Source organism: Kribbella sp. NBC_01510, assembly GCF_045040325.1.
Lineage (GTDB): Bacteria > Actinomycetota > Actinomycetes > Propionibacteriales > Kribbellaceae > Kribbella.
In genome coordinates this window covers 5,600,156-5,715,498 of the sequence record NZ_CP109418.1, presented here as the reverse complement: position 1 = coordinate 5,715,498, position 115,343 = coordinate 5,600,156, and the positions used below count along the sequence as shown (strand labels likewise).

Here is a 115,343-nt window from a genome sequence, read left to right as displayed (position 1 = left end):
GACTCTCGCGGAGCGCCCGCAGGACCGGACGGGCGAGCAGGAACCGCTCGTCGAACAGGCTCTTCTCCACCTCTTCGACGACCGCGTCGGAGCTGGTCGCCTCGACCGTGCGCAGATGCAGGATCTGGCGCGGGAAGTCCCAGTCGTAGAGGGCCTGGGACGCGTCGATGCCTTCGTAGCACTGCAACCGGATCAGCTCGACGCCGAGCGCTTCCGCGAGGGCGGCGGCGAGGGAGGTCTTGCCGGTTCCGGGCTCGCCTTCCAGCAGCAGCGGCCGATGCAGGGCCAGCGCCAGGTACCCGACCGTGGCCAGGCCCTCGCCGGCGAGATACCCAGTCCCCCGCAGACGCTCGGCAAGCTCACTCGCGGAGCCGACGGGGTTCATCTGCCCAGCATCGCCCCCGTCACCCCGGGATGCCAAGGCTCAGCCCGGCCGGTGTCCCTCCGGCAGTTGCCCGACGGTGTCCACGTCCGCACCCTCCGCGAGATCCGAACACTCGATCTCCACCACAGCGTGTTCCTTCAGGTACGCGCGGGCGCCCTGGTCTCCACGGGCCGAGGCGATCACCCCGTCCCAGTGCTCCCGCCCCAGCAAGACCGGATGGCCGGGCCGGCCGCCGTAGACGGCTCGCACCAAGGCACGCCGGCTCCCGGCGGCCGTGATCCGCTGGAGGACGGAGACCGTCAGGCCGGGGACATCGACAGGAACGACGAGCACGCCCTCCGGCCCGGCATCGGCGTCGTAGCCGACAGCGGCGTCCGCGCCGACGGCGTCATCCGAACCCGCGGCGTCATCCGAACCCGCGGCGTCATCCGAACCCGCGGGGTCGTCCGAGCCCGCGGGGTCGTCCGAGCCCGCGGGGTCGTCCGAGCCCGCGGCGGCTCCCAGGGCGGTGAGGCCGGTGCGGAGGGAGGCGCCCATGCCTTCCGGCCAGTTCGTTGCCTCGACCACCTCGACCGGCATCCCCGCGAGCTCTGCTCGCACCTGCTCCGCCGCGGCTCCGACGACGACTACGACCGGCGCGCAACCTGCGTCGTCGAGCAACCGAGCGGCGCGCACCACCCAGGTGACTCCGTCGGGGTCGTGAACCAGCGCCTTGGGGCTGCCCATCCGGCGGCCGGCTCCGGCGGCGAGCACCATTCCTGCGATCTTCACTCTCGGAGGGTAGCGATTTCACAATCTGGGCAGTGATGTGTACCACGCGGCCGTCGGGGTGGGACATGGCACGATGTTTGACGTGACGACTACTGCGGATGGCCTTAAGGCTCTTCCTCTGCTGTTCCTGGGACAGAACACCGACCCGCACTCGGAGCGGGGTGTCGAGTGTCCGGGCGCGTTGCCGCCGGCGTCCGACCCGGATCTGGTCGAGCGGGCGCTGAAGGCGAAGGCGGCGCTGGGTGACCAGGTGTTCGTGCTCGGGCATCACTACCAGCGCGACGAGGTGATCCAGTTCGCGGATGTCACCGGTGACTCGTTCAAACTGGCCCGGGACGCGGCCAACCGGCCGGACGCGCCGTACATCGTGTTCTGCGGTGTGCACTTCATGGCCGAGTCCGCGGACATCCTCACCAACGACGAGCAGACCGTGATCCTGCCGGACTTGGCGGCCGGTTGCTCGATGGCGGACATGGCCCGGATCCAGCAGGTCGAGGCGGCCTGGGACGCCCTCGCCGACGCCGGGGTCGCGGACGTGACCGTGCCCGTCACCTACATGAACTCCAGCGCCGACATCAAGGCGTTCTGCGGCCGCAACGGCGGCGCGGTGTGTACGTCGAGCAACGCGGACACCGCGCTCGAGTGGGCGTTCGAGCAGGGCGAGAAGGTGCTGTTCCTGCCGGACCAGCATCTCGGCCGCAACACCGCCGTACTGAAGATGGGCATCTCGCTCGACGAGTGCGTGGTCTACGACCCGCACAAGCCCGGTGGCGGCCTGACCCGTGAGCAGCTGGCCGCGGCGAAGATGATCCTGTGGCGCGGGCACTGCTCGGTGCACGGGCGGTTCACGGCCGAGTCGGTCGACGACGTACGGGCGCGGGTCCCAGGCGTCAACGTGATCGTGCACCCCGAGTGCCGGCACGACGTCGTGACCAAGGCGGACCTCGTCGGCTCGACGGAGTACATCATCCAGACCCTCGAGACGGCCGAGCCCGGTACGTCGTGGGCCGTCGGCACCGAACTCAACCTCGTCCAGCGGCTGGCCAAGCAGCACACCGACAAGAACATCGTGTTCCTGGACAAGGCGGTCTGCTACTGCGCCACGATGAACCGGATCGACCTCCCGCACTTCGTCTGGGCGCTGGAGAACCTGGTCGCCGGCCACGTCGTCAACCCGATCAAGGTCGACCCGGACACCGAGAAGTACGCCAAGCTCGCCCTCGACCGCATGCTCGCCCTCCCCGGCAAAACCGCCCGCGACTGACCCACCCCGCCCGCCGCCCCGCCACCGACCGGCTCCCGTTCGAGGGGATATCCGGCTCTCCTGCTGGATGTGTGGGTGGTGGCCGACGTGTCGCGTCCTCGGCGGGGGCCGGATCCGTTGACCTGAGACAGCTTGTGGTGGGCGGGGAATCTGCAACATCAGGTCCCCGCCCACCACGTCCTGTGTGAGACCCCCGGGCCGACAGCGGGATCGCTGCGACCTCGGACAGGTACCAGGGACCGCGGACGCCCATGATGAGCCGCCGATCGAGACCTGCCGACGGCACAACCTGTCCGGCGACCCCAGCTGGTGTCCCAGGTCCCGCAGATCCGCACCGATCCCACCGTCAACCCCACGAACCCGCCCCGGCTCCCGCTGCGCCGTGTCCCGCCCGGCTCCCGCTCCGCCCGTGCCCCACCCGGCTCCCGCTCCGCCCTGCCCCGCCCGGCTCCCACTCCGCCGTGTCCCGCGGTGCGGTCGGTTCGGTCCGGGCGGAGGCTGATGGGGGGCAACTGGAGGCTGGGACGTGCAAGGTCGACAGGAGGTGTCGGCCCCAGCCCGGCCGGGCCAGCCGATCTCACGCGTGAACGCCTCGCCCGACCGGCACCCTGGACCGACACCACCTGTCGAGCTGCACACCGACCAGCCTGACTCACCTCGCCCACACATCCAGCAGAACAGCCGGATATTCCCTTGTCTCGTCCGCGGAGGCACGAGGCGATTTGTCCATGGGAGGCACGGGCCGGTCGTCCGTAGGCGGGCGCCGTGGTTGTCACTGGGAGGCGCGGGCCGGTCGTCCGTAGGCGGGCGCCGTGGTTGTCACTGGGAGGCACGGGCCGGTCGTCCGTAGGCGGGCGCCGTGGTTGTCACTGGGAGACGCGGGCTGGGGTGTACCAGGTGGCGAGGATGTCGGGGAGGCGGTCGGGGCCCCAGCGGTCGACCGGGGTGATGCGGCCGCGGAGGGATGCGAGGCCTTTGGCGAGTTCGCCGACGACGTCGCCTCGCCAGGAGACCGCGATGCCTTCGCCGGGGCCGACGATGACGGCCGGTCCGCCGCGGTCGACGCAGACGACCGGGCACCCGGACGCCAGGGCCTCGGTCACCGCCCAGCCGGCCGCCTCGCGCAGCGCCGGCGCGAGCAGGGCGTCGGCGCGGAACATCGCCGCGAGCACGTCCTCCCGCGGCAGCTGACCGGTGAACTCGACCCGGTCGCGGACCCCGAGTTCGTCGGCCAGCCGCTCCGCGCGCCGCCAGTCCGGCCCGTCGCCGATGATCCGCAACTCCCAGTTCGCCGCCTCGGGACGCGCCAGTGCGCTGATCCCGAGCAGCACGCCCTTCCACGGGATCAGCCGCCCGACGAACAGCGCCGTCTTGATGCCCGGGGCACCGAACGGCTCGTACGGCCCGGACGCGGTGAACCGCCGGATCGCGACATTCGGCTGCACCGCGATCTCCCGCGCGTACGGGCGGAACGCCTCGGCAACATCGTTGTTCTGGGCAACCATCAGGTCGGCGCTCTGGGCCAGCTTGCGGCCCGTGACGCGACGACGGAGGCCGGTGAAGGCGCGCCGTACCAGCTCGGCCGTCAGCCCACGCGGCCCGAGCCAGTGCGCCATCGACAGCGGCGCCGTGGTCGACCCGCCGACCGGTCCCCAGATCACCTTGGCCGACGACTGCTCGACCACGCCGGCGGACATCCAGTCGACCGCGAAGGTCAGATGGTGGATCACGTCGAAGGTGTGCTGCGCGTGCAGCTCCCGGGCGGTACGACGGGCCAGCCCCTGCCACAGCGGGTAGTACCAGTACACGTCCGACGGCCGGCGCCGCAGCCGCAGGACCCACTTCGGCAGCTCGAGCGGTACGACGGTCAGCCCCGGAACCGGCCGGATCGCCAACTCCTCGGCGATCTCGTGCGCGAACTTGCCCCGGGTCAGCAGCCACACGTCGTGATCACGTGCGGCGGCCTTCGCCCAGGCCCAGCCGGCCCCCGGTTCCGAGCCACCCTGCGGCCGGCATGCGTAGGCACTGAGCAGAACCTTCGGCCGGGCCGGCATCAGCTCATCCCCTCCAGGAGCCTGCGCAGATCGGTGCTGGACGTCGAAGCGGTGTACGGGAAGTAGTGCACCCGCGCGCCGACCTCGCCGAGCAGCCTCTCCAGTCTCATCCCCTTCTCGGTGCCCTTCCAGTCATCACCTTTGAAAAGAACGTCGTACCGGAGCTGTTTCCACATCTCGAACTTGTCGCTGGACCAGTCGCTGACCACCTCGTCGACCAGGCCGAGGGCCCGGACGACGTCCATCCGCTCGTCGTGCGGGACCACCGGCGGGCGACCCTTGATCCGGGCCACCACCTCGTCCTCGACGACGCCGGCGATCAGGTGGTCGCACTGCTCGCGGGCCCGGCGCAGGATGTTCAGGTGGCCGATGTGGAACATGTCGTAGACCCCGGGCGCGTAGCCGACGATGCCCATCAGCCGTTCGCCCCCAGCACGGCCATCTCCCGGTACCACTTGGCGAATGCGGCCGCGAGGAAGAGCAGGTTGGCCGCGAGCAGAGCGCCGTACAGGACGACGAACAGCGACGGCGTGCCGAAGGCCAGGAAGACCAGGCACAGGATGCCGTAGTCGGTCGGTGCGATGAGCAACGACTTGAGCACGGAATCGCCACGCTGGTTGGGCTGCTGCGCGCCGCCGTGCCGCCGGCGCAGCTGGTCGATCAGGATCAGCCCGAAGAACAGCACCGACGACATGCAGACATAAGCCAGCGGGACCAGTAGCACCAACTCGTTGCTGAAGGCATCGAAGCGGTAGAACGAGATCAGTACGGCGCTGTGCAGCAGGACGATCTTGATCGAGTCGATCATGTGGTCGAGCCACTCACCGAGCGGCGACCCGCCACCGCGCAACCGGGCCAGTTGTCCGTCCGCGGAGTCCAACCCGTACCCGAGCACCAGTAGCGCGGTCACCGCGAGCGCCAGCGGCAACGACGGTCGAACCAGCGCGATCAAGATGATGCCGATCAGGGAACAGAAGCCGGAAGCCAGGCTGACCTGGTTCGGCGTCCGGTGCCCGAGGAAGGCGGCCGCCGCGAACACCCGCCCGATCCGCCGGTTCACGAACCGCGAGTACGCCGGCGTACCCGCCGAAGGCTTCTGCGCCCGGGACAGCTGTCCAACCGTCTCCCGCAACGAGGTCATGGGGCCTCCCGCCCTGGACTGAGGAGTGGAGGGAGCCCGGTCATGGGGCCCCGGTCTGGACTGAGGAACGCAGGGAGCGAAGCGACCGGAGAGACGAGGGAAGACCGGGAGCCAAGCCCCATGACCTGCCGCGCCGGAGGCGCGGCATCCGACACAGCGACTGGACCGACTAGGGAAGACCGGGAGGTAGAGCCCCATGACCCTGCCGGCGCCGAAGGCCCGGCCAAAAGCACAGTCATGCGACGGAACTGCGGGACTGGCGCTGGTCGATGGCGGCGCGCAGGATCGGGCTGCGGGAACCGCGGCCGGCCGGCAGGACGGTGATCAGCGCGGGCGGGATCCCGTCGAGCTCGTCCACTCCCAGCACACCGTCCAGGCGACTGGCGGCGAACACGGTCCGGACCTCCAGTACGTCGGTCAACCACTCCGGCCGTACGCCGTCCACGACGACCACCTCGTCGACACACCGCAGGTTCTCGAGGATCTGGGCCCGCTCGACCAGCGGGACGAACGGCCTCGCACCCCAGGCGTCCAGCGCCCACTCGTCGGTCAGCACACCCACGACCAGCCGGTCGCAGGCGCGGCGAGCCCGCTCGAGTACGTCGACATGGCCGACGTGGAACAGGTCGAAGACCCCGGCCACACATCCGATCCGCGACAAGCTTCCATCCCCCAGCAAAAGCGCTGCCCCCTGCGACTCTCGGACGGAGCCCTGTGTCGATGTGCCCGGTGCGACGCGGCCCCCCACGTCAGCGGTGACTTTATACCGTTCGCGCACGGCCCGCCCAGCGTCCCCGTCGGGTCCGGCCGCTGTCCGCGTGCCGGGCGATCGCATCGGTGTAGATCCTCTCCGTCGCCGCGAGGTCACGCTCCGGGGTGAAGCGATCGAGATAGACCTGTCGGGCTCGTTCGCCGAAGGCTATCGAAGTCTCGGGATCAGCGACCAACCCCATCGCCTTCCGCAGTCCCTCCGGATCGCCGGGCTCGGCCAGCGCCCCCGTCTCGCCGTCGTCGACCAGCTCCGCGAGCGCGCCGAGCCGGGACGCAACCACCGGGACGCCGTGCGCGAACGCCTCCACCACCACGAGTCCGAAGCTTTCATACGAACGCGCCGGTACGACGGCGGCGCGCGCGGACCGGAGCACATCCATGCCGGCCGCCCAAGGCAGCTGACCAAGCACCTGAACAGACCGGTCCCGCCGAGCCCGTTCCTCCGCCTCGGCGCGCAGCGGTCCGTCGCCGACGACGACCAGCTTGCCGAGCGAGGAATCCCAGGCCTGCAGGAGATCCGCGAACCCCTTGTCCTCGACCAGCCGGCCGAGGAACACCACGCCCTCCCCAGGGCCACTGCGCACCGCGCCGGCGTGCGGTACGGCGTGCGGCTTGACCACGAACTGATCCGGGTCGTAGCCGGCGGCGACGTACCGGTCCCGGACGAACTCGGACGGCACGACCAGCGTGGTGACGTATCGCTGCCAGGTGTGCAGTGTGTTGTGGACGCCGATACTCGTGGCCAGCGGCAACGTCTGCACGCGGGACTCGCGATAGCAACCGTGCCGGACGGCGGCCAGCGGAAGCTTGCCCACACAGGACTCGCACGGCCGGCCGTCGCGCTGCAGGACCGCGTTGGCGCACAGCAGCCGGAAGTTGTGCAGTGTCGCCACGACCGGCAGGTCCAGCCGGTACGCCGCGCGCAGCACCGAGGCGCTGAACAGCGGGAACGTGTTGTGGATGTGCACCACATCGGGCCGCTGCGCCTGCAATAGATGTGTTAAATCGCGTTCCGCCGAAAATGACCAGACGGAGTGGAACGGTAACAGTGCGCGATCTTTTCGGCTCATGGCGGCGATATCGTCGCTGTTCCGGGCGTACAGGTCGATCTCATGTCCTGAGTTACGCAATAAATCAACCGTTTGCGCGACGACGGTGTTCTCGCCACTGGGTTGACCCGTCCGGTAACGGTTGTGCAACATGGCGACCCGCATGGGCACTACCTTAAGTCTCGCGGTGGCTACACCTGGTTCACGGGGTAATGCAACGCCCGGAGGGTGCATTGAGGAAGTTGTGGTTCACAGCGCTTATCGCCGCTGCGCTAGCCGTCGTTACCGTGGCGCTCCCCGTCATCGCCAACGAGAACAAGGCGACAACCGCGGCCAAATCAGGTGTCGCCGACTCGGCGGCCTCCCACGTCCTCCCCTCGCACCGCGTCCCCAAGACGCCCGGCGCACCGGCGAGCAAGCCGCCGAAGGCCACCCGGACGGCCGGTCCTTCGACGAAGCCGAGCACGACCCGGCCCACGGCCAAGAAGCCGGGAACGACGACCCCCACTCCCCCGGTCCCGACGGTCCCCACCGTGGACTCCGACGAGGCAGGTCCGGCTGTCGCAGGTCCGTGCAGTGGCGTGGTGATCAAGCCGAGCGACGACGCCCAGTCGATCATCAACGCGAAGCCCGCCGGCACGACGTTCTGCTTCGCCGCCGGAGTGCATCGGATCGCGCAGACCCTTCGTCCCAAGGCGGACCAGGTGCTGGCGAGCGCGGACCGCGCCGTCCTCAGCGGGTCCGTGCCGCTGACCGGATGGGCCAAGTCCGGCGCGAACTGGGTGGTGCGTGGAGCGCTGCCCGCGGCGTACGGGATGAGCGGGCAGTGTGAGGACAACAAGGCGAACGTCTGCTACCTGCGGGAGCAGGTCTTCGTCGACGGCACGCACCTGACCCGGGTCGCGAGCGCCTCCGCGGTCTCCGACGGCAGTTTCTACGCCGACTACGCGGCGAACGCGATCTACGTCGGCAGCAACCCGGCCGGGCATGCGGTGGAGATGTCGAAGACCGCGACCGCGATCGAGTCGGGCGCGACCGGCGTCGTCGTACGCGGCCTCACCATCGAGCACTTCGCCAGCGCACCCCAGGCGGGCGCCCTGGTGTCCGGGCCCGGCTGGAAGGTGACCGCCAACGATGTCCGCTGGAACCACGCCGTCGGCGTGATGCTGGTCAAGGCCAACAACACGAAGGTGGACAAGAACCTGATCCACCACAACGGCCAGCTCGGCCTCGGCCAGTACAGCTCGGCCGCGGCATCCGTGACCCGCAACGTGATCAGCTCCAACAACACCGACGGTTTCTGGATCGCCGACTGGGAGTCCGGCGGGATCAAGTCGACCCGGTCCTCCGGCACCGTCAGCGGGAACGTGATCAAGGCCAACCTGGGCATCGGGATGTGGGCCGACGTCGCCGACGACGGCCGGGTGATCAGCTCCAACCAGATCGTCGGCAACGCCGCCGACGGGATCCGCTTCGAGATCAGCCGCAACGGCACGATCGAGAACAACACGGTCAGCGGCAACGGGTTCGGCACCGGCCGCGGCTCGGGTACGTCGCTGTGGGACGGCGGCGGGATCAACATCAACACCTCGTCCGGCGTGACCGTCAGCGGCAACAAGGTGTCCGGCAACGTCAACGGCATCACGATCCAGTCCCGCACCCGCGGCACCGGGCCGTGGGGCACGTACCTGCTGCGCGACATCCGCGTCTCCGGGAACACGATCGAGATGACCGGCGGCACCCAGGCGACCGGCATGGTGCAGAACTCCGGCTCCCCGATCCCGGCCGGCGAAGTCGTGTTCAGCGGCAACAAGTACGTGCTGGACGCGCTCGGCGCGCAGCGGTTCGCCATGGCCGGCGCCAAGCTGACCGCGGCCGGCTGGCGCGACGCCGGTCTGGACACGGTCGGCAGCTTCCTCGCGAACTGATCGCTTGCCGACCGCAACATATTTGTGCACTACGTATTGCCACGACTACCTGAGGTAGTAGTAGTCTGCGAAGCGAAGCCGCGCCATGGGGGGTGCGCTCAGGGCTCACCTGTGCCACCGGAGGCTCCGCTCTATGAAGACAGCTACCGCAGTTCTGGCGATCGTTGCAGCAGGCACCTTTGCTGCCGCCGTCACCGCCCTGCCGGCGCACGGCGTGCCGGCCGGCGACCCGACCGACCTGATCCCCGGCCTGCTGCCCGATGATCAGTCCGCGACTCCCCCGCCGGCCGACGGCACCTTCGTCACCGGGCCGTCGCAGGCGCCGGCCTGCACCGGCGTCACGATCACACCCGCCCAGGACGCTGCGACGATCGTCGACGACGCCCCGACGGGTACGACGTTCTGCTTCACGGCCGGCCTGCACCGGGTCACCGAGACGATCCACCCGAAGGCGAATCAGGTGCTCGCCAGCGACCGGGGCGCCGTACTCACGGGATCGGTCCAGCTGACCAAGTGGTCGGCGAACAACGGCGACTGGGTGAGCACGGGAGCCTTGCCCCCGGCGTACTCGCCCACGGGGCAGTGCGAGGACAACACGGCGAACATCTGCTACCTGGCCGAGCAGCTCTTCCTGGACAGCAAGCACCTGACCCGGGTGGCAACGCGCGACAAGGTTGCTCCCGGCACCTTCTACGCCGACTACGCGGCGAATGCGATCTACCTCGGCAGCAACCCGGCCGGGCACGCGGTGGAGATGTCGAAGACGCCGACTGCGATCGAGTCCAGCGCGACCGGCGTCACGGTGCGCGGGCTGACGATCGAACACTTCGCCACCCCGCCGCAGGGTGGTGCGGTGGTGCTCGGGCTGGGCTGGAAGGTGGTCGCCAACGACATTCGCTGGAACCACGCGGTCGGCGCGATGCTGGTGAACGCAGACAACGCCGTACTCGAGCGGAACCACATCCACTCCAACGGCCAGCTCGGCGTCGGCCAGTACAACACGAAGTCCGCGTCGATCTCGGCCAACGAGGTCAGCTACAACAACACCGACGGTTTCTGGATCGCGGACTGGGAGTCGGGCGGGATCAAGACCACCTGGTCCAGCGGCGGCTGGGTGAGCGGCAACCTGATCCAGTACAACCGCGGCGTCGGGCTGTGGAGCGACGCCTACGACGACGGCCGCACCTTCGCCGGCAACCAGATCGTCGACAACGCGGCGGACGGGATCCGCTACGAGATCGGCCGCAACGGCGTAATCGAGGACAACTTGATCACTGGCAACGGCTTCGGCAACGGCCGTGGCTCGGGGACGTCGCTGTGGGACGGCGGCGGGATCAACATCAACACCTCGTCGAACGTGCAGGTCCGCGACAACGTGGTCGCCAACAACGTGAACGGCATCTCGATCCAGTCCCGCACCCGCGGCTCCGGGCCGTGGGGACAGAACGTGCTCCGCGACATCGTTGTCTCCGGCAACCAGGTGACGATGCGCGGCGGCACCACCGCGACCGGCATGGTGCAGAACTCCGGCGCCGTCATCCCGGCCGGCGAGGTCACGCTGAACGGGAACACCTACATCCTCGACAGCCTGACCGCTGAACGGTTCCAGAAGGCCGGCCAGTGGTACACCGCCCAGCAGTGGCGCCAGACCGGCCAGGACACCACGAGCGCCTTCAGGATCGGGCAGGCGATCCTGGACGCTACGGGCGTGCTGACAGTGCGCTGACGTGCTCGACCAGCAGCTGGCGGAACACCGCTGAGTCGCGCAGGTCGGGCGTGAAGATCGAATCCACGCCCAGCAACGCATCGACCACGGCGGCCGGCTCGCTCACCCCCGCGATCGCGGCCTTGAGCCGGTCCGCCTGCGGGTCGTCCACGGCCGGAGTCTTCAGCACGTAGACCATCCAGGCCGCGACGGCGAGCGAGATCACCCGCGGCTCGGCTCCTGCCGCCAGCCGATCGCGGACTGTACCGAGCATCCGGACCGGCAGTTTCACCGAGCCGTCCATCGCGACCTGGGCGGTCCGATGCTTCAACGCCGGGTTGGCGAACCGCTCCAGCACGCTCGCGCCGTACTCGGCCAGGTCGAGGCCGTCGGGCGGGGTGAGGGTCGGTACGACGTCCTCGGTCATCAGCGCGCGGGCCAGCGTGGACAACTCTTCGTCCTGGACCGCCTCCGCGATGGTCGCGTATCCGCGCAACGCGCCGAGGTACGCGAGCATCGAGTGGGTGGCGTTGAGCATCCGCAGCTTCGCCTGCTCCCACGGCGCGACGTCCGCCGTCAGCACCGCGCCGCCCCGCTCCCACGCGGGTCGGTCGCCGGCGAAGTCGTCCTCGATCACCCACTGCAGGAACGGCTCCGCCACCACCACCGCCTCGTCGCGTACGCCGAGCAGCCGGGCAGCCTCATCCCGGTCGGCCTCGGTCGTCGCGGGCACGATCCGGTCCACCATGCTGGCCGGGAACCGGGTCGCCTCGAACACGTCGGGAACCTTGCCCAGCGCATCGAAGTAGTCCGTCACCAGCTTCCGCAGGAAGGGGCCGTTCGCAACCAGGTTGTCGCAGGACACGATCGTCAGCGGCTCCACCCGCCGCGCCAGTCCGGCTGCGAGCTGACCGACCACGGTCCGCGGCGGCCTGCCGGTCAGGTCCGCCTGGATCTCCGGGTCGTTCAGGTCGAGCCCTGCGCCGGCGGCACGGTAGCCCTTCTCGGTCACGGTCAGCGTCACCACGGACACCGCCGGGTCCGCGATCCGGGCGACCACCGCCTCCGGGTCCTCCGGTGCGGTCAGGACCTCGCGGATGCTCCCGATCACCTGCACCGACGGATCACCGAGTCCGCGCTCCAGAACGGCGTACAGGCCGTCCTGGGGGGCCAACTGGTCCCGGACGGTCGCGGAGCGCTGGCTGATACCGGCGATCCCCCACCGCGTCTCACCGCTGACGACCGCGGCCCGCTCGGTGACCACGGCCTGGTGGGCGCGGTGGAATGCACCGAGTCCGAGGTGGACGATGCCGACCGACAACGCGCGCGGGTCGACCTCGGGGCGGACGGGGAGGTTGGTGAGACTCAGCCTGCTCATACGTTCCCATTTCTGAAATAGATGCTGTCACTCTGAGGGTTCCCAGCCGTTGACCGGGTCCTTCGGGTCCTTGTCGCCGAGGATGTACGGCAGGCCCATCAGGAAGGTGCGGCCGGGACCGGAGTTGGCCGGGCGCGCGTACATGACCTTGCCCTTGTTGGCCTTGGCGTAGGCGAGCAGCTCGTCGGCGCTGCGCGGCGGCGCGGGGACCTTGGCCGGCAGGTACTCGAGCAGCGGCCCGGATGGGTAATAGGTGACGGTGACGCCGCTGTTGCCGGCCAGCTCCTGCATCTTCTGCGCAGGCGGCAGGTAGTCCTTCATGCCAGGGATCCGGCCGGCGTACTTCGACAGCAGGTCGATCCACAGCCCCTGCTCCTGGCTGGCCGCGAGACCGTCGGTGCCGGTGAGCACGAGGTCGATGTCGACCCGGTTCGCGTTCTGCTGGGCCTTGACCTTGCCGGACAGCTCGGGCGCCGGCGCCTTCGAGTAGGTGACCTTGGAGATCACGTCGTGGTGCTGCTGGACGAAGTCGTCGATCATCGGCTGGGTCAGCTGCAGGTTGCCGGCCACGTCGAGGATGTTCAGCGTCACCGCCTTCGACGGCTTGTCCGGGACGTCGCCGGTGCTCCCGGCGGCCGGCTTGTTGGTGGTGGGGGCGCCGCACGCGACGAGTGCGGTGAGCAGGCCGGCGACGACGATCGTGCCGATTCTGCGCTGGACGGGCATCGGGATATCTCCTTGGATCAGGGGCGGACCCGGCGTACTGACCGGGATTGATCACCAGGCGGATCAGGAACCAGGCGCGGGGCCGGTGGAGTCGCGGACGACGAGTTCGCCGTGCAGGGTGCCACGGGTGTCGACGGAGCCGTCCGGGTCGTCGAGCAGGGTCAGCAGGAGCTCGACCGCGATCCGGCCGGCCTCCTGTTTCGGCAGCCGGACCGTGGTCAAAGCCGGTCGGGCCATCCGGGACATCGCGATGTCGTCGACGCCGACCACACTCAGATCGCCGGGCACCGAGATGCCCCGGGCGTGCAAGCGGGCCAGCAATCCGATCGCGACCAGGTCGTTGTAGGTGATGACCGCGGTGGCGCCCGTGGCGACGACCTGATCCGCCGCGGCGATGCCACCTTCGTACGTCGGTGCGAAGTTGCCGACCGGGGTCAGTGTGGCGCCGTGCTCCTCGACCGCGTTGCGCAGGCCGAGACCGCGATGCTGGGTCGACCAGGACTTGACCGGTCCACCGACCCAGGCGATCCGGCGATGGCCGAGCGCGACCAGATGGGCGACGGCCTGGCGCATGCCTTCCTCGTTGTCGTACGTGATGCCGGGGATGCCCTCGGCCGCGCGGTTGACCAGGACGACGTTGGTGTCCTGGGCGATCGCGGACAGCTCGGCGTCACTTGCCCGGGGCGAGCAGAGGACCACTCCGTCGACCTGTTTGGACAGCGCACGGACGAGGCCGACCTCGGCGACCGCGTCCTCGTCGGTGTCCGCGACGAAGACGGCGACGTCGGACCGGCGGGCGCGGGCTTGCACGCCCTTGGTCAGGCTGGCGAAGAACGGGTTGGCGAGATCGGGCACGACCAGGCCGATCGTGCCGGTCCGGCCGGTGATCAGACCGCGGGCGGCGCGGTTGGGCAGGTAGCCGAGCTGCTCGACCGCGGCGGCGACCCGGGCCCGGGTCGCGGCATTGACCATCCCCGGCATCGAGATCGCCCGGGACACAGTGGACGGCGACACACCCGCTAGCCGCGCCACATCCCGGATCGTCGCCGGCATGGTCACCTCCTCAGGTCAACCACCCCGGGCGCAGTTCGCCGACCGCGCACCCTCCGGGTACGCCGAAGGCGGCTCTTCTCTCACCCTCCGAGCGAAGCGAGGGGCTGATGCTCCACGGCAGTCTGCAATCGGTTGCAGTGTCGTGTCAAGCTCTCACGCTGCGTGCTCTGCGGCCTGCCCAATTCGCCTTGTGGACAAGTACTTGTGCGGACATGAGAGCACTGCAATCCTTTGCAGAGTCCGTTGCAGCCCCTGTGAACCGGAGGACCCATGCCGAAGGCCCTGCAGCCTCATCCGGACCGCGCCCTGCCCGCCGGCGAGGCCCGTGCCGTCGCCCGCCGGATCCACGCGTCGACGAAGGACCTGCCGCTGCTGTGCCTGCACGGGCACGTCGACATCAGCCTGTTCGCGACCGACGCGCCGTTCGGCGACCCGGCCGAACTGCTGGTCGTGCCGGACCACTACGTCACCCGGATGCTGATCTCCCAAGGCATCTCCCCCGACCGCCTCGGACTTCCGCGCCGCGACGGCAGGAAGACGGCCGACCCGCGCGAGATCTGGCGGGAGTTCTGCGCGAACTGGCACCTGTTCCTCGGGACCCCGAGCCGGTACTGGCTCGAGCACGAGTTCGCCGAGGTCCTCGGCGTGACCACGCATCCGTCGGCCGAGACCGCCGACGAGCTGTACGACCAGATCTCCGCGCGGCTCGCCGAGCCGGAGTTCCGGCCCCGGGCGCTGCTCGACCGGTTCGGGATCGAGCTGATCTCCACCACGGACGCAGCGACCGACGACCTCGCCCAGCACGCGAAGCTGGCGGCGGACCTGCCCGGCCGGGTGATCCCGACCTTCCGGCCGGATGCCGTCGTCCACCTGGATCGGCCCGGCTGGCCCGGGCTGGCAGAGCAACTGGGCGCGCTGGCCGAGGTCGACACCTCGACGTACGACGGTTACCTGCAGGCGATCCGGCTGCGGCGGCAGGCCTTTGTCGCGGCGGGTGCGCGGGCGACGGACCACGGTCATCTGAGTGCGGCCGCCGTACCGCTGTCCGATGGGGACGCGGCGCGGATCTATGCGAGTGCGTTGAAGGGCGACGTGTCAGCCGAGGAGGCGGCGGCGTTCGCTGGGCACATGCTGTACCAGTCGGCGGTGATGTCGGCCGAGGACGGCCTGGTGATGCAGTTGCATCCGGGCGTCCTGCGGGATCACGATCCGGCGATCCACGCGACGTACGGGCCGGACCAGGGGCACGACATCCCGGTGGCGACGGAGTTCACTCGGTCGCTGCGGTCGTTGCTCGAGCGGTTCGGGCACGCTGCCGGTTTCCGGATCGTGCTGTTCACGGTGGACGAGACGGTGTACTCGCGGGAGCTCGCGCCTCTGGCCGGCGTGTATCCGGCGGTGCGGCTCGGCGCGCCGTGGTGGTTCCTGGACAGCCCGGACGGGATGCGCCGCTTCCGCGAGCTCGTCACCGAGACGGCCGGCTTCTACAACACCTCCGGCTTCGTCGACGACACCCGTGCCTTCCTCTCGATCCCGGCCCGGCACGACCTGGCCCGGCGGATCGACGCCGGCTACCTGGCCAACCTGGTCGTGCAGCACCGCCTCGACGAGGACGACGCTCTGCAGGTCGCGCAAGACCTCGCCTACAACCTCGCCCGCGACACCTACCTCGGCTAACGCGCCCACCGCGGCACCTGCGAGTGTGCTTGCGGCGGGGGCACCTCCTGGCTGCCGCGGACAAAATAGCGGCTCTTCTGCTCGATGTGTGGGTGGTGGCCGGCCTGCCGTGTCGAGGTCGGTGGGCGGACCGGGATCCGGTGACTTGAGAAAGCCCGTGGTCCAGTCGCTGCCCCCCGGCATCCGGCCGGCAGCCTCCAGACGCCGGAGTCCCGAAATGCTTGCGCCGCCCGGAGTATTGATGGGCGCGGTTGCCGCGACCTCGGACAGGTACGGGGGACCTCGGACACCGCACAGCCTGTCCGAGGCACCCAGATCGTGTCCCAGCCCCCGGAGATCGCCACCGGTCCCACCGCCGGCACGACGAACCCGCCCAGTCACTGCACCTGCCCGCCGGTGCGGGCTGGTCGGGTGCGGACGGTTGCTCGCGGGGGTGCGGACATGGCTGAGGTGTGCCAGCTCGACAGGACGTGTCAGTCCTGGCCCCGACCTGGCCGGCCGGGGCGACGCGTGAATGCCTCGCCCGACCAGCACCCCAGGACCGACACCACCTGTCGAGCTGGCACGCCCAGCGCAGCCAGGCGGTGCGGTACAGCTGCGGTATCCGAAGGGGTGGGTGGGTGCCGACCTCGCTCACTTCGCCCACACATCCAGCAGAAAAGCCGCAATAACCTGTCCAAGGCCCCCAGTTCCTGGTCCAGCCCACGGCGGTCGGCTGGGTGGACCTCGGTCGCGCGGCGGCCTGGGACGCGTGCGCAGGTGGGGTGGGGCTCTGGTGAACGCTCGACCTTGTGGCGGGTAGTCTCTCGCAGATCTGTTCGCCGGGGGTGGGTGAAGGGACGTGGATGAGGCGTCGTGGTGTCGCGGTGGGTGGTGCCGTGCTGGTGTTGGTGCTCGCGGGCTGCTCTGACTCCGGGAGTACCGGCAAGCCGCCGGAGTCGGCTCCGTCGGCTACGTCCACGGTGACCGTGCCAACGGGTCCGCCTGCCGCGGCCGCCGCGGCGCTAGGACCGACAGGCCCTGGTACGGCGAAGCCCTGCCGGGGAATCGCGATCCCGGTCGGCACGGATCCGCAGACGGTGATCGACCCCTCCCCCGAGGGCAGCGTGTTCTGCTTCGCCAAGGGTGTGCATCGGATCAGTAAGGCGATCCGGCCGCGGACCGGTGACACGTTGGGTGGCGGCGCGGGCGTCGTACTCACGGGATCCGTGCGGCTGAGCGGGTGGACGCGGGCCGGAGATGCGTGGGTGGTGCGTGGGGTGCTGCCGGCGGCGTACCCGCTCAAGGGGCAATGTGAGGACAACAAGGCCAAGCCGTGTCAGCTCGGGGAGCAGGTGTTCGTCGACGGCAAGCATCTGACCCGCGTGATGAGCCTGAATCAGCTGACGCCGGGCACGTTCTTCGGGGACTACGAGGCGAACGCCGTGTACGTCGGGGACGACCCGGACGGCCGTGAGGTCGAGCTATCGCGCACGCAGACCGCGATCGAGAAGTCGGCGGACGACGTCACGGTGACCGGGCTGACCATCGAGCACTTCGCGAGCCGGCCGCAGGGTGGTGCGTTGCAGGTCGGTCGCGGGTGGAAGGTGAGCGCGAACGAGCTCCGCTGGAACCACGCGGTCGGGATCATGGTGATCGAGGGCGACGGCGCCGAGGTGAGCCGGAACACGGTCGCGGACAACGGGCAGCTCGGGATCGGGCAGTACAGGTCGGCCGGCGTACGCATCACCGCGAACCTGGTCACCCGGAACAACACCGACGGGTTCTGGATCGCGGACTGGGAGTCCGGCGGGATCAAGTCGACCCGGTCGTCGGGCGAGGTGTCGGGCAACGACATCGTGGCGAACCGCGGGATCGGGATGTGGAGCGACATCGCGGAGTACGACCGGCGGATCACCGGGAACCGGATCCGGGACAACGCGGCCGACGGGATCCGTTACGAGATCAGCTACCAGGCGGTGATCGACCAGAACGTGGTCGAGAACAACGGCTTCGGCACCGGCCGGGGCTCCGGCGGAACCCTGTGGGACGGCGGCGGCATCAACGTCAACACCTCGTCGGACGTGCAGGTCCGCGGCAACCTGGTCAAGGCCAACCGCAACGGCATCTCGCTGCAGTCCCGCACGCGGGGCGACGGCCCGCGCGGCACCTACGTCCTGTCCAACGTCCTCATCGAAGGCAACCTGGTCGTCCTGAGCGCCACCGCCACCACCGGCGTCGTCGAGAACAAAGGCTCCCCCACCAAACCCGGCGCCGTCACCTTCCGCCGCAACAGCTACCAGCTCGCGGGGACGCCGGACCGCTTCGCCTACCGCGGTAAAACCATGACCTGGGACCAATGGCAGCAATCAGGCTTCGACCAGGACTCAGTAAGCAGTTAGAGCTCTGGATCGGTGGCGTATTCGGTCGGCATCGCAGACGGCCGCGGCTACCAGTAGGTGCAGGGTCATGGAGCTGAGGTCGGAGAGGCCGCTTTCGTTGAGCGAGGCGACCGTGACGTAGCCGAGCAGGAGGGCCCCGCAGGCGCGGATGTACGGCGTCGGCGCGCGGAGGACCGAGATCCAGGCCAGGACCAGCGCCAGCCCGACGATGAGGACGGCGAGCAGGCCGGTCTCCCAGTAGAGGCCGAGCCAGCTGTTGTCGATCGCCATCACGTCGATGTCGCCCTCGCCGCGGCGCAGCAGCACCCGTTTGTTGCCGAGCCCGTGGCCGATGATCGCGGTCTGGATGGACACCTTCTCGTCCAGCACCGCCTGCCAGCTCGTGGTCCGCCCGCTCAGCGAACTGATCTGCTGCGTCCCCTGCCCACGCAACAACCAGGTGTGCAACGACCCGATGGTCAGGAACGCGATCCCGAGCAGCCCAGGCACTGCCAGACTGGCGATCCGGCCGGCCCAGGTCTTGCGGGTGATGACCAGCGCGATCACCAGCCCGAAGGCGACCGCCGCCGCCGACGTCCGGGTCCGGCTCGCCGCGATCAGTACGCCGCCCAGCCCGATCAACGCACCCGCCGGGAGCAGCGAGAGCTTCCGGCAGAGCAACCCGATCAGCGCCAGCCCGAGCAGGATCGCGCCGACCTCACCCACCCGCGGCGGCAGCATCGGGATGATCACGCCCTGCAGGCGGTACCCGGTGCCGAATGATCGCAACGGCCGCCAGGCCTGCGACGGCGCGTACGCGAGACTCAGCACGACCGTTGCCGCCAGCAACAGATGGGCCCACAGATGCGCCCGGATCAGCCGCTCCGGGACCTGCACCAGCGGCCGCCAGAGCAGGAACACCAGCACCAGCCCGATCAGGAACCGCGCCAGCCGCGTCAACGGCCCGAGTGGCTCCGCCAGCAGGAACGCGGTGGCGCAGGCGAACAGCACGTACATCACGTACATGCTGCCGGCCGGATTGACCCGGGTCCGGAAACCCGGCTTGGTCGCGGCCAGCGCGATCAGGAAGATGGCCCCCAGCAACAACCCCTTCATCACGCTGTTCGTCGAGCCCGTCGTACCCTGCGGCGCGGCGACCCGCGACGACCACGGCTGGACGCCGAGGACGAACAGGCACCACAGCATCAGCCAGAACCAGGCCGGTTTCTCGATCTGCCCCGCGACCGTCCCCGGCACCGGTGGCGCCAGCCCGGTGCCACCGCGGTACGTCGTCGTGGATCGCATCGTCAGCGCATCGGCGCGACAGCCGAGTCGAGTGGCTTGTAGTTCAGCGGGATCCCCAGCGTCTCGTCATGCGACGAGGCTCCGATCAGTACGACGCCCAGCACCGGAGCACCCGCGAACTGCAGAGCACCGGTGAGCCGCGCGACATCCATCTCCTTGTCGAGGCCGACCTGCACCACGAGCACCGACGCGTCGACGGCGGCCGCCAGCGGCGTGATCCCGTGCCGCCCGACCGACGCCGGTCCGTGGATCACCACGGAGTACCCAGGCGGCAGGTCCGCCACGATGCCCGGCACCAGCGACGGGCCAACGGCCTCCGCCGTCTCCTCGTGGTTCAACCCGGGCGGCAGCACATACAGGTCCGCGACCGTCCCCGGCCGGAACAGCTTCCGCGCCCGGATCGCCCGCGTCGCCGCCGGCTCCATCACCAGGTCGGTCAGCCCCTCGTGCCCGGTCAGATGCGGCAGCACCGGCGGACCCTCGATGTCCGCCAGGACCAGCAGGGTCTCGCGACCGTCGCGAGCGTTCGCCTCGGCCATCGCCAGCGCGATACCCGCCGAGTTCGGCGTGGGCGAGGCCGAGACCACCAGCAACGCGCCCGGGCCGCCACCGGCGAAGGCCCGCGGGTTCAGCTCCCGGCGAGCCAGCGCCCCGCTCGCCTCCGCGCCCAGAGCCGTGATCTCGTACTGCGGTAGTTCGGGAGCGGCCCGGTGCCAGAACCGGCGGCGGTGCCCCTCGGAAGCCGCGATGACCGGCGAGCTCGCGGCGCGCGCCGCCTGATCACGGGTCAGGATGTACGGCGTCAGATGCGACCGGAGCAGTGCGAGTCCGAAGCCCAGCACCAGGCCGAGGATGCCGCCGACGAGGATGTCGCGGGCAACCATCGGCGACGAGCTCGCGGTATCCGTGGTGGCCGGGGTGACGAGCTCGCTGCCGGCGCCCACGGCGTTCAACGCCTTGAGCATCGCCGCCGCGTCGTCCGCCGCCTGGCGGGCCTCGGTGGTCAATCCGACCTGCTGGTCCCGCAGTGCGGCGGCGGTCTGGTTGTCCCCGCGCTGGACCGCCTCGTCGATCCGGGTGGTCAGGCTGCGCGACTGCTGGGTTGCGGTCTTCGATCGGTCCCCCGCCTGCCCGGCCACGTTGGTCAGCAGTGCCTTGGCCTCGTCGTTGCGCTGCTTGAGGTAGATGGTCGAGATCGCATTGGCCCGCTCGACCGCCTTCGCCGCGGTCGGGCCGTCGGTGGTGACCAGGTAGGCGTTGTCGGTGACCGCCTTCACCCGAGTCACCGCGGCCAGGCTCTGGAGGGTCTGGTCGTTGTCCGGCATCCCCAGCGACTTCACCACGGCGCGCAGCAGCGTCGGGCTGGCCATCACCCGCGCCTGGGTCTCGGCCGGCAGGTCCATGCCGAGCGGACCGGTCTTGTCCGAGCTGGTCGACAGCTTCCCGACCAAGGCCGGCGGCACGGCCGGACCGATCACCAGCTGGCTCGAGGCTGTCCATCGCTCCGTCTGGGAGAGCGCGAACACGGAGGCGCCGACCAATCCGAGCAGGATGCAGCCCATGATCAGCCACTTCTGCCGTAGCAGTGACTGGGCGGTCTCCCGCCAGACCACTGTGCCCGGTTCCATCCGATACCTCACTCCCTCGCGCCAGCGCCCCAGGATATAGGCACACCGGGGCGGTGTACTCATCGACGTCCTCGCTTCGCTCCGGGCGCCGATGAGACACCAGAGTGGCTGCGCCGGATGGTGAACTCGCTTCGCTCGTTCACGGCATCTCGTGCTGTGCCCTACTCTCTTCCTCAGAGTTCTCGGGGGCAGGTGAGAACTATGTAGGGCGTCGTGGGTGGCGCCCGTGTGTCCGAGGGGGGACATCGCAGGATGAAGAAGAGATGGACGTTCGCGCGTCTGGGGGTCGTGGGCGCTCTGATCGCCGGGGCACTGGTCTTCGTGCTCGCGCCGCCGGCGCAGAGCACCGAGGCCTCGCTCGCGGCGACCGCCGGTCCGAGCTGGCAGACCAACGGCAGCGTGCAGGGCATCGCGGTCGCGGCCGGGAAGGCGTACGCCGGCGGCCGGTTCACCAGCGTCCGCCCGCCGGGTGCGGCGGCCGGGACCGGCGAGGTCGGCCAGGCGTACCTGGCCGCCTTCGACGCCTCCACGGGGGCGCTGGTCAGCTCGTTCAACCCGGTCCTGAACGGTCAGGTCTACGCGGTGGCCGCCACCGCGGACGGCTCGCGGATCTTCGTCGGCGGTGACTTCACCACCGTGAACGGCCAGACCCGGAACCGGATCGCCGCCTTCGATACCGCCACCGGCGCTCTGGTCGCGAACTGGAAGCCCTCGGTGTCCTTCCGGGTGAAGTCGATCGCCGTCTCCGGTACGACGGTCTACTTCGGCGGCTCGTTCGGGCTGGTGAACGGCCTGGACCGGCTCCGGCTCGCGGCCGTCACCGCGGATGTCGGCACCCTGTTGCCCTGGGCACCCGCGGTGAACGGCGACGTGTACGCCGTGGATGTCGCCGACGACGCCTCCAAGGTGTACGCCGGTGGCCAGTTCAGTGCCGTCAACGGCACCAACCAGAACACCGTGACCAGCCTCGACCCGGCGACCGGCGGCGTACTGCCGTTCCCGGGCGCGTCCGCCGTCCCGCCGCCGAACGGCTCCTGCACCACGCGGGTGAAGTCGATCGACGCGAGCGGCGACACCGTGTACTTCGGCAACGGCGGTGACGGCGGCGGCTGCTTCGACGGCACCTGGGCGGTCGACATCGCGACGAACACGCTGAAGTGGAAGAACCAGTGCCTGGGCGCCACCGAGGCGGTCAAGGTCGTCAACGGCTGGCTCTACAAGGGCTCGCACGCCCACGACTGCGCCAACCAGGGTGCGGGCGGCTTCCCGCAGGGCTTCGACTACCGCTTCCTGCTGAGCGAGAAGCTGACCGACGGGTCACTCGGTCCGTGGTTCCCGAACACAGACGCCGACCCGAACAGCGTCACGAACGTCGGCCCGCTGGCCTTCGCGACCGGTGGCAACGACCTGTGGGTCGGCGGCGACTTCCTGCACGTGAACGACGTGGCCCAGCAGGGCCTGACCCACTTCACGAACGCGGCCCCGGGTGCGGCTCCGGCCAAGCCGGCCAAGCTGCTCCCCTACAGCGTCCAGCCGGGCGTGGTGCAGATCAACTTCCCGACCGTGCTCGACAACGACGACAGCACGCTGACCTACCGGCTGCTCAAGGGCTTCAGCAACACCACGATCGCGACCTGGACGGCCGCCTCGAAGCCCTGGGACCGGCCCTGGCTGCACTTCACCGATTCCACCTCAGCTCCGGGTGAGGTGACGAACTACCGGGTCGAGGTGACCGACGGCAGTACGACGGTCCGCGGCAACTACTCCGACCCGATCACGGTCGCCACCACGGCGTCGACGGCGTACGACCAGATCCTCAACGCGGACGGCCCGCAGGCGTACTGGCGCCTCGGTGAAGCGGCCGGTACGACGACCTCCGTCGACGCCTCGGGTCAGAGCAACAACGGCACCTTCACCGGCGTCACGCTGGGCACTGCGGGCGCCGTCGCCGGCAACACGGCCATGACGATCAGCTCGACCTCGGGCCGGATGGTCGGCGAGAAGGCGTACAGCATGCCGCAGCAGTTCACGGTCGAGGCGTGGGTCAAGCAGAGCGGCGTCAACCGTGGCGGCCGGATCATCGGCTTCGGCAACTCGAAGACCGGGAACAGCGGCGGTGGCGGCGACCGGATGCTCTACATGCGCACCAACGGCTCGATCGTCTTCGGCGTGAACGACGGCACCCAGCGCACCCTGACCAGCATCTCGGGCACGAACGACGGGCTGTGGCATCACGTCGTCGGCAGCTACGACAACGGCGCGATGAAGCTGTACGTCGACGGCGCGCTGGCCGGCAGTGCCCTGGTCGGACCGGCGTCGGTGTACTACGGCTGGTGGCGCGTCGGGTACGACAACACCAACACCTGGCCGGGTGGCGGAGCGACGCAGACCGGAATGGGAATCGACGAGGCCGCGGTCTATCCCTACGCGCTCACTCCGGCGCAAGTGCAGTCTCACTACTCGGCCCGCTGACCGGGTCCGACCGGGAGTTCTGCCACAAAGTCATAACGCGAGGAGGAGGTCCGCTTCCGGTGGACCTCCTCCAGCGCTAATGTCCGCCTCTGGTGCGTGATGAGGCACGTGCTGTTCCACCCCCGCCTGTCCGAAGGACATAAATGAAGAAGTTAGTGCTGGCCCTTGTCACCGGCGCGGCTGTACTGGCCGCGGCGCTGATCCCCTCCGGACCTCCGGTGGAGGCGGCGACTCCGGGCTTCGCCTCGGCTGTCTCGGCGATCAAGCAGACCTCGTGGCAGACGAACAACAGCGTGAACGCGATCGCGATCTCCGGGAACACCGTGTTCGCCGGTGGTCTGTTCACCCGGATCCGGCAACCAGGTAAGCCGGCCGGCCAGGGGGAGGCCGTCCGCAGCTACGTCGCCGCGTTCAACCGCACCACCGGCGCACCAACCTCGTTCGCGCCGGTCCTGAACGGCCCGGTCTACAGCATCGCCACCAGTCCGGACGGCAACTGGGTGGTGATCGGCGGTGACTTCACCACCGTCAACGGCGTCAAGCGGAGCAAGATCGCGATGTTCTCGGTCGTCACCGGCAAGATGGTGTCGGCCTGGGACCCGGTCGTCGCGGCCCGCGTCAAGGCGCTGGCGATCTACGGCAACAGCGTGTTCATCGGCGGCGCGTTCACCAAGATCGACGGCGCGGTCCGCAACCGGCTCGGCGCGGTCCGGCTGATCCAGGGCGACCTGCTGCCGTGGAACCCGAACGCCAACAGCGACGTGTACGCGATCGACGTGTCCGACAACGGCACCCGCGTCTTCGTCGGTGGTCCGTTCAGCACGATCAACGGCGCGGACCACTATTCGCTGGCGATGCTGAACAACACCACCGGTGCGGCCTTCGCTTTCCCGGCCGCGGCGGCGATCCCGAAGCCGACGGCCACCTGCACGACGCGGGTGAAGGACATCGACACCCTCGGCGACAACGTCTATGTCTCGAACGGCGGTGACGGCGGCGGCTGCTACGACGGCGTCCTGGCCGCGCAGGTCTCGACCGGCAAGCTGCTGTGGCAGAACAAGTGCCTGGGCGCGACCGAGGCGATCAAGGCGATCGGCAGCTGGCTCTACAAGGGCTCGCACGCGCATGACTGCTCGTCGTCGCCCAACGGTTTCGGCAACGGCACCGGGACGCACTATCTGCTGGTCGAGAGCGCCATCAACGGCAACCTCGGCCCCTGGTTCCCGAACACCGATGCGAACCAGAGCAGCACCACCCAGGTCGGTCCGCTGGCGATGGCCGGTACTGCCACGGACCTGTGGGTCGGCGGCGACTTCCTGCACGTGAACGGAAAGGTCCAGCAGGGCCTGACCCGGTTCACGAACGCGCCGGGTGGCGCGGCTCCCGCCGTACCGAAGGCGCCGATGCTGACAGCGACGTCGTCCGGCCGCGTGTACGTGAAGTACTCCGACGTGTACGACGTGGACAACATCACGCTGACCTACAACGTGTTCCGCGGATCGACCAACGTCGGTTCGAGCAAGTACAGCACGTACTACTGGCAGCTGCGGAAGTCCTACACCGTGACCGACCGAGGGCTGCAGCGCGGGTCGACGTACACGTACCACATCGAGGTCCACGACGGGCGCAACATCATGAAGAGCCCGTCGGTGACCGTGAAGATTCCGTAGGAACGGTCCCGGACGAAGGGGTCTGCCTTTTCGGGCAGACCCCTTTGTCGTAGGCAACCGGGCGGGGGCTGCCGGACGTCTAGGGGGTAAGGGGATGGGGGGAACATGGGGAGAAGACTGTTTGCTGCGCTCGGCGCCGCCGGCCTCGTGCTCGGCCTGGCGCCGGCACAACCCGCGGTCAGCACCGGGGCCGGCCTGACCGCGGTCGCCGGATCGGTCTGGCAGACCGATGCCAGCGTGCTCGGCCTGGCCGTTGCCAAGGGCAAGGCGTACGTCGGTGGCCGGTTCCTGAAGGTCCGTCCGCCGGGAGCGGCGGCCGGGACCGACCAGACCAGCCGGACCTATCTGGCCGCGTTCAACCAGAGCACCGGTGCCCTCGACACCGGCTTCGATCACGTGCTGAACGGGATCGTCTGGGCGATCGTCGCGTCCGCGGACGGGTCCCGGGTGTACGTCGGCGGCGACTTCACCCGCGTCGACGGCCAGGTCCGGAACCGGATCGCGGCCTTCGACACCGCGACCGGCGCACTGGTCGCGAGCATCAAGCCGAGCGTGTCGTACCGGGTGAAGGCGCTCGCGATCGGCGGGACCAGCCTGTACTTCGGCGGCTCGTTCGGACTCGTCAACGGCGTGGCGAGGAACCGGGCGGCCGCGATCAGCACCGTCAACGGCAGTCTGCTGCCGTGGAACCCGAACGCCGACAACGACGTGTACGCGATCGACGCTGCCGACGACAACTCGAAGGTCTACCTGGGCGGGACCTTCGCGAAGGTCGGCGGGACGAGCCGGTGGGCCGTTGCGAGCGTGAACAACTCGACCGGTGCGCTGCTGCCGTTCGCCGCGGCCTCCGCCGTACCCCTGCCGACCAGTGGGTGCACGTCCCGGGTCAAGGACATCGAGACGTCCGGGAACCGGGTGTACTTCTCCAACGCCGGCGACGGCGGCGGGTGCTTCGACGGGACCTGGGCGGCGGATGTGGCCACCGGCAACTTGGTCTGGAAGAACACCTGCCTCGGCGCGACCGAGGCGCTCACCGTGGTGAACGGCTGGCTGTTCAAGGGCTCGCATGCGCACAGCTGCCCGGGAGCGTTCAGTGACGGCACGGGCGCGCACTTCCTGCTGCTGCAGAACCCGGCCAACGGATCCCTCGGGCCGTGGTTCCCGAACACGAACGCCGGGCCGCCGACCGAGGTCGGCCCGCTCGTCTCGGCGACCGGTGGCAGCGATCTCTGGGTCGGCGGCGACTTCACCAAGGTCAACGGCGTGGGCCAGCAGGGTCTGACCCGCTTCACCAACCTCGGCCCCGGCGCCGCGCCGCTCGGCCCGGTCCTGCCGACGCTGTCCAGTACGACGGCCGGCCAGGTGAAGGCCACTGTCCAGACCTCGTTGGACAACGACGACATCACCCTCACCTACCGCTTGCTGCGCGGTGCGAGCAACACGGTCGTCGCCACCACGACGGCCAACTCCACCTTCTGGAGCCGGCCGAACATCACCCTCACCGACACCACAGCCCCGTCCGGCACCTCGCAGATGTACCGCATCGAGGTCTACGACGGCCACAACGCAGTCCGCGGCGGCTACTCCACCATCACGGTTCACTAAACCCGTTACGTCCGAAGAAGTGTGGCCTCTAGCCCTCACTTCTTCGGACGTAACGCGTCAGGGGGTCGCGCGTCAGGGGGTCGCGCGGCGGTGGGCTGTGATGGCTCGGTGGGCCTGGAACCACCAGAGGAGGAGCGTGGTGAAGGAGGCGGTGGCCAGGCCCCAGGCGGCGCCCTTCGCGCCCCAGAGGAAGGCGCCTCCGACGCCGCAGGTGATCAGGATGACCGAGGAGATCAGGCGGACCCGGAGGCCGCGCGTGGCTGCGGTGAGGGCGCGGAGGATGGCGAAGGCGCCGGCGTTGGAGGCGCCCAGGGCCTGCAAGAGAATGACCGGGATGAGGACCTCGTGGGCCTGGTTCCAGACGCCCGGGCCGAGGAGCTCACGACCCACGAATGGGGGCAGCAGCAGGAAGATGGCGCCCCAGGCCAGTGCGCCCGCACCGACGCCGAAGGAGATCGCCAGGCCGACCAGCCACAGGCGGCGGTAGGAGTGGCGGAGGGCACGGGCGGCTTCGGGGACGGAGATCATCCGGATCCCCTGGTTGAGGACATTCACCGGGCCGAGCAGCACCTGAGCACCGCGGATGCCGGCCGTGGCCGCCAGCCCCGCGGCCGCGGTGATGCCGAGCATGTAGACCTGGATCGTGCCGGACACCGCGAGCATCTCCCCCACGTACTTCGGGCTGAGATCCCAGTTCCGCCGTACCCACTCGCGGATCAGCTGGCGCCGCGGTGAGACGCCGGCCTGGAACCGCCCGGCTATCGCCGCGATCATCGCGCCCAATCCCCACGCGAAGGTCAGCGAGGGTGCCGACGCCGTGTCGGTGAGATAGAGCCCGCCGAAGATCGCCAGCATCGCCAGCAGCCAGATCAGGTCGTTGACGAGGGCCTTCTGGCCCTCACCCACCACGAAGAACGCCCACCGCCACGCGTCCTGCAGCAACAGCCCCGGCATGGTCACCGCGAACGCGATCAGCACCCCTTTCGACGGAACGCCGGGGAACGCCGCGATCGCCAGCGTGACGAGCATCGCCAGGAATCCGGCCAGCAGCGCAGTCGCCGTACTGGCTCGCACCGCCCGTTCCCAGTCGGGCGTCCGCGCACCGGAGTGGCGGACGGCCAGCGGCTCGGTCGAGACCGCGCGGGACACATTGAGAGCGATCGTGTAACCGCCGAAGGCCAGCGCGTAGACACCGAAGTCGGCGACCGTGCTGGACCGCGCGACCACTACTCCGACGGCGAGATTGCTCAGGCTGGACAGCGCCTGGTCGGCCAAACCCCAACTCGCGCGACCGGCCGGTCCGGCCAGCCGACGTAGCTTCGGCCGCCGGAACTTCACCGCCTCACTCTAGGCCGTGTCTGATGGTCCCGCGCCGTAGCGAGCAGGTGCTCGGTGCGGTGCATCGGCGTGCTGGAGCGAAGGTCTCGATGCGGAGCATCGTGGCCTTTGCGCCAGTGCGGCGAGGTGCCGTGCCGAGTGCCGCGCAGTAGGCGGGGGATCATCAGACACGGCCCAGCGGGCGCGGAGGGCGCCGGAGGATGCCCAGGCCGAAACGCGGGATGCCGAGGAAATACCGGCGCCAGAGGCGCTTGGGCTCCTTGTAGAGGCGGTAGCTCCACTCCAGGCCGGATCGCTGCATCCACAGCGGCGCGCGGTCGAGGCGGCCGGTGTGGAAGTCGAAGGCGGCGCCGACGCCGATCAGGATCGACGCGTTCAGCCGATCCCGGTGGTCGGCCATCCAGCGCTCCTGCTTGGGTGCACCGAGTCCGACCCACACGATGTCCGGGCGGGCCGCGTTCATCCGCGCCACCACCTCGGCGTCCTCGGTCTCGGTGAGCGGCCGGTACGGCGGGCATTCGGCGCCGACGACCTTCAACGCGGGGTGGCGCTCCTGGAAGGTGTCGCCCAGTTCCTCGGCCACGCCCTCCGCGCCGCCGTAGAAGTACTGCGTCCAGCCGCGATCGGCCGCCTCCGCCATCACCCGCTCGAGCAGATCGGGTCCAGCGACCCGGTCCATTCGCTCGAAGCCGGCCTTCCTACCGGCCCACACCAAGGGCATGCCGTCCGGCACCGTCAGGCCGGCCGTGTTGTACACCTCGGTCAGCCGCTCGTCGGCACGGGCGTGCAGCAGCGCGTTCATGTCGGTCACGCAGACCAGCTGCCGCTCGTCGCCGTCGATCCAGCGCACGAACGTCCCGATCGTGTGGTCCAGATTGGTCACGCTGACATGGATGCCGAGGACATCGACACGATCCGCGGCGGCCAGCTCCGTGTGTATATCGGTCATCCGTCAGTCCTCCGGGGTCAGCGCGGCCAGGTCGGAGTCGACCATGATCCGGACCAGCTCGGGCACGTGAACCTGGGCTTTCCAGCCAAGCTCGGTGGTGGCTTTGGACGCGTCCCCGACCAGCGAGTCCACTTCGGTGGGGCGTTCGTACCGCACGTCGTAGTCGACGTAGTCCTCCCAGTCCAGCCCGGCATGGGCGAACGACAGTGCGACGAAATCGCGGACCGAGTACGACGTACCCGTCGCGATCACGTAGTCGGCCGGATTGTCGTGCTGCAGCATCCGCCACATGGCCTCGACGTACTCCGGCGCGTAGCCCCAGTCGCGGCTGGCGTCCAGGTTGCCAAGGTACAGCCGGTCCTGCCGGCCGAGCTTGATCGCCGCGACCGCACGGGTGATCTTGCGGGTCACGAACGTCTCACCGCGGCGCGGGCTCTCGTGGTTGAACAGGATCCCGTTCACGGCGAACATGTCGTACGCCTCGCGGTAGTTCCGGGTCATCCAGTAGCCGTACAGCTTCGCGGCGCCGTACGGCGAGCGCGGGTGGAACGGGGTCTCCTCGTTCTGCGGCGGGGGCGTCGCGCCGAACATCTCCGACGACGACGCTTGGTAGAACCGGCAGTCCAGCCCGATCATCCGGATCGCCTCGAGCAGCCGCGTCGTCCCCATCCCGGTCGTGTCACCGGTGTACTCCGGCTCGTCGAACGAGACCCGGACATGGCTCTGCGCGGCCAGGTGGTACACCTCGGACGGCTGGATCGACGCCAGCAACGTCACCAGCCGCGACCCGTCCGTCAGGTCGCCGTAGTGCAGGAACAGCCGCTTGTCCTTGGCATGCGGATCCTCGTACAGGTGGTCGATCCGCCGCGTGTTGAACGTCGAAGCGCGCCGGATCAGGCCGTGCACCTCGTAGCCCTTGGCCAGCAGCAACTCGGCCAGGTACGACCCGTCCTGCCCGGTGATCCCGGTGACGAACGCCTTCTTCACGATGCCTGCTCCCGGTGCTGCTGGTACCAGGCGTACGTGGCGGCTACACCGTCGTAGAGGTCGATGGAGGGCTTCCACCCCAGCGCCAGCAGCCGGCTCACGTCCAGCAGCTTGCGCGGCGTGCCGTCCGGCTTGGACAGATCGTTGCTGATGGCACCGGTGTACCCGACCACGCGGGCGACCAGCCCGGCCAGCTCGCGGATCGTCACGTCCGCACCGACCCCGACGTTGATCGGCTCCGGCGCGTCGTAGTGCTCGAGCAGATGCAGGCACGCATCGGCCAGGTCGTCCACGTGCAGGAACTCGCGTCGCGGCGTACCACTCCCCCACAACACGACCTCAGGGGCATTGGTACGACGAGCTTCGTCGAAGCGGCGGATCAGCGCGGGCAGAACGTGCGAGCTGGTCGGATCGAAGTTGTCGTTCGGCCCGTACAGATTCGTCGGCATCGCCGAGATCCAGGGCAGCCCGTACTGGCGCCGTACTGCCTGGACCTGCATGATGCCGGCGATCTTCGCGATCGCGTACGCGTCGTTGGTGGGCTCGAGCTCACCGGTCAGCAGACTCGACTCGCGGATCGGCTGCTCGGCGTACTTCGGGTAGATGCACGACGACCCGAGGAACAGCAGCCGCGGCGTGCGGACCTCGAGGGCCGCGTCCATCAGGTTGACCTGGATGCGGAGGTTGTCGCTGAGGAACTCGGTCGGGTGGTCCCGATTCGCCAGGATGCCGCCGACCCGGGCCGCGGCGTCGATCACCACCGCCGGCCGGTGCTCGGCCAGGAACGCGAACGTGGCCGACCGATCCCGCAGGTCCAGCTCGGACGACGAAGCGCCGATCAGGTTGCTGAAGCCGGCCGCTTCCAGGCGGCGCCAGATCGCCGAGCCGACCAGGCCGCGGTGACCCGCGACGTACACCGGTGCACGATGGTCCATCAGTACGCTCCCGCGCCGTAGATCACCGCACGCACGGTCTTCCAGAGGATCAGCAGGTCCAGGGTCATCGACCAGTTGTCGACGTACCGCAGGTCGAGCCGGACCGACTCGTCCCAGGACAGGTCGCTGCGGCCGCTGACCTGCCACAGGCCGGTGATCCCCGGCTTGACCAGCATCCGCCGCGAGTCGTCGGCGGCGTACAGCGCGACCTCCTCCGACAGCGGCGGGCGCGGGCCGACCAACGACATGTCGCCGCGCAGCACGTTGAACAGCTGAGGGATCTCGTCGAGCGAGAAGCGCCGGATCCACCGGCCGAGCGGCGTCATCCGCGGGTCGTCGCGCATCTTGAAGACCACGCCGTTGCCGTCGCTCAGTGCGTACAGATCACACAGCCGCTGTTCGGCGTCGGAGTACATGCTCCGGAGCTTCAGCATGGTGAACTCGACACCCGCCCGGCCGACCCGCTGCTGCCGGAACAGCACCGGACCAGGGCTGGACAGACGGACGGCCAGCGCCAGACCGATCAGCACCGGCGCCAGCAGGACGATGAATCCGAGGGCGACGACGCGATCGAAGACAGCCTTCATCAGATGCGGGCCGCCGCTCACCGACGGGCGCTCCAAGTGCAACAGGGACAGACCGGCGACCGGGCGAACCGAGATCCGCGGGCCGGCCACCTCGATAATGCCGGGCGACACGATCAGCTCGATGCCGCGCTGCTCCAGCGCCCAGGACAACCGGCGCAGCGACTGCCCCGCCAGCTCCGGATCGGTGGCGACGGCGACCACCTCCACCGCGTGCCGGTCCGCGGCGGCCAGAATGTCCGGCTCGGCCAGCTCCTCCGGCTGCAGCGGCCCGTTCGTATGCGCGTCGCCGCGCGGCCGGCACGTCGCCACCACCCGGAACCCGTCGGTCGGGCGGCTCTCGAGGTGCTCACACAGCGTCGCGGCCGGACCGCTACGCCCGACCACGAGAACCCTGTGCATGCAACGGCCTCTGACCCGGTGCCGATGCAGGTCCTTCCGCAACGCGTACCGCAGCACCAGCGCGGAACCGACCATCACCGGAATCGCCAGGACGACGAAGCCGCGGGCGATCTCGGTCTTGGTCACGTACGACGCCATCGCGACAGCGGCCGTGAGACCGACACCCGAGCGCAGCAGCGACCGGAACTCGTCCGGGCCGGCGCCGAAGTACCGCGGGTCGTAGCCCTTCGACAGGGCGACCGCGCCGACCCAGGCCAGCGGCAGCGCACTGCTGACGACCAGATAGCTACTGCCGACGTGGTAGCCGAAGCGCGTCAGCAGGGCGATGGAGACACCGAGCATCGCGGCGAGCAGGTCACCGCCCACGGCGGCCCAGCGATACACGCCGACCCAGCGCGGCTCGGTCGATCGCGACGGAAGCGGGACGATCGCCGGCACCTCGTGCGGCACCACCCAGAGCGGCCGGCGGCCATCGACCGCATCCGGCGCCTCTGCTCCGCTCACCCCGGCCCCTCGTCTCACGCTGCCAACGCCCGAACACGGTGCGTGCCCGGCGCAGTCTGCAGTCTCCCTGTCAAAACTGTCAATCGGAGATCGTCACCAAAGGTGACGGCAAACCTACTTGCCACACATCCCCAGGAGTTCACCCGCCCGTCGGCGGTGCGACATGGCACAGTACTACGCGCGAGGGCCTGCCACGACGTGGACTCGAGAACCCTTGGATAGAATTTGCGTGGGGTGGGGGGATTGAGCCAAGCCGGCGCTGATCGTACGCGCGCAGGGGTCCGACCGGCCGTGGTGCCGGCGGTCCGGCGGTCGATGCTGCCGCTGATGGTCCTCGGACTGCTCCTACTCGCTGTGCCCGCGGTGGCGTACGCCGGCGACACCCGACCGGGACGGCTGGATCGATGGATCCAGTCGGTCGTCGACCACACTCCGTCCGCCGCGCGAGACAGCGCTCTCGCGCTCGACTGGCTCGGTGAGCCGACCGGCCGGGCTCTCCTGGCGCTCGCCACCGCAGCGGTGTGCCTGCTCGCGGGGCGCCGCGCCCTGGCCGTGACCGCGGTGGTTGCCTCAGTCCTGACCGCCGTACTGACGACCGGGCTCAAGTACGTCGTCGATCGCCGGATCCATGACGGTTTCCTGTCCTACCCCAGCGGTCACACCGCCGCGGTCGCGGCCATCGGCCTGGTGGTGGGACTGCTGCTGGCCGACCTGCTCCGCGCCGGCCCGATTCTCGGTACGGCGCTCGTTCTCGGACTCGGCGTACTCGGTGGAGCGCTGATGGCCTGGGCGCAGATCGACCTGACCGCGCACTACCCCACCGACACCGTCGGTGGGGTAGGCAGCGCGCTCGTTGTCGTCCCGGCAACAGGACTGCTGATCGACCGGCTCAGACGACAACCCTGAACTCAGGCGACCTCGTCGTCGACCTTCGGAGTGTCGAAGGCGTCGACGACCTCGGCCGGGACGTGCTCCAGGTCGCTGACCCGCAGGTAGTCGCCCATCGTCGTACCGGTGCAGTCCGAGTCGATGTTCGGTGCGGTCAGGCCCGCGACCGCATCGCCCAGGTGCACCGTCCGCAGATCGATGCTGAACCGGGTCCGCCCCGACGTGTTCGGCACGCTGGAGTGCAACTGGGCCCCGGAGAACAGGATGATGCCGCCGGGCTTGCAGATCGGCCGGATCTGCGGCGTCAGTTCGACCTCCTCCTCCGGCACCGGCTGGATCCGGGTGTCGGTGCCGATCTGGGTCGCGGCGATCTTCCGGCTCGTCGCGTTCCACTCCGCGTAGTTGTAGACCCGGGAGCTGTTCCGGACCGGGGTCTGCCAGTACCTCGGGTGGAAGGCCAGCCCGTTGTCGTCGCTGATCGCGAAGATCGGCAGCCACCAGTTGAGCTGGAAGTGCGGCGCCGAGTACCACGTGTCGCGGTGCGGATGGAACGCGAACGCGATCCCGGTGGTGAGGTAGTCGTTCGACGTCGAGCTCCGCATCCGCGGTACGTCGAAGTAGGTCTGCTCCTCGTCGCAGCCGAAGTCGGCCAGCATCTCCTGGATCAGCCGCTTGGACTCCGGGTGATGGATGAACGCCGGCTTCAGCTCGGCCAGCAGCGCCGCGTAGTCCTCGACGGCCATCTCGAACTGCGCCGTCTCCGGGTCCAGCGGCGCGAAGGCCTCCCGGGCCATCGCGGCCGCGAACTCCGTCAGCGCCAGCGTGGACGGCCGCGGCGAGTAGACGAACAGGTCGCCGTCGTACAGCTTCTGCCTGCGTTCGTCGTCGCCGAACTCGGCGTCGACATAGATGGAATGCATGATGAACCCCCCTCTCGTCGAACCGGCTCCTTACCGGCTCGGACCAAGTCCCCGTACCCCAGCCGGCTACCTCGAGAGGTCATCGGCGGGCGCGCCCCCCAGCGCGTCGTGTCTATGTACAGCGATTACGTGTAGCGGCGGAAGACCGGTTTGACCGGGCGGCCGCCCATCCATCCCTTCGGGTCGCCGGTGTCGAGTGCCTCGCGGTAGACCGCGCACGCTCCGGCGACGACCTCCACCGTCCGGGCGATGTCCTCGTCGGTGAGAGCCGCGCTCACCACGAACGATGGGCCGATGACGCCGCCGAGGATTAGTTCCCGGAGGAAGAGCGTGCGGTACGGCTGCGACGGCGTCAAGGTCTCGTCGAGCGTCGCGAAGACCAGGTTGCTGGCCCGGCCGCGGACGAGGACGTGATCCCGGACCCCGGCCGCGGCGGCGACCTCGCGGACACCGGCCGCGAGCTTGTCACCCAGCTCGTGCAGGCGAGCCGAGATGCCTTCCTCCTCGTAGACGTTCATGGTGGCGATCGCGGCCGCGAGGGCGTGCGTCTCGGCGCCATGGGTCGTGCTGAGCAGGAACACCCGCTCATGGTTGTCCCGCAGTCCCCCGCGCTCCATCAGCTCGCGCCGACCCGCCAGCGCCGACACGGCGAACCCGTTGCCGAGTGCCTTGCCGAAGGTGGAGAGGTCCGGCGCCACGCCGTACAGGCCTTGTGCGCCGGAAGCCGAGAAACGGAAGCCGGTGATCATCTCGTCGAAGATCAGCAGCGCGCCGTGGCGGTGGGCCAGGTCGCGCAGGCCTTCGAGGTACCCGGCCGGCGGGTCGTGCTGGGTCGCCGCCTCGAGGATCAGGCAGGCGACCTGGCCCTCGTGCTGGGTCAGCAGTTCCTCGGTCGCGACCAGATCGCCGTACGGGAAGCCGATCGTCAGCTCGCCGATCTCACCGGGGATGCCGGCCGACATCGGCGTCCGGGCGATGAACCAGTCGTCGATCGAGAAGAACGCCTGGTCGGAGCAGAGCGCGACCAGCGGCCGTCCGGTCACCGCGCGGGCCAGCTTGACCGCGGCGGTGGTGGCGTCCGAGCCGTTCTTCGTGAACTTCACCATCTCGGCCGTCGGGACCGAGGTGAGGAAGCGTTCGGCCGCCTCGAGCTCGATGATGCTCGGGCGGACGAAGTTGGAGCCGCGGTCGAGCTCGCGCCGGACCGCCTCGACCACCTTCGGGTGCGCGTGCCCGAGGCTGACCGCGCGCAGGCCGGAGCCGTACTCGATGTACTCGTTGCCGTCGACATCCCAGACGTGCGCGCCGGAGCCGTGCGAGATCACCGGCGCCATGTCCTCCGGGTACTGGTCCTCGCCCTTGGCGTACGTGTGCGCGCCGCCGGGGATCAGGTCCTGCAGCCGCTTGTTCGCCGCGATCGAGTTGCCGAACGATGTGGTCATGTCAGCCTCGCAGTGGCCAGAGCGAGCGAGGGAGCCGCCTTGTCCCGGTCGGACATCAGCGTGACCGGCAGCGGCCAGGGAATGTCCAGGTCCGGATCGTCGAACGCGATCGAGACGTCCTCGGACGGGTCGTGGGCCCGGTCGATCCGGTACGACACGTCGGCCGGCTCGGTGAGCGCCTGGAACCCGTGCGCACACCCGGCCGGGACGTAGACCGTCACCTGGTTGTCGCCGGTCAGGTCGAAGACCTCACGGTTCCGGTACGTCGGTGAGCCCGGGCGCAGGTCGATCACGACATCGAACACCTCGCCGTACGAACAGCGGACGAGCTTGGCCTCGCCCGCGCCTGCGCGGATGTGCATCCCGCGGACGACGCCACGCCGCGAGCGGGAGATGCTGTCCTGGACGAAGGCGTCCGGGTCGAGCCCGGCCCCCTTCACCACATCACGGTCGAAGGTGCGCGAGAAGAACCCCCGCTCGTCCCGGTGCGGACTCGGCCGGAACACCAGCGCCCCCGCGATTCCCGGTACCTCGATGACGTCCATCGCTATTCCCCCTGTTCGATGTCCACCGCGACGCGGGGCGTCGTACCGGCCCCGAACAACGCAGCGGACAGTACGTCGTACTGCCGCTCGAGTGCCTCGGCGTACTCGGCGTTCCGTGCACGCATGGCCGGGACGACCGCGGCCGCCCGGGCCTCGAGCGCGCGGAACTGATCGATCAGCCGCGCCACGTCGAGACCTTGGATCGGCTGCCGGAACTCGGCCAGCCGCATCTGCTCCATCAGCAGGTCGCTCTTGGTCCCGTAGCTGATCGAGATGGTCGGTATCGACAGCTTCAGCGCGGACAACACGTTGTGATAGCGCGAGGCGACCACCACGTCGGTTCCGGCGAGCTGTGCCATCAGTTCACCGAGCGAATCGGCCGGCTCGCTGATCAACCGGTCCTCGGCCAGGTCCGGCCGGGTCTGCCGCAGGTCGTCCTGGACCGCTTCGACCACCGACAGGTCGCTCGGGTCGCCGGTGACGAGGCGGATCCGGTAGTCCTGGTCGACGAGCCAGCGGGCGAACTCGACGATCTTCGCGGTGTACGCCGCGTAGATCTCGTCGGCTCGGCCCCGGTCGGCGTTGGTGCCGCGATAAGCCATCACTCCGAGGCCGACCGTGCGCCGCGTCTCATCGGCGGGCGCCGGCTCAGCGGGTTCGGGCAACGCGAAAGCCAGGTCCGGGTAGACCTCGTCCGCACTCGTGTCGAGACCCATCTGCCGCATCGCGTCCCGGGAGTACCCGTCCCGGTAGGAGCGGTACGACGCAAGCCGCGCGGCCCCGGTGAACAGCCACCGCAGCGACCGCTCGCGGGCCACGTTCGCACCGACGTTGACGAACGCGGTCTTCGTGCCGGTCATCCGTGCCGACAGCGTCATCAGGAACAGTGCGTACGGCCAGCCCCACGGCCGCAGCTCCAGCGTGGTCTCGAACACTCCCATGCCAGGCACGATCACCACGTCGTACTGGCGGAGCAGCCGCGGCATCCGGACCAGGTCGGCCACCTTGCCGAACGCCTTGCGCGCAACGGAGTCGAGCCTGGAGCGGCCAGAGCCGTGTTGCTGGTACCACGTGATGGCGACCGACGGAATGCCGTACTGCTGCTCGAACACCTCGGGTCCGGCGCACACGCAGCTGATCTCCGCCTCCGGATGCCGGGCCCGGACGAAGGCCAGCATCGCGTCGAGCGAGCCGTGGTTGCCGATGTTGCCGGATCCCAGCAGGCCGAAGAAGGCGACCCGCGGCCTGCCTGCGTCGTTCATGCCTACGAGACCTCCCGGCCCCGGACGACTCCGGAGCTCTCCGGGATCGCGGTCGGCGGCGCCGCCGGCTTGCTGTCCTCGATCCGGCCCGTCGAGCGGCGTACGGCGCGGCTCGCCAGCCAGCGGGTCAGATGGCCGTAGCACTCCCGCCGGTCGGCCGACGACAGCGGCGCCCGCCGGATCCCGCCGACGAAGCCGCCGATGTACTCCGAGACCAGCCGGACGGTGGGATGACGCAGCCGGCTCGCCCGCCGCGGCTCCATGTTCGCCGATCGGGACCGGATGGTCGGCTTGGCCCGCTCGGCCCGGTCAGGGTGGTCGCGACGGAAGAAGAGCAGCTCGGGCACCTGGTGGAACCGTCCGTACAGGGCCAGCTCGGCCATGATCGTCCGGTCCGAGTGGTGGTAGCTGCCGTTCAGCGGCGTACGGCGCAGGATGTCGGAGCGCATCACGCCGTAGAAGTCGTCGCCGCCGACGTCGAACAGCAGGCTGCGGAACCGGTCCGGTGCGTGCGGGTTCGCGGTGTCCAGCGGGTAGTCGACCTTCAGCACGATGTCGCCGTTGCCGTCGATGATCGCCTGGTGGGCGTGCGCGAGTACCAGGTACGGGTCGGCGTCCAGCGCTTCGATGCAGCGGGTCAGCAGATCCCGGCCGTAGAGGTCGTCGTACGACGCCCACTTGAACAGCTCGGTGCTGGACTGGTCGAACGTCCAGTTGTGGTTCGGGGTGGCACCGATGTTCACCGGTTGCTTGAAGTAGCTGATCCGCGAGTCCTTGGCCAGGTACTCCCGGCAGATCTCCTCCGTGCTGTCGGTCGAGGCGTTGTCGGAGATGATCAGGTGGAAGTCGCCGTAGCTCTGCCCCAGCAGGGCGTCCAGGGACTCCCTGAGGTACTTCTCGCCGTTGTAGACCGGAAGGCCGACACTCAGCCGCGGTTGCGCGTTCATGTGCTCCTCATTTCAGGCATCTCCTGCCGGTCAACCGCCGCGGCCGGCTCAGACTCCAGCTGCGCTTCCAGCTGCTTTCGTTCGCGGACCCCGATCCGCAGCGTGAACCACCAGACGAAGGCGGCGCAGAACGTCGCGCACGCGGCGCCCCAGGCCGACCCCCGGGCGCCACCGATCACACCGCCCGCAACGCCGCCGACCAGGTAGAACGCCGAGGCGCACAACTGCGCCCGTAGACTGCGCCGGGCGACCCCGAGCGCGCGCAGGCCGGCCGCGGCGCCGGTGTTGAACCCGGCGTTCGCCACCGACAGAGTTGCCGGCAGCAACAATGCCGAGGAGGTCAGCCAGACCTCACCGAGCAATGCGTGCCCCCAGGCGTCCGGCAAGGCGACCAGCAGTACCAGCCCCCAGGCCAGCGCCGCGACGAACTGCGCGCCGCCGAGCGCCAGGCAGAAGATCGGCAAAGCCCGGACCGATCGCCGCAGCACCCGCGCCGCCTCGGGCACCGCGACCAGGCCGACACCGGACAGGACGATGAAGAACGGTCCGAGCAACATCTCTGCGCCGCGGACCGTGCCGACCGCGGCGAGCCCGGCGAACGCGCCGAGCCCGTACATCCGGAGCTGGTAGGCGCCGCTGATGGTCAGGTTCTCGGTCAGGTAGCGCACGCTGAGGTCACGGTGGTCCCGGAACCAGTGCAGCGCCCGCGACACCCGCGGCATGATGCCGGCCTGCAGCCCGCTCACCAGCGCCGCGAACGCTCCGGCCCCGCCCCACGCCAGCACGAATCTGGTCACACTCGCGTCCTGCGAGGCCAGATACAGCAGCGGCACCAGGGCGAGTGCCCAGGTGATGTCACTGACGAAGGCCTTGCCGCCTTGCCCCGATGTGAAGAACGCGAACCGCCAACTGTCTTGCAGCATCAGTCCGGGCAGCACGATGCCCAAGGCGATGAATCCCGCACCCGTGTGTCCACCGAGCAGCGCACCGACGGCGGCGCAGGCCGCGCCGAGGATCAGGCCGACCGCGATCGCCATCCCGGACGAACTCGCGACCGCCGTCCGCCAGAGCGGTCGCTCGACCCCGCTGAAGCGCACGGCCAGCGGATCGGTCCCCAGGCCACGCGAGATGTTGACCACCACGCCGTACGTCACCCACGCGAGGCTGAACGCGCCGAACTCCAGCGCGCCGAGCTCGCGGGCGACGACGATGCCCACCACGAAGCTGACCAGGCTGGTCACAGCCTGATCAGCCAGTCCCCAGGTGAGGCGGCGCAGGACTCCGCGCATTGTCAGCGGCCCATCTCGTGGGGCTCCGGCAGCGGGACCAGGTACGTCGCACCCCAGCCGCCGGCGGCCTCGAGCTGCGAGATCACCTCGTCGGCGATGTCCCAGGTCAGGATCAGTACGACGTCGGGCCGCGCCGCGCGCAGTTCGTCGATGGGCCGGATCGGTACGCCGCAGCCGCCGGGGATCCGGCGTCCGTGCTTACCGGGTGCGGCGTCGACAGTGAACGGCAGCAGGTCGGTCCCGACCTTGCTCAGGTCCAGCAACACCGGCGCCTTCGACGGAGCGCCGTACCCGAGCACTGTCCGGCCGGCGGCCTTGTGACGGGTCAGCACGTCGTGGAGCGCACCGGCGGCATGCCACGCAGCCTCTTGCAGACTGGCCAGCTGCACCTCGTCGGCGATTCCCGCGGCGTCCTCGTCCTCGAGCAGTACGTCGACCGACGGGTCCGGCTCGGCGTCTTCGGTGTGCCGGAGCATCACCATCAGGCTGCCGCCGAACATGTCGACCTGCTTCACCGACTCGACCGTCAGACCGTAGAGCGCGCCCAGCCGCTGCACCGCCCGCAGCGACAGGTAGGACCAGTGACCGTGCCGGATGGTGTCGAACTGGTTGCCGATGAACAACGGCAACAGGTGGTGGAACTCCAGCACCAGGAGGCCGCCGGGCGCGAGCCGCTCGGCGCGGAGCTGCATCAGCTCGCCGACCGCCGGCTCGTGTGCGATGCCGTGGACGTCGACCACCAGGTCGGCCCGTTCGCCGTCACCGGCCAGCCGGCACCCCTCGGCGTACAGGTGCTCGAGCCAGGAGCCACCGTGGTGGCTGGCGAACTCGAAGACCACGCCACCGGCGAGCTCCGGGTAGTCCCGCAGCAGTTCCTTCACCGACGACTCGGCGTGCGCGATGCTCGTCGCCGACTCGACCGCCAGCGGCGGCTCAGGCAGCTGCGGCTCGACCGGACCGAGCTGGACCAGCGTGCAGTCCCGGCACAGCCACAGCTCCAGCGGCCAGCGCGGATCCGGCCCTGGCGTGTCCGCGGTCGGGAAGTAGTCGGCGCAGGGCTGCGCACCCAGATCCACCACCGGTACGACGTTCTCCCCCGCGCACCCACGACACTTGAAGCTCACTGCTCCCCCTCCGGTCACCATGTCAACATCGCCTTGGCCGTGGTGAACGCTTCGGCGTACTTCGCCCGGCACTCCATCCCGCGCAGCCGGGCCAGCCCGGCGAAGACCTCTTCGTCGAACCAGTCGTGCGGGACCTGGGACGGGTAGGCCTTGTGCAGCCGGGCGACCTTCTCCCGCAGCTGCTCCTCGGTCAGTTCGACGTACAGCCACGGCCGGCTGATGTCGCCGTCCCACTTGGGGATCTCGTAGTGCAGCACCAGCTGGTTGCGCCACACCGTCGGCGCCAGTTCGGCGATCAGCCGGTGGTCCTGGTGCGCGTCGGTGCGGCTCGGCGCCAGCACCAGATCGGGGCGACGCCCAGAACCGGTGTCAGCGCCCCGAGCCGTTGCCTCTAGCAACTCTTTGGTCTCGTTCCAGTACGACGGCAACCGGCCGTCCGGCAGCTCGGCCGAGGTGACGGTCACCTCGCAGTCGGGCAGGAACAGCTCCGCCGCGCGGCGGGCCTCCTGCAGCCGGAGCGAGGACCCGGTCGCGATCACGAACTCGGCGGTCAGCTCCGGCACCGACTCGGCCAGCTTGAGCAGCGTGCCGCCGCAGCCGATCTCGATGTCGTCCGGATGGGCGCCGAGGGCAACCAGGTGGACCGGCCCGTCGATCAGGCCGAGCTGGAACGGCAGCATCAGATCGCCACCACTACCGGCCCGTCGGCCGATCCGTTGAGGGCCGCCTTGTCGAAGACCTGGGCCTGCTGCTCCCGCGCCTCGTGGCTCCACAGCGCCCACGGCTTCTTGCCCGACCGGTACAGCTCCTCGAGCTGGCTGCGTTCCTTGAGGGTGTCCATCGGCGCCCAGAACCCGTGGTGCGGGATCGCTTCCAGCTTGCGCATCGCGGACAGCCGTGGGAACGCGTCGCCGACCAGATCCTCGTCCTCGTGCAGGACGTCGAAGATCTCCTTCTTGATCACGAAGTACCCGCCGTTGATCCACACGTTCAGGTCGGCGGCCGACCGCAGCCCGGTGATCCGGGAATCGTTGTCGAACTCGACCACGTGGAAGGACGCCTGCGGCGGTACCGCGAGCAGGCTGGCGGTGATGTCGCTGGTCATCACGTGGTCGACGATCTTGTCCATCGGTGCGTCGGTCAGCACGTCGCCGTAGTTCGCCAGGAAGGCGTCGTCGTCCTCCAGGTACGGACGGACCCGGCGCAGCCGCTCACCGATGCTGGTGTCGATCCCGGTGTCGACGAAGGTGATCTTCCACTCGCTGATGTCGGAGTCGAGCAGCTGGATCCGCTGCCCGCCCTTCGACATCACGAAGTCGTTGGAGACCGTCTCCTCGTAGCGCAGGAAGTACTCCTTGACCGCGGACCCCCCGAAGCCCAGGCACAGGATGAACTCGGTGTGGCCGAAGTGTGCGTAGTACCGCATCACATGCCACAGGACCGGCCGGTCGCCGATCGTCATCATCGGTTTCGGTGCGGAGTCCACCCCACTGCGCATCCGCAGCCCGAACCCCCCACAGAAGATCACGACCTTCATCTGACTTCCCTTCCCCCCAACACGTTTTTCAGATCCCTAAGACGATTCAGATCAGTTCGAGACGGGGGATGGGGACGACGAACTTCGCGCCCCACTCCCGTGCGTAGCCGAGCTGATGGACGATCTCCTCCCGCAGGTTCCACGGCAGGATCACGATGTAGTCGGGGCGCGTCTCGGCGAGGCGCTCCGGGGCGAAGATCGGGATGTGCGTGCCCGGCAGGAACATGCCGTGCTTGTGCGGGCTGCGGTCCACCGTGTACGTCAGCAGGTCCTCGCGGATGCCGCAGTGGTTCAGCAGCGTGTTGCCCTTGCCGGGTGCGCCGTACCCGGCGACCGTCTTGCCGTCGCGCTGGGCCTGGATCAGGAACTCGAGCAGCTCGGCCTTGATCGTGAAGACCTCCTTGGCGAAGCCCATGTGGCCTTCGACCGTGTGCAGGCCGGCGTCCTCCTCGTCCTTCAGGACCTTGCCGACCAGCTCGGACGGCTCCCCCGCGGTCTCGATCGGCGTCGACATCACCCGCAGGGACCCGCCGTGGCTGGCCAGTTCCTGGACGTCGACCACCGTCAGGCCGGCCTTCTCCAGCGCCAGCGCGGCGGTCTTCAGGGTCAGGTACTGGTAGTGCTCGTGGTAGATCGTGTCGTACTGACGACGCTCGATCAGCCGGAGCAGATGCGGGAACTCCAGCGACACCAGGCCGTCGTCCTTCACCAGCGCGCGCAGGCCCTTGGCGAAGTCGACGATGTCCGGCACGTGCGCGAACACGTTGTTGCCGACGACAAGGTCCGCCTGCCCGTGCCGGGACGCCGCGTCCTTGCCGGTCTCCTCGCCGAGGAAGTAGCTCTCGGTCCGGATGCCCTTCTCGTTGGCGATCTCGGCGATGTTCGCGGCCGGCTCGATGCCGAGCACCGGGATACCGAGCGCGGTCGCGTGCTGCAGCAGGTAGCCGTCGTTGCTGGCGGCCTCGACGATCAGGCTCTCGGCGCCGAGGTCGAGCCGCTCCTGCATGTCGACGACGAACCGGCGGGCGTGCTCCACCCAGCTGGTCGAGTACGACGAGAAGTACAGGTAGTCGCTGAACACGTCGTCGGCCGCGACGTACGCCGGCAGCTGGACCAGCAGGCAGTTGTCACAGATCCGGACGTGCAGCGGGTAGAACGTCTCACCGCTGTCCAGCTGGTCGGCGCGCAGGTAGCTCTCGCACGGCGGCGACATCCCCAGGTCGACGAACGTCCGCGTCAGTGTCTGGCCACAGAGGCGGCAGGCGACTGATTCCCCCATCAGTGCTTCTCCTCGAATAGAGCGTCCCCAGGACCGGGGAACTGGTCGTCGGTCTGCCGGCGCAGCTGGTCGTCGACCAGGCCCGCGCCGAGCAGTTGCTGGATCCGGCGCAGCCGGACGAACTGGGCGGAGTTGAAGTCGTCGAGCGTCAGGCCGTGCCGCTGGTAGGCGTTGTACAGCTCGTCGACGCCCTTGCGGACCGTCCACTGCAGTTGCAGCTGCGGGAAGGTGTCGTTGATCTTGCTGAAGTCGACCTTGTAGTTGCGCAGGTCCGGGCCGGCGCCGTCGGCGATCGACAGGGTCGAGCCGGGCACCGCCTCGCGGACCATCTCGGCGATGTCGCGGACCTGGACGACGTCCTCGGACCGGCCGACGTTGAACGCCTGGTCGTGGATCACCTCGCGTGGCGACTCCAGCACGGTCAGGAACGCCCGGCTGATGTCCTCGATGTGGACCAGCGGGCGCCACGGCGTGCCGTCGCTCTCCAGCCGGACCTGACCGCTGGTCATCGCGATCGCGGTCAGATTGTTCACGACAATGTCGAGCCGCAGCCGGGTCGAGGCGCCGTACGCGGTGGCGTTGCGCAGGTATGTCGGGCTGAAGGTGTCGTCGGCAAGCTTGGCCAGCTCCTGCTCGGCCAGCGCCTTGGTCTCGCCGTACGGCGTGACCGGGAACATCTCGGCGTCCTCGGCGACGGCTTCGGAGCCGGCCGCGCCGTACAGGCTGCAGGACGACGCGAACAGGAACCTCTCGATGCCCGCGTCCTTGGCGGCGCGCGCGACGTTCAGCGTGCCCTCCAGGTTCACCGAGTACGTCGCGGCCTTGTCGAGGTTGCCGAGCGGGTCGTTCGACAGCGCGGCCAGACAGACCACCGCGTCGTACCCCTCGAGCTCCCCCGCCGTCACGTCCCGCATGTCCCGCGGCTTGCGGCGCCCGATCGGATCCGGGCCCCCCAGCAGGTCGCACCCCTCGTACAACCCGGTGTCCAACCCGTCCACCTGATGCCCAGCATCCCGCAGGAACGGCACCATCACGGCCCCGATGTAACCCCGATCCCCGGTGACCAGAACCCTCATCCGTCGCTCCCCACGCCTCGGCTCTGTCATTCGCACAAACAGATCACCGAGGCGCCGGTCTGATACATCCGAACCGGATTCGGGTTCGATCGCGCCGTAGACCGGATTGCATATGTCGTCGACGACATATAGCGTCGGGGTGTGGACGAGCTCTACGCGATCGAGGTCGAGCCGGAGGTCCGCGCCTGGCTGGAAAGTCTCCCCGCCAAACATTTCCTCAAGGTCGACGAGTTCGTCGGGTTGCTCGCCGAACATGCTCCGTCACTCGGAGAACCGTACGCACGACACCTCGGTGAGGGCGTTCGGGAGCTACGTCCGACCCTCGACGGCGCCGCCATCCGGATCACCTATTGGTTAGCACCTGATCGGAGAGTCGTCCTGCTGACTGTCTTTCGGAAGACGCGCATGCGGGAGAACTCCGAGGTCACGCGTGCCGTGCTGGCCAAGAAGGTCTGTGAGACAGAGCACGGCCCAGCACATCAGGAGTTCTTCCGGACCATCGAGGAAGGCGAGATCGAGCCATGAGCCACAGTCGTTGGAAGACATTGCGCGAGCGGAAGCTCGGGGCGGGCTTCACCGAGCCTGGAGATGTCGCCGATGCTCGTCGCGAGATCCGCTTGTCGATGGCCCTCGCGCAAGCTGTTCACGGACGGCGGACGGAGCTCGGGCTCACCCAGACCGAGCTGGCCGCACGTGCCGGCCTGACGCAGGCCAAGATCTCGCGGATCGAAGGTTCCGACACGGTTCCCACGCTGCCCCTGCTAGCGAGGCTCGCACAGGCGCTCGACGCGTCACTCAACATCGCGCTCGACGACGACAGGACCGAGGTCTCCTTCATCGCACACACAACAGACGCCGCCTGACCTCCGCCAGGGTCTCGTCGTCCACGCCCGGACGAGCCGATCGCGCTCAGCGCTCCTGAGACTGGGAACGTCCGGGGCCGGACGGGCGATTGACCTCCGCCAGGGGCGCCGCCTGCGGCGCCGGCGTCGTGCCGGCTGGCGGGCTGTCTCGCAGAATCGCCGCCTGCCGGATCAGATCCGGCGGCACCGGAATCCTGTGCGGCGTCGTCTGCGCCCCGGCACCCGGTCTCCGGAGGGCAGGTCGTAGAGAGCTTCCATGCTCACTCCGATGTCTGGGGCGCCGAACACGTTGCGTGACTCAGGATCCGTTCCGCGCAATTTCCCTGAACCCATTTTCCACAGGCATGTATCAGCGCACCGGCCTGCGTGCTCTCCTGTGCGCTGACGTACGTGGGGGATGCCTGCGTCATGAGCCTGTGGGGGGCGTTATGAAGGTTGCCGTATTCGGCTTGGGCTATGTGGGTTCGGTGACGGCCGCGTGCCTGGCTGCCAACGGCCACGATGTCTGGGGGGTCGATGTCGACACTGCGAAGGTCGGTCCGATCACAGAGGGACACAGCCCGGTGGTCGAACCCGGCCTGGACGAGCTGGTGGCGGAGGGGGTCACCGCGGGCAGATTGCACGCGACCACCGATCCGCGGCTCGCGCTGGAGCGCGCCGACGTCTCCTTGATCTGCGTGGGGACGCCGTCGACACAGGCCGGCAGTACCGATCTCACCTACATCCGGCGCGCGGTCCGCGACATCGCCGAGGCCGCGCAGGTCGTGAACCCGCCGATCTCCGGTTTCCACAGCATCGTGGTCCGCAGCACGGTCCCACCGGGCACCGTCGACGAGGTGGTCGAACAGGTACTGGCCGAGGTACCGCCGCCGGAGGGTCTTTCCTTCGGTACGGCGATGACGCCGGAGTTCCTCCGCGAGGGCTCGGGCCTGGCGGACTTCTACGACCCGCCGTTCGTGGTGGTCGGCACCCGGAACCCGACGGTCGGTACCGCTCTGGCCGACCTGTTCGGATTCCTCGGCGTCGACGTTCAGATTGTCGACGTCCGGACCGCGGAGGCGCTCAAGTACGCGTGCAACGCGTTCCACGCGACCAAGGTCTCGTTCGCCAACGAGATGGGCCGGATCTTCCGGCACTACGGCGTCGACTCGCGTGAGGTGATGCGGATCTTCGTCCAGGACACCAGCCTGAACATCTCGCCGTACTACCTGAAGCCCGGCTTCGCGTTCGGCGGCTCGTGCCTGCCCAAGGACCTGCGCTCGGTGCTGCACCTGGCCCGGGTCAACAACACCGACCTGCCGCTGCTGGCCGGCACGCTGGCCACCAACGAGCGGGCCGTGAGCGACGTCGTCGACCGGGTCGTGGCCGGTCCGGGCCGCGAGATCGCGCTGCTCGGCCTGAGCTTCAAGCACGCCACCGACGACCTGCGGGAGAGTCCGAACGTCGAGCTGGCCGAGCGGCTGCTCGGCAAGGGCTACAACCTGCGCATCTACGACGCGATCGTGAACCCGAGCCGCCTGGTCGGCGCGAACCTGCGGCACGTCAGGTCCAAGCTTCCGCACCTGCAACGGGTGCTCACCGACGACCCGGCGGCAGCCCTCGAGGGTGCCGATCTGGCCATCGTCTCGGCCACCGACAGCGCGGCCGTGAACGCCCTGCTCAGCTCGCCGCCGGCCCGCACCATCGACCTGAGCGGCCGGCTCGGCGACGCCGTCGAGGCGCTGCCCGGATATGAAGGAGTGGGCTGGTGAACGGTCCGCGCGTCCTGATCATCATCCAGAACCTCTGGGTCCCGTTCGACCGCCGGGTCTGGCTGGAGTGCAAGGCCCTGGTGGCCTCCGGGTACGACGTGACCGTCGTGTGCCCGAAGGGTCCGGGCGACCCGTCGTACCAGGTCATCGACGGCGTGACCGTGCACCAGTACAAGGCGTACGCGCCGGGCGGCAGTAAGGTCGGGTTCGTCACCGAGTACGCGTACTCGTTCCTGATGACGCTGCGGCTGGTGCTGCGGGCCCGCAAGGCCGGCAAGTTCCAGGTCATGCAGGCCTGCAACCCGCCGGACATCTTCTGGCCGATCGCGATGCTGCTGCGCCGGCTGGACGGGACCAAGTTCGTCTTCGACCACCACGACCTGTGCCCGGAGCTGTTCCAGTCCCGCTTCGGCGGTACGACGAGCCTGCCGTACAAGGGACTGCGGTTCCTCGAGCGGATGACGCACCGCAAGGCCGATCACGTCATCTCGACGAACGACTCGTACCGGCGGATCGCGATCACCCGCAGCGGCAAGGCGAACCACGACGTGACCGTGGTCCGCACCGGGCCGGACCCGGACAAGTTGCGCCGCGGCGGAGCGGACGAGTCGCTCCGCCGCGGTCACCGCTACCTGGTCACCTACATCGGCGTGATGGGACCGCAGGACGGCGTCGACATCGTCGTCCGCGCGGCCGATCACATCGTGAACAAGCTCGGCCGAACCGACGTCGCGTTCACGCTGATGGGTGGCGGTGACTCCTTCGACGACGTCGTGGCGCTGCGCGACGAGCTCGGGCTCGGCGACCACGTCGAGTTCACCGGCCGGGTGCCGGACGAGACCGTCCGCGCGGTGATGTCGACCGCGGACCTCGGCCTGTCGCCGGATCCGAAGAATCCGCTCAACGACGTGTCGACGATGAACAAGACGATGGAGTACATGGCCTTCGAGCTCCCTGTTGTCGCCTTCGACCTGATCGAGACCAAGGTGTCGGCCGAGGACGCCGCCGTGTACGTCGAGCCCAACGACGTCGCGCAGTACGGCGACGCGATCGTCGACCTGCTCGACGACGAGGTCCGGCGCCGCCGGATGGGCAAGCTGGGTCGCGAGCGGGTCGAGCGGGTGCTCGCCTGGAACCACCAGCGCAAGGCCTACCTCGAGGTGTACGACCAGCTCACCGGTCACGTCAGCCACGTCGGCGACGTCGCCCGGGCCACGGGGTCCTGAGGTGTGCGGCATCGCCGGCTGCTACCAGCAGCGCGACGGGTTCGCCCTCGCCGAGACGATGAGCGACCGGATCGCGCACCGCGGTCCGGACGCCTCGGCGGTGTACCCGTTCGAGGACGGCGACGTTCGCGCGTACCTGGCGCACCGCCGGTTGTCGATCATCGACCTGTCGTCGGAAGCGGACCAGCCGTTCAGCAAGCGCGGCCTGACGATCTGCTACAACGGCGAGCTCTACAACTACAAGGAACTGCGGGCCGAGCTGTCCAGGGCCGGCGTCGCGTTCCGGACCAACGGCGACACCGAGGTGGTGCTGGAGGCCTGGCGGCGGTGGGGCCCGGACGCACTCAGGCGGTTCCGCGGCATGTTCGCGTTCGCGATGCTCGACGAGGACAGCGGCAGCATGTACCTGGCCCGCGACCCGCTCGGCATCAAGCCGCTGTACTTCCTCCGCCGCGAGGGCGGCGTGATCTTCGCGTCCGAGCTGAAGGCGCTGGTCGCCGCGATCGGACCGGAGCTCCGCACCGAGCCCGGCGCGCTGATCGCGTCGATGCTCTACTACTGGCTGCCCGAGCAGCGCTGCTCGATCGAGGGCGTGGACAAGCTGCCGCCGGGTTCGTGGGCCGAGTTCCGGCCGGACGGCAGTAGCCGGCACGAGACGTACTGGCGCGTGACCGACGTCGCGACCGAGGCAGCGGCCGGGCCGCGCGCCGACCTGCGTACGGTGATCGAGGAATCCGTCGCCGCGCACATGGTCGCCGACGTACCCGTCTCCACCTTCCTCAGCGGCGGTCTCGATTCCAGCCTGGTCACCGTGCTGGCGAAGCGGCTCGATCCGAGTGTCGACTCGTACACGATCACCTTCCGCGCGCAGGACCAGCGACTCGAGGCGATGCCCGACGACGCGATCTACGCCCGCAAGGTGGCCCAGCAGTTCGGCATCGACCTGCACGAGATCGAGATCGCCCCGGACGTGGTCGAACTGCTGCCGCGGATCGTCGACATCCTGGACGAGCCGATCGGCGACCCGGCCGCGATCAACACGCTGCTGATGTGCGACACCGCCCGCGACGCCGGCGTCAAGGTCCTGCTCTCCGGGATGGGCGCCGACGAGCTGTTCGGCGGCTATCGCAAACACCTCGCGTGCGTGATGGGAGCGCAGTACCAGCGGCTTCCCGGCGTACTGCGCAACGGCCTGATCGGACCCACCGTCCGGCGGCTGCCGGTGACCGTCAACGGTCGCGGCCTGCGGTACGCGCGCTGGGCGAAGCGGTTCGAGACGTTCGCGAACCTGTCCGAGGAGACGGCGTTCCGGCGCAGCTACACGATGTACGACGGGGACCAGCTGGCCGGTCTGATCAGTCCGGACCTGGAGCCGTACGTCGGGAAGCTGCTCGCCGAGCACAGCGACATCTACCACGACACCACGCTCGACGATCACGTGAACCGGATGTGCCTGGCCGACTCGCGGATGTTCCTGCCAGGGCTCAACCTGGCCTACACCGACCGGTCCAGCATGGCCGCGTCGACCGAGGTCCGGACGCCGTTCGTGGACCCGATCGTCGCGCGGGCGGCGTTCTCGATCCCGGGCAGCGAGAAGATCCACCGGCGGGTGAGCAAGCTCGCGCTGAAGAAGGCGGCCGAGGCCTGGTTGCCGAAGGAGATCATCTACCGGCCGAAGGCGTCGTTCAGCGCGCCGCTGCGGGCGTGGATCCGCAACGACCTGCGCGAACTGGTCGACGACACCCTGGTGCGGGGCGAGCTCGTCGGCAGCGGGTTCCTGCGGCAGAGCGCCGTACAGCGGCTGGTCGACGACGAGCGAGCCGGGCGTGAGGACTACTCGAAGCAGATCTGGCAGCTGCTGACGCTCGAGACCTGGACCCGGAACATGCGGTCCCTCGGCGTGACCATCACCTCTCTCTGAAGGACCGACATGAAGCAGGTTGCACAGAACTACAAGTCCGGTGAGCTGGCGGTCCTGGACGTGCCTCCGCCCACCTGTGCGCCCGGTGGCGTGCTGATCCGTTCGCTGTACTCGTTGATCTCGACCGGCACCGAGCTGATGAAGGTCGGCGAGGCGAAGCTGTCGCTGGTCGGCAAGGCGAAAGCGCGTCCGGACCAGGTGCGGAAGGTGCTCGACTCGGTCGCCCAGCAGGGCGCGGTCAACACCTACAAGAAGGTGATGAACAAACTCGACTCCTACACACCGCTGGGCTACTCGCTGTGTGGTGTGGTCGTCGAGGTCGGCGCCGGTGCCGAAGAGTTCAGCGTCGGGCAGCTGGTCGCTGCCGCGGGCAACGAGTTCGCGCTGCACGCGGAGTACAACTGGGTGCCGGTCAACCTGTGCGTGCCGGTGCCGGACGGAGTGCCGCCGGAGCAGGCCGCATTCTCGACGGTCGGTGCGATCGCGATGCAGGGCGTGCGGCAGGCGGAGGTGCAGCTCGGCGAGACCGCGGTCGTGATCGGGCTCGGCCTGGTCGGTCAGCTCGTGGTGCGGCTGCTGGTCGCGGCCGGCGTACGCGTCTTCGGCATCGACACGGTCGAGGACCGCTGCCGGATGGCGGAGAAGGCCGGCGCGTTGCACTGCTCGTCCGCGGACGAGGCCGGGGTCGCAACGCTGGAACGGGCCTTGCTCGAGGCCTCGAACGGCCTCGGCGCGGACCGCATCCTGCTGGCCGCCGGCGGCCACTCGAACGGCCCGGTCGAGACCGCCGCCCGGCTGGCCCGCGACCGCGCTCGCGTGGTCGACATCGGCAAGACCAAGCTCGACCTGCCGTGGAACGCCTACTACGACAAGGAACTCGACGTCCGCTTCTCGCGCTCCTACGGCCCCGGCCGGTACGACGACCGCTACGAGCTCGAGGGCATCGACTACCCGGCCGGCTACGTTCGCTGGACCGAACGCCGCAACCTGGAATGCTTCATCGACCTGATCGCCCGCGAACAGATCGACGTCGGGTCCCTGGTGGCCAGCGTGTTCCCGATCGCCGACGCGACCGAGGTCTACCAGCAACTCAGCTCAGGAACCCTCCCCGGAGTCGGCTTCCTCTTCGAGTACCCGGAGGTTCCCCAGCAGGAGGCCGCGCCGCAGACGACGCGGGTTTCGCGACCGTCCGCTCCGACCACCGGCTCCGTCCGACTCGGATTCATCGGCGCGGGGAACTACGCGTCGAGCATGTTGTTGCCGCACCTGCAGAAGGATGAGGACGCGGTGCTGGCCCATGTGGCGACGAACAAGTCGTTGTCGGCGGCCAACGCGCAACGGAGGTTCGGGTTCGAGACGATCTCGACCGACGCGGATGCGGTGCTGACGGACCGCAGCCTGGACGCGGTGTTCGTGGTGACCCGGCACAGTAGTCACGCCGACCTCGCCTGCCGCGCGCTGGAGAGCGGGAAGGCCGTCTTCGTCGAGAAGCCGCTGGCCCTGACCACCGAGGACGTGGACCGGATCGTCGCCACGGTTGATGCCACCGGCAACGACCGGCTGATGGTCGGATTCAACCGGCGGTTCGCCCCGCTGCTGACCGACCTGCGGGACCGCTTCGGCACCCCCGGCGGCAACTCGTCGCTGCGCTACCTGGTGAACGCGGGCCGGCTCGACCCGTCCAGCTGGTACCTCGACCAGGACAAGGAAGGCAGCCGCTTCGGCGGTGAGGGCGGCCACTTCATCGACACCCTCAGCTGGTGGCTCAACAGCCCGCCCACCGAGGTGTTCGCGGTACCCGGTCCCGACGCCGGCGACGTCGTCGTCACGCTGCGGTTCGCGAACGGCTCGGTCGGCACGATCAGCTACGTCGGCGGCGGCAACGCGCGCTTCCCGAAGGAGACGCTGGACATCACCGGCGGCGGCCGCAACGGCCGGCTGGACAACTTCCAGAGCGCCTCGGTGTGGATCGGCCGGAAGCCGGCGACGCGCAAGACCCGCGGCACCGACAAGGGCCAGCGGATCGAGCTCGAACACTTCGTCGCCGCGGTCAAGGCCGGCGGCCCGATGCCGATCTCGTTCGACTCACTGATCGCCACCACCCGCGCGACCATCGCGGTCGACCGCAGCCTCGCGAGTGGCCGCCCGGAGCCCATTCAAGGGACCCAATGAGCCGTCAGCCCCTGGGCTGGTACGTCCGCCGCCTGCGCCGGATGTCCGCCACCGAGCTGATCTGGCGCACCCGCGACCACGCACGCCGTACTGCCTGGGCCTACCAACAGGTCCGGCCCGGGCAGGACACGGAGGTTCACCTCCCGCTGCGCAGGGAGCCGACCTTCGGTACGACGCTCCCGCCGCACACCGCGTGCGCCGTACCGGAGGAGGCCCGCAAGGCGGTGATCACCACCGCCGACGCGATCATGGCCGGCAAGCTCGAGGTGCTCGGCGCCGACCGGACCGACCTGCGCTCGCCGGACTGGTTCCGCGACCCGACCACGGGTCGGCGATCGGACCCGGCGCAGTACGTGTTCCGGCTCAACCACCGCAACGAGGAAGTGGTCGGGAACGTCAAGCAGGTGTGGGAGCTGTCCCGCCACCACCACCTGACCCAGCTCGCCGCGGCCTGGTACCTGACCCACGACGACACGTATGCCGAACGCGTCGCCGACCACCTGAACGACTGGTGGCGGTCGAACCCGTTCCTGTCCGGCGTGCATTGGGCCAGCGGGATCGAGATCGGCCTCCGGCTGATCAGCTGGACCTGGATCCGCCGGCTGCTGAACGACTGGCCCGACGTCACCGACCTGTTCGAGCACAACGAACTCGCTCTCCGGCAGATCTACTGGCACCAGCGCTACCTCGCCGCGTTCGAGAGCCGTGGCTCGTCGGCGAACAACCACGTGATCGCCGAGGCCGCCGGCCAGCTCGTCGGCGCCTGCGCGTTCCCCTGGTTCAGCAAGAGCGCGCGCTGGCGGGCCGACGCGGCAGCCCTGCTGGAGAAGGAACTCGACGCCAACACGTTCCCGTCCGGTGTGAACCGCGAGCTCGCGACCGACTACCACCGCTTCGTCTCCGAGCTCGGCCTCTACGCCGCTCTCGAGGCGGACATGGCCGGTCATCCGCTCAGCCCTCGCACCTGGGCTCTGCTCACGCGCACCGTCGACGTCGCCGCGGCGATCGTCGACGACACGCTGCGACCACCTCGGCAGGGCGATGACGACGAGGGCATGGTGCTCGTCCTCGATCCACCGGATGTCCACCACTGGTCAGCGTTCCTGTCGCTCGGCGGCGCCGTCGTCGGCCGAGCACCCTGGTGGCCGAAGACTCCGGTCACGGCGACCGCGGTCATCGTCGGCTCCTTGGTCAACGGCAAGCAATCCGATCGTCCGGCCGAGCGGCCGGCACACTTCGGGGACGCCGGACTGACGATCCTGCGCAGCCGCACCAATGTCGACGGAGCCGGCGGCCCGGAGATCTGGTGCCGCGCCGACGCCGGCCCGCACGGCTTCCTGTCCATCGCGGCCCACGCGCACTGCGACGCGCTGTCCCTCGAGGTCCGGGTCGGCGGCGTCGACATCCTGGCCGACCCTGGCACGTACTGCTACCACGGCGAGGAAGCCTGGCGGAACTACTTCCGCTCGACCATCGCCCACAACACCGTCGAGGTCGCCGGCACCGAGCAGTCCACCTGGGGTGGCCCGTTCCTCTGGCTGCGCGGGGCGACAGGCCGGGTACGCCGGTACGCCGTCGAGGGCGACGTGGTCACCTGGGACGCCGATCACGACGGCTACCGAGCCGGCGAATCACCGGTCACTCACCGGCGGACCGCCGTACTGGATCATGGCGTGCTGCGGGTCGAGGACCACCTGGATGCGGCGTCCGACGTACGGATGGCGTGGCACCTGGGTCCGGAGGTATCCGTCGAGCTGGACGGAGCCATCGGTCGGCTGGAGTGGCCCACGGGTTCGGCGATCGCCGAGTTGCCGGCCGGACTGAGCTGGACCGCGCACCGCGGCGGCGACGATCCGTTGCTGGGCTGGTACTCCCCGCGATTCGGCCACAAGGTCCCGATCACCACTCTGGTCGGTTCGGGCACCCTCGCTGCGGACGCCCCGGCGACCAGCACCTTCCGATTCCGGTCCTGACCGGACTCCACTGCCTCCGCGCTGTATCAGGCGCGGATCACCGCCCTCTATTACTCCGAAGTCATGGTGACGTTCGACTGGAGGGGACTGTGAGCGCACAGCAGCTCGACGTCAAGAAGTCCTGGCAGGCCATCCGCCGCCAGCGACTGGTGGTCGCCGCGGTGGCCGCCGTCGGCCTGCTCGGCGGGGTCGCCTACGGCGTCCTGGAACCGCCGCTGCACACGGCGACGTCGCTGGTGGTACTGCCACCACCGCCGGCGACCGACGCGGAGAAGGAAGCCGGCACGCAGAGCATCGCGACCCAGGTCTACATCGCCGAGAGCGAGCCGGTGCTGCGGAGCGCCGGCCAGAACCTCGCGCCGGCGCTGGGCGTGAAGACGGTCCGCGACCGGGTCAATGTCACCGCGGTCACGACGGACGTGATCAGGATCGATGCCAAGGGAACCTCCGCGCAGCAGGCGATGCGGCTGTCCAACGCCGTCGCCCAGATCTACCTGGTGTTCGTCACCACGGACCAGAAGCTGCCCGGTGACCTCGGGAAGAAAACGGGAGCCCGGATGCTCGAGGAAGCGACCACCGCCCGTGGCGGGAACATGTTGGTCCATCTCGGCATCTTCGGCCTGCTCGGCGCGCTGCTGGGTGCCGCGGCCGGCTCGATCGCTGTGCTGGCCAGGGCCCGCGGTGACCGCCGGCTCCGGCTGCGCGACGAGGTCGCCGACGCGGTCGGGCTGCCGGTGCTGGCCTCCGTCTCGTCGTACCGGGCCACGGACGTGTCGGACTGGGCCTATCTGTTCGAGCACTACTCCCCGACCGCGGTCGACGCCTGGAGCCTGCGCAAGACGTTGCACAACCTGGGCCTGGACGTGAAGGGTGGGCCGCCGGCCTCGCTGACCGTCATCTCGTTCAGCGAGGACGACAAGGCCCGTCCACTCGGTCCGCAGCTCGCCGCGTTCGCCAACTCGATCGGGATCAGTACGTCGATCGTGCTCGACAACCACCAGGAGCAACCGTCCGGATCCGTTGCCCTGGACATCCATCTGGTCGTGGTCGACAAGGACGCCCCGAACTTGGACGGCGCAGAACCCACCACCAGTACGATCGTCGCCCTGTCGGCCGGCACCGTGACGGCCGAGGAGCTCGCCCGGCTGGCCGTGGCCGCGGCTGCCGACGACCGCACGATCGACGGCCTGGTCGTCACCGATCCCGATCCGTCCGACCGGACGATCGGCCGGGTCTCGCAGGCGCAGCGGCGCGCGGGCTCCCGACTGCCCACGCTGCTGACCGGATCTGCGAGGCGGCCGCGATGAGCAACCAACCGTACTCCGATCCCCCGGCCGGCTCGACCGCCTGGTTCGACGACGACGACGGCCTGTTCGCCGACGAGACGACGACCTCGTTTCCGCCGGACGCCCTGGTCACGTACCGATTCCTCCGCGACGCCATCCGGCGGCACTGGCGGATCTGGCTGGTACTGGCGATCATCGGTCTGGCCGGCGGGATCACGACGGCCGTCGCCCTGCCAACGGCTAGCGTCTCGTCCGCCCGGCTGCTGCTGACCCACCGGGACGGCGAGGATCCGACCAAGGCGATGGCCACCGACGCCAGCCTGGCCACCACCCGCACCGTGGCCGAGCGGACGATCGAATTCCTGAAGCTGCCGGAGACACCGGACAACCTGCTCAAGGAGTACACGGTCGCGCCACTGACCGACCGGGTCCTGGAGATCAAGGTCAGCGCGAAGACCAGCGAGGATGCCACCAAGCTGGCCACGGCTCTGGCGCAGACGTACCTGATCTTCCGCAAGGAGCAGATCGCGCTCCAGGGGGCGCCACTCAGCCGCGATTATGTCACCGCCCAGAACGAGGAGACCACAGCGGAACAGGCTGTGGTGGCGGCGGGTGGCAACCCGAACAGTCCGGAGCAGCCGCAGACCCCGGAGATGATCAGGCTCGGCGCCGCCCGGGACAAGGCGACGTACGTCCGGCAGCAACTGCTCGACGAGCAGGTCGCGGCGTCCAAGATGAACAGCAGCCGGATGCTCGACCAGGCCGCGCCGGTCCTCGTGTCGGCGAAGCGGACGCTGGCCATCAAGGCCATGACCGGCCTGATGGCAGGTCTCTTCATCGGGCTGGGCTTCGTGGTGGTCCGCGCGCTCGTGTCCGACCGCGCGTGGAAACGGCAGGACATCGCCCGCTCGCTCGGGGCCCGGGTCCGGCTCAGCACCGGTCGGCCGCCGCGCTGGCGCCTGTGGCCGTTCCCGAAGCGGCTGCGCGCCTCGCAGCAGCAGAACCCCGAGATCAAGCTGATGGTGCAGCACCTGGACCAGCGGATCATCTGGACGAAGCGGCCGACTCCGGCGCTGGCCGTGGTCAGCGTCGACGACGTCAAGGCGTGTGCGCTGGCCGTGGCGTCGCTGGCCGTGTCGTACTCCACCGAGGGCAGGCACGTGCTGGCCGCCGACCTCACCGGGACCGGTCTGCTCGCCGCGACGCTCGGCGTCAAGACGCCCGGCACGCACGAGTCGCAGTTCAGCGAGCCGGGCAAGCGGCTCGACGTCTTCCTGCCGGACCCGGTCAACGGACCGGCCGAGGGCTGCTACCTGCGGCTGGGTGACAACAACCGCTCGGGCGGTACGAACGACATCGCCCTGGACGCCGCGTGGGACGTCGCCGACGTGGTCCTCACCCTCGCTACCCTGACGCCGGCCCTCGGCGCCGAGCATCTGGGCAGCTGGGCTTCCCGGGCGGCCGTCGTGGTCACGGCGGGACGGTCGACGACGGCCAAGATCCAGGCGACCGGCGAGATGCTGCGGCTCGCGGGCCTGCAGATCGACACCGCCGTCGTACTGCGGGCCGACCGGACCGACGAGGGCGTCGGGATCGCGGAGCTGGAGTCCTCGACCAGGACCGCTGATATCGAGATGTTCGAGCGATGAGCACCGAGGTCGCCGGCCCGAAGCTCGGTGCCGCGGTCGGCCGCCGGCCCGTCGCGCCGGAGCGGCGCCGCCGGCGGCGGGTGCAGCTGGTCTGGGCTCTGCTGGTGCTGAACGTGATGACGTTCTTCCCCGGCGCGCCGCACATCATTCCGATCCCGGGCTCCGTCGGCAAGCTGATCGCCCAGTCGTCGCTGGTCGTCGCCCTGATGGTGGTGCTGACCGTGAACCGGCCGGCCCGGATCCGGCCCAGCGTCTACATGTTCCTGGCCGGCCTGCTGGCGGCCGAGGCCCTGCTGGCGAGCATCCGGGCCGAGTTCCTGTTCGGCGCGCTGTTCCGGACCAGTCGCCTGTTCCTGTTCGTGCTCGTGCTCTGGCTGCTCACTCCGTGGTGGACCCGGCGCGACCTGCTGCTGGTGCGCACCCATCTGCTGGTCCTGTGGTGCATCGTCGGCTCGGTCGCGCTCGGGTTGCTGGTCGCACCCGGTCTCGCGCTCACCGACGATCGGCTCGGCGGCGTCCTGTGGCCCATCCCGCCGACCCAGGTCGGCCACTACTCCGCGGTCGCGATCGGCCTGACGGCCGTGCTGTGGATGGCCGGACTGTTGCGTCGTTCGGTGGCACTCGCCAGTGTCCTGGTGACGACGCCGATCCTGTTGCTGACCCATACCCGGACGGCGCTGATCGCCATGCTGGCCGGTGTGGTGATCGCCGGGCTGAGTCTGTTCACCGCGCGGACGCGGGTCCGCCGGGCGTTCGCGATCGGCGTCGTCGTGTTCTCGGTCGGCGCGCTCACCCTCAGCTCGGTGGTGACCACCTGGCTGGCCCGTGGGCAGGACACCGCCGAACTCGGCGCCCTGACCGGCCGCAAAATGGTGTGGGACGCGATCCTCGAGCAGCCGCGCTCGACGTTCGAGACCTTCTTCGGGTTCGGGCTGTCCAACAAGTCCTTCAACGGCCTGCCGATCGACAGCAACTGGCTGGGCACGTACTACGACGTCGGCCTGCTCGGGGTCGGCATCACCATCGTCCTCGTCCTGTTCGTGCTGGTCGCGGCCTGGTTCCAGCCCCAGGGCCCGCGCCGCGCGCTGGCGCTCTTCCTGGTCGCCTACTGCGTCGTCGCCTCGTTCACCGAGAGCGGGCTCAGCGAGGCGTCGCCGTACCTTCTCGAGCTCACACTGGCCGCGTCGCTGGTGTACTCGTGGACTCCGCGTGAGGGAGCACGATGAAGATCCTGCTGGTGCACAACAGGTACCGCTCGACGGCGCCCAGCGGCGAGAACCGGGTGGTCGATCAGGAGCTCGCGGCGCTGGCCGCGGCCGGCCAGGACGTCGAACTGTTCGAGCGCCGCAGCGACGAGATCGAGGACTGGCCGGCCTGGAAGAAGGCCACCTTGCCGGCCCGCGTGGTCTGGAACCCGGCCGCGAAACGCGATCTGGGCGAGACGCTGCAGCGGTTCCGCCCGGACGTGGTCCACGTGCACAACACGTTCCCGGTCCTGAGTCCGTCCGTGCTCTACGCCTGCCGGGACGCGGGCGTTCCCGTCGTGATTTCCTTGCACAACTACAAGCTGCTCTGTGCCAGCGGCGACTTCTTCCGCGACGGCGCCGTCTGTCACGACTGTGCCGGCGGCAATCCGCTCCCCGGTGTGCGGCACCGCTGCTACCGCGGGTCCACGCTGGCGACCGCGAGCACGGTGCTGAACACCCGCAGCCACCGGCGGAGCTGGCGCGACCTGGTCTCGGCGTTCGTGTTCATCTCCGAGTCGCAGCGCAGGTTGCTGGCCGGACTGCGCTTCGACCCGGACCGCAGCTTCGTCCGCTACAACTACGTGCCGTACGACGGCCCGGTCGGCCGCCCCGGCGACGGACGCAAGCAGCGACAGGTCGCATATGTCGGCCGGCTCGACGCGGCGAAGGGCGCGCCCCTGCTGATGAAGGGCTGGGACGCGTACCGCGCGATCGCGGGTGACGACGCGCTGCGGCTGGTCATCGCCGGTGGCGGCCCGATGCTGGACGAGGTGACCGCGTGGGCGGCCTCGCGGCCGTCGGTCGAGCTGCGCGGCCTGCTGAGCAAACCGGAGGTCTTCGAGCTGCTCGGCGAGTCCCGCGGGGTCGTCCTGCCGTCGGAGTGGGAGGAGACGTTCGGGCTGGTCGTGGTCGAGGCGATGGCGGTCGGCGTACCGCCGCTGGCGTCCGCCCACGGTTCCTTCCCCGAGCTCGTCACCGACGGGGTCGACGGCGCGTTGTTCGATCCCGGCCGCCCCGACGACCTGGGGAAGCTCCTGCTCGATGTCGACACCGACCCCGACCGGTACGACGTCCTCGGCCGCAACGCGCGGGCGACGTACGAGGCCAAGCACGACCCCGGACACGCCATCGGGCAACTGCTCGACATCTACCGGTTCGCCATCGACCAGTCAGCCACACCGCTTCATTAGCCCACAGCACGTGCCCCCCGAAGGAAGAGCCATGGAACAGCGCGACCCGTCCCCGCCGGTCTCCGGCCGAGGAACCGCGTGGTACCGCAACCGGCGGACGGTGATCGTCGCCGGAGTGGCCGTGCTCGCGGTCGTCGCCGGCGCCGGTGTCTATGTCGCGAACCGGCCGTCCTCGACGGGGGCCGCGTCGTCCGGCCCCGCCGCGACGTCCACCGCGGCGAACGTCGTGGCGCCGAAAACCCCGCCGGCCAGGATCTGCGGAAACGTCAAGGCGCTGTCCGGCCCGGCCACCGCACCCGCGGGCGCCGTCGTCGTCAGCGCCACGCAGAACCTGCACGACGTCACCGAGGCCAGCCCGGCCGGCACCACGTTCTACCTGGAGGCCGGCAAGCACACGCTGGGCTCGGGCGCGTTCTCCCAGGTCATCCCCAAGCAGGGGAACGTCTACATCGGTGCGCCCGGGGCCGTGCTGGACGGCGGCCGGAAGAACCGCTACGCCTTCACCGGCTACGCCACCGACGTGGTGATCAAGAACCTCACCATCCAGAACTTCGGAGCGCGCCGGACGAACAACGACGAAGGCGCGGTGAACCACGACGCCGCCGCGAAGTGGACGGTGGAGGCCAACACGATCCGGGAGAACGCCGGCGCCGGGGTGATGATCGGTGACCACAACGTTGTCCGCGGCAACTGTCTGAGGGACAACGGCCAGTACGGCTTCAGCGCGTACAACCCCGGCAAGGTCACCAGCATCGTGGTCGAGCACAACGAGATCGCCGGGAACAACACCGACGACTGGGAGAAAGTGAAGTCGGGCTGCGGCTGCACCGGCGGCGGCAAGTTCTGGGAGGTCACCGGGGCGATCGTGCGGTCCAACTGGATCCACGACAACCACAGCGCGGGGCTGTGGGCGGACACCAACAACACCAGCTTCGCCATCGAGGGCAACTACATCTCCGGCAACCTGGCCGAGGGCATTGTCTACGAGACCAGCTACAACGCCTCGATCCGCGGCAACACGTTCGTCCGCAACGGTCTCGGCAAGGGTCCGCAGAACGGCGGGTTCCCGACCCCGGCGCTGTACGTCTCCGAGTCCGGGGCCGACAAGCGCGTGGCCGGAATGTTCAACCAGTCCTTCGAGATCAGCGGCAACGTCTTCACCGACAACTGGGCCGGCGTAATCCTGTGGGAGAACGCGGACCGGTTCTCCGGCTCACCGGCCAACACCAGCACGGGTTCGGGCACCCTGGTGAACCCGAAGCTCGTCACCGCCAAGACCTGCAACGCGGCCAACATCCTCGACCAGCCGTACCTCGGCGACTGCCGGTGGAAGACCCAGAACGTCCGCGTGCACGACAACGTGTTCAGCCTCGACCCGGACAACATCGGCAAGTCCTGTGCGTCGCGCAGCGGCTGTGGCTACAACGGGTTGTTCTCCAACTGGGGTACGTTCCCGACCTGGTCGCCGTACCAGAAGGCCACCGTGCAGGACGCCATCACCTACCACCAGGGCAACCGTTTCTTCAGCAACACCTACGCCGGGCCGTGGAACTTCATCGTGCACGGCCAGGGCACGCGGGTGAACTGGGCCTCGTGGCAGGGAGCGCCGTACGGGCAGGACGACGACAGCGTGATCAAGGTGACCGAGGAGCGTTGAGCAGCGATGATCGGGCCTCCTGAGCGTGCCGCGGGCGAGCAGATCGCACTGCTCCGCTCGGTCGGCTATGCCGCCTTCGGGCGGCACGAGCGGGATCTCGACGTCCTCGACCTGATCTTCGACAGCATCATCGACGCCCCTGGTTCCGAAGACATCCGGCGGCTGCGGTTCGCCGGCCACGGCATCACTCTGGACGTCGACGTGCACGGTCAGGCCGATCTGACCATCGAGCTGCGGGTCTCCCCGTCCGGTCCGGTCGCGGTCGAGTCCCGCGGCGGCGAGGCCGAGGGCCCGACCGCCGCGCGGCTGGTCAGTTTCCTGCTCCGCTGGCCGGGCAGCACACAACGACCGGTCCGGACCGCCTGGATCATGCTCTGATCAGGCGGTCCGGACCGGACACAGAATGCTGTTTCAGGAGGCAAGCAGCAGTCTGAGTTTCTCGAGGCAGCGGCCGCGGATGGGGCCGATGCTGCCGATCGGGATACCGATCGTGGCGGAGATCTCCGCGTACGGCGCGGGCGGGTCGGCCATCAGCATGCCGAGCAGCTGCTGCCACCGATCCGGCAGGCTTTCCAGCGCCCGCCGTACGTCGTGCGCCCGCTCGCCGGCGAGCAGCTCGGCGTCCAGCTCGGGCTGGTCGCCCGGCTGTCCCTCGAACGCGGACGACTCGTAGGTGAGCAGGACACGCTTGCGGAATGCCAGCACCCGCAGGCATTCCCGGCGGGTCGTGACGACCAGCCACGCGCCGACCCGCTCGGGGTCGACGCGGTGAATGTGCTCGAGCAACCGCAGCCAGACCATCTGCGACACGTCGGCAGCGTCGCTGTCGCTGAGCCGGAAGCTGCGGGTGACGGCCCAGACGAGCCGCGCATAGTGATCGACCAGCCGGCTCCACGCGCCCTGGTCCCCGGACGCGGCCTGGATCACCAGGGTCGCGGCCTCGGACCGGACAGTGGTGTCCTCGGTCGTTGCCTGATCAGTACCGGATTCGGCACTGAGGTGTTGCGTCATGAATTCCCCCCTCGGGAATGCACCGCTGTTCGTCGTCCCCCGACGTGGTGCTTGGATGTCGCGCCGGCCGGCAGAAGGCCGGAGCGAGGTCAGTAAGCGCCGTCGCTACCGAGGACGGCGCGGGCGGTCTTCCACAAGATCAGCAGGTCCAGCGCGATCGACCAGTTGTCGGCGTAGCGCAGGTCGAGCCGCATGGACTCCTCCCACGTCAGGTCGCTGCGTCCACTGACCTGCCACAGACCGGTCAGGCCCGGCTTCACGAGCATCCGGCGCGCGTCGTCGATCGCGTACTGCGCGACCTCGGCGGGCAGCGGCGGCCGTGGGCCGACCAGTGACATGTCGCCACGGAGCACGTTCACCAGTTGCGGCAGCTCGTCGATCGAGAACCGGCGCAGATACTTGCCGACCTTGGTCACGCGCGGATCGTCGCGGAGCTTGAACAGCACCCCGTTGCCCTCGTTCAGCACGGCCAGCTCGGCCTTGCGGGCCTCCGCGTCGGCCACCATCGTGCGGAACTTCAGCATCGAGAACTGCTCTCCGCCACGACCCACCCGGGTCTGCCGGAACAGCACCGGTCCACGGCTGGTCAGCTTGATCAGGACCGCGGTGACGAGCAGGATCGGCGCGATCGCCAGCAGCAGCAGGCAGCCGACCACCCGGTCGAAGATGCTCTTCAGCAGGTGCGGCCCGCCGGAGACCGACGGCCGCTCCAGGTGCAGCAGCGACAGGCCGGCCACCGGGCGGATCGAGATCCGCGGACCGGCGACCTCGACGATCCCCGGCGAGACGATCAGTTCGACCCCGCGCTGTTCGAGCGCCCAGGACAGCTTGCGCAGCGTGTAGCCGGCCAGCTCCGGATCCGCGGCCACCGCGACGACGTCCACGTCGTACTTGTCGACCGCGGCCAGGATGTCCATCTCGGTCCGGCCCAGGAGTTCGAGCTCAGGCTCCGCGAAGGCGTCGCCGCGCGGCAGGCAGCTCGCCACCACGACGTAGCCGTCGGCCGGCCGCTCCTCCAGGTGCCGCCGCAGCGTACTCACCTGATCGTTGCGTCCGACAACGAGCACCCGGCGCATGCACCGGCCGGCGAACCGCCGCCAGGAGATGCTGCGGTGCAGCACCCAGCGTCCGGTCATCGCCGCCAGGCACGTCATCGGCACCGCCAGGACGACGAATCCACGCGCGACCTCGCTCTTGGTCGCGTACGACGTGATCGCGACCACGGCGGTCAGCGCCACCGCGGCGCGGATGATCGAGCGGAACTCTTCCGGCCCGGTGCCGAAGTAGCGGGTCTCATAACCCCGCTGCAGCGCCACACAGGCCAGCCAGGCGATCGGCAGCAAGGCCCCGACCAGGAAGTAGCCGACATTGATCTGGGCCCCGAACCGGGCCACCAGCGCCAGCGAGCCCCCGATCACGCCGGCACCCAGGTCGGCGGCGAGCGCGGCCCGCCGGTATCTCCCCACCCAGCGTGCCTCGGTGAACCGGGCCGATTGCGGCACGATCGCCGGGACCTCGTCCGGAACCACCCAGACCGGCCGACGACGCTCCCCCGACGACGCCGGCCGCAGCTCAGCTGGTTCGGCCAACCCCTCCGACATGACAAATTCAGTCACGCACAGTCACCCCCCACAGGTGAAAAGCGATGCCCGTGACCAACCCACACCCCGTCACGGACCTCGATGAACGCCGCCCCCACAACGACGTGAAGCAGACAGTACTACGAGGATGCCCCGTACAACAGCACTAGTAGGGAGTGTTTACCCCGGCGCAACCCAACTAACAGGCAGAGACCCCCGAGGCCGCGATGCGGGCCTCGGGGGTCTCGAATGACTTGACTACCAGAAGTGATCAGCCGCCGGGTCGGGGACGGAGATCGGGGTGTGGCTCAGCCGGCGATCAGGCCGTCGCCGCTGATCAGCTCGCGCATCTCGGCCAGCGAGCTGTCGCCGGGCGGCAGGATCGCGTCGGAGTCGTGCAGCTCGTCGTCCGGCACCCTGGCACCGGAGCGGACGAACTCCAGCAGCGCGGCGAACGCGGTCTGGAAGGCCGCCTCGTCGCCGGCGGAGACCGCCTTCTCCAGGTCGCCGTCGACCGCGTTCAGCGCGTCGAGCTTCTCGTCGGCGAGGCGGTACTGACCTTCACCCATGATGCGAACGATCATCGAACGTCTCCGTCCTGAGGTCGCACCGGCTCGGCGGCCGGCTGCTGCACTGGCTGCTGGGTCTGGGTGGACTGCGGCGCCGCGGCGCCCTCGGCCTCACCGGAGAGCTCCTTCGGCGCACTGCCGCCGGACAGCTGGGCCTTCATCGCGGCCAGCTCGTTCTCCACGTCGGAGCCGGACGACATCCGGTCCAGCTCCAGGGTGATGTTGTCCTTGACCGTACCGCTCGCGTCGTCGAGCGCGCCGGAGGCGAGCAGCTCGTCGATCGCGCCGGCCCGGGCCTGCATCTGCTGGGTCTTGTCCTCGGCCCGCTGGACCGCCAGGCCGACGTCACTCATCTCCTCGGAGATGCCGGAGAAGGCCTCGTTGATCCGGGTCTGCGCCTCGGCCGCGGTGTAGGTGGCCTTGATGGTCTCCTTGCGGGTCCGGAACGACTCGACCTTGGCCTGCAGCCGCTGGGAGGCCAGCGTCAGCTTCTCCTCCTCGCCCTGCAACTGGGCGTGCTGGGTCTGCAGATCGTCGATCTGGCCCTGCAGCCCGGACTTGCGGGTCAGGGCCTCCCGGGCCAGGTCCTCACGGCCCATCGAGAGCGCCTTCTGGGCCTGCTCCTGCAGCTTCGCCGACTGGGACTGCAGCTGGGACGCCTGCAACTCGACCCGCTTGCGGCTGGTGGCCACGTCGGCCACGCCCCGCCGTACCTTCTGCAGCAGCTCCAGCTGCTTCTGATACGAGTAGTCAAGGGTTTCGCGAGGATCCTCGGCCTTGTCCAGGGCGGAGTTCGCCTTGGCCTTGAAGATCGTCGACATCCGCTTGAAGATGCTCATCGATATCCGTACCCCTTCTGTGCCGGCGTGACGACCCGGCGTGCCTTATCCACCCTATGTCCCCACGGGTCACCACACCATCAGGACCGGCCCCGATAAAGTAGTGCCTAGGTCCGGGGACCACCCCGAGTCGCGACCTGCCCTGCGAATGAGGTTCAGACCCCGTGTTCCGTCGTACCAAGTCTGAGACAGCTACCACCGTACCCGGCGAGCCCCAGGGCAAGCCGGGTGGGAAGGGACGCCCCACCCCGACCCGCAAGGAGGCGGAGGCGGCCCGCAAGCAGGCGCTGAAGAAGCCGCGCAACCGCAAGGAGGCGTCGGCGTACCGGCGGGAGAAGGTCCGCACCGAGCGGGCCAAGATGCAGGACGCCCTGCGCACCGGCGACGACCGGTACCTGCCGGCCGCCGACAAGGGCCCGGTCCGGCGCTTCGCCCGGGACTATGTGGACGCCCGCTACTCGGTGATGGAGTTCGCGCTGCCGGTCCTGCTGGCGGTGTCGCTGGTCGGCGTGGTGTTCTCGGCGCAGTTCCCGTGGCTGGCCGGCGTGGTCAACCTGCTCTTCCTGGTGATGATCGTACTGATCGCGGCGGACTGGTTCCTGCTCTCGGCCGGGCTGCGGAAGGCGGTCACGGTGAAGTTCCCGAAGGAGTCCACCAAGGGGCTGGGGTTCTACGCGGTCCGGCGGACCATGCAGATGCGCCGCTGGCGGATGCCCAAGCCGATGGTCAAGCGCGGCGAGAAGCCCAGCTGACCGGGCCGGTAGGGTCAGGGGTATGGACTTCCGCTATCTCGGCAACAGTGGTTTGAAGGTCAGCGAGATCTCGTACGGGAACTGGCTCACGCACGGGTCCCAGGTGGAGAACGATCAGGCCAAGGCCTGTGTGCGGGCGGCCCTGGAGGCCGGCATCACCACGTTCGACACCGCCGACACCTACGCCAACACCAAGGCCGAGTCGGTCCTCGGCGAGGCGCTGGAGGGTGAGCGGCGCGAGTCGCTGGAGATCTTCACCAAGGTCTACTGGCCGACCGGCCCCGGCGGACCGAACGACACCGGTCTGTCCCGCAAGCACATCCACGAGTCGATCAACGCCTCGCTGAAGCGCCTCAAGACCGAGTACGTCGACCTCTACCAGGCGCACCGGTACGACACCGAGACGCCGCTGGAGGAGACGATGGAGGCGTTCGCCGACGTCGTCCGGTCCGGCAAGGCGCTCTACATCGGCGTGTCCGAGTGGACCGCGGATCAACTCCAGGAGGGCCACCGGCTGGCCCGGGAGCTGCGCATCCCGTTCGTCTCGAACCAGCCGCAGTACAGCATGCTCTGGCGGGTGATCGAGGCCGAGGTGGTGCCGGCCTCGAAGGAGCTCGGCATCGGCCAGGTGGTGTTCTCGCCGATCGCGCAGGGCGTGCTCACCGGTAAGTACCTGCCAGGTCAGCAGCCGCCGGACGGCTCCCGGGCCACCGACGCGGCCGGGTCGAACTTCATCAAGCGGTTCCTCACCGACGACGTGCTCACCCGGGTCCAGGACCTGAAGCCGGTCGCCGACGAGGCCGGTCTGTCGCTGTCCCAGCTGGCGATCGCCTGGGTGCTGCAGAACCAGAACGTGTCCTCGGCGATCATCGGCGCCTCCCGGCCCGAGCAGGTCACCGAGAACGTGAAGGCGTCCGGGGTGAGGCTCGAGGAGAGCCTGCTGAAGCAGATCGACGAGACGCTGGGCGGCATCGTCGAGCGTGACCCGGCCAAGACCGCGCAGAACGCGCCGCAGACTCGGCCCGGCTCGTGAGCTGGAGCTGGCGGTTCGAGACCGCTTCCGGCGCCCTGGTCGACCCCGGTGAGGTCGGTGGGGCCGAGTTCTCCGCACAGGGTGACGCGGAGAGCTGGCTGGGTGAGCTCTGGCGGGACCTGGCCGACCGTGGCGTCGCCCAGGTGTACCTGCTGGAGGACGACCGGGAGGTCTACGGCCCGATGAGTCTGGCCGCGCCAGAGTAGGCTTCGGTCCGAACACGCCTGCGTCACAGGGAAGCCGGTCCAAGTCCGGCGCTGACCCGCAACCGTAGGCCACCTCAGGTGGCGAGCCGGAACACTGTGCCGCAGGCAGGCTCAGCTACCCGCCGTGGTCCGCGGGTGGGGCCCCTACCCTGCCGGTGCAGGCGGGACTTCCTCCACCGGGCCACGGCCCGATCGAGGACATGAGATGACTGCACACCGGACCGTACGACTGGTCCTCGCCCTGCTGGCGGGTCTCCTGCTGGCGGGGACCGTCGCCACCACCGCACAGGCCGAGGACGGCTATCGCTTCTGGGGCTACTACCAGTGGGCTTCCGGCCAATGGGCCTTCTCACCGAAGGGCTCCGACGCCGTCGTCCCGGCCGACGGGGCGGTGGAGGGCTGGCGGTTCGCCGTCGGCGGCGCGAAGCCCCGGGTGCCGCGCGCAGCGGGGGATTTCGAGGCGATCTGCGGCAAGACGCCGGCCGAGACCGGCAAGAAGCGGGTGGCCCTGGCGGTCGACCCGGGTACGCCGGAGGACGCGGCCGGCGGTGAGACTCCGGGTCCGGCCACCGGCACGTGTGTGGTGACCGACGTGAAGGCGACCGGCGCGAAGATCCTGGCCGCGGTCGCGCCGGTCCGGATCGAGAAGGGCCTGACCTGCGGGATCGCGGGCTACCCGGCCAAGGGCTGCGGCGACCAAGTGAAGAACATCCAGGTCCCGGCCACCGACACCCCGGTGACGCTGCAGATCGGCGCCGCGGTCGGTGCCGCACCTGCGGCCTCCCCCTCGCCAGTCGCATCCTCCTCGGACGGCGACGGCGCTCCGTGGGGTGGGATCATCATCGCCGCCGCGGTTGTCGTCGTACTGGCCGGTGGTGGTCTGCTCCTCAGTCGCCGCCGTACAGCCAAGTAAGTGCGTGCTGTCGATCGTCTGACGTTCCCCCGGGCGCTCCACCCGGGGGCCTGGTGGCTGTGGGCGCTCGGTATGGCCGTGGCCGCCAGCAGGACGCGGAACCCGGTGCTGCTCGGGCTGGTCCTCGCAGTGACCGGATTCGTAGTGGCCGCCCGCCGGACCGATGCTCCCTGGGCCCACAGCTACGCCGCGTTCCTCAAGCTCGGTCTGGTGGTCATCGGCCTCCGGGTGGTTTTGCAAGCGCTGCTGTCCACCCGCTCGCAGGGGAACACGGTCCTGTTCACCCTGCCGCAGATTCCCTTGCCTGACTGGGCAAACGGGGTGAAGCTCGGCGGTGAGGTCACCCTGGAGGCGTTGCTCACCGCGCTGTACGACGGTGGTCAGCTCGCCGTCATGCTCTGCTGCGTCGGTGCCGCCAACGCACTGGCCAGTCCCCGGCGGCTGCTCAAGTCGTTGCCCGGGGCCCTCTACGAGATCGGCGTGGCCTGTGTGGTGGCGCTGACGTTCGCGCCGCAGCTGGTGACGGACGCCCGTCGCATCCGCGCCGCACGCCGTCTGCGCGGCCGCACCCGCGGCTCCTTCCGTACGACGGCCATGCCCGTGCTGGAAGGTGCTTTGGACAGGTCGGTCGAGCTCGCCGCCGCGATGGACTCGCGCGGCTACGGACGTACGGCGCACGTCCCGCAAGCGCAGCGTCGTCTCACCGCTGTCTGCGTCCTGCTGGGGTTGCTGGGCATCCTGCTCGGCGTCTACGCGTTGCTGACCGAATCCATGGCGTTTCCGCTCGCGGCGTCCGCGCTGGCGATCGGACTGCTGCTGGCCCTCGGAGCCATGGCGATTGGGCGTCAACGGGTCACTCGGACTCGATACCGGCCGGACCCGTGGGCGCTGCCCGAGTGGCTGGTCGTGGCGTCCGGCGCGATCGCTGCCGGGGCTATGGCCACCGCCGCGGCTCGTGGTGTCCCCGGACTGCTGCTGGCGGGCCCGTTGGTCGTTCCACCCGTTCCGCTGGTGCCCGTTGTCGGCGTACTGATCGGACTGGCGCCAGCGGTGGTCGCGCCTCCACAGGTCAGGCGGGCGGTCGCATGATCGAGTTCGACCGGGTGACAGTGACGTACGACGGGGCCGTGGAGCCGGCGCTGCGGGACGTGAGCTTCACCGTGCCCGAGGGTGAGCTGGCGCTGGTGATCGGGCGGACCGGGTCCGGCAAATCCACGTTGCTGCGGGCAATCAACGGACTGGTGCCGCACTTCACCGGCGGCACGCTGGCCGGGCGGGTGCTCGTCAACGGACGGGACACCAGCGAGTACCGGCCCCGCGACCTGGCCGACGTGGTCGGCATGGTCGGTCAGGATCCGATGGCTGGGTTCGTGACCGACACGGTCGAGGACGAACTCGCTTACAGCATGGAGTCGCTCGGAGTCGCGCCGGACGTGATGCGCCGACGGGTTGAGGAGACTCTGGATCTGCTGGGGCTGGCCGACGTACGGGATCGGGCGTTGACGGCGCTGTCGGGCGGGCAGCGGCAGCGGACCGCTATCGGCGCCGCACTGACCTCTCACCCGGCTGTGCTCGTGCTGGACGAGCCGACGTCCGCACTGGACCCGCAGGCGGCTGAGGAGGTGCTGGCCGCGCTGCAGCGACTCGTGCACGACCTGAGCGTCACTGTGATCATGGCCGAACATCGGCTCGAGCGCGTGATCCAGTACGCCGACCGAGTGATCGAAGTACCGGGTGGTGCGGCTGCTGTGTCCACTGGGCTACCGGCGGAGCGGATGGTGACCGCTCCGGTCGCACCGCCTGTGGTGGAGCTGGGGCGTCTGGCCGGCTGGTCGCCACTCCCCCTGTCTGTGCGCGACGCCCGACGGGCAGCTGTCGCCTTGCGAGGCCGTTTGGACTCCATCGTGCCGCAGAGGTCGGCGGCTGCCCGGGGAGCCGAGCTCGCCCGGTGCACCGACCTGGTGGTTGGCTACGGCAACGTCATGGCCTTGCGGGGCGTGTCACTGAGTATCAAGGCCGGTGAAATCGTCGCACTGATGGGCCGCAACGGCGCCGGCAAGTCCACACTGCTCAACGCCCTGGTGGGGATCCTGCCGGCGCGATCCGGTACGGCGGCAACGGCCGGCGCGGACCCGCGTCGTACCAAGCCTTCCGAGCTGGTCAAGGCGGTCGGACTGGTCCCGCAAGAGCCTGCCGACCTGCTGTACGCCGCCACGGTCGCCGAGGAGTGTGCGGGCGCCGACTCCGACTTCGGTGTGCCGGCGGGTAGTTGCCGTGCGCTACTGAATCGGCTCGCTCCGGATATCGACCAGGCGATGCATCCGCGGGACCTGTCCGAGGGACAACGGCTCTGTCTGGCGCTGGCCGTCGTACTGTGTGGCGCTCCGCCGCTCCTGCTGCTCGACGAGCCGACGCGGGGTCTGGACTACGGCGCCAAGCGTCGGCTGGTGGCGATCCTGCGCGAGCTGGCTGCTGCCGGGCATGCGGTCGTGCTGTCGACGCATGACGTCGAGATGGTGGCTGAGGTCGCTACCCGGGTGCTGGTGCTCGCCGAGGGCGAATTGGTCAGTGATGGCGATACAGCAGCGGTCATGGCCGGGTCTCCGTCGTTCGCACCGCAGGTGGCGAAGATCCTTGCCCCGTTGCCGTTCCTGACCGTCGGAGAAGTGGCTACCGCACTGGAACGGGCGTCATGACCATTGCCCGGCTCAAACCGCGCGGCCGTTCGCTTCGCCTGGTCCGGCTCAAACCGCGGAGCACGACCATGCTCGTGGTTGCGTCCCTGGTCGGGCTGCTGGCGTTCGCCTGGCCGCTGTTCCTCCACACCGACCAGGGGGGTGAGTCCGCGATCGGACACACCACGGACGCGCCCTGGCTCTTCGTCCTGCTGCTGCCGCTGCTGGTGGCCGTCGTACTCGCGGAGCTGTCCGAGGCGGGGATCGACGCGAAGGTGATCTCGCTGCTCGGCATGCTGGCGGCCGTCGGTACGGCGTTGCGGGCACTCGGTCCGGGGACTGCCGGGCTGGAGCCTGGGTTCTTCCTGCTCGTGCTGGCGGGGCGGGCGTTCGGGGCCGGGTTCGGGTTCGTGCTGGGGGCTGTGTCGCTGCTCGGCGGCGCGCTCATCACTGGTGGGGTCGGACCGTGGATGCCGTTCCAGATGTTCGCCTGTGCGTGGGTGGGGTGCCTGGCGGGGCTGCTGCCTCGAGTGGGCGGGCGGTTGGAGTTGTTGCTGCTGGCGGCGTACTCGCTGGTGTCCGGGGTGATGTACGGCGTGGTGATGAACCTGTGGTTCTGGCCGTACGCGACCTTCGGCAGCGACTTCTCGTTCGTGCCGGGCGACGCGCTGGCCGAGAATCTGCATCGGTATCTGCTGTTCGTGGTCGCGACGTCGCTGGCGTGGGACATTCCGCGCGGGGTGCTGTCCGCCGTGCTGGTGCTGCTGCTCGGCCGGCCGGTCCTCACGGCCTTCCGCCGGACCGCGCGGAAAGCGGCCTTCGATACGCCTGTCGTCTTCGAGCCCGGGAGAACGGATGCCTGACCAACGCACGCTGATCCTCGGCGGCGCCCGCTCCGGCAAGTCGATCGCCGCCGAGCGCCGGCTCGCGTCGGAGCCGGAGGTGTTGTACGTCGCTACTGGCGGGGACGACTCCGGTGACGCGGAATGGGCCGAGCGAGTCGCCAAACACCAGGCCCGGCGGCCGGCGACCTGGGGGTTGGCGGAGACGATCGAACTGGTCCCGTTGCTCGACGCCGCCGGACCGCCGCTGCTGATCGACTGCCTGACGCTGTGGCTCTCGCGCACGATGGACGCGCTGGACATCTGGTCCGATCTCGGCCGCGCCGGGCTGGTCGAGGATCGCATCGCCGACCTCGCGGAGGCCTGGTCGCGGACCCCGCGGCTGGTGGTTGCTGTCAGCAACGACATCGGCTCCGGCGTGGTCCCCGCCGACCCCGGCACCCGCCTCTTCCGCGACCTGATGGGCCGCCTGAACACCACCATCTCCCTAGCCTCCGACCAAGTCCTCTGGACGATCGCCGGCCGAACCCTCCCCCTGACATGACGCCGCCCGACCAGCCACCGTCTGACCTGCCACCGCCTGACCTGCCACCGCCCGACCTGCCACCGCCCGACCTGCCACCGTCTGACCTGCCACCGCCCGACCTGCCACCGCCTGACCTGCCGCCGCCCGACCTGCCACCGTCTGACCTGCCGCCGCCCGACCTGCCTCGTCAGGCACCGCCGCCGGGGGCGGCGCCCGACCCCTCACAGCCTGGGCTACCCACTGGGCCGCCGGATCTGCCGCCGCCCGACCTGCCTCCGACTGCGCCGGCGTGGGGCGGCGCTGACGGTGCCGGCCGGCGTGGTGGGTGGGGTGACGGGCTGCGGTTGGCGGTGGGCATGTTGACCTTGCTCCCGGCTGGGATGCCCTCGCGTGTCGACCGGGTGGTCGGTGGGCGGGCGATGGTGCTCGCGCCGGCGGTCGGCGTACTACTCGGTGGGATCGCGGCCGGCGTGGTGGCGGTGGCTCAGTTGGTGCAGCCGGACGCGGAGTTGCTGGCCGCGGTGCTCGGCGTACTGGTGGTCGCGGGGCTGTCTGGGGCGTTGCATCTGGACGGATTGGCGGACTTCGCGGACGCGCTCGGCAGCCGGCGGGATCGCGAGACCATGCTCCGGATCATGAAGCAGAGCGACATCGGGCCCTTCGGTGTCGTGGCCATCGTCGGGGTGCTTCTGGTCGACGTCGCGGCGCTCACCGCCTGCGTCCAGGCCGGCTTCGGCTGGCAGTCGATCCTGATCGCTACCGTTGCCAGTCGCCTGACACTCCCCTGGTCCTGCCGTAGGACGGTCCCCGCGGCCCGCCCCGACGGCCTGGGTGCCATGGTCGCCGCCACGGTCCGTCCCATCACGGCTGCACTCGCGACACTCGTCGTACTGGCGGCCGCTCTCGTACTGGCGTGGTTCACCGCCCCGCTCAGCCCGTCCACAAGCGCTCCAGTCGTCGACCACCACGACGTGCTCCTGCTCGTCGGCACCGCGGCCGCCATCCTGCTCGCCGTCGCCACCAGCTTCATCACCACTCGCCGCGCTCGGACCGCCCTCGGCGGCACAACCGGCGACGTCCTCGGCGCCACCCTCGAACTCGCCCTCCCGATCACCCTCCTCACCCTCGCCCTGACCGCCTGACCCTCCCCCCATTTGTGTATGGGCTGTGGATGCGGCTCTGGGTCGCGCGCAGGCGTTTCCCGCGTGCCGGCACCCGCCCCGAAATCCTGCGATCGTCGAGTCGTGGATTCGGGTCAGGATTAGTGGCTTGTGGCGACCGCGATCCACGACTCGGCGCTGCGCCCCGGCCGGTTTTCGGCCAGGCTGTCCCGGGGGTGGGGTCGCGGTGTGTTCGGGTGGCGCCGGCGAGCGGGCGTGAGGGGTGAGGACAGGAACTGGTGGGTTGGGACATGGAATTACCTGTCGCAGCCCGCGACAACCTGTCCCAGGTCCCCGGACGTGGTCCGGGGCGGCGACCCGAAGGCACCTTGGGCACCGAACTCGGCCGGTTCGCCCTGAAAGCCCGTCCCGCGCCGTGCCCGCCAGCGCTCCCGGACCGATCGTGACCTCCACATCGGACAGGAGCCCATTCGGCTGGCTGACCCATCAGGCGGTGGGTTTGCCACCCAGGTTCAGCCTGGCAAACCCACCCTCTGGTGGGTCAGCCAGGCAAAGGCGGATGGGGCGGGTCGGAGGGGTGCGGGGTGACGGGTGCATTACTGTCACGGATGGACGGTGAAGTGGGGTAGTGACGGCGAGGGCGAATGATGATGTTGGTGGTTCACGACCGGTGTGCGGCGGCTTACGCCCCGCGATCCGTTATCTTTATGTAATGAACGCAACCCACCCGGCGCCGGGATCACAGGCTTCGCTGCGCGAAGCCAACCGTGCGCGCGTTCTCGGAGTCGTCCGCCAGCACGGCCCGCTGACCCAGGTCGAGATCGCCGCCGCCTCCGGCCTGTCCGCCGCCACCGTGTCGAACATGGTCCGCGAACTCGACCAGGCCGGCATGGTCGGCCTGTCCCGCAGCATCCGCAACGGCCGCCGCGCCGTCCTCGTCTCGCTGGCCTCCGGCGGCGGCCTGCTGGCCGGCGTCGCGTTCGGCGAGCGCGACGTCCGGGTCGCGATCGCGAACCAATCCAGCGAGATCCTCGCCCAGCAACTGATGCCGTTGCAGGCCGACCACGTCGCCGACGACGGGATGGAACGCGCCGCCCAGCTGCTCGCCGACCTCGCCGAGACCGTCAGCTCGGGCGTCGAGGACATCGCCGGGATCGGCTTCGGCCTGCCCGCCCCGGTCGACTCGGTCAGCGGTGAGGCCGGCTCCGACGCGGTCCTGCCCGGCTGGCGCGGCGTCAACGTCGCCGAGGCGATGGCCGGCTATCTCCGCGCCCCGGTCGCGCTCGACAACACCGCGAACCTGGCCGCGCTCGGCGAACTACGCAACGGCGCGCTCCGCGGCGTCCAGCACGGCTGCTACCTGAAGTTCTCGTACGGCGTCGGCGCGGGGATCGTGCTGGGTGGCGAGGTGTTCCGCGGCTCGGCCGGTACCGCGGGCGAGATCGGGCACGTCACGATCGACGAGAACGGGCCGATCTGCCGCTGCGGCAACCGCGGGTGCCTGGACACGTTCGTCGGCTCCCGGGCGCTGATCAACAGCCTCGCGGCGTCACACGGCCCGCTCCGGCTCAAGGACATCGTCACCCGCGCTCTGGCCGGTGACCTCGGCTGCCGCCGCGTGATCGAGGATGCCGGCCGCCGGGTCGGCGTCGCGGTGGCCGGCCTGGTGAACCTGCTCAACCCCGAGGTCATCGTCGTCGGCGGCCTGATGGCCGAAGCCGGCGACCTGATCCTGGACCCGCTCCGCGAGGCCCTCGACCGCTGCGCCATCCCCAGTGCCGCCGCCACCGTCGAGCTCCGCCGGGCCGAGCTCGGCGATGACGCCGACATCATCGGCGCCATCCACCTGGCCTCGGTCCTGAGCCACACCCAGGCCACGAAATCGCTCAGCACCACCTCCTGAGCAATCCCACCGCACGACTTCGGAGGACGCCGTACGCCGAAGTCGCTGCGTCATCGTCGATCATGTAACGCCAATATGTCTATTTCTTGAATTCAAGTCTTGACGACAAGGCTCGCGGACGCTTGACTTCGGGGCAGGCCTACTCGGGCCTTCACGTCAAGGAGCCGCCATATGTCCGTGTCAGCATCCCGTCTCGTCGGCCTCGGCATCGCCGTCTCGGCCCTGGCCGTCTCGTTGGTGGCCTGCGGCTCGGACAACGGCGACTCCGGCAGTTCGGGCGGCGCGAAGAAGATCGCCCTGCTGCTGCCCGAGTCGAAGACGACCCGCTACGAAGCGCTCGACCGGCCGCTGTTCACCGAGGCGCTCAAGACGGCCTGTGCGGACTGCGAGCTGATCTACAGCAACGCCGACCAGGACGCGGCGAAGCAGCAACAGCAGGCCGAGGCGGCCCTGACCCAGGGCGCGAACGTGCTCGTCCTCGACCCGGTCGACGGCAAGGCCGCCGCCGCGGTCGTCGCCTCCGCCAAGAGCCAGAACGTCCCGGTAATCGCGTACGACCGGTTCATCGACGGCGCCAACTACTACGTCTCGTTCGAGAACGAGGCGGTCGGCAAGCTGCAGGCGCAGACCCTGGTCGACACGCTGAAGGCGGCCGGCAAGACGTCCGGCAACCTCGCCATGATCAACGGCGCCCCGACCGACCCGAACGCGGCGGACTTCAAGAAGGGCGCGCACAGCGTGCTCGACTCCAGTGGCTTCAAGGTCGCGGCCGAGTTCGACACCCCGGACTGGAGCCCGGACAAGGCCCAGGCCTGGATGGAGGGCCAGCTCAGCGCGATCAAGAACGGCCTGGTCGGGGTGTACGCCGCCAACGACGGGACCGCGGGTGGCGCGATCGCAGCGCTGAAGGGCGGTGGCGTGACGCCGCTGCCGCCGGTCACCGGGCAGGACTCGGAGCTGGCCGCGATCCAGCGGATCGTCGCCGGCGACCAGGCGATGACGATCTACAAGGCCGTCAAGCCGCAGGCCGAGGCCGCCGCGAAGGGCGCGGTCGCGCTGGCGAACGGCGGCAAGCCCGAGTCCACCACCGAGAAGAGCGGCATCCCGTCGACGATCCTCGACCCGGTCGCCGTGACCAAGGCCAACATCAAGGACACCGTGGTGAAGGACGGCATCTACAAGGTGAGCGACATCTGCACCGCGTCGTTCGCCGCCGCCTGCACCGCTGCCGGCCTGACCAGCAACTGACCGCCCCTTCGGTGTTGCCCCGCAGTGAGGTGCGGGGCAACACCGGGCCGGTCCACGAAGCCCTGACCGGATTTGTTGCCGCGTCGCCCTGTCCCGCGGGACGGATCGCCGCGATCATGGCCTGAAGCGAAGCCCAGGAGGCTGATCGAGTGACTGTTACCCCGACATCCCTCGACGTCGGTACCGGTACGGTGCTGACGCTGCGAGGGGTTTCCAAGCGTTTCGGCGCGGTACAGGCCCTGAAGAACATCGAGCTGGACGTCCGGGCCGGTGAAGTCCTCGCGCTGGTCGGCGACAACGGCGCCGGGAAGTCGACGCTGGTGAAGACGATCGCAGGGGTCTACACCGCCGACGACGGGACGATGGTGTTCGACGGCCAGGAGGTGCGGGTCAGCAGTCCGGCCGAGGCACAGCAGCTCGGCATCGCGACGGTGTTCCAGGACCTGGCGCTCTGCGACAACCTGGACGTGGTCGCCAACCTCTACCTCGGCCGCGAGCTCCGCAAGGGCAGCCTGCTCGACGAGGTCGAGATGGAGCGCTCGTCCTGGGAGCTGCTCCGCCAGCTGTCCGCGAAGATCCCGTCGGTCCGGATCCCGGTCGCCAGCCTGTCCGGCGGCCAGCGGCAGACCGTCGCGATCGCGCGCAGCCTGCTCGGCCAGCCCAAGGTCGTGATGCTGGACGAACCGACCGCGGCGCTCGGCGTGGCTCAGACCGCCGAGGTGCTCAACCTGGTCGAACGACTGCGCGAACGCGGCCTCGCCGTGATCCTGATCAGCCACAACATGGCCGACGTGATGGCGGTCGCCGACCGGGTCGCCGTCCTCCGCCTCGGCCGCAACAACGGCGTCTTCATGGTCACCGACACCAAGACGCAGGACATCATCGCGGCCATCACCGGCGCGACCGACAACGCGGTCTCCGAGCGCGCCGCGCGCCGGAGCCGGGAGGAGGGCTCCGCATCATGAGCCTGCGAGGATCCGGCACCCGCCCCCAGGACGACACCCCATCGACAACGAAGTCCGGTACGGCGGGCGCCGCCGATCCGGCCGTGGACGCCAACGGCGCCGACCAACTGCCGGCCGATCTCCAGGACGAGCGGCTGATCGCCAGCCACGGCATCAGCGGCGCCGTCTCGGCCTTCATCGCACGGCTGCGCTCGGGTGACCTTGGCTCGGTACCGGTGGCGATCGGCCTGATCATCATCTGGGCGGTCTTCCAGATCGCCAACAGCTCGTTCCTGTCCAGTCGCAACCTGGTCAACCTGACCCTGCAGACCAGCTGGATCGGAGTGATTGCCCTCGGCATCGTTCTGGTCCTGCTGCTCGGCGAGATCGACCTGTCGGTCGGCTCGGTCAGCGGTCTGTCCGCCAGCGTGCTCGCAGTCACTTTCGTCAACCAGAGCTGGCCGCTGGTGCTGTCGCTGGTGGTCAGCGTCGCCCTCGGGCTGGTGATCGGGTTGTTCTACGGCGCGCTCTACACGCGCTTCGGCGTACCGAGTTTCGTCATCACTCTGGCCGGTCTGCTCGGTTTCCTCGGTCTCCAACTCCTGGTGCTCGGTAAGGAAGGCACGCTCAACCTGCCGTTCGATTCCGCGCTGGTCCGATTCGCCACCCGCAGCTTCCTCTCCCCCGCGCTGTCCTACGGACTGATCGTGGTGGTTGTCGCGCTGTATGTGCTGACCCGGCTGCGCGGCCGAGGCGCCCGCATCGCCGCCGGGTTGTCCGCGGCACCGCCCTCGATGATCGCGATCAAGGCCGGCGCGCTGGCCGTCGGGCTGTTCGTGCCGGTCCTGATCCTGAACGGCAACCGTGGGGTGTCGTCGATGTTCCTGCTGTTCCTGGGACTGGTCGTCGCCACGGATCTCGCGGTCCGGCGGACCAGTTGGGGCCGCTCGGTCGTCGCGGTCGGTGGCAACGTAGAAGCCGCCCGTCGGGCCGGTATCAACGTGCGGATGATCTACCTGTCCGTGTTCGCGGCCTGTTCGACGTTCGCCGCGGTCGGCGGCATTCTCGCGGCCGCCAGACTGGGAGCGGTCAGCCAGAGCAGCGGTGGCACCGACACCAACCTGAACGCGATCGCCGCTGCCGTGATCGGCGGCACCAGCCTGTTCGGTGGCCGTGGTTCGGCGTACTCCGCCCTCCTCGGTGCCTTCGTGATCATGTCGATCTCGAACGGCCTCGCGCTGTTGAGCCTCGACTCGAGCATTCGCTACATGGTCACCGCCGGCGTCCTGCTGATCGCCGTCACCATCGACTCCCTCAGCCGCCGAAGCCGCCAGGCCCACGGCCGGGCGTAAAGAGAAGAGCCGGTGGGCTCCCTCCTGACCCTGACCAGGCGGGAGCCCACCGTTCCACCTGCGCTCGGGCAGCTCGCCGTACTGGCTGGTCTGTTGACCGGTCTGATCGTGTTCGAGTCGGTGCGGTTCGCCCGGGAGCGGGACGAACTGCTGCACGGCGAACAGCACGCATGAGAAAGGCCCCCGCCACGCGGTGGCGGGGGCCGATCAGGTGTCTCAGGCGGTGGCGGCGGTCAGGTCGACCTTCGGCTCCGCGAAGTGGCAGGCGGCCGTGTGGCCGGCGCCGGACTGCGGCTTGATCTCCAGCAACGGCTCCTGGGTGGAGCAGATGTCTTCGGCCTTCCAGCAGCGGGTCCGGAACCGGCAGCCGCTCGGCGGGTCGATCGGCGAGGGTACGTCGCCGACCAGCCGGATCCGCTCCTTCGGCGGCACACCACGAATGGTGCCCAGGTCCGGAGCGGCCGACAGCAGCGCCTGTGTGTACGGGTGCTGCGGTGCGTTGTAGATCTGGTCCCGCTGACCCTGCTCGACGATCTTGCCCAGGTACATCACCGCGACCCGGTCACAGAAGTGCCGGACTACGCCGAGGTCGTGGGCGATGAAGACGAACGCGATACCGAGGTCGTGGCGCAGGTCCTCCAGCAGGTTCATCACCTGGGCCTGGATGGACACGTCGAGTGCGGACACCGGCTCGTCGGCGATGATCACCTCGGGCTCCACCGCGAGCGCCCGGGCGATGCCGATGCGCTGGCGCTGACCGCCGGAGAACTCGTTCGGGTAGCGGTTGTGGTGCTCGGGGTTCAGGCCGACCCGCTCCAGCAACTCCTGGACCCGCTCGACCTCCTTGCCCTTCTTCACCAGGTTGTGCACGCGCAGCGGCGTACTGATGATGTTGCTGACCGTCTGCCGCGGGTTCAGCGAGCTGTAGGGGTCCTGGAAGACGATCTGCAGCTGCCGGCGGAACGGGCGAAGGTCCTTCTCCTTCAGCTGCGCGATGTCGGTGCCCTTGAACAGGATCTGCCCCGACGTCGGGGTCAGCAGCCGGGTGATCATCCGGCCGGTGGTCGACTTGCCACAGCCGGACTCGCCGACCAGACCCAGGCTGCCGGCCGCCTCCAGCTTGAAGCTCACGCCGTCGACGGCCTGGACGACCTTCTTGGTCCGGGACAGACCGGCCGCTTCCTTGATCGGGAAGTGCATCTTCAGGTCCCGGATCTCCAGCAGCGGGGTCCCCGCACCGCCGGACGCCGGAACACCGTCGACCTTGCGCACAGTGTCGCTCATCTCTCTCCTCAGCCCCCTGTCAGCTCAGTCTCGGCAAGACCTCGGCCGTATAGATCGAGGCCTTGTCGTGCAGGTGACAACGGGACGTGTGGGCACCGGCGCCGTCGACCGGCATCAGCTCCGGCAGTTCGGTCGTGCAGCGCTCGCCCTTCACCCGGTCCACATACGGACAGCGCGGGTTGAAGGAGCAACCGCTCGGCAGGGCCAGCAGGCTCGGCGGCAGGCCCTTGATCGGACGCAGCCGCTCAGTCGCCGCCGACACCGTCGGGATCGACTCGAGCAGACCCCACGTGTACGGCATCCGCGGGTTGGCCAGCACGTCCTCGGCGGTGCCGTACTCGACGCAGCGGCCGCCGTACATGACCAGCACGTCGTCGGCCATCTCGGCCACCACGCCCAGGTCGTGCGTGATCATCACGATCGCGGAGCCGAACTCCTTCTGCAGGTTGTTCAGCAGGTCGAGGATCTGCGCCTGCACGGTCACGTCCAGCGCGGTGGTCGGCTCGTCGGCGATCACCAGCTTCGGGTCGTTGACCAGGCTCATCGCGATCATCGCACGCTGCCGCATACCGCCGGAGAACTCGTGCGGGTACTGCGCGAACCGGCGGGCCGGGTTCGGGATGCCGACCAGGTCGAGCATCTCCAGGGCCCGCTTCTTGGCCGCGTCCTTGGACACCTTGTGGTGCACCCGGTACGCCTCGACGATCTGGTTGCCGACCGTGTACAGCGGGTGCAGCGAGGACTGCGGGTCCTGGAACACCATCGCCATCGCGTCGCCGCGGACCTTCATCAGGTCGCTCTCCGGCAACCCGACGATCTCGTCACCGCCGAGCCGGATCGACCCGGTGATCTGGGTGCGCTTGCGGTCGTGCAGGCCCATCACGGCCATGCTGGACACCGACTTGCCGGATCCGGACTCGCCGACGATCGCCAGCGTCCGGCCCAGCGGGACCGCATAACTCAACCCGTTCACCGCGCTGACCACACCGTCCGCGGTCGGGAACTTGACCGTCAGGTCCTCGACCACCAGGTACGGCGTCTCGCCGCTCGGGTTGATCACACCTTGGCGCTTCTCGCGGGTCGCGATCGAAGGACCCCGCTTCTCGGCGGCCGCAGCCTCCGGCTGGCCGTCTGCACTCTCGACCATGGTGTCCTTCCGGTCTTCAGGGGCGGGTATGGTCACGTGAGCCTCACCCGCGGGTCGATCACGCTATACACGATATCGACAACCAGGTTGGCCGCCACCAGGAAGATCGAGGCCACCAGGACGGTCCCCATGATCACGGGCAGGTCGTAGTTGTTCAGGCTTTCCAGCACCAGGTTGCCCAGGCCCGGCAGGTCGAAGATGCGCTCGGTGAAGATCGCGCCGGCGAGCATGCCGGCGACATCCAGTCCGAAGATCGTGATGACAGGGATGAGTCCGGCGCGGAGAGCGTGTTTGTAGGTGACCTTCCGGTCCGACAGGCCCTTGGCCCGCGCGGTCCGGATGAAGTCCTCGTTGAGTGTCTCGACCATCGAGCCTCGCGAGTACCGCACGTACTGCGTCGTGTTGACCAGGCCGAGACACAGCCATGGCGTCAGCAACCCGACGAACCACTGGGCGGGATTCTCGAAGAATGGCGTCCAGCTACCACGCGGTAGCACCGCGTAGAAGATGGTGAGGTACAGGGCGACCATCAGCGCGACGATGTAGTACGGGATCGAGCTGATCACCAGCGACGTGGTCACCAACCCCCGGTCGCCGGTCGTCCCTCTTCGTTTGGCCGCCATCGAACCTATCGCGACGCCGACCGGCAGCATGATGAGCGCAGCACCGGCGACCAGCGAGACCGTCACCGGTACGCGCTGAGCCAGCATCTGCAGGACGGGGCGGTCGTTCTTGAAGGAGAAGCCGAGGCACGGTGCGGGGCACTCGCGATCGACGCCGGCCGTCGTGTAGGTCCGGCCGACCACGATGCCCTTCATGTAGTCGGCGAACTGGGTCACCTTCGGCTTGTCCAGGTTCAGGTTCTTCTTGATCTCCAGGTATCGCTCCTGGGGACAGTTGCGCTGACCGCAGATCGCGCCCGCGGGGTCGGTGGGCGCGACGAAGAACAGCGCGAACGTCGCGACGAGGGTGACGAGCACGACGGAGAGGGCGCTCACAATGCGACGCGCCAGGAAGTGCAACACGGGATTCTCCTCACCGATCGCTGGCGGTGGCCGGACCGTTTACCGGTCCGGCCACCTACCCTGCGATCAGAACGGACGCCTCATGGCTGTCCGGTCACTGGTACCGATCAGGGCTGCTTCAGGAACAGCGAGGTGAATTCGGGCATGCCCTGTGTCGGGTCGTTGATCGCGTTGCCGATGTTGGTACCGACCAGGAACGCCGACCGCGACTGGTACTGCGGAAGAGCCGGCAGGTAGTCCTGCATGATCTTCTTGTCGAGGTTGATCCAGGCCTTGGACTTCAGGGCCTCGTTCGGGTCCATGTTCGAGACCTTGTCGATCTCCGCGTCCAGCGCCTTGTCCTCGAGCTGGCCGACGCTGTTGCCCAGGGCGATCGCGTCGGAACGGAACAGCACCGGGGCCCAGGAGGAGCCGCTCGGCCAGTCGGAGCACCAACCGGTCGGAGCCTTCAGCATGTTCACCGGAGCGTTCTGGTCACCGGTGACGGTACGGATCTGGGCCTTCGGCACGCCGATCGCCTTGACCTTGAATCCAGCCGCCTCGAGCTTCTGCTGGCGGACCTGGCTGCGCTGCGTCGCGATCTTGTCGTCGTTCGAGTAGTACCAAGACAGCTCGAAGCCGACCGCGTTCGCGTCCGTCAGCATCTGCTTGGCCTTGACCGGGTCACCGTCACCCTTGCCGTTCAGGCCCGGGAGCTCGTAGTTCTCCCAGCCCGGAACCGACGGCGACATGTACGTCGAGGCTGCCGGCTCGGCCAGCGAGGTCCAGCCCGCGACCTTGCGCTCGGTGTCGTACGGGTACGCGGCCGCAACGGCCTTGCGGACCGGCAGCGGGATCTTCCGGGTGTCCATCGGGACCATCCGGTTGCACGGAGTGTCGCCCTCGATGAGCTGGGACTTGTTCTGGTCGGTCAGCTCAGGTACCAGCGTCGAGTCGATGTTGCTGTAGGTCAGCGCACTCGCATCCGGGCCGGAGCTGGCCAGGATCTGCCGCTGGATCTTCAAGGTGTCCAGGCCGAACTTGAAGTCGTAGCCGTCCAGGTACTGGTGGCGCACCGCGTCGGTGGCCGGGTCCCAGTTCGGGTTCTTGACCAGCTTGAGCTCGGTGCCCGGGTTGTACGAGTCGACCATGTACGGACCGGTCGACAGCGGCTTCTGCTCGTAGTTCTGCTTGGTGTCCTTCGCCTTCGGGATCGGCGTGAACATCGTGAACGCCGCGAAGAACGGCATGTCCGGGAACGGCTTGGCCAGGTGAATGACCAGCGTCGTGTCGTCCGGCGTCTCGACACCGGCGTACACGTCACCGTTCGGGCCGTACGGGCCCTTGTACTTGTCGCCGTCCTTGAAGAACTGGATCTGGTACGCCGGTCCGGCGTCGTACAGATCGTGCGCGAAGGACCGCTTGATCGAGTACGCGTAGTCCTCGGCCTTGACCGGCGTGCCGTCGGAGTACTTGATGCCCGGCTTCAGCTTGAAGGTCCAGGTCAGCTTGTCGTCCGACACCTTGCCCAGGTCCTCGGCCAGGTCAGGCACCAGGACGGGCTTGTGGTCGGGGCCGTCGAGCCGGTACTGGGTCAGCGCCCGGAAGTACAGCTTCTCGATCTGGAAACCGTCGACGTAGTACGTGTTCGTCGGGTCGAAGGTGTCCGGCGTCACGTCCGACAGGATCGTCGCCGTGCCACCCTTCTTGGCCCCGGCGACATCCGCGGCCGGGCCCTTCGCGGCTTCGTCAGTTACCTTCGTCTGGGTGCCGGCGGCCGGCCCGTTCGACTCGTTGGCCTTACCGCTGTTCGAGGACGGGCTGCCGCAGGCTACGGCGGCCAACATGACCGTCGCCGCGACTGCGGTGATCCGTTTCCACTGCATGGTCGGGTTTCTCCTTTTCTGCCGCTGGGGCAATCGCCGTACTACCGGCGAGTCTTGGGGTCGAAGGCGTCGCGGATCGCGTCGCCGAGGAGGGCGAGCGCGAGCACCAGGATGGTGATCGCAGCGACCGGAAGCCACAGGTACAGCGGGTCGGCCTTGAACCAGTTCGTCGCGCTGGCGATCGTCTGGCCCCACGACGGCCGGGGCTCGATCAGGCCCACGCCGAGGAAGGACAGCCCCGCTTCCGCGGTCACATACGCCGGCAGCGCGAGGGACGCCGAGATCACAATCGGGGCGACCAGGTTCGGCAGCAATTCCTTGAACAGGATCCGCCGGGTCGACACACCGATCGCCTTGGCGGCCAGGACGAACTCACGTTCACGCAGTGACAGCACCTCGCCGCGGATGATGCGCGCCAGTCCGGCCCAGCCGAAGAACGACAGCACGAAGATCAGCACATAGAACCGGGTGCTGGCCTGTTGCTCCGGGGTCATGTTGAAGCTGCCACCCTGCCACGACTCGACGATCGGGACCATCGCGATGGCGAAGAGCAGGTACGGAAGGCTTAGCACGAAGTCGATGAACCAGGAGATGACCCGGTCGACCCAGCCGCCGAGGAATCCGGCCAGCAGGCCCATCACGACACCGACCGTGGTGCCGAAGATGGTGGCCACGAACGCGACGATCAGCGACGGCCGGGCCCCGAAGACCCAGCGGGCGAAGTTGTCCCGGCCGGTCTTGGGCTCCACTCCGAACCAGTGATCGGGCGTGATGCCGATGGTCGGGAAGCCGAACTCGTCCACCAGCTCCGGGTGGAAGGTCTGGACGTCGCCGCCCTCGAGCTTGGCCAGCAGCGGCGCGAAGATCGCGATCAGCACGAAGAACAGCACGATGCACACGCAGGTCACGGCGACCTTGTCCTTGCGAAGCCGGTCGACCGCGATCCGTGTCGGGGACTTGCCGTGCGCCATGGTTGCCGAACGAACCGGTTCCGCCGACGCCGGGTGGTCCTCGATCCCTACGGTCGAGTCGGGTGACCCAATACTCATTCGCGCTCCGTCAGCTCTGTCAGCCGGAATTCTGTCCGTGGATCCGGCACATATCGGTGGATATCGTGCCGAAGCTTCGTTCTGTGGTGGGCTCTCGTCAAATCCCCTTGACAGGCCGATCCGCCTCAACCGCGGGCAAGCCTGCCTGACACTGTGACACCAAGCCAGCGGTGCTCGGCACCAGTGCACAAATCGTTACCGGAACGGGTACTGGAACGGAACATTTGCCCCGATCTGTCACCCTTTGCGATCAATCCTTCGCAAAACGCGTCGGCACAGTCCAGCCAGCGACCATTTTGTGCCAGCTTTTGACAGTCTGTGACGAAAAGCTACTCTTCGTGGAGCATTACCGAGTGTGATGAGGGTCGAGTCCCAGAAGCCTCTGTGCTGCCCGATGTCATAGGTATACGCGCAGTAAGAGGCCCGAGCCAGGCTTCCGCCGGCTCGGGCCTCTTACTGGGGTGACCTGGGTTCAGCCTTCGCGGACGTGGACGGTGACGAAGGGCGGCTTGACGACGTCGAACGGCTCCTGCCGGCCGCGGATGTCGACGGAGACCTGGTCGCCCTCCTTCACCGTCGCGTCGAGCAGTGCGAGCGCGATGCCCTTCTTCAGCGTCGGTGAGAAGGTGCCGGACGTGACCTCGCCGAGTGCGGTCCCGGACTGGTCGAGAACGGTCATGTGCGGCCGCGGGATGCCACGGCCGGCCGCACGCAGGCCTCGCAGGATCCTGGCCGGCCCACGTTCCTTCTCGGCGCGCAGCGCCGCGTCACCCCAGAAGTGCTCCTTCTTCCAGCCCACGGCCCATCCGGACCGCGCCTGCACCGGCGTGATGTCCGGAGAGATGTCCTGACCGTGCAGCGGATACCCCATCTCGGTCCGCAGCGTGTCTCGCGCACCCAGCCCGGCCGGGACGATGTCATACGCTGCACCGGCCGCCAGCAACGCGTCGAACACACCGACCGCGCCCTCGTTCGGTACGACGAGCTCGTACCCGCGCTCGCCCGTGTATCCGGTCCGGCACACGACGACCGGCGTACCGGCGAAGTCGGCCGTCGCGAACGACATGTAGTCGTGCCCGGTCGGCAGGCCGATCGCGCCCACCACCTCGTCGCTGTTGGTGCCCTGCACCGCGAGGATCGCGTAGTCGTCGTGGGTGTTGGTCACCACGACGCCGTCGGGCGCGTCGGCCTGCAGCAGCCGGACCACCTCGGCGGTGTTCGCCGCGTTCGGGATCAGGAACACGTCGTCGTCGGCGTGCAGGTAGGCGATCAGGTCGTCGACCACTCCCCCGCGCTCGTTGCAGCACAATGTGTACTGCGCCTGGCCCGGAGCGATCTTGCCGAGGTCGTTGGTCAGGCACGAGTTCACGTACGCCGCCGCACCCGGACCCTTGACGGTCGCCTTGCCCAGGTGACTCACGTCGAAGACGCCGACCGACGTACGGACCGCGGTGTGTTCGGCGACGACGCCGGAGTACTCCAGTGGCATCTCCCAGCCGCCGAACTCGGCGAACTTGGCGCCGAGCGCGACATGGCGCTCGTGCAGCGGCGACTTCTTCAGATCAGGCGACTCGGTCATGGAGGGGAAACTACCTGACGCGTAGCATGCGGAGGCAGCATTCACGTACCGTCACGGCCGGCCATCTGCCTCGCCGGTCAAGGAGGACTGAGGATTTCGTGACCACCATCACCCTGAGCAAGTCAGATGCCGCCGGCGTCAAGACCGACGCCGTAGTCATCGGCGTGGTCAAACTCGGCGGCGCCGTCACCCTGCCGGCCGGCACCGAGGCGCTGAACGCCGCGTACGGCGGGAAGTTGGTGGAGGTGCTGTCCGGCCTCGGCGCCACCGGTAAGACCGGGGAGGTGACCAAGGTGCCCGGTGCGAAGCCGGGCAAGTCGGCGACCCTGATCGCGGTCGGTCTGGGCGAGGCGCCCGACGGTGCGCTGAAGACCGAGGACCTGCGCAAGGCGGCCGGCGCCGGTGTCCGGGCCGCGAAGACCTCGCAGTCGGTCGCGTTCGCACTGCCGGCGCCGGATGCCGAATGCGTCCGCGCGATCGCCGAAGGCGCGCTGCTCGGTCGTTACACGTTCACGGCGTACAAGTCCGCGGAGGGCACCACCGAGGCGCCCGGCAACCTCACCGTGCTGACCGACCTGGCCCGGAACAAGGACGCCAAGGCCGCCCTGGAGCGGGCCGAGGTGACCGCCGACGCGGTCGCCCAGGTGCGCGACTGGGTGAACACCCCGCCCTCGGACCTGAACCCGGTCGACTTCGCCGCCTCGGCTGTGAAGCTCGGCAAGGAGTACGGCGTCAAGGTCGAGGTGCTGGACGAGAAGGCGCTGGTCAAAGGCGGGTACGGCGGTATCCTCGGCGTCGGCCAGGGATCGGCCAACCCGCCGCGGCTGATCCGGATCAGCTACACCCCGAAGAAGCCGGTCACCCATCTGGCCTTCGTCGGCAAGGGCATCACCTTCGACTCGGGCGGTCTCTCCCTGAAGACGTCCACCGGCATGGTGAGCATGAAGGCCGACATGGCCGGCGCCGCCGCGGTGCTCGGCGCGACCATCGCGATCGCCCGGCTCGGCCTGCCGGTCCAGGTCACCACGTACGCCGCGATGGCCGAGAACATGCCGTCCGGATCCGCGGCGCGGCCGTCCGACGTCCTGACCATGTACGGCGGCAAGACCGTCGAGGTGCTGAACACCGACGCCGAGGGCCGGCTCGTGCTCGGCGACGCGCTGGTCCGCGCGTCCGAGGACCAGCCGGACCTGATCGTCGACGTGGCCACCCTGACCGGTGCCTGTGTCGTTGCCCTGGGCACCAAAGTGGCCGGCGCGTTCGCGAACACCGACGCCGCCCGGGACCGGGTCGTGGACGCCGCGATCGCGGCCGGTGAGTCGATGTGGCCGCTGCCGATCCCGGCCGAGATGCTGGACAAGCTGAAGTCGCACTCGAAGGTCGCCGACCTGGCCAACATCACCGGCGAGCCGTGGGGCGGCGCGCTGGCCGCGGCCGCGTTCCTCGGCGACTTCGTTGCCGACGGCATCGACTGGGTGCACCTGGACGTGGCCGGCCCGGCCTTCAACGAGGGCGGCGCGTCCGGCTATACCCCGGCCGGTGGCACGGGGTACGCCGTACGCACGCTGATCGAGCTGGCCGCGTCAGCGACCTGAGTAGCGGATCTCGAGCATGGTGCAGCCGTCGGTCGTGCGGTACGGACCGTGCGGCATCCCCGGCGGCCGGCAGGCGTAGTCGCCGGGGTGGAAGGTCTGCTCGAGGGTGAGATCGGTCAGCGAACCCTCGAGCAGATAGACCTCTTCGACGTACTCGTGCCGGATCACCTCGGTGCCCGACGTCGTACCGGGAGCCCAGCGGGCCAGCCGGGTCAGAGTGCCGTCGGCATCCTGGCTCAGCACTCGCTGGGTGATCCCGGCGCCGCCATCGGTCCACGCCACGCTGCGGGCGGGGAAGAACTCTTTCTCTTCCTTCACGTCAGTCCCAGGCCGGTGCGAGCTGCTCGACCGTGTACACGGTGAACCGGTCGTCTTCGATCTCCGCGAGGGGCCAGGCGACGTCGCCCAGCAGGTCCGGTGCGGATTGCTTGCTCCAGGCAACGCCGTGCGCCTCGAGCGCCCGGTCGGTGTGGTCGCAAGCGGGCGTCAGCAGGACACCGGCGTACCCGGCGTTGAGGGCGGAGCGGGATCGTCCGCTCACGGCCGTCCGGCAGGGCGAACTGCAGTGCCTGGCTCATCGATTCCTCCACCTTTCCGGCCCCGGCGCATGCGTACATCGTGGTGGCGTGCATGATCACGCTTGGTCGGTCTCCGGCTGGGGCGCGCCGTGGAGGACGTGAGTACGTCCTGCCGGCGTGCGACCAGGTGTCGCGACGGTCCGGGCGGGCGTGCCCATCCTTTGGATCGCTGCTACGCGCGGCCGTTCTTCTTCATGCGGGCGTTGTACTCACGCATCCGGGGCGGGTAGCCGACCACGGCCGCGTCGTACGACGGGATGCCGAGCCGGTTGGCGAAGTCGTGCGCCCACCGCACGGACGGGACCCGGCGCCGGGTCCACTCGCCGTCGATGGCTACCAGCAGCAAGGTGTACTCGGTCACCGCCGTCCGCGGCTCGACGAATCCCTCGACGCCCTGGCGGGTCTGGGCGAACTCCCGCAGGTGCGCCTGATCGGGGGTGTCCGACCGGCGCATCGTTCCGGCCTTCTGCCGGCGACCGAACCACTTCATGAGGTAAGTGTCCCCTATCCCGGCAAGTCCCCGGGCGAAAGCCGGCGTAACAGTTCCATCGGTGGCATGCCCGGCCCGGCGGTGGCGCCGATGGGGATCGGTGGAAAGATGACGCCGGGCAGGAACCGCGATCCGGGGCCGCCCGACCGACACCCACGGAGGAACCTGTGACTGATAGCGGTACGACGTTCGACCTGGTGATTCTCGGTGGCGGCAGCGGTGGCTACGCCGCCGGCGTGCGCGCTGCGACCCTCGGGCTGTCCGTCGCCCTGGTGGAGAAGGACAAGGTCGGCGGCACCTGCCTGCACCGCGGCTGCATCCCGACCAAGGCACTCCTGCACGCCGCGGAGGTGGCCGACTCGGCCCGTAGCGGCGAGCAGTTCGGCGTCCGTACGACGCTCGAGGGCGTCGACATGGGTGGCGTGAACAAGTACAAGGACAGCGTCGTCGACCGGCTGTTCAAGGGTCTGCTGAGCCAGGTCAAGGCCCGCGGCATCACCGTGATCGAGGGCGAGGGGCGGCTGACCTCGCCGACCGCGGTCCAGGTCGGCGACACGACGTACACCGGCCGCAACATCATCCTTGCGTCCGGCTCCTACTCCCGTTCCCTGCCCGGCCTCGAACTCGACGGGCATCGGGTGATCGCCAGCGAGCACGCGTTGACGCTGGACCGTGTCCCGGAATCCGCCGTCGTGCTGGGTGGTGGGGTGATCGGGGTCGAGTTCGCCAGCGCGTGGACGTCCTTCGGCACCGCCGTGACCATCGTCGAGGCGCTGCCGCGGCTCGTCCCGGCCGAGGACGCGGACTGTTCGAAGGCACTGGAGCGGGCGTTCCGGAAGCGGAAGATCGCCTTCAAGACGGGTACGCCGTTCGAGTCCGTCGCGGTGACGGATTCCGGGGTGCGCGTGACGGTCGCCGGTGGTGAGGTGATCGAGGCCGAGCTGCTGCTGGTCGCCGTCGGCCGTGGCCCGAACACCTCCGGGCTGGGCTACGAGGAGGTCGGCGTAGCGCTCGACCGCGGGTTCGTCACCGTGGACGCGACGCTGCAGACCAGCGTGCCCGGGGTGTACGCGGTCGGCGACATCGTGCCGGGGCTGCAGCTCGCGCACCGCGGGTTCCAGCAGGGCATCTTCGTTGCCGAGCACATCGCCGGCCTTTCGCCAACCCCGATCGACGAGGCCGGCATCCCGCGCGTCACCTACTCCGAGCCGGAGGTGGCGTCGGTCGGTCTGACCGAGGAGCAGGCCCGGGCGAAGTACGGCGAGGTCGAGATCCTCAACTACAACCTCGGCGGCAACGGCAAGAGCCAGATCCTCAAGACGTCCGGCTTCGTCAAGCTGGTCCGCGCCAAGGACGGCGCCGTGGTCGGCCTGCACATGGTCGGCTCGCGCGTCGGCGAACTGATCGGCGAAGCCCAGCTGATCTACAACTGGGAGGCCTACCCGGCCGACGTCGCACCCCTCATCCACGCCCACCCCACCCAGAACGAAGCCCTCGGCGAAGCCCACCTCGCCCTCGCCGGGAAACCTCTGCACTTCCATGATTAGGACAGGTCGCATGACCGGCTGCCGTAGCGAGCAGGTGCTCGGCGGAGTGCCTCGGTGCGCTCTGAGTGCCGCGCAGTAGGCAGTCGGTCAGGTGACCTGTCCTTGGACGCTTGGGCGGGTTCTGGGCCGTCCGAGTAGGTTTGACGCCGTTGGGGGCGTGCGGGCGCCGTGACCCGGATCCCGCCCGCTCCGGCGGCACCGTAGGCTGACACTCGACCGATCAGACGAAGGAGCAACGACCGTCATGCCGACCTCTGTATCCCTGCCGGCCCTCGGGGAGAGCGTCACCGAAGGAACCGTCACCCGCTGGCTCAAGCAGGTCGGCGACACGGTTGCCGTCGACGAGCCCCTGCTGGAGGTCTCGACCGACAAGGTCGACACCGAGATCCCGTCCCCGGTCGCCGGCACCCTGCTGGAGATCAAGGCCGCCGAGGACGAGACCGTCGAGGTCGGCGCCGAACTGGCCCTCATCGGCGACGCCGGCGAATCCTCCGCCCCCGCCCAGGACGCCCCGGCAGAGCAGCCCGCCGCCGCACAGGCCGCTCCGGCTCAGGAAGCGCCGGCCGCAGAGGCCGCCCCTGCTCAGGAAGCTCCAGCCGCACAGGCCGCCCCCGCCCAGCAAGCGCCGGCGCAGGAGGCTCCCGCCGCAGAGGCCCAGGCCGCCCCGGCCAACTCCGCGCCCGCCCCAGCTGACCAGGCCCCCTCCGACTCTCCTTCGGCACCCGCGTCCGGTGGCACCTCGGTCACCCTTCCCGCCCTCGGCGAGAGCGTCACCGAAGGAACCGTCACCCGCTGGCTCAAGCAGGTAGGCGACGACGTAGCCGTCGACGAGCCCCTCCTCGAGGTCTCCACCGACAAGGTCGACACCGAGATCCCGTCCCCCATCGCCGGCAAGCTCCTCGAAATCAAGGTCGCCGAGGACGAGACCGTTGAGGTAGGCGCCGAACTAGCCATCGTAGGCACCGCCGACGCCGCCCCGGCCGCCTCTTCCGCCCCCTCGGCCCCCGCCGCCTCGGCCCCCGCCGAAGCCCAGCCCGCCGCCCAGACCCCGGCCCCGCAAGCCGCCCCCGTCCAGGCAGCCCCGGCCCCGCAGGCGGCTCCCGCCCAGGCTCCGGCGGCACAGGCTCCGGCGGCACAGGCCCCGGCCGCGCAAGCCGCCCCCGCCCAGGCTGCTCCGGCCGCATCGGCACAGCCCGCAACCCAGGCTCCGTCCACCTCCACACCCCCGGCCGCGTCCCCGAACGGCTCTCCGTCGGACGCCCCGAACTACGTCACCCCGCTCGTACGCAAGCTGGCAGCAGAGCACCAGGTTGACCTCAACGCCGTACAGGGCACCGGCGTCGGCGGCCGGATCCGCAAGCAGGACGTGATCGCCGCCGCCGAAGCGAAGAGGGCCGCAGCAGCCGCACCCGCCGCCGCAGCCCCGGCCGCCGCGGCCCCCGCGGCGAAGGCTCCGTCGATCAGCCCGCTGCGCGGCACCACCGAGAAGATGAGCCGGATCCGCAAGGCGATTGCCAGCCACATGGTCAACTCGCTGAAGGTCTCGGCCCAGCTGACCACTGTGGTCGAGGTCGACGTCACCGAGATCGCCAAGCTGCGGAACGCGAAGAAGGCCGAGTTCGAGGCCCGCGAGGGCGTCAAGCTGTCCTTCCTGCCGTTCTTCGCGCTCGCCGCGATCGACGCGCTGAAGCAGTACCCGAAGCTGAACGCGTCGATCGACGAGGAGGCCGGCGAGATCACGTACCACGCCGCCGAGCACCTCGGCATCGCCGTGGACGTGGAGAAGGGCCTGATGGTCCCGGTCGTGCACAACGCCGGCGACCTGAACATCGCCGGCCTGGCGAAGAAGATCGCCGACCTCGCCGAGCGCACCCGCACCAACAAGGTGCTGCCGGACGAGATGGCAGGCGGCACGTTCACCATCACCAACACCGGCAGCCGCGGCGCCCTGTTCGACACGCCGATCCTGAACCAGCCGCAGGTCGGCATGCTCGGCACCGGTGCCGTCGTGAAGCGCCCGGTCGTCATCACCCACCCGGAGCTCGGCGAGACGATCGCGATCCGGCAGATGGTGTTCCTGGCCCTCACCTACGACCACCGCCTGGTCGACGGCGCGGACGCGGCCCGCTACCTGACCGCCGTCAAGCAGCGCCTCGAAGAGGCCCAGTTCGACGTCTGATCCCGACCAGACGCCGGCGCCGGTGTCCGTCTCGCTCGAGACGGGTACCGGCGCCTTGTCATTCGAACCCGAATACCTGCAACCGCAGCCAGTCCACGGCGCGACCCACCACAGACGCGGCTGATCAAGGAGCATGCTGGATGAAGTATGTCCTGGCCGGCGCATCCGGCTTCCTCGGCAAAGCCCTCGCCCGCGACCTGGTGACCGACGGCCACCAGGTCCTCCGACTGGTACGACGTACGCCGTCAAGCGCCGACGAAATCCGCTGGGACCCAGCCCGTGGCGACCTGGATCCGGCCGCACTCGGCGACCCCGATGTCCTGGTCAACCTGGCCGGTGCGAACATCGGCCGCCCGTGGACTCCGACGTACCGCACCCTCATCCGCGAGAGTCGCGTCAGCACCACCGCAACTCTCGCGGCCGTCGCGGGGCAACTCGAACGTCCGCCGGTCGTGATCACGCAGAGCGGGGTCGGCGGCTACGGCCTCGACTGCGGCGACCGCATCCTCACCGAGGACTCCGAACTCGGTGACGGTTTCCTCTCCGACGTCGTACGCCTGTGGGAAGGCGCCCTCGAACCCGCCCGCGCCGCCGGCAGCCGCGTCGCCGCCCTCCGCACCGGCGTCGTCCTCGACCGCAAGGCTCCCGCGTTCCAGCTCCTCTCACTCCCCTTCCGCGTGGGTCTCGGCGGCCGCCTCGGCTCCGGCACCCAGTACTTCCCAGTCATCTCCCTCACCGACTGGCTCCGTGCCGTCCGCTTCGTCGCCGAACACGACGCCCTCAGCGGCCCCGTCAACGCCACCCTCCCCGTCCCCGCCACCAACAACGACTTCACGCAAGCCCTCGCCACCGCCCTCCACCGCCCCGCCTTCGTCCCCGTCCCCGCCTTCGTCATGAAGGCCGCCCTGGGCGAGTTCGCGTGGGAACTCCTAGGCAGCAAACGAGCCCTCCCCACCCGCCTCCAATCCCACAACTTCACCTTCCACCACCCCACCACCCCCACAGCCGTCTCCGCCGCCCTCACCTCCTAGCCTGAACCGCGCCGCTACGCACACCCGGACCTACAACGCAGCCCCGAGGCCGGCACCCTGTGTTGTGTGGTGACCCTCTTGGGGCATCGCCGAGGTCGGTCCGCTGCAGCTGATCTCCTCAGCGGCCGCCGTACGGAACGACCCCCGCACCATCGCGCCACGGATCCGTCGGCCGCCCGTCCTCGAGATCACTTGGTTGATCGCCGACCAACCCCCTCCCCTCTGAATCCGCGCGCTCACCTAATGGGGTAGGCAACTCACCCCAGATGGCCAAGCTCACCGCCTCCCGAACCGACAACCGCGCCCGATCCCCAGCAACCTCGCTGCCAGCCAGCAACAACCGATGCAACATCCCTCCACGTATGCCGCTAACGGCGGAGCCCGACGAGCTATGGACATCCGATACAGCACCGCTGCCCGGCGCGGGCGCCAAGCCGAGCCCGGACGATGGAGTCGTGGAGCCCGGCTCAGCCCGCGAGTCCGTGCGGGACTCGCCGGATGGGCGAGTCTCCGTGTGCGGTGAGCCCGGGTGGGGTGGTCCGGATGGGTCTTGTGCCGCGTGCGGTGAGCCCGGGTGGGGTGGACTGGTCGGGCTTGGTCCAGTGGGCGGTGGCGGTGGCTGTTGGGCAGCCTGGTGTCGTGGTCGGCAGGGGTCGGGCTGTCGGGCTGGCCGGAGGGATTGTTGTGGTGGTGGGTCGGCCCAGGTGGGGCGGGCGACGTGGACCTCGCCGTCGGTGATGGTGATGGTCCAGTCGCCGTGGTGCAGGTCGACATGATGGCGGCGGCACAGCAGAGGCTGTCGCACGAATCCTCGGGGCCGTGGGTTGGTGCCGTGTTCGAGGTCCGGGGCTCCCCCCCGCCGGTCAGGCGGGCGCGGCTTGCAGCTTGAGGAGGTTGTGGACGGTGCAGATGAGGCGCCATTCGCTGTGCACGGCTGGAAGGCTGCGCCGCGCGAAGCGCCGGAATCGGAGGTTGTGCTTGATGTTGCCGAAGACGGGCTCGATGCTCGAGGACCGTTTCTTGTAGAGCTCGGTGTTGCCGGGGTCGGCGAGTTTGTTGTCCATCGCTTTGCGTGCGATCGCCGGGTCGGTGGCCTCGCCTCGGACGTGGACGAGCATCGCGTTGATCCGGGTGTCGGAGACGGTGAGCTCGTCCCTGGCGGCTCGCTTGGACATCTCACCGCGGGCGACTTGTTCGATGACAGGGATCCATTCGGCGGGTTCGGGTTCGGCGCTGCGGGTGATGCGTTGCCCGTCGCTTCCGAAGTACCGCTTGGTCATGTCCCCCACCCAGGTGTGGGAGACACCGAGGATCTCGCCGGCCTTGCGTTGTGACAACTCACCACGGTTGACCTTGGCCAGGACGGCGAGCTTGTCGTCGTCAGGCTTGTCGGCCTTGCGCCACGAGGACTTCTTCGTCGCGATCAGAACCTCGGCGCCGACGCCGGTGGTGCCGTTGGCAGCTGTCCAGTAGCCGGCGTCGGCAACGAACGCCCCGACACCGTCGCCGTGTCCGGCGTCAGTGAGGTTCTCGGCCACCGCTGTGGCCATGGGCAGGAAGTGGGGTTGGTCGTTGGTGGTTGCGGTGGCCTCGGCCGCGACCACGATCTGACCGGTGGTTGCGGCGGCCTGGGCGTTGTAGCCCTGCAGCACGCCCTTCGAGGCGGTCGCGATGATCCGTGAATGCGGGTCGGTAGTGTTGGCCCGCCGGGGACGCGACCGCCGTGCAGTGTCCTTCTTGGGTGCCGGCCCGGTCAGTTTCCGGCCGCGCTCGGCCTCCTTCTTCGCCCGCTCGGCCATCCGGGTCTCGTAGTCACGCGCCTTCTGCGATTCCAGCTCGTCCAGCGCGGCCCGGATCCGTGCCCGCCGGTCCCGGCCACCTGCCCATTGCGCAGGAAGCTCATCACCGCGGGACTCACCGTGCTCGGCGTCCTCGGCCTCGTCGACCGCCGCCGCCTCGTCCAGAATCGCCCTCGCCGCTGCCTTCGCAGCCTCAGCCAACCCGGCAGACCCCGCCAGCCCTGCTGCGTCCTGCGACTCGTTGGCCTCGGCAAACCCTGCGAGTTCCTTGCTCAAGGCATCACGTTTGCGGTTGGCGAAGAACGAGGCATTCGCAGCGATCTTCGTGCCGTCGATCGCGACCACACCGGCATCGACCAGCCCGGCCTTCACACACAAACCAAGGACCTGCCCGAACAGACCGGCGATCGCTCCTTGATGACGTGCCCGGAACCGCGCGATCGTGGCGTGATCGGGCCGCTGATTCGCCGCGACCACCCGGTAAGCGACGTCCTCAACCAAACGCCGCTCGACACGACGCGAGGAACGCTCACCAGTGCAGTACGCATACAGCAACACCGCCATCATCATCGACGGGTCATACACCGAACCACCGCGCCCATCGGTCCGATACGCCGCGAAGAACTCCGCAAGATCAAGCTCAGCCACGGTGTCGAGCACGAAGAACGCCAGATGATCCTCAGGCAGCCACTCCCGCACAGAAGGCGGCATCAACATCAGCTGGTCCACATCGCCACAACGCACGTTCACAGCCACACCCGAGTATTTCGCACCACCCCAGCCCCACCCGCCCGACACGCGATTCATGCGACAGCCTCAGCAGGCACAGGTTGTGCACAGCGGTGGCGCCGCCGTCGATCCAGGACTGCAGGTGGTGGGCGTCGCACTGCACCGGCGGCGCGCCGCAGACGACGCAGCCTTTGTCGCGGGCGTTCAGGGCGCGGCGCATTGCGCCGGTGACGAGCCGCTCGGCCCGCCCGACGTCCAGCGGCTCCGACCTCGACCCCAGCACCAGCGGGATGACCTTCGCGTCGCAGGCGAGCCGCCGGATGGTGGCCGCGGACAGGCCGTCGCCGTACACGAGGTCGCCGATCGCGTCCGCGGCCGCCGACTTCAGGTCCTGCAGGTCGATGGTCACGGTGATGTTCGCCTTCGCACCGAACCCCGGAATCCGCCCAGACCCACCGGCCCCGGCCCAGGCCGTCCCGTCCACGTCCGCGGTACCGGCCCCGGCCCCGGCCGTCCCATCCGCGTCCGCCGTACCGGTCCCGGCCGGACCGGCACCGGCCGCACCCGTACCCGCCGGACTGGCACCAGCCGCATCCGTCGTACCGGCGTCAGCCGCACCCGTCGCACCGGCCGCGGCCGCCGTACCGGCACCGGCCGTACCGGCACCGGCCGCACTCGTCGGACTGGCACCGGCAGCACCCTTCGTGCGGGCGCGGGCTGTACTGGCAGCGGCCGTGCCCGCACCAGGGGGCGCGGTTGCGGTCGTGGCGGGTGGGGTGGTGGCGGTGTCGTAGGCGGTGGCGGCGAGGGTGAGGGCGGTGGTGAGGGCGTCGGCTTGGCGTTTGTCGCGGGGGCGGGGGTCGAGGTCGCCGGTGAGGGTGCGGTGGGGGCGGGCGCCGGCGTGGATCAGGGAGCGGAGGAGTTCGGCGTTTTCGTTGGCCAGGTAGCCGCGGAACTTCACGCCCCGGTCGGCGCCGATCAGGGTCAGCGATTCGCGGGCGTAGGCGTGGTGTTCGTCGGGTTCGGGGCCGTCGGTGTCGAGGACGTCGCGGACGCGTTGGCCGGCCTTGCGTAGTTCGGCCGGGGACAGGTGGCGGGCCAGGCCGACGAGTTCGCGTTCGGCCACGTCGAGGTCCTCGACCGCGACAGTGTCGGGGACTTTCTCGAGGGCGGTCACGATCGCCTCGGCCTGGGCCGGGCGCAGGAACCCCTCCGCCGCACCCGCCTCGTCCGCCTCGTCCGCCTCGTCCGCCTCGTGCGGATCGTCGGTCGGTTTGTCGGGGCTGTCTGCTGCGCGGTAGGGCGTCGGCAGGGCGGCCGACACGGCGGCGTACTTCGACAGCGTTTGGGCGAGGCGGACGTCGCGGCGGGCTTGGGGGCGGTCGAGGCGGTAGCGGAACGCGAGTAACTGGGTGGTGTCGTGGGCGCCGATTTCCTGGGCGCAGCCGTCTTGGTCGAGGCCGGCGATGAGGTGCAGGCGGTAGGTCTGCCGGCGGGCGAGGTCGGCCTCGAGGGCGTCGAGAGCCGCGAGCTTTTCGCTGCCGCTCATCGACCACACCGGTCGCTCGCCGAGAAGTTCCATGCCGTCAACTCTAGACACACCACCGACAGTTCTCAAACCCAGAACCCCTTGTTTTCAAGGGCTTCGACTATCCACAACGCATCGTCGGCTATCCACAAGCATCAGATGTTGTGGACAACCTGAAGGACGTTGCCTCGGGCAACATGAGGCTCGGTCGAGTAACTGCTGACGGTTCAGGCGGCAGATGACTCCAATTGTTGAGGAGCCATGCGCAGCCGACTCTGCTGAGGCTGACGACAAGCGTCGACGGCCCAAAGCACATGCCCGAAGGGCGATGACGAAGCCAATCGCGGCGAACTTGATCAGCAGCACGCCCTCGATCGCCGGCGTGGTCGGACGCGAGCGGTGGCAGGTGCGTGGGGTGGCGGGCGCGTGGGGTGGCGGGCGCGAGCGGCGGGTGCGCGGGGTGGCGGGTGCGGGCGCAAGCGGTGGCGGTCGCGACGTGGCGGGTGGGGTTTGACATGGGTCGTAGCTGGCGGGCGCGAGCGGCGGGTGCGCGGGGTGGCGGGTGCGGGCGCGAGCGGTGCCGGTCGCGACGTGGCGGGTGGGTGTGACAGCGGTCCTAGCGGGCAGAGGCTCAGGCTGGGGTGATGGTGGTGATTCGCCAGGTGGGGGTAGTTCGGGTGGTGGTGAGGGTGATGATGCGGGTTGTGGGGGTGCCGGGCGGGAGTGGGGTTGTGGTGCCGGTGTGGTCGATTGCTTGGCCGGCTGAGAGGTGGTCCGTGGTTTTGAGGGTGATGGTGGTGGGGGTTCGGTGGGTGACGGTGGTTTTGTCGATCTGGATGCGCAGGCCTTGGATGCGGACGTTTTGTTTGAGGTACGAGGCAAGGAGTGCGCGGTCGGCGAGCCAGGGTGGGCTGCCGGGGACGTAGATGTTGTCCAGTACGTCCGGGTTGAGTGTCCAGAAAGCGTGTGCGCGTTGGGCATCTAGGGCTTGGAGGGTGAGCGCCCATCGGGCCGCGTCGGTGCGTGATGTGGTGGTCGAGGGCTTCATGGGCAATTGAGGGGTTGGGGGCCGGGTCGGCGTTGGCGGGGTTGCTGGCCGGGTCGGCGTTGGCGGGGTTGCTGGCCGGGTCGGTGTGGGCGGGGTTGTCGGCTGGGCGGCTGTTGGTGAGGTCGTCGGCTGGGCGGCTGTTGGTGAGGCCGTGGGCTGGCTGCGTGCGCTCGCGGGTCCGGTGGGTGTCGGGTGGGTTGCGGGTTGAGTCGATGCCTCTGCGGTTGTGGGTTGGTTGGTCGCGGCGGTTGGAGTGGGGGTGTTCAGGGCGCCGATTGTTGCTATGCCGATGCCCAGGACGATGACGGCTCCGAGGGCGGCTGCGGCGAGTACGCCGTACGCGGGGTGAGGTAAGCGTCGTCGTTCTGGTGAGGTTCTTGGGTATAGAAGGCGGGACCACAGGGCGTGGCCGCGGCGCCAGGGGTGCCGGTGGGTGCGCGGGCGGTCGGGTTTGGTCGGCGTGACCATGGCGGTGGGGGCAGCTGTCAGGCTCGAGGCGAGCGCGGAGGTCGGAGTGTGCGCCGGGTTCTGATCGGGTGCTGGGGTCTGAGCGAGCGCCGGGGTCTGGGCGGGCGCTGGGGTCGAGGCGAGCGCGGGGGTCGGCTTGGGCGATGCGCTCTGGACGGCGGCCGGGGTCCAGGTCTGTGCCGGGGTCCAAGCCTCTGTCGGAGTCGAGGTGTGGGGCGGAGTCGAGGTGTGGGGCGGAGTCGAGGTGTGGGGCGGGGTCGAGGCGTGGGGCGGCGTGGAGGTGGGAGGCGGGGTCGAGACGTCGGGCGGCGTCGCGGTCCGTGCCGGGGTCCAGGCCTGTGCGGGGATCCAAGCCTGTGGCGGGGTCGAGGTAAGGGGCGGCGTTGAAGGGTGGGGCGAGGTGGGGGCGGGTGTGGGGGTGGGTGGGGTTAGGCGGGTTAGGGGGTTGATGGGAGGTGGAGTGGGGGTGCGGCGGGTGAGTTTGGGGCGGCGGAGGGGGCGGGGGCGGCGAGAGGGTTTGGGGAGGGGTTTGGTGGGAGCGGGTGGGTGAGGGGTGATGGCTTGTGGGGGGTGAGGTGTGGACGGTTTGGGTGGGAGTGGGGTGAGGGGGGTGCGGGAGCGTTGGAGGGGGTCGTCGGTGGTGGGGGGTTTGGTGGTGGTTGGGGGGCGGGGTGGGGTGGTGATGGTGTCGGGCACGGTTGTTGGAGGGGTGGTGGGGTCTTCGGGGAAGGCCAGGTCGATGGGTTCGGCGGCGGCCAGGGTGAGGAGGCGGCTGGGGAGGTTGTGGGTGGTGAAGAGGTCGGGGGTGAAGGTGGTTGGGTCGCCGCCGGCTTGATGGGCGATGCTGGCGAGGGCTCGTAGGTCGTCGGTTGGACTGCCGGGGTGGAGGGCTGCGTCGGTGAGGACGGGGCGGCCGTCGGCGTCGAAGAGGGAATTGGTGGGGGTCAGGCTGCCGTGGGTCAGGCCGGAGCGGTGGAGGTGGTCCAGGGCTTCGGCGAGTGGCGTGAGGAGGGTCACCAGTTCGCCTGGTGAGAGGCGGCCGCGGCGGGTTCGGAGAGCGGTCAGGCTGCCGGCTACGACGTACTGGGTGATGAGGAGCCAGTCGGTGCCGGTCTCGCGGAACTCCAGGAGGCGGGCGATGTGCGGGTGGCGGATGCGCTGCAGGATGGCGATGTCTTCACGGAACTTCTCCTGGTCGGGGATCGCGGTGATCGGGATGCGTTTGAGTACGGCGTTGCGGCCGGTCGCGAGGTCGCGGACCTGCCAGACGGCGCCGGCGGGGCCGGACCCGAGCTTCTTGCGGAGGCTGTAGCCGGCGATGTCGAGGTCCATGCCCAAGAGAGTGCACGAATCGCCGGAACCGCCGCGGAAGTTATCCACAGACGGCATCGGGGTTCGGCGTACAGCGGTGGCCTGTGGATGGCGGAGTACGGCGGGATCGGGCGCCGCATACACTCGAAGGCGTGAGGGATATCAGGTATGTGGAGGCCGGGTTCGGCGCCGACGCGGTGGATTACGAGGCCGCGTGGGCCGAGCAGCGGCGCCTGCACGCGGAAGTTGCCGAGGGCACCGGTTCGGACACGGTCATCCTGCTCGAGCACCCGCCGGTTTACACGGCGGGCAAGCGGACCGAGCCGCACGAGCGGCCGCTCGACGGGACGCCGGTGGTGGACGTCGACCGCGGCGGGAAGATCACCTGGCACGGTCCGGGGCAGCTGGTGGGCTACCCGATCGTGAAGCTGGCCTCACACGTGTACGTGGTGGACTACGTTCGGCGCCTGGAGGAGGCGCTGATCGCGGTTTGCGCCGAGTTCGGGGTGAAGACCGGGCGGATCAAGGGGCGCAGCGGGGTCTGGGTGGCGGCGGACGATCGCGGTCGGGAGCGGAAGATCGCGGCGATCGGGATCCGGGTCGCGCAGGGCGTGACGATGCACGGGTTCGCGCTGAACTGCGACAACGATCTGGCCTGGTTCGATCGGATCGTGCCGTGTGGGATCTCGGATGCGGATGTCACCACGCTGTCTAGGGAGCTGGGGCGAGATGTGCCGGTGACGGAGGTGCTCGAATCTGTGCGCAGGAACTTGGATCGGATGCTGGCGTGGGAGGAGTACGAGCGGACTCCGGACATTGACCACCATGAGGAACCGCCGACTGCCATCACCTACGGGTTGACTGTCTGAGGGTCCTGCTGCCGCAGCGTTTGTGCGGTGGGTGCGGGTAGCTCCCGTTCGGTGCTTTGCCGGTTGTTGTCCGGCTGATCCGTCGGTGCCTAGGCAAAGCACCGAATGTCAGCGGTTGTGAATCATGCTGTCAGTTCGGCTGGCGTGGGTTTTGGGTGAGTGACGCAGGCTGCATGACGGGCGGCGGTTGGCTGCTCGACGATTTGTGTGGCGGGGTCCCGGTTGCGGGCCTGGACCGGTGCAGGGCGCTCGCCTACATCGTCACTGTTAGTGGGGGCAGGCCGACTTTGGTTCGCCAGGTGGTGTGGAGGGTTTGTAGGCGGGTGGCGAGGGTGGGTTCGGTGGTGACGTGGTTTTGTTGTTCGCCCAGGTCATTGGTGAGGTTGGTCAGGGACCAGCCGTTGCCCATCGGGGCGTGTTCGTAGGTTTTGAGGTGTTGGGTGTCGGGGGTGTCGGCTACCCAGCTGAGTTTCCAGGGGCCGGAGCGGACTGCCCATTGGAATTCGCAGTCCCAGTGGAGGGTGTCGTGGGCAGCGTCCGTCTCGCCGGATAGCGCCGGCAGGATGTCCAGGCCGTCGGTCGCCTCGACGGTCGCGCCCGCGGCGGCGGCCAGGGTGGGGACTAGGTCGAGCGTACTGACGAGGGCATCGGTACGGCGGCCGGCGGGGAGGTGGCCCGGCCAGCGCCAGAGCATCGGGACGCGGATGCCGCCGTCCCAGACTGTGTACTTGGTGCCGCGGAGCGGTGTGTTGTCGCCGAAGTTGCAGGTCGAGCCGCCGTTGTCGGTGGTGTAGACGACGATGGTGTTGTCGTCGACGAGGTCCAGCAGTCTGCCGATCTCGGCGTCCATCAGTTCCAGTTGTGCGAGGTAGTACTCCCGGCCGTGCGGCAGGTTCGGCACGATCACGTCGTCGTACCACTCTGCGAAGGAGTCGTTGACGTCCGGCGTCCAGTCGCGGAAGGCGGGTAGGCCGCGAGCCGCGAGTTCGGACTCGGGTAGTTGCCAGCAGAAGTTGTGTACGGCGTTGAACGCGAGCATGCAGAAGTACGGCCGCTCGTCCTCACGGCTGATGAACTCGGCCGCCCGCCGCCCGAACTCCGCGGTCAGGAAGCCCTCGTGCTCAACCGGCTCGTCCCCCGACAGCAACGGCTGGACCGCCATGTGATGCGCCGCGGGCTGCCCGTACGACGAGACCGCGTCCTCTGAGTGATGCAGATAGTTGAGCCGCCCGAAAGACTGACCAGCCAGCCCGTACAACGTCTCCTCGAACCCGTGATGCGGCGGGCACGCCCGATCACCTACCGTCTCTCCCCCGTAGTGCACCTTGCCGAAGTACCCGGTTCGATACCCCTGATCACGCAGGATCTCCGCCAGCGTCGGTACGTCGTCCGGCGGGAACGCGGCCGAGTCGAACCACTGGCCACCCCACCGCTGCTGATACTGCCCGGAGATGATCGCGGCCCGCGAAGGACTGCAGATCGGCGCGGTCACATACGCGTCGGTGCAACTCACCCCCTCGGCCGCGAGCCGGTCCAGCGCAGGCGTCCGGACATCGGCGTGAATCCCCTGGACGCCGCGATCGGCGTACCCATGGTCGTCCGAAACGATCAGCAGAATGTTGGGCGCGGACAAAGGATCATCCTCTCGTCAGGGTGGCCAGGCGCTCGGCCTGGTCGGATTTCGCAAGTACGTCGATCTGGTCGGGGTCCAGGATCGATCGGAGTTCGGAATCGAGCTTGGCGACCAGGGCCTTGTCGGTCGAGAGGTCGTGCAGCTCGAGCGGATCGGTGTCGACGTTGAAGACCTGCGGCCGCTGCGCCGCACCGTAGTAGCAGTACTTCCACGGACCGGACTTGAGCATGAAGCCGCCGTCGACCATCCCCTGTGCGTGGTACTCCGAAAGCACCGGCCGATCGACCGGATCGAGCAGAGTCCGTCCCGGGAGCGCTGGATCCGGTGTCAGGCCGGCAATGTCTCGCAAGGTCGGCAGTACGTCGACCAGACTCACGTGGTCGTGGTTGCGCCCTGGCTGCACCGACGGATGGCGCATCAGCAGAGGGATGCGTACGGCGGGCTCGTAGAAGCACTGCTTCTGCCAGATGCCGTGGTGACCGGCCATCTCACCGTGATCACTCGTGTAGATGACGACCGTGTCGTCAGGCACCGCCGCCAACAGCCGACCGATCTGGTGGTCGAGGTGACTGATCAGCGCCCAGTAGCAAACCGTCGCCTCACGCGACTCCTCCTCGGTCAGCGGCTCGTCGTTGCGGAAACCGTGCCGAAGCCGCGAGATCACCGGGTGCTCGTCATCGGCGGTTGATGGCAGCTCGACGTCGGCTGGATCGTAGAGAGCGCGATACGAAGGCGGTGCTACCAGCGGGAAGTGCGGATGCATGTACCCGACGTACAGCAGGAACGGCTCCGATCCCGGATCACGCAGGAAGTCCAGGGCGGCATCGGTTGCCGCGACGTCGTGCCCGGTGTGGACGTGGTCGCCGGGGCCGTGTTCGGTCACGTGTGAGTTGGACGGTCGCCGCCAGTCCGTCGTACGACGAGGTGGCTTGCCGCTGTGGTCGAGCCAGAAATCCAGGTCGTCGGTCAGCCGGCGATCGAACCCGAGCAACCGGTCCGGTCCGTTGAAGTGGGACCGGCCCGCGATCACCGAGGTGTAACCGGCCTCGCGCAGGTGGTGACCCCAGGTGCGGAACGACGGTCCAGGGATCACGCCGTTGTCCCAAGCCCCGATCTGGTGCACGTACTGGCCAGCCATCAGGGACAGCCGCGAAGGCACACACATGGGGCTGTTCGTGTACACGCGGTCGAACGAAACGCCTTGTGCGGCCAGCTGATCCAGGTGTGGTGTCCGAACGTGCGGATGCCCGGCCCACCCAGCCGCAGCGGCGGTGTGCTCGTCGGACAGGACGACGAGGATGTTGGGAGGGCGCACAGGGACAGCCTAAGCAAGCGATTGCCCTTCCGCGCGGTGCCGAAGTGTCTGCGGGATGTGACGGCAAAACGTCGCTACCTTGTGGGTGTGGCCAAATTTCTTGGGTTCTTGCTCGGGGTGGCGGTAGCACTGGCCGGACCGGCTGTGTTCGGGGTACTCGCGGCGCCGGGTGGTATCGAGCTGAATACGAAGGAGATGGCGCTTGCCTACGGCATCGGCGCGCTGATCTTCTGGGCCGTGGTGTCGTACTTCTCCGGCGCCGGTGCGCTCGGTGCGTTCGTCGCCTTCGGCGCTCTGATCTACTGCTGGCTCTGGATCCCGAACCGGACCACGAACTTCCTCAACGACGTCCCGGGTGTCACGACCGGGATGATCGAGGGGTCGAGGCGGTACACGCTGAACGGCGTCGTTCCGATTCTTGCGGTGATCTCGCTGGTGTATGCGATCCAGCTGATCGTGCACAGCGTGCAGCGCCGGCGGCGGGAGCGGGTCGAGGCTGATCGCCTGCAGCGTGAGCAGGAGGCCGCGCAGGCGGAGCAGGAAGCGGATGCCGCGGCGGTGTACCCGGTTGCCGGGAGCACCTATCCGGCGTACGCCGAGTCGTTCGGCAACAGGAGCCGGTTCGACGACCTGTTCGACGATGAGCAGGAGCCGGTCCAGCCGCGCAACCAGGCGGAGGACCAGACCGACCAGTACCCGACCGCTGGGGCTGAGCACACCGCGCAGTTCCGCGGCGCAGCTCCGGAAGACGATGCCTCAGGCAACTATCCGGGTGATGACACAGTCCTCGTCCCTACCGACCGCGACGAGACCGTCCAGGTCCCGGCCCAACAGCCGGAAGCAGCACCCGAGCCGCAGCCTGAGGGTCGCGAGCGGACCGCCGGGGCGGCGCCGGCCGCAGTCGCTGGGGCGGCCGCAGTCGCTGGGGCGGCGGCGGCACACGAATCGCAGCAGGAGAAGGCGGTCACTCCCGACGACGAGCCCACGGCGGTAGCGCCCCAGCAGCCGCCGGTGGCGGCGCCCAAGGTGGCGCCCGAGCAGCCTGCCGCAGCACCTGAGGTGAAGCAGCCGCAAGCGGAACAAGCCCCCGCGCCGGACGCAGGCGACGCGACAAAAGTAGCTCCCAGCGCGGAGCCGCAGGCCACGCAGGCTCCCCCGGCCGCGACGGCGGCGCCGGTGCCGGACGCCGGTGAGGATGCGACGCAGCAGGCTCCTCGAGTCGAGCCGCAGGCGGTGCAGACTCCCCCGGCGGCGCAAGCGCCGGCGGCGGACACAGACGAGGACGCAACGCAGGAAGCTCCCAGGGTTGAGTCGCAGGCAGTGGAGGCTCCCCCGGTCAAGGCCGAGCAGGCGCCGGCGACGGACGCCGACAACGATGCGACGCAGGAAGCTCCCAAGGTGGAGCCGCAGGTCACGCCCGCTCCCCCGGTCAAGGCCGAGCAGGCGCCGGCGGCTGACGCCGACAACGACGCGACGCAGGAGGCTCCTCGGGTGGAGCCGCCGACTGCTCAGGGTCAGGCGGAGCAGGCTCCTGCGGGCAACGCGGAGCAGGTGGTGCAGGCTCCGGTGGGCAAGGTGGAGCAGCAGGCTCCTGCGGGTAAAGCGGGGCAGGTGCCGCAGGGTGCTCCGGGTAGGGAGGAGCGGATGGCTGGGGCGGTGCCGACGGTCAGGGAGCAGGTGGGGTCTCAGTATCGGGAGCGGATGGACGACCCGGAGGACACCGGCGAGTTCCACCTGACCGCGTTCGAGAACCCCGTGGTCAGGCCCGCGGGAGCTTGAGAGTTCAGGCGACGTGCATGCGTTGGTGCTGGTCCCGGCGGGCGTGTTCGGCGATGGCTTCGTCGTAAGCGGCGCTGGCCATGGCGAGCACGTCGCCGGCCATCTGTGCGCGCGGTGACTCGGTGCTCCACGCAAGGATCAGCTTGCGGTGGATCGGGTCGCCAACCAGGGTGCGGGTGGTGACGTCGGAGGAGAGCATCCGGTACGACGTCGGTGAGACCAGCGCGACGCCCTGACCACTCGTCACGAACCCCATCAGCACCGACGTGTCCACCGAGTGGTGTTCGACCTTCGGCTGGAACCCGGCCTGCTCGCACGCCGCCCGGAACAGCACGTGGAACCCACTGTCGTCCGGCGGCTCCCCGATCCACTCCTCCCCCGACAGCACGGACAGCTCGATCTCCCCGCGCGCCCGCGTCGCCACCGCCAGCGGGTGGTCCGCGGCCATCACGACGTACGCCGATTCCGACTCGACGACCGTGGTCGACTCGACCCCGCTCGACAGCCGCAGCTCGAAGCCGGGGAACTCCCGTAACAGCGCGAAGTCGAGCCGCCCGCTCTCCAGCTGCTGCAGCAGCACGCTGGTCGACCACTCGACCTCGATGCTGACCTGCTCGATCTCGCCGTGGTGGCGCAGCCGCGACGCGATCCCCGACATCGGAGCCGTCGGGAACCCGCCCAGCCGAACGGCCGAAGACTCCACTGCCGTCATCGCGGACACGGTCGCCGACAGGTGGTCGACGTCGACCAGGATCGCCCGGGCGCGATCGACGGCGTACCGGCCCAGTGGGGTCGGCGTGACACCGGTGCGGGAGCGCTCGAACAGCTCACCGCCGAACGCCGCCTCGATCCGTTTGAGCTGCGCGGTCAGGCTCGGCTGGCTGACCTTGAGCCAGCGGGCGGCCCGACCGACGGACCCCGCTTCTGCCACCAGGACCACCACCCGCAGGTGGCGCAGCTCGACGTTCATGCGTTGAGACCGTAGTCGAGGTCGTCACACAGCACACAGGCATCCCACATTGCGGTTTCGTCACAGCCTGGGCAGACATGTAACACTCGCCCGGGCTGTCACGATGACTTACCCCGCCTTGATGGTCAGCGCCTCGCGATACCCGAGCCGCCGACCCGTCTGCAGCAGGGTGCGCTCGTACAGGCGGGCGCCGAGGCGGACGATCAGCACGGTCGCGGCGAGCAGGATCGCGATCGCCAGCAGCGGCTGCCAGACCGGTACGTCCTCGGTCAGCATCCGCCCCGGCATCGCCATCGACGACGCGATCGGCGCGAACGACGCGACCGTCTTGGCCGACGCCCCGGCGAACACCGAGAAGAAGAACGGGATCATCAGGATCATCTGCCCCGGCAGCGTGGTCGACCCGAGGTCCTCCTGCCGGGTGGCCAGCGATCCGGCCACCGCCCACAGCCCGGCCAGCGCGACGAACCCGAGGACGAAGAAGACCACGAACCAACCGGCCACCGGCGCGACCACCTCGAGGATGGCGGCCTGGTCGGTGAGCAGCAGCCCGATCAGCGAAGCCCCCGCGATGACCACGATCTGCCCGAGGGCCAGCGCGGTGCTGCCGAGCACCTTGCCCCACAGCAGCGACCTGATCGGCACCGCGGCGGCGAGGATCTCGACGACCCGGCTCTCCTTCTCCTGGACGACGCTCTGCGCGATCATCATGCCGAACCCGAGCGCGGTCATGTAGAACACCAGCGCCAGCCCGATGTTGACGAAGTCGGACACGATGTCGGGCAGCGGACCAGGCTTCAGCAACACCAGATCGACCTTCGTCCCGGCGCGCAGCTCGGTGGGAGTGAGACCGGCCTGGGCCGCGTTCTGCTCCATCCCCACTGAAGATGCCGCCTCACGCAGCGCGCTCTCCAGCCCCGAGTCGACCCGGTCCTTGCCGATGACGGCGTACCCGTCGGCGACCGGCACCAGCGCCGCCTTCACCTCGCCGCTCGTGACGAGTTGCTCGGCCGTCGGCCGGTCCGCGGCCCGGGTCACCTCGAAACCGTCGCCGCCCTTGGTCGTCGACGCCTGCTGCACGACCTTCGCACCGACGTCATCGATCACGGCGATCTTGTCGGCGCCGCCGCGGCCGGCCAGGATCGCCGGGATGGTCACCGCGGCGAGCACGATCAGCAGCATCACCGCGGTCGACCCGATGAAGGTCTTGTCCCGCAGCTTGGTGTTCACCTCACGTTGAGCGATCAGCATCCAGGGCCGATCGAGAGTACGGTCGTTCATCGGGTCGCCTCCCGGAAGACGTCGCTCAGTGCCACCCGCTCGGGTCCGAACTCGAGGACCGGCCCGCGGGAGATCGACTGCTGCAGGACCTGCTGCGCCACACCGTCGTCCTCGACGTCGAAGAGCGCCGTACCCCCGGCGACATCGCGCACCTGGATGCCGCGGACGTCGCGCAGCCAGCCCGCGTCGCCGTCCACCACCAGCTTGTAGGTCAGGGAAGGCCCGGCGGCCAGGTCCGCAACGGGGCCTGTGGCAACGACTTTGCCACGGGAGAGTACGACGAGGTCGTCGCACAACCGCTCGACCAGGTCGAGCTGGTGGCTGGAGAACAGCACCGGCACCTCCGGCGTGACCTCCTCGCGGAGCAGATCCACCATCGCGTCGACGGCGAGCGGGTCGAGGCCGCTGAACGGCTCGTCCAGGACCAAGGCGATCGGCTCGTGCACCAGCGCGGCCGCAATCTGCACCCGCTGCTGGTTGCCCAGCGACAGCGTCTCCAGTACGTCGGTCGCCCGCTCGGCCAGCCCGAGTCGTTCGAGCAGCTTGTCGGTCCGCTCGGCGGCGCGGTCCGGGTCGAGCCCGTGCAGCCGGCCGAAGAACACGAGCTGGTCGCGGATCTTCATCTTCGGGTACAGCCCACGCTCCTCCGGCATGTACCCGAAGTCACGCCGTACCGCCTGGGTCAGCAGCTCGCCCTTCCACAGCACCTCGCCGGCCGTCGCGGCCAGCACGCCGAGGATGATCCGCATCGCGGTCGTCTTCCCGGCCCCGTTGGCCCCGACGAATCCGGTCATCCGGCCCGGTGCGACGTCGAAGTGGACGTCGTCCAGCGCCAGCTGTTCCCCGAACCGCCGAGTGAGCCCAGCCACCCTCAGCATCCGTCACCGTTCCCCATCAGCTCAGCCCCCGGCCGGGTCCGTCCCCAGCACCCCAAAACTAGTCAGGACAAGCGCCCCCCACGTCGCCCCTCAGACGGATCACCCAGATCATCCGCGCGACGGACTCCCCCGCCCGTTGCGTCCGAAGATGTGTGGCCTACAACCCACAGTTCTTCGGACGCAACGGCTGTGTGGCGGTGGTTAGCCGGTCGGGTCGTCGCCGGGGGTGACGAGGCCGCATTCGTAGGCGAAGACGACCGCCTGGACGCGGTCGCGGAGGCCGAGTTTGAGCAGGATGCGGGAGACGTGGGTCTTGACGGTGGCCTCGCCGACGTAGAGCTGGTTCGCGATCTCGGTGTTGGTGAGGCCGCGGGCGATCAGACCGAGGACCTCGCGCTCGCGGTCGGTCAGCTCGGCGAGCAGATCGGGGCGGTAGACGCGTTCGCCGCCGCCGGTGAACCGCTTGATCACCCGCCGGGTCACCTCGGGCGCGAGCAGAGCGTGGCCGGAGTGGACCACCTGGATGGCGTCGACCAGGTCCTCCGGCGCGGTGTTCTTCAGCAGGAACCCGCTGGCCCCGGCCCCGAGCGACTCGAACAGGTAGTCGTCGCGGTCGAACGTGGTCAGGATGACGACCTTGCCGGCGTCCGCCGCGACGATCTGCTGGGTCGCGGAGATCCCGTCCATGCCGGGCATCTGCACATCCATCAGTACGACGTCCGGCCGCAGAGCCAGCGCGAGTTCGATCGCCTTCTCGCCGTCGGCGGCCTCGCCGACCACCTGGATCTCCGGTTCGACCGACAGGATCATCCGGAACCCGGCCCGGACCAGGTCCTGGTCGTCCACCAGCAGCACCCGCATCGGCGCGGTGTCACTCATCCTGGGTCCCTCCGGTCAACGGGCGGTTCTGCGGGTCGAGCGGGATCCGGACCCGGACCCGGAAGCCGCCGACCGGGCGCGGCCCGATCTCGCTCTCGCCGCCGAGCAGACCGACCCTCTCACGGATCCCGACGTGGCCCAGCCGGCTCCCCACCGGCGCGTGCTTCGGCCGGCCGTCGTCGATCACCTCGAGCTCGACCGAGTCGCCGAGGTAACGCAGGGTGATGTGCGCACTGCGGGCGGTCGAGTGCCGGCGTACGTTGGTCAGCGCCTCCTGAGCGATCCGGTACACCGAGACCGAGACGGTCTCCGGTAGCCGGACCGGTGGGCCGATCTGGTGGAACCCGACGGACAGGCCCTCGCCGTTCACGTCCGCGATCAACGCGGGCAGCCGGTCGGCGCCGGCCTGCGGCTGCTTGACGGCCGGAGCTTCGAGGTCCAGATCCGGGTCGGCCGCGCGCAGCATGCCGAGTAGCTGGCGCATCTCGTTCACCGCAGTGCGGCTGGAGTTCTCGATCACGCTGAGAGCGCTCTTGGCGGCGTCCGGGTCGGTGTCCATCACGCGGCGGGCCCCACCGGCCTGTACGCCGATGCTGCTGATGTGATGCGCGACGACGTCATGCAACTCTCGGGAGATCCGCAACCGCTCGTCGATCACCGCGCGCTTGGCGTTGGACTCCTGCTGGGCGGCGAGCTCGGTGGCCTGCTGCTCGAGCTCGTGCCGCTGCCGCGCGATCCCCCACGCGGTCCGGCCCCAGAAGTAGGCGCCGAAGAAGTAGAGGGCGTTCAGCGCCAGGGTCAGGACGACGCTGGAGACGTACGGCGAGAGCAGCGCGTGGTTCGGCCCTTCGATCGCGTTGTTGCGCAGCGCGTGGGCGAAGTTGATCGTGAGCCAGCCGAACATCGCGATGAAGACCAGCGCCACCGAGGCCTTCATGAGCCGCCGGTCCCGCGCCCAGGCGACGGCGGCGTAGACCGCCATGAACATGGTCGCCTGGGTGATCAGGTTCCCGGCGAACGCGAAGGTGGCCCGCTCGCCGTTGACCACGAACAACACCGCGACCGCCAGCAGCACCGTGATCGGGTACCGGCGGCGGAAGCACAGTGGCAGAGCGATCGCCGCACTCAGCACGTACGCCTCGACCCCGCCGATCCCCAGGTCGACGTGCGTCGGGGCAGCGCCGCGGGCCAGCTCGGTCCCGATCACCGCGGCGAGCGCCATCCCGAGACCCAGCAACACGTCGGTACGACGCTCCCGCGCGGTCGGACCGGGTCGCACCCATCCGCGCACCGTGGTCCCGGTGGCCGGTGGTGTCCCGGGTTCCGCGCCCGCAGGCGCCGTACCGAGCTCAAGCGTGGACATGGCTCATCAGCCTAGGGCCGGACAGGCCCTGGGGCCTGATCACCCCTGACTCGGGCCGCGTACCCTGGAGGGCGTGACGATCGCCCCAGAAGGACGGAAACTGCTCAGGCTCGAGGCGCGCAACGCGGAGACCCCGATCGAGCGCAAACCCGAGTGGATCAAGACCCGCGCCAGGATGGGCCCGGAGTACCAGGCGCTGCAGAAGCTCGTGAAGTCCGAGCAACTGCACACGGTGTGCCAGGAAGCCGGCTGCCCGAACATCTTCGAGTGCTGGGAGGACCGCGAGGCCACCTTCCTCATCGGTGGCGACCAATGCACCCGGCGCTGCGACTTCTGCCAGATCGACACCGGCAAGCCGGAGGCGCTGGACCGCGACGAGCCGCGCCGTGTCGCCGAGTCGGTCCGGACCATGGGCCTGCGCTACGCGACCGTGACCGGCGTCGCCCGCGACGACCTGGACGACGGCGGCGCCTGGCTGTACGCCGAGACGATCCGCCAGATCCACGAGCTCAACCCGGGCACCGGCGTCGAGATGCTCGCGCCGGACTTCAACGCCGTACCGGAGCAGCTGGCCGAGGTGTTCTCGTCCCGGCCCGAGGTGTTCGCGCACAACGTCGAGACGGTGCCGCGGATCTTCCGCCGGATCCGGCCCGGGTTCCGCTACGAGCGGTCCCTGGACGTCATCACCCAGGCCCGCGACTACGGCCTGGTGACCAAGTCGAACCTGATCCTCGGCATGGGCGAGACCCGCGAGGAGGTCGGCCAGGCGCTGCGCGACCTGCACGCGGCCGGCTGCGAGATCATCACCATCACCCAGTACCTGCGCCCGTCGGTGCGGCACCACCCGGTCGAGCGGTGGGTCCGGCCGGAGGAGTTCGTCGAGCTACAGGCCGAAGCGGAGCAGATCGGCTTCGTCGGCGTCATGTCCGGTCCGCTCGTACGTTCGTCGTACCGGGCCGGTCGGCTGTACCGTCAGGCTGTGGAGTCGCGGATGACCGCCGCGACCCAGGACGTTTAGAGATCACGGACAAAGGTAGAGATGGCCAAGAACGACGCGCCCGAAGAGAAGACCAGCCGGCTCAAGCAGATCCGGTCGGCGTACCAGCTGACCAAGAGGTCCGACCCGAAGATCGGTCTGATCCTCGCCGGGATCTTCCTCGGCATCGTGGCCGTGTTCGTCGTGGTCGGCCTGCTGGTCGGGCCGCTGATGATCTGGATCCCGCTGGGTGTCGCACTCGGCTTCCTCGCCGCCACGATCGTCTTCGGCCGCCGGGTCGAGAAGGCGGCGTACAGCCAGATCGAGGGCCAGGCGGGTGCGGCCGCGTCCGCGCTGCAGACGCTGCGCCGTGGCTGGACCGTGACGCCCGCCGTCGCCGTCACCAAGAACGCCGACATCGTGCACCGCGTGGTCGGCCGGCCGGGCATCGTGCTGGTCGGCGAGGGGCAGCCGAGCCGGGTGAAGAACCTGCTCGCCGCCGAGGGCAAGAAGCACACCCGGGTGGCCGGTGGTGCGCCGGTGATCCAGATCGTCGCCGGCAAGGGCGAGGACGAGATCGACATCCGCAAGCTCACCAAGCACGTGATGAAGCTGCCGGCCGCGCTGCAGCCGTCCGAGATCACCGACCTGCTCCAGCGGCTGAAGGCGCTGGACGCCGTCCGCCCCCAGGTGCCGATGCCGAAGGGCCCGGTGCCGACGAGCCTCAAGGGCGCCCGGCAGGCCATGAAGGGGCGCTGAGGGGCGCTGAGCGTTCTCTCTGAGTGAGATGCCGGTAACCCGGCAGCCGGTCAGCAGTTGATCTGTCGTGACGTGGCACGAGAGTGCCTTCGTGTCGCGCTGTGGGGTGGCTGGTTGGCCTTAAGGTGCGACCAGGACGGATCGATACAGGGGTGTAGATGACGGATCTGATGCCGCGGGTGCACCAGCCGACGGCCGAGACCTGGCCGACGCTGGCTCGCCCGCGGTCGAACCCGGTACGCCGGGCCGGCGCGCTCGCCGCGATCCGTCTGATCGCCAAGGACCTGCCGGCGACGATCCATCTCGACAACAACCGGTCGTATGGACTGGGCGGCCCGGCGATGCGGGTGCACCGCAGCGCGCACTTCCTGGATCGGCTCGGGCACGACGCCGGGTCCGGGTTCGGCGAGGCCTACCTGGCCGGCGACTGGGATCCGGAGCCGGGCACCGATCTGGCCGATCTGCTCGTCCCGTTCGCCGAGCGCTTCAGCAATGAGGAGACTCGGCACCTGCTGCCGAAGTGGGCCCAGTCGCTGCGCTGGCTGGTGACCCGGACGCAGCCCGGTGAGCAGGAGAACGACCGGGCCGGCGCCCGGGAGAACGTCAGCCGGCACTACGACCTCAGCAACGCGATGTTCTCCGAGTTCCTCGACCCGACCCTGACGTACTCGGCGGCCTACTTCGGCGGCGATCCCGTGGCCGACCTCGCGACCGCGTCGTACAACGAACTCACGCAGGCGCAGCTGAACAAGCTGGACTCGATCCTCGACGCGGCCGGGATCGTGTCGGGGTCACGCGTCCTCGACATCGGCTGTGGCTGGGCGAGTCTGGCGATCCGCGCCGCCCAGCGTGGTGCCTGGGTCACCGCGATCACGATCGCCTCGCAGCAGGCGTTGATGGCCCAGCGCCGGATCGCGGACGCGGGCGTGAGCGACCGGGTGCAGGTGGCGCTGCGCGACTACCGCGATCAGATCGGCGAGTTCGACGCCG

General features: G+C 69.1%; 97 protein-coding genes and 1 riboswitch (2 of these 98 running past the window's edge). Of the genes, 46 read left to right on the top strand and 51 right to left on the bottom strand.

Annotated elements, in window-relative coordinates; genetic code table 11:
• A protein-coding gene (locus OG558_RS28540) for a MoxR family ATPase (protein WP_328521936.1) crosses the window boundary here: on the bottom strand, positions 1-385 show its start. The gene continues 491 nt to the left of window position 1, outside the view; the window shows 385 of its 876 coding nt (coding positions 1-385); it begins with the start codon at positions 383-385; its stop codon lies beyond the left edge, outside the window.
• 39 nt (positions 386-424) lie between these two features.
• The gene (locus tag OG558_RS28535) at positions 425-1,156 is read right to left on the bottom strand and encodes an NTP transferase domain-containing protein (RefSeq protein ID WP_405065751.1); all 732 of its coding nucleotides are present in this window, start codon (positions 1,154-1,156) and stop codon (positions 425-427) included.
• 82 nt (positions 1,157-1,238) lie between these two features.
• On the opposite strand from OG558_RS28535, the gene nadA reads away from it, so the two are divergent.
• Positions 1,239-2,420 carry a quinolinate synthase NadA gene (gene nadA / locus OG558_RS28530; RefSeq protein ID WP_405065750.1) on the top strand — a complete coding sequence of 394 codons (1,182 nt, stop codon included), beginning with the start codon at positions 1,239-1,241 and terminating at the stop codon, positions 2,418-2,420.
• Between the two features lie 866 nt (positions 2,421-3,286).
• Here nadA and OG558_RS28525 read toward each other — a convergent pair.
• From OG558_RS28525 to OG558_RS28505, 5 genes are all read right to left on the bottom strand, one after another.
• The gene (locus tag OG558_RS28525) at positions 3,287-4,474 is read right to left on the bottom strand and encodes a glycosyltransferase (protein ID WP_405065749.1); all 1,188 of its coding nucleotides are present in this window, start codon (positions 4,472-4,474) and stop codon (positions 3,287-3,289) included.
• Positions 4,474-4,890: an adenylyltransferase/cytidyltransferase family protein gene (locus tag OG558_RS28520; protein ID WP_329475684.1), complete on the bottom strand. Its 417-nt coding sequence runs from the start codon at positions 4,888-4,890 to the stop codon at positions 4,474-4,476. The genes OG558_RS28525 and OG558_RS28520 overlap by 1 nt, the downstream gene beginning before the upstream one ends.
• Positions 4,890-5,615 carry a CDP-alcohol phosphatidyltransferase family protein gene (locus OG558_RS28515; protein ID WP_405065748.1) on the bottom strand — a complete coding sequence of 242 codons (726 nt, stop codon included), beginning with the start codon at positions 5,613-5,615 and terminating at the stop codon, positions 4,890-4,892. The genes OG558_RS28520 and OG558_RS28515 overlap by 1 nt, the downstream gene beginning before the upstream one ends.
• A gap of 235 nt (positions 5,616-5,850) precedes the next feature.
• Positions 5,851-6,276 (bottom strand): adenylyltransferase/cytidyltransferase family protein, encoded by a 426-nt coding sequence (locus tag OG558_RS28510; protein ID WP_405065747.1) that lies wholly within the window; start codon positions 6,274-6,276, stop codon positions 5,851-5,853.
• A 100-nt stretch (positions 6,277-6,376) separates the two neighbouring features.
• Complete coding sequence (locus OG558_RS28505; protein WP_405072227.1) at positions 6,377-7,588, bottom strand: glycosyltransferase; 1,212 nt, start codon at positions 7,586-7,588, stop codon at positions 6,377-6,379.
• Positions 7,589-7,722: 134 nt separating this feature from the next.
• Here OG558_RS28505 and OG558_RS28500 point away from each other — a divergent pair, with 134 nt between their 5' ends.
• Both OG558_RS28500 and OG558_RS28495 read left to right on the top strand, forming a co-directional pair.
• Positions 7,723-9,363: a right-handed parallel beta-helix repeat-containing protein gene (locus OG558_RS28500; protein ID WP_405065746.1), complete on the top strand. Its 1,641-nt coding sequence runs from the start codon at positions 7,723-7,725 to the stop codon at positions 9,361-9,363.
• 133 nt (positions 9,364-9,496) lie between these two features.
• Entirely contained in the window at positions 9,497-11,089 is a 1,593-nt protein-coding gene (locus OG558_RS28495) for a right-handed parallel beta-helix repeat-containing protein (RefSeq protein WP_405065745.1), read from the top strand.
• Here OG558_RS28495 and OG558_RS28490 read toward each other — a convergent pair.
• From OG558_RS28490 to OG558_RS28480, 3 genes are all read right to left on the bottom strand, one after another.
• Entirely contained in the window at positions 11,064-12,446 is a 1,383-nt protein-coding gene (locus OG558_RS28490; protein WP_405065744.1) for a mannitol dehydrogenase family protein, read from the bottom strand. The two genes, OG558_RS28495 and OG558_RS28490, sit on opposite strands and share 26 nt — an antisense overlap.
• A gap of 27 nt (positions 12,447-12,473) precedes the next feature.
• Entirely contained in the window at positions 12,474-13,172 is a 699-nt protein-coding gene (locus tag OG558_RS28485) for an extracellular solute-binding protein (protein ID WP_405065743.1), read from the bottom strand.
• Between the two features lie 63 nt (positions 13,173-13,235).
• Entirely contained in the window at positions 13,236-14,225 is a 990-nt protein-coding gene (locus tag OG558_RS28480; RefSeq protein WP_405065742.1) for a LacI family DNA-binding transcriptional regulator, read from the bottom strand.
• 270 nt (positions 14,226-14,495) lie between these two features.
• Between OG558_RS28480 and uxaC the strand changes: the two genes are divergently transcribed.
• On the top strand, positions 14,496-15,902 hold the full coding sequence (gene uxaC, locus OG558_RS28475) for a glucuronate isomerase (RefSeq protein WP_405065741.1): 1,407 nt from the start codon (positions 14,496-14,498) through the stop codon (positions 15,900-15,902).
• A gap of 845 nt (positions 15,903-16,747) precedes the next feature.
• Positions 16,748-18,283, top strand: a complete 1,536-nt coding sequence (locus tag OG558_RS28470; RefSeq protein ID WP_405065740.1) for a right-handed parallel beta-helix repeat-containing protein — start codon at positions 16,748-16,750, stop codon at positions 18,281-18,283.
• Here the strand turns inward: OG558_RS28470 and OG558_RS28465 are convergent.
• Both OG558_RS28465 and OG558_RS28460 read right to left on the bottom strand, forming a co-directional pair.
• Positions 18,269-19,567, bottom strand: a complete 1,299-nt coding sequence (locus tag OG558_RS28465; RefSeq protein WP_405065739.1) for an O-antigen ligase family protein — start codon at positions 19,565-19,567, stop codon at positions 18,269-18,271. The genes OG558_RS28470 and OG558_RS28465 overlap by 15 nt on opposite strands.
• 2 nt (positions 19,568-19,569) lie before the next feature.
• Entirely contained in the window at positions 19,570-21,195 is a 1,626-nt protein-coding gene (locus tag OG558_RS28460) for a Wzz/FepE/Etk N-terminal domain-containing protein (RefSeq protein WP_405065738.1), read from the bottom strand.
• Between the two features lie 252 nt (positions 21,196-21,447).
• On the opposite strand from OG558_RS28460, the gene OG558_RS28455 reads away from it, so the two are divergent.
• From OG558_RS28455 to OG558_RS28445, 3 genes are all read left to right on the top strand, one after another.
• Positions 21,448-23,667, top strand: a complete 2,220-nt coding sequence (locus OG558_RS28455) for a LamG-like jellyroll fold domain-containing protein (RefSeq protein WP_405065737.1) — start codon at positions 21,448-21,450, stop codon at positions 23,665-23,667.
• Between the two features lie 143 nt (positions 23,668-23,810).
• A complete protein-coding gene (locus OG558_RS28450; protein ID WP_329475667.1) occupies positions 23,811-25,337 on the top strand; it encodes a fibronectin type III domain-containing protein in 1,527 nt (508 codons plus the stop codon).
• 105 nt (positions 25,338-25,442) lie between these two features.
• The gene (locus OG558_RS28445; protein ID WP_405065736.1) at positions 25,443-26,942 is read left to right on the top strand and encodes a fibronectin type III domain-containing protein; all 1,500 of its coding nucleotides are present in this window, start codon (positions 25,443-25,445) and stop codon (positions 26,940-26,942) included.
• 72 nt (positions 26,943-27,014) lie between these two features.
• Here the strand turns inward: OG558_RS28445 and OG558_RS28440 are convergent, their stop codons facing one another.
• The 5 genes from OG558_RS28440 to OG558_RS28420 all read right to left on the bottom strand — a co-directional run bounded on the left by OG558_RS28440 (position 27,015) and on the right by OG558_RS28420 (position 32,641).
• Positions 27,015-28,280, bottom strand: coding sequence for a hypothetical protein (locus OG558_RS28440; protein ID WP_405065735.1), 1,266 nt, complete (start codon positions 28,278-28,280; stop codon positions 27,015-27,017).
• A 163-nt stretch (positions 28,281-28,443) separates the two neighbouring features.
• Positions 28,444-29,229 carry a WecB/TagA/CpsF family glycosyltransferase gene (locus OG558_RS28435; protein ID WP_405065734.1) on the bottom strand — a complete coding sequence of 262 codons (786 nt, stop codon included), beginning with the start codon at positions 29,227-29,229 and terminating at the stop codon, positions 28,444-28,446.
• 3 nt (positions 29,230-29,232) lie between these two features.
• Positions 29,233-30,216: a GDP-mannose 4,6-dehydratase gene (gene gmd, locus OG558_RS28430; RefSeq protein ID WP_405065733.1), complete on the bottom strand. Its 984-nt coding sequence runs from the start codon at positions 30,214-30,216 to the stop codon at positions 29,233-29,235.
• The gene (locus OG558_RS28425) at positions 30,213-31,151 is read right to left on the bottom strand and encodes a GDP-L-fucose synthase family protein (RefSeq protein WP_405065732.1); all 939 of its coding nucleotides are present in this window, start codon (positions 31,149-31,151) and stop codon (positions 30,213-30,215) included. Before OG558_RS28425 ends, gmd begins: the two co-directional genes overlap by 4 nt.
• A complete protein-coding gene (locus OG558_RS28420; protein WP_405065731.1) occupies positions 31,151-32,641 on the bottom strand; it encodes a sugar transferase in 1,491 nt (496 codons plus the stop codon). Before OG558_RS28420 ends, OG558_RS28425 begins: the two co-directional genes overlap by 1 nt.
• A 327-nt stretch (positions 32,642-32,968) precedes the next feature.
• Here OG558_RS28420 and OG558_RS28415 point away from each other — a divergent pair, with 327 nt between their 5' ends.
• On the top strand, positions 32,969-33,547 hold the full coding sequence (locus OG558_RS28415) for a phosphatase PAP2 family protein (RefSeq protein WP_405065730.1): 579 nt from the start codon (positions 32,969-32,971) through the stop codon (positions 33,545-33,547).
• 2 nt (positions 33,548-33,549) lie between these two features.
• Here OG558_RS28415 and OG558_RS28410 read toward each other — a convergent pair whose 3' ends face one another.
• From OG558_RS28410 to OG558_RS28360, 11 genes are all read right to left on the bottom strand, one after another.
• The gene (locus OG558_RS28410) at positions 33,550-34,449 is read right to left on the bottom strand and encodes a phytanoyl-CoA dioxygenase family protein (protein ID WP_405065729.1); all 900 of its coding nucleotides are present in this window, start codon (positions 34,447-34,449) and stop codon (positions 33,550-33,552) included.
• 125 nt (positions 34,450-34,574) lie between these two features.
• Positions 34,575-35,891: a glutamate-1-semialdehyde 2,1-aminomutase gene (locus tag OG558_RS28405; RefSeq protein ID WP_405065728.1), complete on the bottom strand. Its 1,317-nt coding sequence runs from the start codon at positions 35,889-35,891 to the stop codon at positions 34,575-34,577.
• Positions 35,888-36,436 (bottom strand): dTDP-4-dehydrorhamnose 3,5-epimerase family protein, encoded by a 549-nt coding sequence (locus OG558_RS28400; protein ID WP_405065727.1) that lies wholly within the window; start codon positions 36,434-36,436, stop codon positions 35,888-35,890. Before OG558_RS28400 ends, OG558_RS28405 begins: the two co-directional genes overlap by 4 nt.
• 2 nt (positions 36,437-36,438) lie before the next feature.
• Positions 36,439-37,698: a polysaccharide pyruvyl transferase family protein gene (locus OG558_RS28395; RefSeq protein ID WP_405065726.1), complete on the bottom strand. Its 1,260-nt coding sequence runs from the start codon at positions 37,696-37,698 to the stop codon at positions 36,439-36,441.
• 2 nt (positions 37,699-37,700) lie between these two features.
• On the bottom strand, positions 37,701-38,645 hold the full coding sequence (locus OG558_RS28390) for a glycosyltransferase family 2 protein (protein ID WP_405065725.1): 945 nt from the start codon (positions 38,643-38,645) through the stop codon (positions 37,701-37,703).
• Complete coding sequence (locus OG558_RS28385; RefSeq protein ID WP_329475654.1) at positions 38,642-39,934, bottom strand: hypothetical protein; 1,293 nt, start codon at positions 39,932-39,934, stop codon at positions 38,642-38,644. Before OG558_RS28385 ends, OG558_RS28390 begins: the two co-directional genes overlap by 4 nt.
• Positions 39,935-39,936: 2 nt before the next feature.
• Complete coding sequence (locus OG558_RS28380; RefSeq protein WP_405065724.1) at positions 39,937-41,058, bottom strand: class I SAM-dependent methyltransferase; 1,122 nt, start codon at positions 41,056-41,058, stop codon at positions 39,937-39,939.
• A gap of 14 nt (positions 41,059-41,072) precedes the next feature.
• A complete protein-coding gene (locus OG558_RS28375) occupies positions 41,073-41,738 on the bottom strand; it encodes a PIG-L deacetylase family protein (protein ID WP_405065723.1) in 666 nt (221 codons plus the stop codon).
• A complete protein-coding gene (locus OG558_RS28370) occupies positions 41,738-42,595 on the bottom strand; it encodes a sugar phosphate nucleotidyltransferase (protein ID WP_329475651.1) in 858 nt (285 codons plus the stop codon). The genes OG558_RS28375 and OG558_RS28370 overlap by 1 nt, the downstream gene beginning before the upstream one ends.
• Before the next feature lie 46 nt (positions 42,596-42,641).
• Positions 42,642-43,874, bottom strand: coding sequence for a class I SAM-dependent methyltransferase (locus OG558_RS28365; RefSeq protein WP_329475650.1), 1,233 nt, complete (start codon positions 43,872-43,874; stop codon positions 42,642-42,644).
• Positions 43,874-44,950: an NAD-dependent epimerase/dehydratase family protein gene (locus OG558_RS28360; RefSeq protein ID WP_405065722.1), complete on the bottom strand. Its 1,077-nt coding sequence runs from the start codon at positions 44,948-44,950 to the stop codon at positions 43,874-43,876. The genes OG558_RS28365 and OG558_RS28360 overlap by 1 nt, the downstream gene beginning before the upstream one ends.
• 141 nt (positions 44,951-45,091) lie before the next feature.
• Between OG558_RS28360 and OG558_RS28355 the strand changes: the two genes are divergently transcribed.
• The 13 genes from OG558_RS28355 (at position 45,092) to OG558_RS28295 (ending at position 62,263) form a co-directional block, all read left to right on the top strand.
• Entirely contained in the window at positions 45,092-45,475 is a 384-nt protein-coding gene (locus OG558_RS28355; protein WP_405065721.1) for a type II toxin-antitoxin system RelE/ParE family toxin, read from the top strand.
• Positions 45,472-45,813, top strand: coding sequence for a helix-turn-helix domain-containing protein (locus tag OG558_RS28350; protein ID WP_405065720.1), 342 nt, complete (start codon positions 45,472-45,474; stop codon positions 45,811-45,813). Before OG558_RS28355 ends, OG558_RS28350 begins: the two co-directional genes overlap by 4 nt.
• A 428-nt stretch (positions 45,814-46,241) precedes the next feature.
• Positions 46,242-47,564, top strand: a complete 1,323-nt coding sequence (locus OG558_RS28345) for a UDP-glucose dehydrogenase family protein (RefSeq protein WP_405065719.1) — start codon at positions 46,242-46,244, stop codon at positions 47,562-47,564.
• Positions 47,561-48,790, top strand: a complete 1,230-nt coding sequence (locus OG558_RS28340) for a glycosyltransferase family 4 protein (protein ID WP_405065718.1) — start codon at positions 47,561-47,563, stop codon at positions 48,788-48,790. The genes OG558_RS28345 and OG558_RS28340 overlap by 4 nt, the downstream gene beginning before the upstream one ends.
• A gap of 1 nt (position 48,791) precedes the next feature.
• A complete protein-coding gene (asnB, locus tag OG558_RS28335; RefSeq protein WP_405065717.1) occupies positions 48,792-50,711 on the top strand; it encodes an asparagine synthase (glutamine-hydrolyzing) in 1,920 nt (639 codons plus the stop codon).
• A 9-nt stretch (positions 50,712-50,720) separates the two neighbouring features.
• Complete coding sequence (locus OG558_RS28330; protein ID WP_405065716.1) at positions 50,721-52,883, top strand: bi-domain-containing oxidoreductase; 2,163 nt, start codon at positions 50,721-50,723, stop codon at positions 52,881-52,883.
• Positions 52,880-54,856 carry an alginate lyase family protein gene (locus OG558_RS28325; RefSeq protein WP_405065715.1) on the top strand — a complete coding sequence of 659 codons (1,977 nt, stop codon included), beginning with the start codon at positions 52,880-52,882 and terminating at the stop codon, positions 54,854-54,856. Before OG558_RS28330 ends, OG558_RS28325 begins: the two co-directional genes overlap by 4 nt.
• Before the next feature lie 89 nt (positions 54,857-54,945).
• On the top strand, positions 54,946-56,163 hold the full coding sequence (locus tag OG558_RS28320) for a Wzz/FepE/Etk N-terminal domain-containing protein (protein WP_329475641.1): 1,218 nt from the start codon (positions 54,946-54,948) through the stop codon (positions 56,161-56,163).
• Positions 56,160-57,791, top strand: a complete 1,632-nt coding sequence (locus OG558_RS28315) for a hypothetical protein (RefSeq protein WP_405065714.1) — start codon at positions 56,160-56,162, stop codon at positions 57,789-57,791. Before OG558_RS28320 ends, OG558_RS28315 begins: the two co-directional genes overlap by 4 nt.
• Complete coding sequence (locus tag OG558_RS28310; RefSeq protein WP_329475639.1) at positions 57,788-59,017, top strand: hypothetical protein; 1,230 nt, start codon at positions 57,788-57,790, stop codon at positions 59,015-59,017. The genes OG558_RS28315 and OG558_RS28310 overlap by 4 nt, the downstream gene beginning before the upstream one ends.
• Complete coding sequence (locus OG558_RS28305; RefSeq protein WP_405065713.1) at positions 59,014-60,228, top strand: glycosyltransferase; 1,215 nt, start codon at positions 59,014-59,016, stop codon at positions 60,226-60,228. Before OG558_RS28310 ends, OG558_RS28305 begins: the two co-directional genes overlap by 4 nt.
• A gap of 31 nt (positions 60,229-60,259) precedes the next feature.
• The gene (locus OG558_RS28300; RefSeq protein WP_405065712.1) at positions 60,260-61,885 is read left to right on the top strand and encodes a right-handed parallel beta-helix repeat-containing protein; all 1,626 of its coding nucleotides are present in this window, start codon (positions 60,260-60,262) and stop codon (positions 61,883-61,885) included.
• 6 nt (positions 61,886-61,891) lie between these two features.
• Positions 61,892-62,263: a hypothetical protein gene (locus OG558_RS28295; protein ID WP_329475636.1), complete on the top strand. Its 372-nt coding sequence runs from the start codon at positions 61,892-61,894 to the stop codon at positions 62,261-62,263.
• A gap of 33 nt (positions 62,264-62,296) precedes the next feature.
• On the opposite strand, the gene OG558_RS28290 is transcribed toward OG558_RS28295, so the two are convergent.
• The 4 genes from OG558_RS28290 to OG558_RS28275 all read right to left on the bottom strand — a co-directional run bounded on the left by OG558_RS28290 (position 62,297) and on the right by OG558_RS28275 (position 65,884).
• A complete protein-coding gene (locus tag OG558_RS28290; protein ID WP_405065711.1) occupies positions 62,297-62,896 on the bottom strand; it encodes an RNA polymerase sigma factor in 600 nt (199 codons plus the stop codon).
• Between the two features lie 89 nt (positions 62,897-62,985).
• A complete protein-coding gene (locus tag OG558_RS28285) occupies positions 62,986-64,512 on the bottom strand; it encodes a sugar transferase (RefSeq protein ID WP_329475634.1) in 1,527 nt (508 codons plus the stop codon).
• A 272-nt stretch (positions 64,513-64,784) separates the two neighbouring features.
• On the bottom strand, positions 64,785-65,060 hold the full coding sequence (locus OG558_RS28280; protein WP_328521989.1) for a PspA-associated protein PspAA: 276 nt from the start codon (positions 65,058-65,060) through the stop codon (positions 64,785-64,787).
• Positions 65,057-65,884, bottom strand: a complete 828-nt coding sequence (locus OG558_RS28275; protein WP_405065710.1) for a PspA/IM30 family protein — start codon at positions 65,882-65,884, stop codon at positions 65,057-65,059. Before OG558_RS28275 ends, OG558_RS28280 begins: the two co-directional genes overlap by 4 nt.
• 164 nt (positions 65,885-66,048) lie before the next feature.
• Here OG558_RS28275 and OG558_RS28270 point away from each other — a divergent pair, with 164 nt between their 5' ends.
• From OG558_RS28270 to OG558_RS28205, 14 genes are all read left to right on the top strand, one after another.
• Positions 66,049-66,636: a DUF3043 domain-containing protein gene (locus tag OG558_RS28270; protein WP_405065709.1), complete on the top strand. Its 588-nt coding sequence runs from the start codon at positions 66,049-66,051 to the stop codon at positions 66,634-66,636.
• A gap of 22 nt (positions 66,637-66,658) precedes the next feature.
• Positions 66,659-67,669: an aldo/keto reductase family protein gene (locus OG558_RS28265; RefSeq protein WP_405065708.1), complete on the top strand. Its 1,011-nt coding sequence runs from the start codon at positions 66,659-66,661 to the stop codon at positions 67,667-67,669.
• Positions 67,666-67,875 carry a hypothetical protein gene (locus OG558_RS28260; protein WP_329475631.1) on the top strand — a complete coding sequence of 70 codons (210 nt, stop codon included), beginning with the start codon at positions 67,666-67,668 and terminating at the stop codon, positions 67,873-67,875. Before OG558_RS28265 ends, OG558_RS28260 begins: the two co-directional genes overlap by 4 nt.
• Positions 67,863-67,994: riboswitch (cobalamin riboswitch) on the top strand. (Overlaps the previous gene by 13 nt.)
• A gap of 86 nt (positions 67,995-68,080) precedes the next feature.
• Positions 68,081-68,788, top strand: a complete 708-nt coding sequence (locus OG558_RS28255; RefSeq protein ID WP_405065707.1) for an SCO2322 family protein — start codon at positions 68,081-68,083, stop codon at positions 68,786-68,788.
• Positions 68,789-69,877, top strand: a complete 1,089-nt coding sequence (locus OG558_RS28250; RefSeq protein WP_405065706.1) for a CbiQ family ECF transporter T component — start codon at positions 68,789-68,791, stop codon at positions 69,875-69,877.
• Positions 69,874-71,484 (top strand): ABC transporter ATP-binding protein, encoded by a 1,611-nt coding sequence (locus tag OG558_RS28245; RefSeq protein WP_405065705.1) that lies wholly within the window; start codon positions 69,874-69,876, stop codon positions 71,482-71,484. The genes OG558_RS28250 and OG558_RS28245 overlap by 4 nt, the downstream gene beginning before the upstream one ends.
• Positions 71,485-71,552: 68 nt before the next feature.
• Positions 71,553-72,326 (top strand): ECF transporter S component, encoded by a 774-nt coding sequence (locus OG558_RS28240; RefSeq protein ID WP_405065704.1) that lies wholly within the window; start codon positions 71,553-71,555, stop codon positions 72,324-72,326.
• Positions 72,319-72,849 (top strand): bifunctional adenosylcobinamide kinase/adenosylcobinamide-phosphate guanylyltransferase, encoded by a 531-nt coding sequence (locus OG558_RS28235; protein WP_405065703.1) that lies wholly within the window; start codon positions 72,319-72,321, stop codon positions 72,847-72,849. The genes OG558_RS28240 and OG558_RS28235 overlap by 8 nt, the downstream gene beginning before the upstream one ends.
• A 338-nt stretch (positions 72,850-73,187) precedes the next feature.
• Positions 73,188-73,973, top strand: a complete 786-nt coding sequence (locus OG558_RS28230) for an adenosylcobinamide-GDP ribazoletransferase (RefSeq protein WP_405065702.1) — start codon at positions 73,188-73,190, stop codon at positions 73,971-73,973.
• 691 nt (positions 73,974-74,664) lie between these two features.
• Positions 74,665-75,855, top strand: coding sequence for an ROK family protein (locus OG558_RS28225; RefSeq protein WP_405065701.1), 1,191 nt, complete (start codon positions 74,665-74,667; stop codon positions 75,853-75,855).
• A gap of 171 nt (positions 75,856-76,026) precedes the next feature.
• A complete protein-coding gene (locus OG558_RS28220) occupies positions 76,027-77,103 on the top strand; it encodes a substrate-binding domain-containing protein (protein WP_405065700.1) in 1,077 nt (358 codons plus the stop codon).
• 149 nt (positions 77,104-77,252) lie between these two features.
• Entirely contained in the window at positions 77,253-78,068 is an 816-nt protein-coding gene (locus OG558_RS28215) for an ATP-binding cassette domain-containing protein (protein WP_329475622.1), read from the top strand.
• Positions 78,065-79,399: a sugar ABC transporter permease gene (locus tag OG558_RS28210; protein ID WP_405065699.1), complete on the top strand. Its 1,335-nt coding sequence runs from the start codon at positions 78,065-78,067 to the stop codon at positions 79,397-79,399. The genes OG558_RS28215 and OG558_RS28210 overlap by 4 nt, the downstream gene beginning before the upstream one ends.
• 12 nt (positions 79,400-79,411) lie before the next feature.
• Positions 79,412-79,573, top strand: coding sequence for a hypothetical protein (locus tag OG558_RS28205; RefSeq protein ID WP_405065698.1), 162 nt, complete (start codon positions 79,412-79,414; stop codon positions 79,571-79,573).
• A 42-nt stretch (positions 79,574-79,615) separates the two neighbouring features.
• Here the strand turns inward: OG558_RS28205 and OG558_RS28200 are convergent, their stop codons facing one another.
• The 6 genes from OG558_RS28200 to gcvT all read right to left on the bottom strand — a co-directional run bounded on the left by OG558_RS28200 (position 79,616) and on the right by gcvT (position 87,348).
• Entirely contained in the window at positions 79,616-80,683 is a 1,068-nt protein-coding gene (locus OG558_RS28200; RefSeq protein ID WP_405065697.1) for an ABC transporter ATP-binding protein, read from the bottom strand.
• A gap of 19 nt (positions 80,684-80,702) precedes the next feature.
• Positions 80,703-81,830, bottom strand: coding sequence for an ABC transporter ATP-binding protein (locus OG558_RS28195; protein WP_405065696.1), 1,128 nt, complete (start codon positions 81,828-81,830; stop codon positions 80,703-80,705).
• Between the two features lie 32 nt (positions 81,831-81,862).
• Positions 81,863-82,855 carry an ABC transporter permease gene (locus tag OG558_RS28190; protein ID WP_329475617.1) on the bottom strand — a complete coding sequence of 331 codons (993 nt, stop codon included), beginning with the start codon at positions 82,853-82,855 and terminating at the stop codon, positions 81,863-81,865.
• Positions 82,856-82,962: 107 nt separating this feature from the next.
• Positions 82,963-84,720 (bottom strand): ABC transporter substrate-binding protein, encoded by a 1,758-nt coding sequence (locus OG558_RS28185; RefSeq protein WP_329475616.1) that lies wholly within the window; start codon positions 84,718-84,720, stop codon positions 82,963-82,965.
• 41 nt (positions 84,721-84,761) lie between these two features.
• A complete protein-coding gene (locus OG558_RS28180) occupies positions 84,762-85,769 on the bottom strand; it encodes an ABC transporter permease (protein WP_329475615.1) in 1,008 nt (335 codons plus the stop codon).
• Between the two features lie 472 nt (positions 85,770-86,241).
• A complete protein-coding gene (gene gcvT / locus OG558_RS28175; protein WP_329475614.1) occupies positions 86,242-87,348 on the bottom strand; it encodes a glycine cleavage system aminomethyltransferase GcvT in 1,107 nt (368 codons plus the stop codon).
• A gap of 98 nt (positions 87,349-87,446) precedes the next feature.
• On the opposite strand from gcvT, the gene OG558_RS28170 reads away from it, so the two are divergent.
• The gene (locus tag OG558_RS28170; RefSeq protein WP_329475613.1) at positions 87,447-88,943 is read left to right on the top strand and encodes a leucyl aminopeptidase; all 1,497 of its coding nucleotides are present in this window, start codon (positions 87,447-87,449) and stop codon (positions 88,941-88,943) included.
• On the opposite strand, the gene OG558_RS28165 is transcribed toward OG558_RS28170, so the two are convergent.
• From OG558_RS28165 to OG558_RS28155, 3 genes are all read right to left on the bottom strand, one after another.
• Complete coding sequence (locus tag OG558_RS28165; RefSeq protein ID WP_405065695.1) at positions 88,932-89,261, bottom strand: cupin domain-containing protein; 330 nt, start codon at positions 89,259-89,261, stop codon at positions 88,932-88,934. The genes OG558_RS28170 and OG558_RS28165 overlap by 12 nt on opposite strands.
• 1 nt (position 89,262) lies before the next feature.
• Entirely contained in the window at positions 89,263-89,484 is a 222-nt protein-coding gene (locus OG558_RS28160) for a DUF2848 family protein (protein WP_405065694.1), read from the bottom strand.
• 209 nt (positions 89,485-89,693) lie between these two features.
• On the bottom strand, positions 89,694-90,011 hold the full coding sequence (locus tag OG558_RS28155) for a hypothetical protein (protein WP_329475611.1): 318 nt from the start codon (positions 90,009-90,011) through the stop codon (positions 89,694-89,696).
• 167 nt (positions 90,012-90,178) lie between these two features.
• Here OG558_RS28155 and lpdA point away from each other — a divergent pair, with 167 nt between their 5' ends.
• The 3 genes from lpdA (at position 90,179) to OG558_RS28140 (ending at position 94,768) form a co-directional block, all read left to right on the top strand.
• Positions 90,179-91,558, top strand: coding sequence for a dihydrolipoyl dehydrogenase (gene lpdA / locus OG558_RS28150; protein ID WP_405065693.1), 1,380 nt, complete (start codon positions 90,179-90,181; stop codon positions 91,556-91,558).
• Positions 91,559-91,802: 244 nt separating this feature from the next.
• Positions 91,803-93,737, top strand: coding sequence for a 2-oxoglutarate dehydrogenase, E2 component, dihydrolipoamide succinyltransferase (gene sucB / locus OG558_RS28145; protein ID WP_405065692.1), 1,935 nt, complete (start codon positions 91,803-91,805; stop codon positions 93,735-93,737).
• Positions 93,738-93,877: 140 nt separating this feature from the next.
• On the top strand, positions 93,878-94,768 hold the full coding sequence (locus OG558_RS28140) for a TIGR01777 family oxidoreductase (protein ID WP_329475608.1): 891 nt from the start codon (positions 93,878-93,880) through the stop codon (positions 94,766-94,768).
• Positions 94,769-95,631: 863 nt separating this feature from the next.
• Here OG558_RS28140 and OG558_RS28135 read toward each other — a convergent pair.
• Entirely contained in the window at positions 95,632-97,278 is a 1,647-nt protein-coding gene (locus OG558_RS28135; protein ID WP_405065691.1) for an IS1182 family transposase, read from the bottom strand.
• Complete coding sequence (locus OG558_RS28130; protein ID WP_405065690.1) at positions 97,247-98,878, bottom strand: DUF222 domain-containing protein; 1,632 nt, start codon at positions 98,876-98,878, stop codon at positions 97,247-97,249. Before OG558_RS28130 ends, OG558_RS28135 begins: the two co-directional genes overlap by 32 nt.
• A gap of 274 nt (positions 98,879-99,152) precedes the next feature.
• Between OG558_RS28130 and OG558_RS28125 the strand changes: the two genes are divergently transcribed.
• A complete protein-coding gene (locus tag OG558_RS28125) occupies positions 99,153-99,338 on the top strand; it encodes a hypothetical protein (protein WP_405065689.1) in 186 nt (61 codons plus the stop codon).
• Between the two features lie 117 nt (positions 99,339-99,455).
• On the opposite strand, the gene OG558_RS28120 is transcribed toward OG558_RS28125, so the two are convergent.
• Positions 99,456-101,672 (bottom strand): protein kinase domain-containing protein, encoded by a 2,217-nt coding sequence (locus tag OG558_RS28120; protein WP_405065688.1) that lies wholly within the window; start codon positions 101,670-101,672, stop codon positions 99,456-99,458.
• A gap of 131 nt (positions 101,673-101,803) precedes the next feature.
• On the opposite strand from OG558_RS28120, the gene lipB reads away from it, so the two are divergent.
• A complete protein-coding gene (lipB, locus tag OG558_RS28115) occupies positions 101,804-102,520 on the top strand; it encodes a lipoyl(octanoyl) transferase LipB (protein ID WP_405065687.1) in 717 nt (238 codons plus the stop codon).
• A 253-nt stretch (positions 102,521-102,773) separates the two neighbouring features.
• Here lipB and OG558_RS28110 read toward each other — a convergent pair whose 3' ends face one another.
• Together OG558_RS28110 and OG558_RS28105 are read right to left on the bottom strand one after the other, a co-directional pair.
• Positions 102,774-104,153, bottom strand: a complete 1,380-nt coding sequence (locus OG558_RS28110; RefSeq protein WP_405065686.1) for a sulfatase — start codon at positions 104,151-104,153, stop codon at positions 102,774-102,776.
• 4 nt (positions 104,154-104,157) lie between these two features.
• Positions 104,158-105,468, bottom strand: coding sequence for a sulfatase-like hydrolase/transferase (locus tag OG558_RS28105; RefSeq protein ID WP_405065685.1), 1,311 nt, complete (start codon positions 105,466-105,468; stop codon positions 104,158-104,160).
• Positions 105,469-105,555: 87 nt separating this feature from the next.
• Here OG558_RS28105 and OG558_RS28100 point away from each other — a divergent pair, with 87 nt between their 5' ends.
• Positions 105,556-107,247: a hypothetical protein gene (locus OG558_RS28100; RefSeq protein WP_405065684.1), complete on the top strand. Its 1,692-nt coding sequence runs from the start codon at positions 105,556-105,558 to the stop codon at positions 107,245-107,247.
• 4 nt (positions 107,248-107,251) lie between these two features.
• Here OG558_RS28100 and OG558_RS28095 read toward each other — a convergent pair whose 3' ends face one another.
• The 5 genes from OG558_RS28095 to OG558_RS28075 form a co-directional block, all read right to left on the bottom strand.
• Positions 107,252-108,217, bottom strand: coding sequence for a LysR substrate-binding domain-containing protein (locus tag OG558_RS28095; protein WP_405065683.1), 966 nt, complete (start codon positions 108,215-108,217; stop codon positions 107,252-107,254).
• Between the two features lie 108 nt (positions 108,218-108,325).
• On the bottom strand, positions 108,326-109,498 hold the full coding sequence (locus OG558_RS28090) for an ABC transporter permease (protein WP_405065682.1): 1,173 nt from the start codon (positions 109,496-109,498) through the stop codon (positions 108,326-108,328).
• Positions 109,495-110,376 (bottom strand): ABC transporter ATP-binding protein, encoded by an 882-nt coding sequence (locus OG558_RS28085; RefSeq protein WP_405065681.1) that lies wholly within the window; start codon positions 110,374-110,376, stop codon positions 109,495-109,497. The genes OG558_RS28090 and OG558_RS28085 overlap by 4 nt, the downstream gene beginning before the upstream one ends.
• Before the next feature lie 201 nt (positions 110,377-110,577).
• Entirely contained in the window at positions 110,578-111,255 is a 678-nt protein-coding gene (locus tag OG558_RS28080) for a response regulator transcription factor (protein WP_329475599.1), read from the bottom strand.
• Positions 111,248-112,618 carry a sensor histidine kinase gene (locus tag OG558_RS28075; protein ID WP_405065680.1) on the bottom strand — a complete coding sequence of 457 codons (1,371 nt, stop codon included), beginning with the start codon at positions 112,616-112,618 and terminating at the stop codon, positions 111,248-111,250. Before OG558_RS28075 ends, OG558_RS28080 begins: the two co-directional genes overlap by 8 nt.
• A 73-nt stretch (positions 112,619-112,691) precedes the next feature.
• On the opposite strand from OG558_RS28075, the gene lipA reads away from it, so the two are divergent.
• The 3 genes from lipA to OG558_RS28060 form a co-directional block, all read left to right on the top strand.
• On the top strand, positions 112,692-113,636 hold the full coding sequence (gene lipA, locus OG558_RS28070) for a lipoyl synthase (RefSeq protein WP_405065679.1): 945 nt from the start codon (positions 112,692-112,694) through the stop codon (positions 113,634-113,636).
• 21 nt (positions 113,637-113,657) lie between these two features.
• The gene (locus OG558_RS28065; RefSeq protein ID WP_329475596.1) at positions 113,658-114,353 is read left to right on the top strand and encodes a DUF4191 domain-containing protein; all 696 of its coding nucleotides are present in this window, start codon (positions 113,658-113,660) and stop codon (positions 114,351-114,353) included.
• Between the two features lie 158 nt (positions 114,354-114,511).
• A protein-coding gene (locus tag OG558_RS28060; protein WP_405065678.1) for a class I SAM-dependent methyltransferase crosses the window boundary here: on the top strand, positions 114,512-115,343 show its 5' portion. It continues 449 nt past the right edge of the window; the window shows 832 of its 1,281 coding nt (coding positions 1-832); its start codon is at positions 114,512-114,514; the stop codon falls past the right edge of the window.

Excerpts from the sequence above, each read along its gene's own strand:
- OG558_RS28525 (WP_405065749.1), bottom strand. The coding sequence starts at position 4,474 with ATGCCGGCCCGGCCGAAGGTTCTGCTCAGTGCCTACGCATGCCGGCCG.
- OG558_RS28520 (WP_329475684.1), bottom strand. The coding sequence starts at position 4,890 with ATGGGCATCGTCGGCTACGCGCCCGGGGTCTACGACATGTTCCACATC.
- OG558_RS28515 (WP_405065748.1), bottom strand. The coding sequence starts at position 5,615 with ATGACCTCGTTGCGGGAGACGGTTGGACAGCTGTCCCGGGCGCAGAAG.
- OG558_RS28505 (WP_405072227.1), bottom strand. The coding sequence starts at position 7,588 with ATGTTGCACAACCGTTACCGGACGGGTCAACCCAGTGGCGAGAACACC.
- OG558_RS28495 (WP_405065745.1), top strand. The coding sequence starts at position 9,497 with ATGAAGACAGCTACCGCAGTTCTGGCGATCGTTGCAGCAGGCACCTTT.
- OG558_RS28490 (WP_405065744.1), bottom strand. The coding sequence starts at position 12,446 with ATGAGCAGGCTGAGTCTCACCAACCTCCCCGTCCGCCCCGAGGTCGAC.
- OG558_RS28485 (WP_405065743.1), bottom strand. The coding sequence starts at position 13,172 with ATGCCCGTCCAGCGCAGAATCGGCACGATCGTCGTCGCCGGCCTGCTC.
- OG558_RS28480 (WP_405065742.1), bottom strand. The coding sequence starts at position 14,225 with ATGCCGGCGACGATCCGGGATGTGGCGCGGCTAGCGGGTGTGTCGCCG.
- uxaC (WP_405065741.1), top strand. The coding sequence starts at position 14,496 with ATGCCGAAGGCCCTGCAGCCTCATCCGGACCGCGCCCTGCCCGCCGGC.
- OG558_RS28470 (WP_405065740.1), top strand. The coding sequence starts at position 16,748 with ATGAGGCGTCGTGGTGTCGCGGTGGGTGGTGCCGTGCTGGTGTTGGTG.
- OG558_RS28465 (WP_405065739.1), bottom strand. The coding sequence starts at position 19,567 with ATGCGATCCACGACGACGTACCGCGGTGGCACCGGGCTGGCGCCACCG.
- OG558_RS28460 (WP_405065738.1), bottom strand. The coding sequence starts at position 21,195 with ATGGAACCGGGCACAGTGGTCTGGCGGGAGACCGCCCAGTCACTGCTA.
- OG558_RS28455 (WP_405065737.1), top strand. The coding sequence starts at position 21,448 with ATGAAGAAGAGATGGACGTTCGCGCGTCTGGGGGTCGTGGGCGCTCTG.
- OG558_RS28450 (WP_329475667.1), top strand. The coding sequence starts at position 23,811 with ATGAAGAAGTTAGTGCTGGCCCTTGTCACCGGCGCGGCTGTACTGGCC.
- OG558_RS28445 (WP_405065736.1), top strand. The coding sequence starts at position 25,443 with ATGGGGAGAAGACTGTTTGCTGCGCTCGGCGCCGCCGGCCTCGTGCTC.
- OG558_RS28435 (WP_405065734.1), bottom strand. The coding sequence starts at position 29,229 with ATGACCGATATACACACGGAGCTGGCCGCCGCGGATCGTGTCGATGTC.
- OG558_RS28425 (WP_405065732.1), bottom strand. The coding sequence starts at position 31,151 with ATGGACCATCGTGCACCGGTGTACGTCGCGGGTCACCGCGGCCTGGTC.
- OG558_RS28415 (WP_405065730.1), top strand. The coding sequence starts at position 32,969 with ATGGTCCTCGGACTGCTCCTACTCGCTGTGCCCGCGGTGGCGTACGCC.
- OG558_RS28410 (WP_405065729.1), bottom strand. The coding sequence starts at position 34,449 with ATGCATTCCATCTATGTCGACGCCGAGTTCGGCGACGACGAACGCAGG.
- OG558_RS28405 (WP_405065728.1), bottom strand. The coding sequence starts at position 35,891 with ATGACCACATCGTTCGGCAACTCGATCGCGGCGAACAAGCGGCTGCAG.
- OG558_RS28400 (WP_405065727.1), bottom strand. The coding sequence starts at position 36,436 with ATGGACGTCATCGAGGTACCGGGAATCGCGGGGGCGCTGGTGTTCCGG.
- OG558_RS28395 (WP_405065726.1), bottom strand. The coding sequence starts at position 37,698 with ATGAACGACGCAGGCAGGCCGCGGGTCGCCTTCTTCGGCCTGCTGGGA.
- OG558_RS28390 (WP_405065725.1), bottom strand. The coding sequence starts at position 38,645 with ATGAACGCGCAACCGCGGCTGAGTGTCGGCCTTCCGGTCTACAACGGC.
- OG558_RS28385 (WP_329475654.1), bottom strand. The coding sequence starts at position 39,934 with ATGCGCGGAGTCCTGCGCCGCCTCACCTGGGGACTGGCTGATCAGGCT.
- OG558_RS28375 (WP_405065723.1), bottom strand. The coding sequence starts at position 41,738 with ATGCTGCCGTTCCAGCTCGGCCTGATCGACGGGCCGGTCCACCTGGTT.
- OG558_RS28370 (WP_329475651.1), bottom strand. The coding sequence starts at position 42,595 with ATGAAGGTCGTGATCTTCTGTGGGGGGTTCGGGCTGCGGATGCGCAGT.
- OG558_RS28365 (WP_329475650.1), bottom strand. The coding sequence starts at position 43,874 with ATGGGGGAATCAGTCGCCTGCCGCCTCTGTGGCCAGACACTGACGCGG.
- OG558_RS28360 (WP_405065722.1), bottom strand. The coding sequence starts at position 44,950 with ATGAGGGTTCTGGTCACCGGGGATCGGGGTTACATCGGGGCCGTGATG.
- OG558_RS28350 (WP_405065720.1), top strand. The coding sequence starts at position 45,472 with ATGAGCCACAGTCGTTGGAAGACATTGCGCGAGCGGAAGCTCGGGGCG.
- OG558_RS28345 (WP_405065719.1), top strand. The coding sequence starts at position 46,242 with ATGAAGGTTGCCGTATTCGGCTTGGGCTATGTGGGTTCGGTGACGGCC.
- OG558_RS28330 (WP_405065716.1), top strand. The coding sequence starts at position 50,721 with ATGAAGCAGGTTGCACAGAACTACAAGTCCGGTGAGCTGGCGGTCCTG.
- OG558_RS28325 (WP_405065715.1), top strand. The coding sequence starts at position 52,880 with ATGAGCCGTCAGCCCCTGGGCTGGTACGTCCGCCGCCTGCGCCGGATG.
- OG558_RS28315 (WP_405065714.1), top strand. The coding sequence starts at position 56,160 with ATGAGCAACCAACCGTACTCCGATCCCCCGGCCGGCTCGACCGCCTGG.
- OG558_RS28310 (WP_329475639.1), top strand. The coding sequence starts at position 57,788 with ATGAGCACCGAGGTCGCCGGCCCGAAGCTCGGTGCCGCGGTCGGCCGC.
- OG558_RS28305 (WP_405065713.1), top strand. The coding sequence starts at position 59,014 with ATGAAGATCCTGCTGGTGCACAACAGGTACCGCTCGACGGCGCCCAGC.
- OG558_RS28300 (WP_405065712.1), top strand. The coding sequence starts at position 60,260 with ATGGAACAGCGCGACCCGTCCCCGCCGGTCTCCGGCCGAGGAACCGCG.
- OG558_RS28295 (WP_329475636.1), top strand. The coding sequence starts at position 61,892 with ATGATCGGGCCTCCTGAGCGTGCCGCGGGCGAGCAGATCGCACTGCTC.
- OG558_RS28290 (WP_405065711.1), bottom strand. The coding sequence starts at position 62,896 with ATGACGCAACACCTCAGTGCCGAATCCGGTACTGATCAGGCAACGACC.
- OG558_RS28280 (WP_328521989.1), bottom strand. The coding sequence starts at position 65,060 with ATGATCGTTCGCATCATGGGTGAAGGTCAGTACCGCCTCGCCGACGAG.
- OG558_RS28275 (WP_405065710.1), bottom strand. The coding sequence starts at position 65,884 with ATGAGCATCTTCAAGCGGATGTCGACGATCTTCAAGGCCAAGGCGAAC.
- OG558_RS28265 (WP_405065708.1), top strand. The coding sequence starts at position 66,659 with ATGGACTTCCGCTATCTCGGCAACAGTGGTTTGAAGGTCAGCGAGATC.
- OG558_RS28255 (WP_405065707.1), top strand. The coding sequence starts at position 68,081 with ATGACTGCACACCGGACCGTACGACTGGTCCTCGCCCTGCTGGCGGGT.
- OG558_RS28245 (WP_405065705.1), top strand. The coding sequence starts at position 69,874 with ATGATCGAGTTCGACCGGGTGACAGTGACGTACGACGGGGCCGTGGAG.
- OG558_RS28240 (WP_405065704.1), top strand. The coding sequence starts at position 71,553 with ATGCTCGTGGTTGCGTCCCTGGTCGGGCTGCTGGCGTTCGCCTGGCCG.
- OG558_RS28235 (WP_405065703.1), top strand. The coding sequence starts at position 72,319 with ATGCCTGACCAACGCACGCTGATCCTCGGCGGCGCCCGCTCCGGCAAG.
- OG558_RS28230 (WP_405065702.1), top strand. The coding sequence starts at position 73,188 with ATGTTGACCTTGCTCCCGGCTGGGATGCCCTCGCGTGTCGACCGGGTG.
- OG558_RS28225 (WP_405065701.1), top strand. The coding sequence starts at position 74,665 with ATGAACGCAACCCACCCGGCGCCGGGATCACAGGCTTCGCTGCGCGAA.
- OG558_RS28220 (WP_405065700.1), top strand. The coding sequence starts at position 76,027 with ATGTCCGTGTCAGCATCCCGTCTCGTCGGCCTCGGCATCGCCGTCTCG.
- OG558_RS28210 (WP_405065699.1), top strand. The coding sequence starts at position 78,065 with ATGAGCCTGCGAGGATCCGGCACCCGCCCCCAGGACGACACCCCATCG.
- OG558_RS28200 (WP_405065697.1), bottom strand. The coding sequence starts at position 80,683 with ATGAGCGACACTGTGCGCAAGGTCGACGGTGTTCCGGCGTCCGGCGGT.
- OG558_RS28195 (WP_405065696.1), bottom strand. The coding sequence starts at position 81,830 with ATGGTCGAGAGTGCAGACGGCCAGCCGGAGGCTGCGGCCGCCGAGAAG.
- OG558_RS28185 (WP_329475616.1), bottom strand. The coding sequence starts at position 84,720 with ATGCAGTGGAAACGGATCACCGCAGTCGCGGCGACGGTCATGTTGGCC.
- OG558_RS28180 (WP_329475615.1), bottom strand. The coding sequence starts at position 85,769 with ATGAGTATTGGGTCACCCGACTCGACCGTAGGGATCGAGGACCACCCG.
- gcvT (WP_329475614.1), bottom strand. The coding sequence starts at position 87,348 with ATGACCGAGTCGCCTGATCTGAAGAAGTCGCCGCTGCACGAGCGCCAT.
- OG558_RS28155 (WP_329475611.1), bottom strand. The coding sequence starts at position 90,011 with ATGAAGTGGTTCGGTCGCCGGCAGAAGGCCGGAACGATGCGCCGGTCG.
- sucB (WP_405065692.1), top strand. The coding sequence starts at position 91,803 with ATGCCGACCTCTGTATCCCTGCCGGCCCTCGGGGAGAGCGTCACCGAA.
- OG558_RS28140 (WP_329475608.1), top strand. The coding sequence starts at position 93,878 with ATGAAGTATGTCCTGGCCGGCGCATCCGGCTTCCTCGGCAAAGCCCTC.
- OG558_RS28135 (WP_405065691.1), bottom strand. The coding sequence starts at position 97,278 with ATGCCGCCTTCTGTGCGGGAGTGGCTGCCTGAGGATCATCTGGCGTTC.
- OG558_RS28130 (WP_405065690.1), bottom strand. The coding sequence starts at position 98,878 with ATGGAACTTCTCGGCGAGCGACCGGTGTGGTCGATGAGCGGCAGCGAA.
- OG558_RS28125 (WP_405065689.1), top strand. The coding sequence starts at position 99,153 with ATGACGAAGCCAATCGCGGCGAACTTGATCAGCAGCACGCCCTCGATC.
- OG558_RS28120 (WP_405065688.1), bottom strand. The coding sequence starts at position 101,672 with ATGGACCTCGACATCGCCGGCTACAGCCTCCGCAAGAAGCTCGGGTCC.
- OG558_RS28095 (WP_405065683.1), bottom strand. The coding sequence starts at position 108,217 with ATGAACGTCGAGCTGCGCCACCTGCGGGTGGTGGTCCTGGTGGCAGAA.
- OG558_RS28090 (WP_405065682.1), bottom strand. The coding sequence starts at position 109,498 with ATGAACGACCGTACTCTCGATCGGCCCTGGATGCTGATCGCTCAACGT.
- OG558_RS28085 (WP_405065681.1), bottom strand. The coding sequence starts at position 110,376 with ATGCTGAGGGTGGCTGGGCTCACTCGGCGGTTCGGGGAACAGCTGGCG.
- OG558_RS28080 (WP_329475599.1), bottom strand. The coding sequence starts at position 111,255 with ATGAGTGACACCGCGCCGATGCGGGTGCTGCTGGTGGACGACCAGGAC.
- OG558_RS28075 (WP_405065680.1), bottom strand. The coding sequence starts at position 112,618 with ATGTCCACGCTTGAGCTCGGTACGGCGCCTGCGGGCGCGGAACCCGGG.
- OG558_RS28065 (WP_329475596.1), top strand. The coding sequence starts at position 113,658 with ATGGCCAAGAACGACGCGCCCGAAGAGAAGACCAGCCGGCTCAAGCAG.